The sequence below is a fragment of the Holophagales bacterium genome (assembly GCA_016719485.1).
Lineage (GTDB): Bacteria > Acidobacteriota > Thermoanaerobaculia > UBA5066 > UBA5066 > UBA5066.
In genome coordinates, this window is record JADJZB010000004.1 from 437,672 (window position 1) to 520,125 (window position 82,454).

61 protein-coding genes and 3 pseudogenes are annotated in these 82,454 nt (G+C 70.5%); 25 read left to right on the plus strand and 39 right to left on the minus strand.

From position 1 onward, the window contains the following. Positions 1-76 precede the first annotated feature (76 nt). Both IPN03_04810 and IPN03_04815 read left to right on the plus strand, forming a co-directional pair. Positions 77-484, plus strand: a complete 408-nt coding sequence (locus IPN03_04810) for a Rieske 2Fe-2S domain-containing protein (GenBank protein MBK9373049.1) — start codon at positions 77-79, stop codon at positions 482-484. 6 nt (positions 485-490) lie between these two features. Then, entirely contained in the window at positions 491-2,047 is a 1,557-nt protein-coding gene (locus IPN03_04815) for an NAD(P)-dependent oxidoreductase (protein MBK9373050.1), read from the plus strand. Between the two features lie 23 nt (positions 2,048-2,070). Here IPN03_04815 and IPN03_04820 read toward each other — a convergent pair whose 3' ends face one another. Genes IPN03_04820 through IPN03_04845 form a run of 6 tightly spaced genes read right to left on the minus strand, consistent with a single transcriptional unit; the run spans position 2,071 to position 8,021 of the window. Beyond that, the gene (locus IPN03_04820; GenBank protein MBK9373051.1) at positions 2,071-2,457 is read right to left on the minus strand and encodes a hypothetical protein; all 387 of its coding nucleotides are present in this window, start codon (positions 2,455-2,457) and stop codon (positions 2,071-2,073) included. Beyond that, positions 2,454-3,014 (minus strand): hydrogenase maturation protease, encoded by a 561-nt coding sequence (locus IPN03_04825; protein MBK9373052.1) that lies wholly within the window; start codon positions 3,012-3,014, stop codon positions 2,454-2,456. Before IPN03_04825 ends, IPN03_04820 begins: the two co-directional genes overlap by 4 nt. 13 nt (positions 3,015-3,027) lie before the next feature. Continuing rightward, a complete protein-coding gene (locus IPN03_04830; GenBank protein ID MBK9373053.1) occupies positions 3,028-4,728 on the minus strand; it encodes a nickel-dependent hydrogenase large subunit in 1,701 nt (566 codons plus the stop codon). Between the two features lie 9 nt (positions 4,729-4,737). Beyond that, positions 4,738-5,880, minus strand: a complete 1,143-nt coding sequence (gene hybB, locus IPN03_04835; protein MBK9373054.1) for a Ni/Fe-hydrogenase cytochrome b subunit — start codon at positions 5,878-5,880, stop codon at positions 4,738-4,740. 60 nt (positions 5,881-5,940) lie between these two features. Then, the gene (gene hybA, locus IPN03_04840) at positions 5,941-6,876 is read right to left on the minus strand and encodes a hydrogenase 2 operon protein HybA (GenBank protein MBK9373055.1); all 936 of its coding nucleotides are present in this window, start codon (positions 6,874-6,876) and stop codon (positions 5,941-5,943) included. 2 nt (positions 6,877-6,878) lie between these two features. Beyond that, on the minus strand, positions 6,879-8,021 hold the full coding sequence (locus IPN03_04845; GenBank protein ID MBK9373056.1) for a hydrogenase small subunit: 1,143 nt from the start codon (positions 8,019-8,021) through the stop codon (positions 6,879-6,881). 311 nt (positions 8,022-8,332) lie between these two features. Between IPN03_04845 and IPN03_04850 the strand changes: the two genes are divergently transcribed. Both IPN03_04850 and IPN03_04855 read left to right on the plus strand, forming a co-directional pair. Beyond that, positions 8,333-10,285 carry a molybdopterin-dependent oxidoreductase gene (locus tag IPN03_04850; protein MBK9373057.1) on the plus strand — a complete coding sequence of 651 codons (1,953 nt, stop codon included), beginning with the start codon at positions 8,333-8,335 and terminating at the stop codon, positions 10,283-10,285. 107 nt (positions 10,286-10,392) lie between these two features. After that, entirely contained in the window at positions 10,393-10,881 is a 489-nt protein-coding gene (locus IPN03_04855; GenBank protein ID MBK9373058.1) for an NUDIX hydrolase, read from the plus strand. A gap of 11 nt (positions 10,882-10,892) precedes the next feature. On the opposite strand, the gene IPN03_04860 is transcribed toward IPN03_04855, so the two are convergent. The 3 genes from IPN03_04860 to IPN03_04870 all read right to left on the minus strand — a co-directional run bounded on the left by IPN03_04860 (position 10,893) and on the right by IPN03_04870 (position 15,350). Next, a complete protein-coding gene (locus IPN03_04860; protein MBK9373059.1) occupies positions 10,893-12,737 on the minus strand; it encodes a long-chain fatty acid--CoA ligase in 1,845 nt (614 codons plus the stop codon). 111 nt (positions 12,738-12,848) lie between these two features. Further along, positions 12,849-14,054, minus strand: coding sequence for a hydroxyacid dehydrogenase (locus tag IPN03_04865; protein ID MBK9373060.1), 1,206 nt, complete (start codon positions 14,052-14,054; stop codon positions 12,849-12,851). 60 nt (positions 14,055-14,114) lie between these two features. Beyond that, the gene (locus IPN03_04870) at positions 14,115-15,350 is read right to left on the minus strand and encodes a DUF1015 domain-containing protein (GenBank protein MBK9373061.1); all 1,236 of its coding nucleotides are present in this window, start codon (positions 15,348-15,350) and stop codon (positions 14,115-14,117) included. A 76-nt stretch (positions 15,351-15,426) separates the two neighbouring features. Here IPN03_04870 and IPN03_04875 point away from each other — a divergent pair, with 76 nt between their 5' ends. Next, complete coding sequence (locus IPN03_04875; GenBank protein ID MBK9373062.1) at positions 15,427-15,669, plus strand: RNA-binding protein; 243 nt, start codon at positions 15,427-15,429, stop codon at positions 15,667-15,669. A gap of 16 nt (positions 15,670-15,685) precedes the next feature. Here the strand turns inward: IPN03_04875 and IPN03_04880 are convergent, their stop codons facing one another. The 3 genes from IPN03_04880 to IPN03_04890 form a co-directional block, all read right to left on the minus strand. Then, positions 15,686-17,584 (minus strand): ABC transporter ATP-binding protein, encoded by a 1,899-nt coding sequence (locus IPN03_04880; protein MBK9373063.1) that lies wholly within the window; start codon positions 17,582-17,584, stop codon positions 15,686-15,688. Beyond that, positions 17,581-18,729 (minus strand): saccharopine dehydrogenase NADP-binding domain-containing protein, encoded by a 1,149-nt coding sequence (locus IPN03_04885; GenBank protein MBK9373064.1) that lies wholly within the window; start codon positions 18,727-18,729, stop codon positions 17,581-17,583. Before IPN03_04885 ends, IPN03_04880 begins: the two co-directional genes overlap by 4 nt. 160 nt (positions 18,730-18,889) lie before the next feature. Next, a complete protein-coding gene (locus IPN03_04890) occupies positions 18,890-19,150 on the minus strand; it encodes a hypothetical protein (GenBank protein MBK9373065.1) in 261 nt (86 codons plus the stop codon). A gap of 139 nt (positions 19,151-19,289) precedes the next feature. On the opposite strand from IPN03_04890, the gene IPN03_04895 reads away from it, so the two are divergent. The 8 genes from IPN03_04895 to IPN03_04930 all read left to right on the plus strand — a co-directional run bounded on the left by IPN03_04895 (position 19,290) and on the right by IPN03_04930 (position 28,415). Then, positions 19,290-20,843: a porin gene (locus tag IPN03_04895; GenBank protein ID MBK9373066.1), complete on the plus strand. Its 1,554-nt coding sequence runs from the start codon at positions 19,290-19,292 to the stop codon at positions 20,841-20,843. 10 nt (positions 20,844-20,853) lie between these two features. Continuing rightward, positions 20,854-21,738 (plus strand): zinc ABC transporter substrate-binding protein, encoded by an 885-nt coding sequence (locus IPN03_04900; protein ID MBK9373067.1) that lies wholly within the window; start codon positions 20,854-20,856, stop codon positions 21,736-21,738. Continuing rightward, positions 21,735-22,301: an ATP-binding cassette domain-containing protein gene (locus tag IPN03_04905; GenBank protein MBK9373068.1), complete on the plus strand. Its 567-nt coding sequence runs from the start codon at positions 21,735-21,737 to the stop codon at positions 22,299-22,301. Before IPN03_04900 ends, IPN03_04905 begins: the two co-directional genes overlap by 4 nt. After that, on the plus strand, positions 22,298-23,089 hold the full coding sequence (locus tag IPN03_04910; GenBank protein ID MBK9373069.1) for a metal ABC transporter permease: 792 nt from the start codon (positions 22,298-22,300) through the stop codon (positions 23,087-23,089). Before IPN03_04905 ends, IPN03_04910 begins: the two co-directional genes overlap by 4 nt. 31 nt (positions 23,090-23,120) lie before the next feature. Continuing rightward, positions 23,121-23,942, plus strand: a complete 822-nt coding sequence (locus IPN03_04915; protein ID MBK9373070.1) for an SDR family oxidoreductase — start codon at positions 23,121-23,123, stop codon at positions 23,940-23,942. A 154-nt stretch (positions 23,943-24,096) separates the two neighbouring features. Next, complete coding sequence (locus IPN03_04920) at positions 24,097-25,656, plus strand: ABC-F family ATP-binding cassette domain-containing protein (GenBank protein ID MBK9373071.1); 1,560 nt, start codon at positions 24,097-24,099, stop codon at positions 25,654-25,656. Between the two features lie 10 nt (positions 25,657-25,666). After that, on the plus strand, positions 25,667-26,182 hold the full coding sequence (locus IPN03_04925) for a nitroreductase family protein (GenBank protein ID MBK9373072.1): 516 nt from the start codon (positions 25,667-25,669) through the stop codon (positions 26,180-26,182). A 355-nt stretch (positions 26,183-26,537) separates the two neighbouring features. Next, positions 26,538-28,415: an aldehyde ferredoxin oxidoreductase gene (locus IPN03_04930; GenBank protein MBK9373073.1), complete on the plus strand. Its 1,878-nt coding sequence runs from the start codon at positions 26,538-26,540 to the stop codon at positions 28,413-28,415. Between the two features lie 36 nt (positions 28,416-28,451). Here IPN03_04930 and IPN03_04935 read toward each other — a convergent pair whose 3' ends face one another. Genes IPN03_04935 through IPN03_04950 form a run of 4 tightly spaced genes read right to left on the minus strand, consistent with a single transcriptional unit; the run spans position 28,452 to position 31,730 of the window. Further along, on the minus strand, positions 28,452-29,369 hold the full coding sequence (locus tag IPN03_04935) for a pirin family protein (protein ID MBK9373074.1): 918 nt from the start codon (positions 29,367-29,369) through the stop codon (positions 28,452-28,454). An 11-nt stretch (positions 29,370-29,380) separates the two neighbouring features. After that, a complete protein-coding gene (locus IPN03_04940) occupies positions 29,381-30,142 on the minus strand; it encodes a dioxygenase (GenBank protein MBK9373075.1) in 762 nt (253 codons plus the stop codon). A 59-nt stretch (positions 30,143-30,201) separates the two neighbouring features. Continuing rightward, positions 30,202-31,086 (minus strand): pirin family protein, encoded by an 885-nt coding sequence (locus IPN03_04945; GenBank protein MBK9373076.1) that lies wholly within the window; start codon positions 31,084-31,086, stop codon positions 30,202-30,204. 41 nt (positions 31,087-31,127) lie between these two features. Continuing rightward, positions 31,128-31,730 (minus strand): NAD(P)H-dependent oxidoreductase, encoded by a 603-nt coding sequence (locus IPN03_04950; GenBank protein MBK9373077.1) that lies wholly within the window; start codon positions 31,728-31,730, stop codon positions 31,128-31,130. A 97-nt stretch (positions 31,731-31,827) separates the two neighbouring features. Here IPN03_04950 and IPN03_04955 point away from each other — a divergent pair, with 97 nt between their 5' ends. Next, positions 31,828-32,742, plus strand: coding sequence for a LysR family transcriptional regulator (locus tag IPN03_04955; GenBank protein MBK9373078.1), 915 nt, complete (start codon positions 31,828-31,830; stop codon positions 32,740-32,742). Between the two features lie 56 nt (positions 32,743-32,798). On the opposite strand, the gene IPN03_04960 is transcribed toward IPN03_04955, so the two are convergent. The 6 genes from IPN03_04960 to IPN03_04985 all read right to left on the minus strand — a co-directional run bounded on the left by IPN03_04960 (position 32,799) and on the right by IPN03_04985 (position 41,308). Then, positions 32,799-33,485 (minus strand): ABC transporter ATP-binding protein, encoded by a 687-nt coding sequence (locus IPN03_04960; GenBank protein ID MBK9373079.1) that lies wholly within the window; start codon positions 33,483-33,485, stop codon positions 32,799-32,801. A 54-nt stretch (positions 33,486-33,539) separates the two neighbouring features. Beyond that, complete coding sequence (locus IPN03_04965; protein MBK9373080.1) at positions 33,540-34,784, minus strand: ABC transporter permease; 1,245 nt, start codon at positions 34,782-34,784, stop codon at positions 33,540-33,542. Between the two features lie 10 nt (positions 34,785-34,794). After that, positions 34,795-36,021 carry an ABC transporter permease gene (locus tag IPN03_04970; protein ID MBK9373081.1) on the minus strand — a complete coding sequence of 409 codons (1,227 nt, stop codon included), beginning with the start codon at positions 36,019-36,021 and terminating at the stop codon, positions 34,795-34,797. Positions 36,022-36,050: 29 nt separating this feature from the next. Further along, positions 36,051-37,223, minus strand: a complete 1,173-nt coding sequence (locus IPN03_04975; protein MBK9373082.1) for an efflux RND transporter periplasmic adaptor subunit — start codon at positions 37,221-37,223, stop codon at positions 36,051-36,053. A gap of 111 nt (positions 37,224-37,334) precedes the next feature. Continuing rightward, entirely contained in the window at positions 37,335-40,187 is a 2,853-nt protein-coding gene (locus IPN03_04980) for a diguanylate cyclase (protein MBK9373083.1), read from the minus strand. Further along, complete coding sequence (locus tag IPN03_04985; protein MBK9373084.1) at positions 40,184-41,308, minus strand: metallophosphoesterase; 1,125 nt, start codon at positions 41,306-41,308, stop codon at positions 40,184-40,186. Before IPN03_04985 ends, IPN03_04980 begins: the two co-directional genes overlap by 4 nt. A gap of 69 nt (positions 41,309-41,377) precedes the next feature. Between IPN03_04985 and IPN03_04990 the strand changes: the two genes are divergently transcribed. The 3 genes from IPN03_04990 to IPN03_05000 are packed head-to-tail and all read left to right on the plus strand — an operon-like array spanning position 41,378 to position 44,883. After that, on the plus strand, positions 41,378-42,973 hold the full coding sequence (locus tag IPN03_04990) for a hypothetical protein (protein ID MBK9373085.1): 1,596 nt from the start codon (positions 41,378-41,380) through the stop codon (positions 42,971-42,973). A gap of 40 nt (positions 42,974-43,013) precedes the next feature. Further along, complete coding sequence (locus IPN03_04995; protein ID MBK9373086.1) at positions 43,014-43,586, plus strand: sigma-70 family RNA polymerase sigma factor; 573 nt, start codon at positions 43,014-43,016, stop codon at positions 43,584-43,586. Next, entirely contained in the window at positions 43,573-44,883 is a 1,311-nt protein-coding gene (locus IPN03_05000) for a hypothetical protein (protein ID MBK9373087.1), read from the plus strand. The genes IPN03_04995 and IPN03_05000 overlap by 14 nt, the downstream gene beginning before the upstream one ends. A 15-nt stretch (positions 44,884-44,898) precedes the next feature. Here IPN03_05000 and IPN03_05005 read toward each other — a convergent pair whose 3' ends face one another. After that, positions 44,899-45,054, minus strand: a complete 156-nt coding sequence (locus IPN03_05005; protein ID MBK9373088.1) for a hypothetical protein — start codon at positions 45,052-45,054, stop codon at positions 44,899-44,901. A 217-nt stretch (positions 45,055-45,271) separates the two neighbouring features. Here IPN03_05005 and IPN03_05010 point away from each other — a divergent pair, with 217 nt between their 5' ends. Then, positions 45,272-45,610: a hypothetical protein gene (locus tag IPN03_05010; GenBank protein ID MBK9373089.1), complete on the plus strand. Its 339-nt coding sequence runs from the start codon at positions 45,272-45,274 to the stop codon at positions 45,608-45,610. Between the two features lie 40 nt (positions 45,611-45,650). Here the strand turns inward: IPN03_05010 and IPN03_05015 are convergent, their stop codons facing one another. Next, complete coding sequence (locus tag IPN03_05015; GenBank protein MBK9373090.1) at positions 45,651-48,272, minus strand: protein kinase; 2,622 nt, start codon at positions 48,270-48,272, stop codon at positions 45,651-45,653. 38 nt (positions 48,273-48,310) lie between these two features. On the opposite strand from IPN03_05015, the gene ggt reads away from it, so the two are divergent. The 3 genes from ggt (at position 48,311) to IPN03_05030 (ending at position 52,135) form a co-directional block, all read left to right on the plus strand. After that, positions 48,311-50,008, plus strand: a complete 1,698-nt coding sequence (ggt, locus tag IPN03_05020) for a gamma-glutamyltransferase (protein ID MBK9373091.1) — start codon at positions 48,311-48,313, stop codon at positions 50,006-50,008. Between the two features lie 61 nt (positions 50,009-50,069). Then, positions 50,070-51,299, plus strand: a complete 1,230-nt coding sequence (locus IPN03_05025) for a pyridoxal phosphate-dependent aminotransferase (protein ID MBK9373092.1) — start codon at positions 50,070-50,072, stop codon at positions 51,297-51,299. Between the two features lie 275 nt (positions 51,300-51,574). Then, entirely contained in the window at positions 51,575-52,135 is a 561-nt protein-coding gene (locus IPN03_05030) for a hypothetical protein (GenBank protein ID MBK9373093.1), read from the plus strand. Position 52,136: 1 nt separating this feature from the next. Here the strand turns inward: IPN03_05030 and IPN03_05035 are convergent, their stop codons facing one another. From IPN03_05035 to IPN03_05050, 4 genes are read right to left on the minus strand one after another with little or no spacing between them, the layout of a single operon-like run. Beyond that, positions 52,137-52,514 (minus strand): membrane spanning transport protein, encoded by a 378-nt coding sequence (locus tag IPN03_05035; GenBank protein ID MBK9373094.1) that lies wholly within the window; start codon positions 52,512-52,514, stop codon positions 52,137-52,139. 43 nt (positions 52,515-52,557) lie between these two features. Beyond that, complete coding sequence (locus IPN03_05040) at positions 52,558-53,052, minus strand: cupin domain-containing protein (protein MBK9373095.1); 495 nt, start codon at positions 53,050-53,052, stop codon at positions 52,558-52,560. Further along, entirely contained in the window at positions 53,039-53,701 is a 663-nt protein-coding gene (locus IPN03_05045; GenBank protein ID MBK9373096.1) for a class I SAM-dependent methyltransferase, read from the minus strand. The genes IPN03_05040 and IPN03_05045 overlap by 14 nt, the downstream gene beginning before the upstream one ends. Next, the gene (locus IPN03_05050) at positions 53,698-54,936 is read right to left on the minus strand and encodes an alpha/beta hydrolase (GenBank protein ID MBK9373097.1); all 1,239 of its coding nucleotides are present in this window, start codon (positions 54,934-54,936) and stop codon (positions 53,698-53,700) included. The genes IPN03_05045 and IPN03_05050 overlap by 4 nt, the downstream gene beginning before the upstream one ends. A gap of 110 nt (positions 54,937-55,046) precedes the next feature. On the opposite strand from IPN03_05050, the gene IPN03_05055 reads away from it, so the two are divergent. Together IPN03_05055 and IPN03_05060 are read left to right on the plus strand one after the other, a co-directional pair. Next, positions 55,047-59,936 (plus strand): ATP-binding cassette domain-containing protein, encoded by a 4,890-nt coding sequence (locus IPN03_05055; GenBank protein ID MBK9373098.1) that lies wholly within the window; start codon positions 55,047-55,049, stop codon positions 59,934-59,936. Between the two features lie 38 nt (positions 59,937-59,974). Next, entirely contained in the window at positions 59,975-62,845 is a 2,871-nt protein-coding gene (locus IPN03_05060) for a PAS domain S-box protein (protein MBK9373099.1), read from the plus strand. A 9-nt stretch (positions 62,846-62,854) separates the two neighbouring features. Here IPN03_05060 and IPN03_05065 read toward each other — a convergent pair whose 3' ends face one another. The 10 genes and pseudogenes from IPN03_05065 to IPN03_05110 all read right to left on the minus strand — a co-directional run bounded on the left by IPN03_05065 (position 62,855) and on the right by IPN03_05110 (position 78,385). Then, positions 62,855-63,925 (minus strand): diguanylate cyclase, encoded by a 1,071-nt coding sequence (locus IPN03_05065; protein ID MBK9373100.1) that lies wholly within the window; start codon positions 63,923-63,925, stop codon positions 62,855-62,857. After that, on the minus strand, positions 63,922-65,199 hold the full coding sequence (locus IPN03_05070) for a PAS domain-containing sensor histidine kinase (GenBank protein ID MBK9373101.1): 1,278 nt from the start codon (positions 65,197-65,199) through the stop codon (positions 63,922-63,924). Before IPN03_05070 ends, IPN03_05065 begins: the two co-directional genes overlap by 4 nt. Further along, positions 65,196-66,512 (minus strand): biliverdin-producing heme oxygenase, encoded by a 1,317-nt coding sequence (locus tag IPN03_05075; GenBank protein ID MBK9373102.1) that lies wholly within the window; start codon positions 66,510-66,512, stop codon positions 65,196-65,198. Before IPN03_05075 ends, IPN03_05070 begins: the two co-directional genes overlap by 4 nt. A gap of 16 nt (positions 66,513-66,528) precedes the next feature. Further along, positions 66,529-67,170, minus strand: coding sequence for a cobalamin-dependent protein (locus IPN03_05080; GenBank protein MBK9373103.1), 642 nt, complete (start codon positions 67,168-67,170; stop codon positions 66,529-66,531). Positions 67,171-67,257: 87 nt separating this feature from the next. Continuing rightward, positions 67,258-68,157, minus strand: coding sequence for a diguanylate cyclase (locus IPN03_05085; protein MBK9373104.1), 900 nt, complete (start codon positions 68,155-68,157; stop codon positions 67,258-67,260). After that, positions 68,154-71,606 (minus strand): response regulator, encoded by a 3,453-nt coding sequence (locus IPN03_05090; protein ID MBK9373105.1) that lies wholly within the window; start codon positions 71,604-71,606, stop codon positions 68,154-68,156. The genes IPN03_05085 and IPN03_05090 overlap by 4 nt, the downstream gene beginning before the upstream one ends. Before the next feature lie 532 nt (positions 71,607-72,138). Continuing rightward, positions 72,139-72,735: pseudogene (locus IPN03_05095) on the minus strand (hypothetical protein). A gap of 111 nt (positions 72,736-72,846) precedes the next feature. Continuing rightward, positions 72,847-73,215 (minus strand): annotated as a pseudogene (locus IPN03_05100) (PAS domain-containing protein). A gap of 1,041 nt (positions 73,216-74,256) precedes the next feature. Continuing rightward, positions 74,257-76,471 (minus strand): annotated as a pseudogene (locus tag IPN03_05105) (copper-translocating P-type ATPase). Between the two features lie 75 nt (positions 76,472-76,546). Beyond that, positions 76,547-78,385 (minus strand): MFS transporter, encoded by a 1,839-nt coding sequence (locus IPN03_05110; protein ID MBK9373106.1) that lies wholly within the window; start codon positions 78,383-78,385, stop codon positions 76,547-76,549. Positions 78,386-78,465: 80 nt separating this feature from the next. On the opposite strand from IPN03_05110, the gene sthA reads away from it, so the two are divergent. Then, complete coding sequence (sthA, locus tag IPN03_05115) at positions 78,466-79,905, plus strand: Si-specific NAD(P)(+) transhydrogenase (protein ID MBK9373107.1); 1,440 nt, start codon at positions 78,466-78,468, stop codon at positions 79,903-79,905. Between the two features lie 69 nt (positions 79,906-79,974). Beyond that, positions 79,975-81,324: a sodium:alanine symporter family protein gene (locus IPN03_05120; protein MBK9373108.1), complete on the plus strand. Its 1,350-nt coding sequence runs from the start codon at positions 79,975-79,977 to the stop codon at positions 81,322-81,324. Here the strand turns inward: IPN03_05120 and IPN03_05125 are convergent. Further along, complete coding sequence (locus IPN03_05125) at positions 81,248-82,426, minus strand: DUF3592 domain-containing protein (GenBank protein MBK9373109.1); 1,179 nt, start codon at positions 82,424-82,426, stop codon at positions 81,248-81,250. The genes IPN03_05120 and IPN03_05125 overlap by 77 nt on opposite strands. Between the last annotated feature and the right edge of the window lie 28 nt (positions 82,427-82,454).

The window sequence follows — 82,454 nt, forward strand, 5'->3', positions numbered from 1 at the left end:
GTGTCCACAGCGTTCGTCCGTTCCCTCGTCCCGCATCGGGCGCTACACTTCTTCATTCCGACCCGAGGAGTCGAGCATGCCCGAGGCGCCCGGAGTCCCCGCCAACCCGATAGACCGTCGCACCTTCCTGGCGGCGTGCGCCACGGCCGTCTCGTCCTGTGCGCGGTCCACGCCCGAGCCTCCCGTTCCGAAGCCGTTCGAGCTGCCGCTCGAGCGGTTTCCCACGGGTGTCCGTGTGACCGTGAGCGTCTCCGGTCAGCCCGTCGAGATCCTCCGGTCCTCTTCCGGGGTCACCGCGCGCTCTCTCCTCTGCACGCACCAGGGGTGCGAGGTCTTCTGGTCCGACGACCAGACGGCCTACCTCTGCCCCTGCCACGAAGGCAAGTTCGACGCGTACGGCAGGCCGAAGGAGGGACCTCCACCCGCCCCGCTCAAGGTCCTCGCCGCCCGGATCGAAGGCCCGCTCCTGCTCGTCGGACCCTAGCCGCCGATGTCCCTTCCCGCGCTCGTCGTGACCGGGGCGTCGGGCTTCGTCGGCCGGCACCTCCTCGAATCGCTCGCGGAGGACTACCGGATCTTCGGGATCGCTCGACGGTCCCAGCTCCGGTGCGGCGCCCCCATCCACCCGAACATCACCTGGTTCCAGGTGGACATCGGCGAGCGCGAGCCCCTCGGCGAGGTCTTCAAGATGATCCGCCTCCTCGGCGGTGCCGAGACCGTCGTCCACCTCGCCGCTCACTACGATTTCACCGGCGAGGAGCATCCCGAGTACCAGCGAACGAACGTCGAAGGCCTGAGGAACACTCTCGACTTCTCCCGCGACCTCGGGGTGAGCCGGTTCATCTTCTCGAGCTCCGTCGCCGCCTGCCGGCTTCCAGCCCCCGGCTCGGCGCTCGACGAGGCCAGCCCACCCGACGGCGACCACGTCTACGCGCGCACCAAGGCGACCGGCGAGGCCATGGTGAAGGAGTACGCGGCCTCCTTCCCGTCGACGATCGTCCGCTTCGCGGCCCTCTTCTCGGACTGGTGCGAGTACCCGCCGCTCTTCATGTTCCTCTCGACCTGGCTCTCCCCCGCGTGGAACCGGAGCATCCTCGGTGGCCGGGGCGAGTCGGCGATCCCCTACCTTCACGTCAAGGACGTCGCCGCAGCGCTGCGGCTCGTCCTCGAGAAGGGCCCGGGCGACCTCGCGCCGGGCGAGGTCCTGATCGCGAGCCCCGACGGTTCCACGAGCCACCGCGAGCTCTTCGCGGAGGCGACCCGGGACTTCGAAGGGGATGCGCGCCACCCGATCCTGATGCCTCGCCCCCTCTGCGGGCCCGGGATGTGGGCGCGCGCTCTCTTCGGCCGGCTCACGGGCGAGATGCCGTTCGAACGGCCCTGGATGGCGAAGTACATCGACCTGAGGATGACGATCGACGCGAGCCGCAGCCGGGCGCGTCTCGGCTGGGCCCCGCGCCCCCGCCTGGAGCTGATCCGGAGGCTCCCGTTCCTGATCGAGAACCTCAGGATGGACCCCCTCGAGTGGAACCAGAGGAACCGGGCCGCCATGAAGGAAGTCCACTTCCCAACGAACCTGCGCCTCCACCGCCTCCTCGAGAGGTACGAGGACGACGTCATCTCGGCGTACCACGGCCACCTCGTCGGACCGCACGGTCCCATCCGCTTCGCGAACTACCAGCGGATCACCGAGGCGGAGCACGACTGGAATCACCGCGTGGTCTTCGGCCACCTCAAGAACGCGGTGAGGACGCGCGACAAGGGCGTTCTCCTCTCGTACTGCCGGCAGCTCGCCACGCGGCGCTTCGAACAGGGCTTCGCGGCGGACGAGCTCTGCGGCGCGCTCCTCGTCCTGAACCTCGTCGTCCACCGAGTCGTGCGGCGCGACCCGGAGGCGAAAGGGATGCGCCAGGAGCTCCTCGAGTACGTCACCGGCCCCCTCCGTCTCGGGTGCGACGAGATCCAGGAGGTCTTCGACGAGCTGATCGCGGCCCGGTCGCGCCAGGCCCGGTCCGGCCCGGCGCGGCCCGACGCCCGGGAGGGCTGATCGCCCCCGCCGGGTCTCGCCCGTCAGGGCGGGCTCGCCGACACCCGCCGGGCCAGGAGGATCGTCGCCGCGCCCATCGCCGCGTCCCCGGCAGCCGAGAGCGGGACCGACCACGCGTTCACGCCCAGTGCCCACGTCGCGAGGAGGAAGAGGACCGCCATCGCCTTCGCCGTGAGCAGGATGACGACGCTCCCGTGCGCGAACCAGTCCACGAGGTAGGCCGTCGCGAGGACGAAGTGGAAGATCCCCGCCTGCCTCGCAAAGAAGAGCGGCGACACCTCACCGAATCCGCCGAAGCGGGCGCCCCACTCCGTCGCAAAGAGCAGAGATGCCCCGACCGCGTAGCTGTGGAGCGCCACGAGGACGACCCAGACGGAGAGTTGGCGGGAGGCCGGGTGCGCCGCGCTCACGTCGCCGCCTCGTCCTCCCCCGCCCACCAGGGACGGGCCGGGACGGCGGCTTCGCGCTTCCGGACCGGAATCCCGACGCGCCGCAACTCGTCGACGACGGCTTCGGCTGCCGCGGGTATCGCCGCCGCGACCGCGGGCGTGAGCCCCAGCCCCTTCTCGACGCGCCCTGGCACGATTCCGACGAGGAGGACCTCCTCGGGTCCGCTCCCGGCCATGTCGAGGTAAAGGAGGGTCTCCTTCACGCCCGGATCGTGAGGGCTCGTCCTGGGGCCCGGCGGGTGCTTCAGGATCTCGTCCTTCCGGTAGAGGCGGAGCTCTCCAGGGGACCCCGTGGACTTCACCGTGTCGACGAGGACGACGACGCGTGCGCCGCCGATGTGGGGGACGAGGTCGAGGCCCGGCGTCCCGACGTCGGTCAGGGACGCTCCCTCGCCGACGTCGTACGCCGCGCGGAGGTGCTCCACGACCCAGGGCCCCGCCGCGTCGTCCCCCATCAGGACGTTTCCGAGGCCGAGGACCCGGATCCGGGCTTCCTCTTCCCTGCCGCTTCCTCCCATGCCCGGCGCGGCGCTACGCGAGCCTCACGCGGGCGATCTCCTTGCCCTCGACGTCGAGGGTGTGGATCGCGCAGGCGAGGCACGGGTCGAAGGAGTGGATCGTCCGCAGGACCTCGAGCGGCCGCTCGGCATCGGCGATCGGGTTCCCGATGAGCGACGCCTCGTACGGGCCCACCTGCCCCTTCGCGTCGCGCGGGCCGGCGTTCCAGGTGGACGGGACGACGGCCTGGTAGTTCGCGATCTTTCCGTCCTTGATGACGATCCAGTGCGACAGGGTGCCCCGAGGCGCCTCGTGGAACCCGTAGCCCCGCTGCTCTCCGCTCGGGAACTCGGGCTTGCGGAAGATCTCCGTGTCCCCCTTCCCGATGTTCTCGACGAGGAGCTTCCAGTGTTTCTGGGTGATCTCGGCGATCATGCAGGTGCGGATCATCCGGGCGGCATGCCGGCCGAGCGTCGAGTGGAGGATTTCCGGCCCGACCTTCGTCTTCGCGACGGCCCCGATCGTCTCGAGGGCCTTCGTGCCCCACCGCACCGTCGGCTCGTGCTTGAGGGCGAGCCCGACGAGGACCTGCGCGAGCGGGCCGACCTGCATCGGCTTGCCCTGGAACCGCGGCGCCTTCACCCACGAGTACTTCCCGTCGTCCTCCCACTTGCCGTACTTCGGGACGGTGTCCTCGTCGAACGGGTGCTTCTCCCAGTCGCCGTCGTACCAGGCGCGGGCGATCGACTCGGTGACCCCCTCCTTGAAGGTGTCGTCCCGGAAGCTCTTGATCTCCTTCACGGTCCCGAGGTCGCCGTTCAGGATCGTCCCGCCCGGGAGGTCGAACTGCGTTCCCTTCTCGTCGAGCGGGAAGTCGGGGACGGCGAGGTAGTTCTTCACGCCCGCGCCGTACGGCAGCCAGTCGGCGTAGAGCGCTCCGACGGCGCAGACGTCGGGGAAGTAGACCTGCTCCACGAACTGCTGCACCTCGTCGAGGGCTTCCTTGACGAAGTAGAGCTTGCTCATGTTGAGCGTCGCCTCGTTGTCGAGGTTGATGGCGTTCGCCACGCCGCCGACCGCGAGGTTCTGGATGTTCGGGGTCTTCGAGCCGAGGAGCGTGACGACCCTGTTGATCTTCCTCTGGTACTCCAACGCCTGGAGGTAGTGCGACACGGCGAGGAGGTTCACCTCGGGCGGCAGCTTCATCGCCGGGTGGCCCCAGTAGCCGTTCGCGAAGATCCCGAGCTGCCCCGCCTCGACGAAGCCCTTCAGCCGGTCCTGGACCGACTTCAGGACCGCCGTCCCGTTGTGCGGCCAGGGCGAAAGGCTCTCGGCGAGCGCCGACGTCTTCGCCGGGTCGGCCTTGAGCGCCGAGACGACGTCGACCCAGTCGAGCGCGGAGAGGTGGTAGAAGTGGACGATGTGGTCGTGCATCGCGTGCGCGCCCACGATCAGGTTCCGGATGTACTGCGCGTTCATCGGCACGTCGAGGTTCAGCGCGTTCTCGACCGTCCTCACCGACGCGATCGCGTGGACCGTCGTGCAGACGCCGCAGAACCGCTGCGTGAAGAGCCACGCGTCGCGCGGGTCGCGGCCCTTGAGGATCTCCTCGATCCCGCGGAACATCTGCCCCGAGGACCAGGCGTTCTTCACGCGGCCGCCGTCCACCTCGACGTCGACGCGGAGGTGGCCCTCGATGCGGGTGACGGGATCGACGACGATTCGCTTCGACATTCGTGCCCCCTACGCGCGCGCCGTCCGCGCGGGCGCTTCCGCACCCGGCGCCGACAGGATCGGGAAGTACTTGACGATGACGACGTACAGGATGACCTCGAGCGCCACGACCCCGAGGGTGACCATCAGCTCCGCGAAGCTCGGGAAGTAGGCGAAGCGCGAGCCCGGCCGGAAGGCGACGATGTAGGCGTCGAGCCGGTAGACCGAGCCGGCCAGGATCATGACCATCGCGGCCCGGAAGAGGTTCCCCGCGTCGCTCCGCGCCTTCTGCGAGAGGAGCATGAAGGCCGGCGCGAGGAAGAGGACCGTCTCGAGGAGGAACATCCCGGTGTAGAGGTCGAAGGTTCCGAGGAGTCCGAGCCGGCCCCTCAGGCCGAGGTCGACGAACCGGACGAGGGTGAAGATCGCGAGGACCGGGACCATGACCCCGGCCAGGCTCGCCAGCATCGGCGTCTCCCTTCGCCGTCCGAGGACTCCGGCGGACAGCGCCGACTCGAAGACGACGACGGCGTAGCCCATGCCGAGGCAGGAGACGAGGAAGAGGAGCGGCAGGAGCGGGGTGTTCCAGAGCGGGTGCAGCTTCTGCCCCGTCAGGAGCATGACGGTCCCGAGGGACGACTGGTGCATCGTCGGCAGGAGGAGGCCGAGGGCGATCAGCCACGGCATGGCCTTGTCGACGATCGGGGCCGCCTTCTCCGAGGTCCGCTTCAGGAACCCGGCCGGTCCCTGGCTCCACTTCTCCATGAACGCCGGCGAGAGCTCCAGCCAGAGGACCGCGACGTACGTCATGACGCAGAGCGCGACCTCGAAGAGCGCCGAGTCGAAGTTCCAGTGCGCGGGGAAGAGCGGGATCCGGTAGAGGAGCCACGGGCGCCCGACGTCGAAGTGGATCGCGATGGACGCCATCGTGTACCCGAGCGCGCTCGTCAGGAGCGCCGGGCGGACGAGCGGGTGGTACGTCCCCTTGTTGAGGATGTAGACGAGGAGCGCCACCGCGTAGCCGCCGCAGCCGAGGGCCGTTCCCACCACGACGTCGAAGGCGATCCAGATCCCCCACGGATAGCCGTCGTTGAGGGCGGTGGAGGCGCCGAGGCCCGCCGCGAAGCGGTAGGCGAAGAAGAGGGCGCAGAACGCGAAGACGCCGACGAGGATCCCGGAACGGCCGGGTCCACAGCGGGCCTCCGACCGGCGCGTGGAGGTGGGCGTGGCGGCTCATTCCGCGCCTCCCGTCGGGTTGCCCGGCTCGCCGGATGTGGCCGCCTGCTTCTTCCGGTTCCGGAAGACGACGGCGCCGAGGACGGCGTAGAGAGCGACCGGCGCGACGAAGCCCTGGTAGATGCCGTGCTGGACCGTCTGCGCGACGTGCGGCACGGGGTCGGCCGAGAGGTCGGGAAGCCCGAGCTTCTCGAACGGGACGTGCGAGAGGTAGAGGCACTGCGTCCCGCCCCCCTCCGTCTCGCCGTAGACCTTGGGCGGGTCGCCCTTCTTCTGCCCCTTGTACTTCTTCGGGCTCTCCGCGATCCGCCTCTTCGCCTCGGCGAGCAGGTCGGTGCGCTTCCCGTACACGACGGCGTGCCGGGGGCAGACCTCCGTACAGCCTGGCTGCCTTCCTTCCCTGAGCCGGTGATTGCAGAGCTCGCACTTGACGATCTTCGGGGCGAGCTTCTCCCACTCGAACTTCGGGATCTCGAAGGGGCAGACCATCTGGCAGTAGCGGCATCCCGAGCAGAAGAACGAGTCGTAGGTGACGATCCCGAACTCGCGCTTCTGGAGGGCCCCGATCATGCAGGCCCCGACGCAGGCCGGGTCGACGCAGTGCAGGCACTGGGCCTTGAAGTAGGAGCGCTCGGGGGAATCGGGGTCCTTGTAGAGCTTGATGACGTTCTTCGTCTGCCCGTTGAGGTCGGACGGCATGTCCCAGAGGCCGCCGGAGAGCCGCGTGTCGGGCTTCTTGTCGTTCGCCTCGCGGCAGGCGACGACGCAGGTCTTGCAGCCGATGCAGAGGGTCGTGTCGTAGAGGAGCCCGACGGCGTCGGGGGGCGCGACCTTCGCCACCCGGCCGTGAGCGGGGAGGGAGATCCCGGTGGCCGCGACGGCGCCCGTTGCCGCCACGCCCTTCAGGACGGTTCGGCGGTCGACGGCGGACATGGTCAGCCTTCCCCTTCCGGATCCCCGGGCCCGCCGCTGGCAGGCGGCTCGGCGCCCATCTTTCTGCTCGCCATGAACCCGGCGGCCACTCCCGCCCCGACGAGTGCCCCGGCGACGCCCGTGGCGACCGGGCTGATGCCCCCCTGCCGCGCCGCGATCGGGGGATAGGTGTCGGGCGGTGTCGGCCGCTCGATGTCGACCGTCGAATGGAGCGGCGCGCGGAACGCGAGCGACTTCTCGGTGCAGCCGAAGCAGGGATGTCCGAGGCCGATCGGCCACGCGTCGACGACCTCACCGAAGTGCTGGACGGAGCAGTTCGCGTGCGTCGCCGGACCCTTGCAGCCCGTCTTGTAGAGGCACCACCCCTCGCGGTGTCCCGCGTCGCCGAAGACTTCCACGAAGCGGCCGGCGTCGAAGTGGGCGCGGCGCGGGCAGTGCTCGTGGATCGTCCGGCCGTAGGCGAACTTCGGGCGGCCCTGGTCGTCGAGCGCCGGGAGCGTTCCGAAGGTCGCGAACTGGAGGACGACGCCGAGGAGGTTGTACGGGTTCGCCGGGCAGCCCGGGATCGTGACGACCGTCTTTCCCTTCAGCACCTCGGGAGCGCCCGTCGCTCCGGTCGGGTTCGGGTCGGCGGACGGAATTCCGCCCCACGACGCGCACGAGCCGATCGCGATGATCGCCCCTGCCTTCGCAGCGACGGTGTTCGCGAGCTCCAGGGCCGTCCTCCCGCCGATCTTGCAATAGATGCCGTCGTCCTTCAGCGGGATCGCCCCCTCGATGACGAGGACGTACTTCCCCTCGTGCGCCTTCATGGCGTCCTCGAGGCACTTCTCGGCCTGGTGCCCCGCGCCGGCCAGGAGCGTCTCGTGGTAGTCGAGGGAGACGAGGTCCAGGATCAGGGTGGACAGCGCCGGATGCGACGTGCGCAGGAGAGACTCCGTGCACCCCGTGCACTCCTGGAAGTGGAGCCAGATGACCGACGGCTTCAGCTTCTTCGCGACGGCCGCTTCCGCCATCTGCTCGGCGGCCGTGAAGGGAATGCCGACGGCCACGGCGGCGGCCGTCACGACCTTGACGAAGTCCCGGCGGTCGATTCCCTCCAGCTCCCAGGGCAGCGGATCACGATGGTGCGTAACGGCTGTCATCTCCGACCCCCTTCTGCGCGAATACGGCAAGCCCTGCGGCGCATCTGCGCGTTAACGCGACGAGCCCCCCCGATACCGTCCCTTTGTGGGTTGAATTTGGTCAGGCGTCGCCCCTCTCGCCATGGATCAGGCTCATCAATTCCGGAGAGGTCGCAGGCGAATACTGATGCAGCTCAATCAGTTAGAGGCGACGACATCTCAGGATCGCCTCGCCGGCCCCGTCCGGAGCGCCACCGAAGTGTCGTGACGTTGGCCGATGCGGAACAGCAGAGGCGGTTCCGCAGCCCCTTTCGCGCCGTACCATCCACCTCATGCCGACCGAGACGCTGCGCACCGTCTGCAACCGCGACTGTCCCGACGCCTGCGGGCTGATCGCCACCGTCGAGGACGGCCGGCTCGTGAGGCTCGGGGGTGACCCCGGCCACCCGGTCACGAAGGGCTTCCTCTGCGCGCGCACCTCGCAGTTCCCCGCACGGCAGAACTCCCCGGACCGGCTGACGACGCCGCTCCTGCGCGACGGCTCCGGGTTCCGCCCGGTCTCGTGGGGGGAGGCGCTCTGCTTCGCCGCCGACCGCCTTCTCGCGATCCGCGCCGAATCGGGCCCCGCCGCGATCCTCCACTACCGCTCCGGGGGTTCTCTCGGCCTCGTCAAGAGCGTCGTCGACTACTTCTTCGAGCTCCTCGGACCGGTCACCGTCAAGCGCGGCGACATCTGCTCCGGTGCGGGCGACGCCGCGCAGGAGACCGATTTCGGCGACGAGGAGTCGCACGACCTCTTCGACCTCCGAAGCTCGAAGGGGATCCTCCTGTGGGGCAAGAACCCGTTCGTCTCGAGCGTTCATCTCCTCCCGCTCCTCAAGGAGGCGAAGGCGCGGGGCGCACGGCTCGTCCTCATCGACCCGATCCGCCACAAGACCGCCGCCCTGGCCGACGACACTCTCGCGCCCCGCCCGGGCGGCGACCTCTCGCTCGCCCTCGGCGTGGCCGCACTCCTCTTCGAGACGGGCCGTGTGGTCGAAGGAGCGGCCTCCTTCTGCGAGGGGTTCGACGCGTTCCGGACCTTGGCGCTCTCGAACTCTCCCGCCGGCTGGGCGGACGACGCCGGGGTCCCACCCCGGGCCCTCGAGCTCCTCGCGGCGACTCTCTGCGAGCGCCCGTGCAACATCCAGGTCGGCTGGGGAATGGGCCGAAGGACGAACGGCTCGTCCATCGTCCGCGCCCTCGACGCCCTCGGGGCGCTGACGGGGAACCTCGGGATTGCGGGCGGCGGCGTCAGCTTCTACTTCAAGAGGCGCGGCGCCTTCGACACGTCGTTCCTGACGAAGGCCTGGCCACGGACGCTCTCCGAGCCGCTCCTCGGGATGGAGATCCTCGGGGCGACCGATCCGCCGGTCCGGGCCGTCTGGGTGACCGCCGGAAACCCCGTCGCGATGCTCCCCGACTCGGCCACCGTCGCGCGGGCCCTCGAGACGCGGGAGCTCGTCGTCGTCGTCGATTCTTTCCTGACCGACACCGCCCGGCGGGCGCACCTCGTCCTTCCGACGACGACGCTCGTCGAGGACGACGACCTGATCGGTGCGTACGGCCACCACTGGCTCGGCGCGTCGGTCCCCGTCGTCGCCCCGCCACCGGAGGTGAAGGGCGATCTCGAGATCGTCCAGCTCCTCGCAGCGGAGATCGACCGTCGCACCGGCGCCCGCAACGACGGCGGCAACGCCATCGCCCCGAGAATCTCGGGATGCGCCAGGGAGTGGAAGCGGCGACTCCTCCGGAGGATCGAACCGATGGGCGTCACGGTCGAGCGGCTGGAGAGGGAGTCGGTGAGGAACCCCCTCGCCGGAAACCTCCTCTTCGAAGGCTCGAAGTTCCCGACGCCGAGCGGGAAGATGCGGCTCCTCACCACCGTTCCCCCGCCGCCGGAGGACGAGCCGGGCTATCCCCTCTGGCTCTTTTCCAACTCGACCGAGCGCGCCCAGAGCTCGCAGTGGGCCGGTCCCGCTCCCACCGTCGTCGAGGCCACCTGCCACCCCGACGCCGTGCCCGGCCTCGCCGACGGCGCGGAGGTCCTCGTCGAGAGCGCGATCGGGAGCCTTCGGGCCCGGCTGAAGCTCGACGCGCTCCAGCGGCGGGACGTCGTCCTCGTACCGAAGGGGGGACACTTCGACGCCGGCACGTGCGCCAACGCCCTCGTGAAAGCCCGCCTCACGGACGCGGGCGAAGGCGCGGCGTACCTCGACTGCCGCGTGAGGATCCGGCCGGCATGAACAGCGACCACAGGCGAGTGGCTCTCGATCCGCAGCGCGCCGCCCTCCGCGCCGCCCTTCTCGCCCACGTCGGCGCCGACGCGGCCGAAGAACACGACCGCGAGGCGATGCTCGCCCTCGTCGAGAGCGAGCCTTCCTGCTTCGCCCGCACGACGTTCGCCCCCGGCCACTTCACCGGCAGCGTCTTCGTCTTCTCGGCGGACTCCGGTCACGTCCTCCTCCACCACCACCGGCGCCTCGACAGGTGGCTCCAGATGGGCGGCCACGACGAGGGCGAGTCCGACCCGGCCGCCACCGCGCTCCGGGAAGGCCAGGAGGAGTCGGGCCTGACGGACCTCGTCCTCCTCTCCGCGGCGATCCTGGACCTCGACGTCCACCCGATCCCTCCCTCTCCTGCACGCGGCGAGCCGGGCCACTCGCACTTCGACGTCCGCTACGCCGCCGTCACGCACACGGCGGGCGCCGCCCGCGCCGACGAGGCCGAGTCTCTCGGCCTCGCGTGGCTCCCGCTGGAGGAGGCCGCCCGGAGAATGGAAGAGCCGGGCGCCCGTCGCGCTCTCGCGAAAGCCGCCCGGCTCCTCGGGACCTCGTTCTGACCCTGGCAGGCCTACATCATCTTGTCCATCGACTTGTCGACGGCCGCGTCCATCATCTCGGCTTTCTCGTAGAGGCCGTCGATCATGTTCCTGTACTTGTCGGCGACGACGCGCCGCTTCACCTTGAGGGTCGGGGTCAGCTCGCCCCCCTCGATCGAGAAGTCTTCCGTCAGGAAGGCGAAGTCCCTGATCCTCTTCTCCGAGGGCTCGTCCCCGTTGACGATCTCGATCGCCTGCCGGAACAGCGCCCTCACCTTCGGGTTGCGGATCAGGTCGGTCGGGTTCTTGAACTCGACGCCGTTCGCCGAGGCCCAGCCCTCGAGACGCTCGAAGTTCGGGACGATCAGGGCCGACAGGAACTTGCGCTTGTCGCCGATGAGGACGACGTTCGCGATGTAGCGGATGTGCTTCAGAGCCTCCTCGATCGGCGCCGGGGCGATGTTCTTCCCATAGGCGTTGATGATGAGCTCCTTCTTCCGGTCGGTGATCGTCAGGAACCCTTCGCGGTCGACGACACCCACGTCACCCGTCTGGAACCACCCCTCCGCGTCGAAGACCTTCTTCGTCTCCTCCGGCTTGTTCCAGTAGCCGCGCATGATGTTCGGCCCCTTGGCCAGGACCTCGCCGTCCTCGCTGATCCGGATCGTCACCCCTGCGATCGCCTTCCCCACCGACCCGAGCTTCCAGGCGTCCGGCCGGTTGCAGGTCAGGACGGGGCTCGTCTCCGTGAGCCCGTAGCCCTCGTACACCTCGACGCCGGCGCCCCAGAAGAACTCCGCGACCTCCTTGGAGAGGGGCGCGCCTCCCGACATGCAGAACTGGAATCGTCCGCCGAGACGGGCGCGGATCTTCGAGAAGACGAGCCGGTCGGCCAGCTTGTACTTCAGTGCCAGCACGGCGGGGACCGGCCTCTTCTTCTCCACCAGCCCCAGCCTTTCCTTCCCCACCTTCACCGCCCAGTGGAAGATCTTCTGCTTCGTCGGCGACTGGCTCTCGAGATTCTGGAAGATGCGGGCGTGGATCTTGTCGTAGACCCTCGGCACCGAGGCGAAGGTGTGCGGCTTCACCTCGCCGAAGTTGTCCGCGAGCTTCTCGATCGATTCCGCGTAGGTGATCGTCGCGGCCCGTGAGAAGAGGACGTAGTCGATCATCCGCTCGAAGACGTGGGCGAGCGGGAGGAACGACAGGGCCACGGTCCCGGGGTTCACGTCGAAAAACGTCGAGGAGGTCGAGACGTTCGAGACGAGATTCCCGTGCGAGAGGACTCCCCCCTTCGGCTCACCCGTCGTGCCCGACGTGTAGATGATCGTGGCGTGCGCTTCGGGGTTCACGTGCGCGACCCTCTCGTCCCAGGCACCGGGCTTCTGCTTCAGCGCCTCCTCGCCCCGCTTGACGACGCTTTCGAAGGAGAGGACGCCGTCGGCGTTCGGGACCTTCCCCTCGACGAGGACGACGTAGGCCAGGGCCGGGCAGCGGCTCCGCACCTCCATCACCTTCGCGAGCTCCTTCTCGTTCGAGACGACGATGACCTTGGCGGAGCAGTCGCGCAGGATGTACTCGACCTGCGGCGCCAGGTACGTCGTGTAGATCGGCACCGTGATGCCGCCAATGCCGAGCGTGGCGAAGTCGGTCATCGGCCACTCGGGCCGGTTCTCCGAGAGGATCGCGACCCGGTCGTCGTTGTCGAGGCCGAGGGTCGTCAGGCCGATCCCGAACGCGCGGGTCTTCCGGCCGAACTCCGCAGCCGGAACCGGCGTCCAGATGCCGTTCACCTTCGAAACGAGGAGGTCGGGCTTCCCGCTCCGGGCCGAGAACTGGAAGTAGTCGAGGAGAGTCCGGGCCGGCAAGGCGTCCATAGTGTGCGTTCCTCCGCACACCAATTATGAGCACTTCCCGCAAGAAGGGGAGCCTGCGCGTAAACGCGCCGCGCAGGCGCGGCCCGGCAGCCCAGCGAGCGACCGCGGCCTTCAGAGCGGGTTCAGCGTGATGGAGAGGATGTCGCGGCACCCCTCGGCGATCCGGGCGAGCGCCGCGCGCGTCGGCTCGCTGTCGAGCTGGATCCGCGCGCTCGCGGCCTCGGCGCCGTCGAACACGACGTTCTCCGTCTTCTGGACGTTGATACCCGCCTCGCGGAGGGCACCGAACACGTGCGCCAGGACGCCGACCCGGTCCCGGTGCCTCACCGTCAGGAGCCACCGTGCCGGGGACCGCTCGCAGAGGTTCACGGCGTTGGGGACCTCGCCCGTCGCCTTGTACGCGGCGACGATCCGGACGACCTCGCCCGCGATCGCGTTCTGCGCCTGCTCGGTCGAGGCGCCGACGTGGTGGGTCCCGACGACGCCCGGCATCCGCCCCACCTCGTCCTCGAAGGCCCCCGTTCCCCCCGACGGCTCCCTGTCGAAGACGTCGAGACCGGCCCGGACACCCTTGGTCGAGATCGCCGCCCTCAACGCGGCCGCGTTCACCGTCTCTCCCCGGCTCGTGTTCACGAAGAGGGCGCCGGGCCGCATCGCGTCGAAGAAGGCGCCCCCGAGGAGCCCGCGGGTTTCTTTCGTCAGGGCGAGGTGGACCGACACGACGTCGGAGCCCGCAGCGAGCTCCGCCAGGGTCGCGGCGCGTTCGACGCCCGCCCTGGCGGCCTGCTCCGCGGTCAGGGACCCGCTCCAGGCGAGGACCCTCATCCCGAACGCGAGGCCGCGCGACGCCACCTCCCGGCCGATCGCTCCGAGGCCCGCGATGCCGAGCGTGCGCCCGGCCAGGCCGCGCGCCCTGCCGTACTCCGCCTTGTTCCAGAGCCCGGCGCGCAGGTCAGCCGTCTGGTCCGGAATGCGCCGGTCCAACGCCAGGATCAGCCCCCACGCCAGCTCCGCCACCGCGACGGCGTTCTTGCCCGGGCAGTTCGAGACGGAGATCGCGCGAGCAGAGGCCCCCGCGACGTCGATCGTGTTCACGCCCGCCCCCGCCCGGACGATCAGAGAGAGGCTCTTGCCCTGGTCCATCTCGGCCGCGGTCACCCGCGTCGACCGGACGACGAGGACCTCCGCCCCCGTGTCGCGCAGGCGCCAACCGAGAGACTCCCCTTCCAGGCCCGGCTCGTAGTAGACCTCGCAGCCGAGCGCCCGCAGCCCGCCGAGACCGGTTTCCTCGAACTTGTCGGCGATCAGCACTCTCATCGGAGTTCTCCCGCACCTCTGGGGGGCGATCTCTTTCTCGAGGCTCGTCGCCCGGCCGGCTCAGAACCGGTGGACGAAGAGCCCGGACCTCAGCTTCGGCTCGAACCAGGTCGACTTCGGCGGCATCGTCTCGCCGGCGTCGGCGATCGCCATCAGCTCGGCGACGGTCGTCGGGTACATCGAGAACGCGACGGCGAATGCCCCCGAGCCGACCCGCTTCTCCAGCTCACCGGTGCCCCGGATGCCGCCCACGAAGTCGATCCGCTTGTCCGTGCGGGGGTCCTGGATGCCGAGGATCGGGGCGAGGAGCCGCTCCTGCAGGATCGACACGTCGAGGGACCGGATCGGGTCGCCGGCCGGAACGGGCTCCTTCGGGACCAGCGCGTACCAGCGCCCGGACAGGAGCATCCGGACCTCGCCCTTGGCCGCGGGCTCCGCCGGGTTGTCGCCGTACGCGTCGCTCACGAGGAAGGCTCTGCCGACTTCCGACAGGAACGCCTCGGACGACCGTCCGAGGAGGTCCTTCACGAGCCGGTTGTAGGGGAGGATCCTCAGCTCGCGGTCGGGAAAGATCGCGGCCGGGAACCACTGGACCGGGTGGTCGGCCCCGACCGGCCCCTTGTCCCTGAACGCCGCGCGGGCACGGGACGCCGACGCCGACCGGTGGTGGCCGTCGGCGACGTACAGGACGGGAATCGACGCGAACGCCTCGACGAAGAAGGTCTCGTCCTCTGCCGGGACGACCCAGAGGGTATGGCGAACCCCGTCCACCGCCTCGAAGTCGATTCCGGGGGCCGCCGCCGTCACCTTCGCCACGTGGGCGTCGATCGCGGCGGTCGCCCGGTAGGTCAGGAAGACCGGCTCCGCGTGAGCCGCCTGGACGAGGAGGTGCTTCGTCCGGTCGTCTTCCTTGTCCTTCCGCGTCTTCTCGTGCTTCTTGATGACGTCGGCGTCGTAGTCGTCGACCGCGCAGGCGGCCACGAGCCCGTCCTGCGAGGCTCCGCGCCAGGTCTGGCGATAGACCAGGAGCCGGGGTACGGGGTCCGGGACGAGCGTTCCGTCGGCCTCGAACCGGTCGAGGTTCTCGCGGCCCTTCGCGTAGACCGGCTCGGAGTAGAGGGAGGTTCCCTCGGGAAGGTCGATCTCCGGACGGCATACGTGGAGGAAGGAGGCCGGGTTCCCCGCGGCCAGCGCGAGAGCCTCCTTCGTGTCCACGACATCGTAGGGGACGGAGGCGACGTCACGGGCCCGGTCGGGAGAGGGGCGGGAGGAGGGAAATGGACGGATCTGGGCCATGCGGGGACGAGCTTATCAGGGGCCATCGCGTGCTACCCTCCCCGCCCCGAGGGACCCTGTAGGAGAATCGGACCGGATGAAGCTCTACGTCGGAAACCTCCCCTACGCAGTCGACGACAGTCGCCTCAGGGAGCTTTTCGGGGCTTTCGGAGCTCCCCTGTCGGCCACCGTCGTCATCGACAGGGCCATGGGCCGCTCCAAGGGCTACGGATTCGTGGAGATGGCCGACGAGGAAGCCCGCAAGGCCATCGCCGCCCTGAACCAGTCCCTCCTCGACGGCCGGACCATCTGGGTCAACGAGGCCAGGGCGAAGGGCTGATCGAAACCGCGGGGCCTCACCGCCCCGCGGGACCGAGCATCGAGAGGGGGCCGAGCCGCTCCGCGCGGCGTGGCTCGGCGGCCTCTTCCTCCCGGGCGTCCTCTTCCCTGGCCGTGCCGAAGAGGTCCATGCCGATGCCGGCCTGACGCGTCACCATCTCGGCATAGCGCCCGCCGGCCGCCATCAGCTCCGCGTGCCGTCCGCGCTCCACGACGACGCCTCCCTCCACGACGAGGATCTGGTCGGCCCGCCGGATCGTCGAGAGCCGGTGCGCGATGACGAACGTCGTACGCCCCTTCAGCAGCTCCCCGAGGCCCTGCTGGATGAGGGCCTCCGACTCGGAGTCGAGGCTCGACGTCGCCTCGTCCAGGATCAGGATCCGTGGATCGGCCAGCAGGGCGCGTGCGATCGAGACCCGCTGCCGCTGGCCGCCCGAGAGCTTCACCCCGCGCTCCCCGACGACGGTCTCGTAGCCCTTCTCGAACTCCTCGGCGAACTCGTCCACGCGCGCCACGCGGCAGGCCGCGACGACCGCGGCCTCAGAGGCTCCGGGCCGCGAGAAGGAGACGTTCTCGCGGATCGTCCCGTCGAACAGGAACGACTCCTGCAGGACGACCCCGAGCTGCGAACGGAAGCTCTCCAGGCGAACGGTCGAGAGGTCGACCCCGTCGACCGTGACGCGGCCCGAGGCGGGCGACTGGAAGGCCGCGACGAGGCCGATGATCGTCGACTTGCCCGAGCCCGACGGGCCTACGAGGGCTGTCACCGTACCCGGCTCGGCGCGGAAGGAAACTCCGTGGAGGACCTCCTTCCCTTCGCCGTACGAGAAGCGGACGTCGTCGAAGACGACTTCGCCCGCGACCGGCCCGAGGGTCACGACCCGTCGCGGGTCGACGTCCTCCCTCGTCTCCGCGAAGATTTCCTTGGTTCTTTCCAGCCCGGCGAGGGCCTCGGTGAGCTGCGTTCCGATCCCGACGATCTGGAAGACGGGCGCCACCAGGAACCCGAGGAGGACGGTGTAGGTGAAGAGGCCTCCGACGGTGAGCGTCCCGTCGAGGATCTGGTGCGTTCCGACCCACATCACGACCGCCCCGACTCCGCCGAGGAGGACCGTCGAGGCGACGGAAAGCGTCGACATGCCGGTGATCGTCTTCAGGATGTTCGACAGGATCCTCGAGACGCCCTCGGCGAAAACCGCCTCCTCGCGTCCTTCACCGTGGTACCCCTTCACGACGCGGATCCCCGCGAACGTCTCGTTCAGCCGGCCGGCGACCTCGCCGTAGATCTTCGACCGTTCGCGGAAGACGGGCCTGAGGACGCCGAAGAACGTCATCAGGCCCGCCGCGAAGACGGCGAGGAAGAGCGCGGTCAGTCCCGTCAGGACCGGGCTCAGGGTCAGCATGACGGCGAACGCCAGCGCCGCCGTCACGAGGCCGCCCACCATCTCCACGATGCCGGTACCGACGAGGTTCCGGATCCCCTCCACGTCGTTCATGACCCGCGACACGAGGTTCCCCGTCTTCTGACCGTCGAAGTAGGCCACGGGGAGGCGCGTCACGTGCGCCTCCAGCTTCGTCCGGAGGTCGGCGATGAGACGTTGTGCGCCTTTCGACAGGACCTGCGTGAGCGCGAACGAGGTCGAGGCCTGGACGATCGTCGCGGCGACGACCGCTCCCAGGAGCGGGAGGAGCAGCTCGGGTTTCGCCTTGCCGACGACCTCGTCGATCAGGATTTTCGTCGACGCCGGAAGGACGAGCCCCGCCGCGCGACCGATCGCCATGAAGACGAAGCCGGCCGCGAGGATCCCGAGACGCGGCTTCGCGAGCGCGACGAGGTCCGGGACGAGCGCCCGGAGCCTCTGGCTCTTCGGCGGCTTCGCCTTCCCTGCCTTTTCCCTCTCTTCCGAGGCGCTCATCCGGGAAAGAGCTCCCCCTCGGTCTCCTCCACGGCGACGCCGCGCTCCGCGAGCTCTGCGAGGAAGCGGACATAGAGAGCGTCGTCCGGGGCGAGGAGCTCCGGCGGGAAGATCCCGGGCTTCGTGAACGCGCCTTCCAGGAGCAGGCGCGCCGCCGTCGTGCAGGGGAACCCGGTGGTCCTCGCCATCGAGGAGTCGCCCGTCTTCGGGTTCGTCCGGTCCAGGAGCTCGAACGTCCGGCGAACCCGGACGCCCCCGCGGCGGCCTTCGCAGATGACGCGGAGGAACGTCAGCTCTTCCTCGCCTTCCGGCCGCTTCCAGGAGTGGAAGAGGAGGGCTTCCGTCAGCTTTCGCGGCACGACGGGAACGCCGTCGACCGAGACCGGTTCGCTTCCGAAGAAGCCGGTCTCGCGGAGCATTCGCATCCGGTCTGCGTGTCCCGGGTAGCGCAGCGTCTTCTCGCAGAGGTTGCGGGCCTTGACCGTGTCGAGGAGGGTCCGGAGGCCGTCGCTGTAGAAGCCCTCGAGCGTGCCGACGCCCGGCACGTCGAGCGGCTCGACGCCCGAAAGGGCGGGTCGGACGACCACCTCGCCCCCTTCCACGCAGCGGGAGGGGCGCGTGTACTCCTCGATCACGTCGGTCGGCGAGAAGACCGACCGGTACTCGAACGGCCAGTAGCGCACGGCGGGAAGTCCGCCCACGAAGATCTTCACGTCGTCGATGGTGTCGAAGAGCGCCACGGCCCGCCCCACGGCCAGGCCCGAGAGGCCCGGCGAGACGCCGCAGTCGACGATCGCGGGGAGTCCCTTCGCGACGGCGAGCGGCTTCAGCTCGAACGGGTTCTCGGGCGAGAACGAGATGTCGGCGACCGGCCGACCCGCCTCGAGGACGGCACGGACCGTCTGCGTCCCCAGGAAGCCGGGAACCGCGCCGACGACGACGTCGGCCTTCGCGGCGACCCGCGCCACCTCGCGCACGTCGGAGAGGTCGGCGCGCTCGGTCGAGAGGTTCGGGATCCCGCCGAGGCGCCCGAGGGCCTCCGCGCTGCGATCGACGGAGAGGACGGACCAGCGGCCATCGGCGGCGAGGTCCTTCGCGACGAGCGAGCCGACGAGGCCCGCTCCGAGAACGGCGACAGTCTTCATGGGCAGGATTATCTTCCCCGCGGAAGGTCCGCCGGGCGCCTCGTTCCGAGCTCGCCCCACGTGCCCTGCTTCCTGGGCTCCTGCCCCGCCTCCTGTCCGCCTCCTTGACTTCGTCTTCGCCATGCCCCTACGCTCACCGCCCGTGACGAGCGCATCCCTTTCACGCCGGCTGCCCGAGGGCCTGCTGCGCGCCGGCCGATCGGTCGTCGTCCTCGTCGCCCTCCTCGCGGTTTTCGAGCTGACGTCGATCGCTCATCATCACGCGAGCCCGACCGAGGAGCGGAGCTGTCCTGCCTGCCAGGTCACCCGGAACGACGGAGCCGGCACCCCCGTAGCCGCTCACGCCGACCTGCCTCGCCCCGAGGGAATCGACGTCCCCGTCCGGCTCGCTCACGTAGACGTTGCCGGCCTTCGTAACCACGCCGGCCCCCTTCCGTCACGCGGCCCGCCCCCGGTCCCTCCCGCCGAGCAGCTCTAGACCGCTCGACCTCCGCCCGGAAAGGCGGAAACGGACGGGCGCCTCGTGAGAACGCGGCACCCGTGCCCCAAGGAGAGACCCGATGAGACCACCGTTCCTTTTCGCGGGCGCCGCCGTGGCGTTTGCGTTGACCCTCGCGTCCCCCGCTGCGGGCCAGGGCACCCCCGGCGACTGCAAGGCTCTCGACGAAAAGGTCCGCGCCCTCGAGGCGAGGCAGGAAGAGACCACGAAGGCCCTCGAGGCGCTGAAGGCGTCGCTCGAGACGGCCGCCCCGGCCGCGACCCAGTCCGAGCTGAGGCAGAAGCTCGAGCTCCTCGAGAAGCAGCAGGCCGAGGCCAGGGCCGCGCTCGAGGCGATCCGCCACGAGATGTCCCGGCGTCCCCCCGGCCCCATCGAGGCACCGGGACTCACGACGAAGAGCTTCCCGTTGTTCGGCTCCTCCGGACAGGTCAGCTCGGGCACCTCGTTCAACCCCTCGATCTCCGTCATCCCTGACTTCGCCTACTACCGCGACAACCGCAAGGGCGAGGCGTACGAGATCGTCGAGGAGGCCGACGGCTTCCACGGCGTCCACGCCGAGGAAGGTCACGATCACGGAGGCCTGAACGAAGGATTCAATCTCGGCGAGACCGAGCTCACCTTCACGGCGTCGGTCGATCCCTACTTCGACGTCGTGGCGCTCTTCGCCGCGAGCGAGGAAGGACTGGAAGCGGAGGAGGTCTACTTCAGGTCGCGCGCGCTCCCGGGGGGCTTTCAGCTCAAGGGCGGCAAGTTCCTGAGCGGCATCGGCTACGCCAACGAGCAGCACCCCCACCAGTGGGACTTCGTCGACCAGAACCTCGCCTACGAGCTTCTCCTGGGGGGACACGGCCTGAACGAGAAGGGGCTCCAGGTCACCTGGCTCCCGAAGCTCCCCTTCTACCTGCAGCTCGGCGCCGAGATCCTCCAGGGGGAGAACGAGAAGATGGCGAACTACATCGGGCCCGAGGAATTTCCAGGATGGACCGAGGGGGCCGACCCGCGCGTCCTGGCGCACGAGGCCGGCCCGCGTCTCTTCACGGGTTTCGTGAAGGTCGGCCCGAACCTCGGTTACTCGAGCGCGCTCCAGGCCGGCCTCTCCTGGGCCTCGAGCCGGAGGCACCAGGAGGTCCACGAGCACAGCGGTGACGACAACCCCGAGGGGGTCTTCGACGGGACGGCCGAGCTCTGGGGCGCCGACCTCGTCTACAAGTACGACTCTCCCCGCGAGTACGGCGCGGGCGACTTCGTCTTTCAGACGGAGTACCTCTGGCGCAAGAGGGACCTCGACGTCCTCGGAACGACGTCCGCGGCCGTCTTCGAGCAGGACGGCGCCTATTTCCAGGCCGTCTACGGCCTCCTGCCCCGCTTCCAGGTCGCCACCCGCTACGACCTCGCCGGGCTGACGAACGAGCGCGTGCTCGCCGGGGTGAAATCCGGATACGAGTCCTCGAAGCGCTGGTCGGCCGCCCTCACCTTCAACCCCTCCGAGTTCTCCCGCGTCCGCGCGCAGTACAACCGCGGCGAGGTCTTCGTCGGCGGCGAGAAGGAGAAGTACGACCAGTTCTTCCTCCAGGTCCAGTTCTCCATCGGCGCCCACGGCGCCCACAGCTTCTGAGGAGGCGCACGTGAAGAAGACTCTCCTCGCAGCGGCCCTCCTGGCGGCCACGGTCCCCGCCACCGCCACCCTGAACGTCGTCGCGACGACGTCGAGCATGGGCGTCCTCGTCAAGGCCGTCGGCGGCGACGCCGTGAAGCTCACGGTCCTTGCCCCGCCCGACCGCGACGTCCACGTCCTCCAGGCCCGGCCGAGCATGATGGTCGCGCTCCGCAACGCGAACCTCCTCGTCTCCGTCGGGGCCGAGCTCGAGGTCGGCTGGCTTCCCGCGGCCCTCCAGGGGGCGGGCAACGGAAAGATCCTCCCCGGCACACCCGGCTATTTCGAGGCCGCGGCGCAGGTCCCGCTGATCGAAGGCGCAGCGGCGGCCGACCGCTCGCAGGGCGACGTTCACCCGATGGGGAACCCTCACCTCACCATGGACCCCCCGCGGATGGCCGACATCGCCGGGGCGCTCGCCGGCCGTCTCTCCTCGCTCGACGCTTCGAACGCCGCGAGGTACCGGAGTGGCGCCGCCGCGTTCCGCAAGGCGGTCGAGGCGCGGCTCCCCGGCTGGAAGCAGAAGGCCGCCGGCGCCAAGGGGGTCCTCCTCTTCCACAAGGACGTCAACTACCTCACGACGCTCCTCGGCGTCCCGGTCCTCGGATACGTCGAGCCCCTTCCCGGGATCCCGCCGACGGCGGCCCACCTGAAGGAGCTGACCGACCGGTTCAAGGGGCAGAAGGGCGTCATCCTCTTCACCGAGTACCAGCCCGGGCAGGGACCCGACTTCCTCTCCCGCAACCTCGGCTGGCCAAAGGTGCGCCTCCCCCTCGATCCGGCCGTCGGGGCCTCCGCCGAGGAGTACCTCGAGCTCATCGACCGGTGGGTGGATGGAGTAGCCTCGGGGAGGTGAGCTCCGAGCCTCTCCTCTCGTACCGGGAGGTCGTCGCGGGATACGCGGCGCCCGTCGTGGGCCCCGTCTCCTTCGACCTCCGCGCCGGCGACATCCTCGGCCTCGTCGGGCCGAACGGCTGCGGCAAGTCGACCCTCATCGGCGCCCTGACGGGAACGTCGCGCGTCCTCTCCGGGGAGGTCTTCCGGAGCCCCGGCGCGACGATCGCCTACCAGCGCCAGCGCCCCGTCCGCGAGACCGACGTCCCCCTCCGCGCCGACGAGCTCCTGAAGCTCACTGGCGCGACGGCCGAGCCCCCGGCGACCCTGAAGCCGCTCCTGCGGACTCGGGTCGACCGGCTCTCCGGCGGGCAGTTCCAGCTCCTCAACGTCTGGGCCTGCCTCGGGGGCGAGGCGCGCCTCGTCATCCTGGACGAGCCGACGAACAACATGGACCCGGACGCCGTGAGCGCGCTGACCGACCTCCTCCACGCTTCGCGCGGCGACCGGGCCGTCCTCGTCGTCACCCACGACGCGCGCTTCTTCGCGGGCGTCCCCGCCCGCGTCCTCGAGGTGGGCCGGTGACGCTCCTGCAGGTCTTCGACCCGCTCTTCCGCGTCCCGCTCGCCAACGGGCTCCTCCTCGCGCTCGTCCTCCCAGCTCTCGGCGCCTACGTGCGGCTTCGCAACGAGTGGCTCGCGGCGCTCGGCCTCGCCCAGGTCACCGCCGCGGGCGGAGTGATGGCGATCCTCGTCGGCATCCACCCGCTCGCGGGGTCCCTCGGCGCCGCCGTGCTCGCCGCCGCCCTGAAGGGGCGCACCGAGCGTTCGGGCAACGACGTCTACGCCGTTCTCCTCTTTTTCGGCTGGAGCGCGGCGCTCCTCGGCGCGGCAAACAGCACGAGGGGCGAGGAGCTCTCCCACTCGCTCCTCGAGGGACAGCTCTACTTCACGACCTGGGCGAACCTCGGGGCCGCCATCGCTCTCGTCGCGGTCGTCGCATTCGCGGGGACGTGGCTCTCGAAGCGGCTCCTCCTCGAGCACTTCTTCCCCGAGAGCCTCGCGGCGAATGGCCAGTCCCCCTGGAAGCTCCACCTCGCCTTCGACCTCCTCGTCGCTTTCTCCGTCGCCCTCGCCACCGAGTCGATCGGCGTCATGGCGACGTTCGCCCTCGTCTTCCTCCCCCCCTGGATCGCATTCCGGATCGCCGCCTCGTGGAAGCGCGCGCTCGTTCACTGCGCGGGGTTCTCGATAACGGCCTACCTCGCCGCCTTCGTCCTCGCGATCGTTCTCGACCAGCCGTTCGGGCCCGTCCTCGTCGGGACGCTCGTCGCCGGCGGCATCGTCCTCCTCCCATTCCGCGCCCGCCGCTGAGCGCCCCGCCTTCCGGTAGAGTCGGCACGACATGAAAGACAACGTCGTCCTCATCACCGGGGCCTCTTCGGGAATCGGCGAGGCGGTCGCGCGCGAGCTCGTCCGTCGCGGCGCGAAGGTGATCCTCTGCGCCCGCCGGACCGACCTGCTCGACAAGGTCGCGGCCGACCTGCGCGCCGCGGGCGGCTCCGCCATCGCCGTCGCCTGCGACGTCACGAAGGACGGCGACCCCGAGGCCGCCGTGGCGCGCGCCGTCTCGGAGTGGGGCCGCCTCGACACGGTCCTTGCGAACGCCGGGTTCGCGATCGCCGGACGCATCGAGTCGCTGACTCTCGAGGACTATCGCCGGCAGCTCGAGACGAATCTCTTCGGCACCATCCGGACGCTCCAGGCCGCGCTCCCCGACCTGAAGAGAACGAAGGGCCGCATCGGCGTCGTCGGGAGCGTCAACGGGTTCATCGGCACTCCCGCCACGTCGGCCTACTGCGTCTCGAAGTTCGCCGTCCGGGGGCTCTGCGACGCCATTCGACCCGAGATGAAGCAGCACGGCATCTCCGTGACGCACATCGCCCCCGGCTTCGTCGCGAGCGAGATCCGCGCCAAGGACAACCGCGAGGTCGTCCACAAGCACGCGAAGGACCCCGTGCCGCAGTGGCTCGTCGCCTCTGCCGAGTCGGCGGCCGTCGAGATCGTGGACGCGCTCTCGCAGCGCGACCGAGAGCAGGTCGTGACGTTCCACGGCAAGGTCGCCGTCTTCCTCGAGCGGCATTTCTCGTGGCTCGTCTCGATGCTCGCCGGCGCCGTGGACGCCGACAGGAGACCCGACAGGAAGAGGGAAGCGAAGGCGGGCTGACGCTCCGGAGCGCCGCGTTGCCGGGGGGGGCAGGTCCGTCGTACGATTCCCGAGCCCGCTCCACGGGCGCCGATGAGAGCCTGAAGACCCGCCTTCCCCCAAGTGCCCCGCCGGTCGAGCGTTCCGCCGCTCCCGGCCACGCAGCGAGGTCTCCATGCCGGTCACCCTCTCCGCCGAAAGCGTTTCGGCCGTCCTGCCGGACGGCGTTCGGCTCTTCGCCCCTGTCGACCTGTCGCTCCCGCGCGGCGTGACGGGACTCGTCGGCCCGAACGGCTCGGGAAAGAGCACGCTCCTCGAGATCCTCGCGGGGCTTCGACTCCCCGCGCGGGGGCGCGTCGTCCGCCACGGCACGGTCGGCTTCCTGCCGCAAGCGGTCACGCTCCGCCCGGGAGAGACGGCCGCCGGCCTCCTCGCCGCCGGCTCCGCGCCGGCCTGGCGCGTGAAAAGGGCCCTCTCCGGCGCCGGTCTCGCGGAGGTCGACCTCGATCGCGACGCGAGGACCCTCTCCGGCGGCGAGGCGACTCGCCTGCGCCTCGCGCGGCTCCTCCTCGAAGCGCCGGAGACCGTCCTTCTCGACGAGCCGACGAACCACCTCGACGAGGAGGCTCGCCGCGTCGTGCACGCCTTCGTCGCGACGTTCCCCGGTGCCGTCCTCGTCGCGACGCACGACCGCGCCCTCCTCGCGCTGGCCGATCGCATCGCCGACCTGGGGAGCGGCGGCTTGCGTCTCTACGGAGGCGGCTGGTCCGGGTTCCTGGAGGCTCGACGCGCCGAGCGCGAGGCCGCCGATCGTGGCGTCCGCTCCGCGGAGCAGGGGCTCGACGCCGCCCGCAGGGCGGCCCGCGAGGCCCGCGAGCGGCAGGCCCGCCGGAGCGCCGCGGGACGCCGAGAGGCCGCGCGGGGCGGCCTCCCGAAGATCGCCCGCGGCGCGATGAAGCGCTCCGCGCAGAACACGGCAGGCCGGCTGAAGGGCCTCCACGACGAGCGCGTCGAAGCGGCCGCCTCGGAGCTGGCGCGGGCTCGCGCCCGAACGCCCGAAGGCCCTAGGGTCGTCGTCGACCTCGAGACGACACGCGTCCCCGCCCGCAAGCGTCTCGTCGAGGCAGAGGGGGTCAACGTCCGGCTGCCCGGCGGATGGCTCTGGGCGAGCCCCGTCACCTTCGAGGTCGTCGGCCCCGAGCGGATCTGGCTGCGGGGAGCGAACGGCTCGGGCAAGTCGACTCTCTTCGCGCTCCTCTCGGGGCGCGTCCCGGACTCGGGGACGCTCCGCGTCGGGGCCGCGCGCGTGGCCCGCCTCGAGCAGGACGCCGTCCTCGGCGACGAGGGGACCCTCGCCGATGCGCTCCGGCGCCACGCTCCGGCCCGGGCCGAGCACGAGCGCCGAGTCCTCCTCGGGCGCTTCGGCTTCGTTCAGGATGCGGCCGGAAAGCCCGTGGCCGCGCTGTCCGGGGGAGAGAGGATCCGCGCCGGCCTCGCGGCTCTCCTGGCCGCGGACCAGGCTCCCGAGATCCTCCTGCTCGACGAGCCGTCGAACCATCTCGACCTCCCGGGGCTCGAGGCGGTTGCGTCAGCTCTCCGCGCCTTCCGGGGCGCGCTTCTCCTCGTCACGCACGACGCCGCGTTCGCGCGCGACGTGGAGGTCACGCGGGAGCTTCGGCTCCCCCCGAGGGCCTGCGTGTCCCCCGCCGCGCTCCGCGCCCGGACCCGGCGATAGGATCGGCGCGATGGACTTCCGTCAGCTCGTCGCCGCCCGCTACAGCGTACGCACCTACCGTTCCGATCCGGTGCCCGAGGCGCTTCTTCGAGAGGTGCTCGAGGCGGCGCGCCACGCCCCGTCCGCCTGCAACCGCCAGCCGTTCCGAGTGATCGTCCTGACGACGCGAGGCCGGGAAACCGACCTCCTCCGCGTCTATCCGAAACCCTGGTTCGTGGAGGCGCCTCTCGTCCTCGCCGTCTGCTCGGTACCCACCGAGGCGTGGGTGAGGAGCCGCCACGACGGTTGGAGCGCGGCGGAGACGGACGCCACCATCGCGACCGACCACCTTCTCCTCGCCGCCGCGGACCGCGGCCTCGGCACCTGCTGGGTCGCCGCCTTCGACCCCGTCGCGGCCCGCGAGGTCCTGGGGCTCCCGGACGACGTCGTACCGGTCGCCTTCACGCCTCTCGGCTGGCCGGCGGGCGAGGCGGGGCCGAAGGAACGGAGGCCGCTGTCCGAGCTCGTCCGATACGAGCGCTGGTAGACCCGCGCGGCCGGCCGTGGGCGGCTGCGCCGGCGGCGACGAGGAGAGGGGCGGAGTGCTCCCAGGTCGATCGCGCGGTCCGGGCCGCGGGGGCGCGCTTCTCGAAGTCGAGGAGCGCGTCGACGTCGCAGCGCGCGAGGGCATCCTCCGCCCAGGCGTCGAACTCGGTCGCCCACCGCGGGATTCCCGGGCGAAACGCGCAGCTCATGTTGCGGGTGAGGAAGCCGCTGCCGAAGGCGTCCCGCATCGGGAACGGGCGAGCCTCTTCTGCAGCGAGCCGATTCCGCCCGGGCCGTGGGCTTCGGTGGCCTCGGTGGACTTCCTCGCGGCCTAGAATCCCGGGCGAGGTCCCCCGATGGAAGCTGCCCAGCGCGTCCTCTTCGTCGACCCCTCGAACGGCTTCTACAGGATGCGCAAGTACCGGGTCGGCGACTATTTCGGCCCGGTCGACCTCGGGCTCCACCTCGCGGACCGCTGGCGGAGCCTGAACATCGGCGCGGGCCTCTTCGCCGGCTCGATCCTCCCCGGCTCGAACCGGCTCGTCGTCACCGGCTTCTCCCCCGCCTGGCGCGGCTTCTACGTCTCGAGTCTCGGCGGCGCCGCCCTCGTCTTCGACAACCTCGGCATCAACATGGTGAGCCTCGTCGGAAGGGCACCCACGCCGTCGGTCCTCTACCTGAACCGCAGCCACGGCGAGGAGATCGACGTCGAGGTCCACCCGGTCGACCTCGCGAAGGCCTGGGCGCGCGGCCGCGGCGGCTTCTACGGTCTCATGGAAGAGGTCCTCGAGCGCTTCGGCCCGCGCTACCAGACCGATCCGCGCGTCCTCGCCGTCGGCCCCGCGGCGGAGTCGACCGACTTCGGCGCCATCGGCAGCGCCCCTGTCGTGAAGGGGCGGCTCACCCACGCGGACACCTGGGCCGGCCGCGGCGGGATGGGCTCGAAGATGCTCCAGGACCATGGGCTCGCCGCGGTGATCTACGGCGGGACCTTCGTCGACGAGGACTTCCGTGACCGGAAGCTGGCCGACTCCTGGTTCCAGACGCGCTACGAGAAGCGCCTCGCGACGAAGGACTTCGAGGCGACGACGAAATACCGCTTCGACCCGAAGTTCGAGACCGGCGGCACCTTCGGCGTGAACTTCGCCACGCTGAAGGGGCGCCTCATGGCGTTCAACTACCGCTCGCTCCACTTCTCCGAGGCCGAGCGGCTCGAGCTCTGGGAGCGCCTGGTCGCCCCCCACTACCTCGCGCAGTTCAACGAGGAGACGATCGCGAAGCGGCAGCAGTCGACCTGCGGCGAGCCGTGCGCGGCCGTCTGCAAGAAGCTGCGCGACGAGTACAAGAAGGACTACGAGCCCTACCAGACGATGGGTCCGCTCTGCGGCATCTTCGACCAGCGCGCGGCCGAGCTCCTCAACGGCAGGGCCGACGCGGCGGGCTTCGACGCGATCTCCCTGGGCGGCGTCCTCGCCTGGCTCATGGAGTGCCTCCTCGAGGGCGACCTGTCGCCGGACGACCTCGGCGTCTCCCGCCTCCCGCGCTGGGAGACCGCCGGCTTCGACGTCGTCGCCGACTCGATGCACAACGCCGAGGTGGGGATCGAGCTGATCGAATCGATCCTCCTCCGGCGTGGGGTCCTCGACCTCTCGGAGGGCCCCCGGAAGTGGGCCCGGCGGGTCCATCGCGAGAAGGGGCCGCGCATCCTCGACCGGCTCGTCTGCCTCGCCTCGGGGCGGCGCGGCTGGATGGTGCCGAACCAGTACTGGACCCCGGGCGCCCTCGCCCCGATGCCGATGATGGGCAAGTACTACATGTTCTACGGCCCGGAGTTCTTCCCGCCGCGGGCGCTCGGGCGCGTCTCGGCCGACCGGATGAAGGAAGAGCTCGCGATCGACGACCTGGGCGTCTGCCGCTTCCACCGCGGGTGGGCCGAGGAGATGCTCCCCGAGATCGTCGGCGCCGTCTACGGCCTGAAGGACGAGTACCTGAAGGCGATCGCCGTCACCGCGAGCCGGATCAACAGCCGCAACGCCTCGGTCTTCTGGGAGTCGGAACGCGACGTCGACTTCGTCGCGTCCTACCTGAAGCGGCGGCGGGACGTCGAGGGCGACGCCGACCCCGAGCTCGCCCGCTGGGTCGAGGCGTTCGAGAAGGACCGGCACGAGGCCGCGCTCGCATGGTGGTACGAGACGCGGAAGGGGATCGACGAGAGTCTCCGCGCCTTCCTCTGAGCGGAGGCGACCTCCGCGACTGCAGCGGCCGCTGCCTCACTCCGGCAGGGGGACGAGCTCGATCTCGTCGCCGGGCACCCGCGGGAATCGGCCTTCCTTCCAGTCCCGCTTCGCCTTCTCGATCCGCTCGCGCGAGCTCGAGACGAAGTTCCAGTCGATGAGCGGCGGGCGCTCGAGGGGCGCGCCGCCGATCAGGACGGCCCGCGCCGGCGCCTCGGCCCGAAGGACGACCCCGGCGCCCGGCGCCAGGACGAGCATGCGCCCCGGGCCGCTGGGCTCGTCGCCGACGGCGATCGACCCCTCGACGGTGTACACGGCGCGCTCCTCGGGCTCGACGGGGAGCGGCAGCTCGCTTCCGGCGGGCATCGCGACGTCGACGTAGAAGAGCGGGGAGTGGACCGTGACGGGAGACGTGGCGCCGAAGGCCGAGCCGGCGAGAACCCGGAGCCGGACCCCTCCCCGCTCGAGCTCCGGGAGCATCGCGCCCGGGTGATGGACGAACGCCGGCTCCGTCCCTTCGGCATGTGCCGGGAGAGCGACCCACAGCTGGAGCCCGTGGAGGGTCGCTCCTGCCACGCGCCCTTCCGAAGGGGTCCGCTCGGAGTGGACGATGCCGCGGCCAGCCGTCATCCAGTTGACGTCGCCCGGGCGTATCCGCTGCCGCGACCCGAGGCTGTCGCGGTGGAGGAGCTCCCCTTCGTAGAGGTAGGTCACCGTCTCGAGGCCGATGTGCGGGTGCGGCAGGACGTCGAGCCCGCGGCCCGCGTCGAAGCGCACCGGCCCCATCTCGTCGAAGTAGACGAAGGGACCGACGAGGCGCCGCCGTCTCCAGGGAAGGAGGCGGCGGACGCTGAGGCCGCCGATGTCCCGCCTCCTCGCCTCGATCACGGAGACGACGGGAGCTGAGGAAGACCTCGGCCGAGAGGGCGCCGCCGTGTTCTCTGGTGTCTTCATCGAATCCCCGTTCAGTCGAGCTGCACCGAGCGTTTCGTGAAGGCCCCGTCCATCCACCAGCCGGTGATGGGAAACGTCACGCGCGGACGGCTGTCGGCGGCTGCGCCGGCGGCGACGAGGAGGGGCGCGTAGTGCTCCCAGGTCGGGAGCGCCGTCCGGGCCGCCGGAGCGCGCTTCTCGAAGTCGAGGAGCGCGTCGACGTCGAAGCGCGAGAGGGAGTCCTCCGCCCAGCCGTCGAACTCCGTCGCCCACTGCGGGATTCCCGGGCGGAACGCGTAGCGCATGTTGTGGGTCAGGAAACCGCTGCCGAAGACGAGGACCCCCTCGTCGCGGAGCGGGGCGAGCGCCCGGCCGAGCGCGAAGAGCTCCGCCGGGTCGAGACGCGGCATCGAAAGCTGGAGGACGGGGACGTCCGCTTCCGGGTACATCGCGACGAGCGGCACGTAGGCCCCGTGGTCGAGGCCGCGCGCCGGCTCGTCCGTGAAGGCGATCCCCCTCGACTTCAGGAGGCCGCGAACGTCCCCGGCGAGCGCGGGCGCGCCGGGCGAGGGGTAGACGGTCCGGTAGTACTTCTCGGGGAAGCCGGAGAAGTCGTAGACGAGCGGAACCGGCGTCGTCGCGCCGAGCGACGCCGGGCGCGCCTCCCAGTGGGCCGAGATCATCAGGATGCTTTCCGGCCTCGGCATCGCGCCGGCCCACGCGGCGAGCTCGCCCATCCAGGCCGCGTCGTCGAGGAGGACGGGCGCGCCGTGCGCCGCGAAGATCGCGGGCATCCGTCGGCTCGAGTCATTGTTCATTCGGGTCCTTCCCTTCCGCTCCGGTGCCACGACGCTCAACCGAGCCGACCGTCCCGGTAGTCGCTCACCGCCTGGTAGATCTCCTCCTCGGTGTTCATGACGAACGGGCCGTACTGCGCGATCGGCTCGCCGAGCGGCCGCCCCGCGACGAGGAGCGCTCGCGCTCCGTCCTTCGCCTCGATCACGACTCCGTCCGCCGCCGGGTCGTTCGAAAGGAGCGCGAGCTTCCCCGGCGTCACCTCCCGCCCCCCGATCGCCGCGGCGCCGCGGTAGACGACGACGAACGCGTTGTGCCCGCTCGCGAGCGGCTGCTCGAACCGGGCGCCCGCGTCGAGGTGGAGGTCGAGGACGAGCGGCTCCGTCGCCTCGCGCGTCACCGCGCCGGCCACGCCGTGGCTCACGCCCGCGATGACGATCGCCGTGACGCCGCCGGCCGTGAACCGCGGAAGGTCCGCCGCGCCGAAATCGCGGTACCAGGGCGCCTTCATCTTGTCGCGGCCCGGGAGGTTCAGCCAGAGCTGGAAGCCCTCCATGACCCCCTCTTCCTGCTGCGGGATCTCGGAGTGGACGACGCCGCGCCCGGCCGTCATCCACTGGACGCCGCCGTTCTCGAGGAGACCCTCGTGCCCCGCGCTGTCGCGGTGCTTCATCCGGCCCGCGATCATGTACGTCACCGTCTCGAAGCCGCGGTGCGGGTGGTCGGGGAAGCCGGCGATGTAGTCGTCCGGGTCGTCGCTCCCGAAGGCGTCGAGCATCAGGAACGGGTCGAGCCGCCGCTGGAGCGGCTGCGAGAGGAGGCGCGTGAGCTTCACGCCCGCGCCGTCGGAGGTCGCCGTGCCGGCGACGAGGCGCTCGACGGAGCGGGACGTGCGGACTGTCTCCGCGCGGAGAGCGGTGGTCGGGCTCGAGGTCGGTGTCATCGTCTTCGTCATCTCGGTGTCTCCCTGTCGTGCGCCGGTCTTCAGGCGGCGAGCGCGGCTTCGAGGTCGGCCTCGGCTTCGGCGAAGCCCTTGCGCATCGACTCCTCGCCCATGTTCATTCCCTCGGCGTAGATGAAGCGGACGTCGGTGATGCCGAGGAAGCCGAGGATCGTCTTCAGATAGGGAGTCTGGGCGTCGCCCGGCGTACCGCGGTAGCGCCCGCCGCGCGCGAGCGCGACGTAGGCGGTCTTGCCCTTCAGGAGCCCTTCGGGTCCGCTCGACGTGTAGCGGAACGTGACGCCGGCCCTGGCGATCGCGTCGATCCAGCCCTTCAGCTGCACCGGGTTTCCGAGGTTGTACATCGGGACGCCGAGGACGAGGGCGTCGGCCGCCTGGACTTCGGCGATGAGCGCGTCCCTCGCGGCGACGGACGCGGCCTGCTCCGGCGTCCTTTTCTCGGCGGGCGTAAAGAGCGCCCCGAGCGCCGCGTCGTCGAGGGCGGGCACGGGGTCCTTTGCGAGGTCGCGGACCTTCAGGACGGAATCGGGGTTCGCCTCGCGCAGGCGGTCGACGACGGCGTTCGCGACGCGGGTGGAGTTCGCGCCTTCGTTCCGGGCGCTCGCGTTGATCTGGAGGATCTTCATTTCGTTCTCCCTGGGACCGGGGTTCGTTCCCGACGACAAAGATGGGCGTTCTACAGGCGGAAGAGAAGAGGCGAAATCGGATATCATTGTTCCGTAAATGAAACAATCTGAGCCCAACGATCTTCTGATCTTCGCCCGGGTGGCCGACTCGGGGAGCTTCAGCCGCGCCGCCGAACGCCTGGGCCTGCCGAAGTCGACGGTCTCGAGGCGGATCTCCATCCTCGAGGAGCGGCTCGGCGAGCGGCTCATGGTCCGGACGACGCGGCGTCTCCGCCTCACGGAGCTCGGCGAGAAGCTCCTCGCCCACGCCCGTCGCGTCGCCACGGAGGTCGACGACGTCGCCGCCCTCGCCGAGAACCGGAAGGAGGCGCCGGTCGGCCGCCTTCGCGTCGCGATGCCGAGCGACCTCGCCATCCTCCTCTTCTCCGAAGCGCTCGCCGCGTTTACGGCGATGCACCCGGCGGTCTCGCTCGAGCTCGACCTTTCCGCGCGGCGCGTCGACCTGCTCGGGGAGAACGTCGACCTCGCCGTTCAGATCGGCTCGCCGCCCGAAGACGCCCTTCTCGCCGCGCGCCGCGTCGCGGTCTTCCCGATCGGCCTCTACGCCGCCCCGTCCTATCTCGCCGGGCGTGGAGACCCCGTATCGCCCGACGACCTCGCGCGGCACGACGCCCTCCGGCTCCTCGGGCGCGACGGGGAGCCGGCCCGCTGGACGCTCACCCGGGGCGAGGAACGGTGGCAGGGCGTTCCCAACGGGCGGGCGAGCGCGAACTCCCCCGAGCTCCTGCTCCGCCTCGCCCGCGCGGGCGCGGGGATCGCCGCCGTCCCCGACCTCCTCGCCGCACCCTACGTGCGACGAGGCGAGCTGCGCCGCGTGCTCCCCGCGTGGTGCCTCAGCGCTCGCACGGCCTGGGCCGTCTTCCCGGGCCGCCGCCTCATGCCGGGGAAAGTGCGCGCCTTCCTCGACATGCTCGTCACGGCGCTCCCCGTCGAGACGGCGTCATCGGCCTGACGGAGCCCACGCTCCCGACCGGCGTCCCGCTCCCCGTCGTCGTTCTCTCCGTTCTCCTACGCCGCCTGCTCCGCCGGTCGGTCGCTCACGATCCTCCCGTCGCGGATCTCCACGATCCGGCTCGCGCGGCGGGCCAGCGCCATGTCGTGCGTGATGACGATCAGCGTCGAGCCCTGCTTCCAGAGGTCGAGGAAGACTCCCATGATGTCGGTCCCCGACGTCGTGTCGAGGTTCCCGGTCGGTTCGTCCGCGAGGACGATGTCGGGGTCCATCGCGAGGGCCCGCGCGATCGCCACGCGCTGCATCTGCCCACCCGACAGCTCCGTCGGCTTGTGGTCCATCCGGTCGCCGAGGCCGACCTTCGCAAGGAGCTCGGCCGTCTTCGCGCGCCGCACCTTCGGCGCGACGCCTCCGAAGACGAGCGGCATCTCGACGTTCTCGAACGCGCTGATCTGGGGCAGCAGGTTGAACGCCTGGAAGACGAAGCCGACCCGCCGGTTCCTCACCTCGGCGAGCTGGTCGCGAGAGAGGCCGGCGACCTTCTCGCCGCCGATGAAGTAGTCGCCGCCCGAAGGCGTGTCGAGGCAGCCGAGGAGGTTCATGAGCGTCGACTTGCCGGAGCCCGAAGGGCCGACGATCGCGACGAACTCGCCCTTCTCGATCGTCAGGTCCACGCCCTTGAGCGCCTCCACCTTCACCTTGCCGGTGTCGTAGACCTTCCGGATGCCCGCCATCTCGATGATCGGGCGTCCGGTCGCGGGAGGGGTCTTCTCGCTGTGGCTCGACATGGCGGGCTCCTACTCGTAGCGGAGGGTGGAAGCGGGGTCGATGGCGGCGGCGCGGCGGGCCGGGAAGTAGCCGGCGAGGAGGCCGATGACGCCGAGGATCGATGCGGTGCCGAGGCCGATCGCCAGGGAGAGCTTCGGCGTCCCGAGGAACTCCATGACCTGGTTCCCGTCGGTCGGGATGAAGCTCATCCCCAGGACGAGGAGCGTCGCGATGAGCATCCCGGCCGCGCCCCCGACGAGCGTGTACGAGAGCCCTTCGAGGACGAACGGCCCGGTGATCCACCCCGCCTTCGCCCCGAGGGCCATCTTCACGCCGATCTCGCGCGTCCGTTCCTTGACGACCGCGTACATGATGTTCGCGACGCCGACGCCGCCGATGAGGAGCGTCAGCGCGCCGATGATCCCGAGGAACATCTGGATCCCGACGCTGACGTTCTGGTTGACCTTCTGGGACTTCACCGTGTCCCAGGTCGGCAGCGCGCGCTCGTCGGAGGGGTCGAAGCCGTACTTCGCCGCGATGACCTCGCGAGTCCTCACGATCGCCTCCGCCATCTTCGAGGAGTCGCGCACGCGGATCACGAGGTTGTTCACCGTCGGCCGTCCGAAGAGGGCCTTCCAGGTCGAGATCGGAATGATGGAGTGATCCTTGTCCATCCCGGCGTAGGCCCCCATCTGCGTCTTCTTCTGCATGACGCCGACGACCGTGAACGGGGCATTCGCGACGAGGAGCGTCTGCCCGACGGGGTCGTCCTTGCCGTAGAGGTCCTCGGCCAGCTCGTTGCCGAGGAAGATGACGCGCCGGCGCTCGGCTTCGTCGAGCGGCGAGAGGAACCGCCCGCCGGCCACCGGGTACTGCTTGCGCGCCTCGCCGTAGGGGTAGTTCACTCCCTTGACCCGGCCGGCGACCGTCTTCTTTCCGGCCGTCAGGTTCGTCCGCCACTGGATCGCCTCGCCGATGACCGACTCGAGCTCCGGCAGGCGGGACGCGAGGACGGGGATGTCGTCGATGCGGACGCGGATTGGCCGGCCGGGGTTCATCCCCTTCCACGCCTTCGTCGTCTCGCTCATCCACATCACGCCGATGTTCTCCCCCATCGCCCGCGAGTTGCTCGAAAGCTGCCGCTTCAGCCCTTCCCCGAAGGCGAGGAGCAGCAGGATGGCGACCGTGCCCCAGGCGATCGCCGCGATGGTCAGGAACGCGCGCTTGCGGCCGAGCGTCGCCGACTGGAGGAAGAGGTGGAGGATCACTTTCACGGCCCTTCTCCTACAGCTTCATCGCGACGACCGGGTCGAGCCGGGACGCGGAGCGGGCCGGGAAGAAGCCCGCGAGGAAGCCGATGACCCCGAGGATCCCGGTCGTGATCAGTGCGACGAAGGGCGAGACCTCGGGCTTGCCGACGAACTCCTGGAGGCTCTCGGGGAAGACGGTGCAGATGCCGAGCGAGATCGCGAACCCGACGACCCCGCCGATCGCCGTCACGATGAGCGTCTCGACGATGAACTGCCTCTGGATCGCCCCCGACTTCGCGCCGAGGGCCATCTTCACGCCGATCTCCTTCGTCCTCTCGTCGACGATGACGTTCATGATGTTCGAAACGCCGATCCCGCCGACGACGAGCGTCAGCGACCCGACGATCCCCAGGAAGAGCGAGAAGGCGAGCATGAAGACCTCGAAGAACTGGAACTGCTCCGTCGTGTCCCAGACCGAGAACGCCTCCTTGTCCGCGGGGTCGAACTTGAGGCGGCGCGAGAGCGCCGAGCGGAGGCTTTCCGTCACCTCCTTCGACTCGAGGGCCGACGCCGGCTGGAAGACGAAGTTCGAGAGGTACTTCCGGCCCGTCAGCGCCCGGAACGTCGTCCCCGGGATCCAGGAGAGGTCGCTGTCGCGGCTGTTGTAGCTCGAGTCCTGCTCCTTGGCGGTCAGGACGCCGATGACGAGGAAGGGGGAGCCGTTGAAGAGGACGGTCTTGCCGACCGGGTCGGTTCCCTTGCCGAAGACGTCCTCGGCGACCTTGTTCCCGAGGAATACGACGCGGCGCTGGTCCTTCATGTCGAGCGGGTTCAGGAAGCGGCCCCCCGGGACGGGAATCAGGTTCCGCATCTCGCCGAACTCGGGCGACACGCCCGAGACGTCGACCGGAAAGGTCCGCAGGTTGTAGACCATCTTCCAGCCGTCGCTGTACTCGCTCGACATCCGCTTCAGGCCGTCGACGCGCGGCCTCACCGTCTCGAGGTCCTCGTCGGTGATCCGGATGCGCCGCCCCTTTCCGAGCCCCTGGTACGGGATCGACGTCAGGCCGGGCCAGGAGATGCAGATCCGGTCTCCGAGGCCCGCCGTCTGCTTGATGAGGTTCTTCTTCAGGCCCGCCCCGAAGGCGAGCAGGAGCGTCACCGCGACCGTCCCCCAGACGAGCCCGAACACCGTCAGGAGCGTCCGGAGCTTCTGGCTCTTCAGGTCGCGGTGGAGCTGCAGCAGCGCGTCGCGGAGCATCGGCGGACCTCTTCCTCGTCGATCCGCGCTCAGCTGATCGTCTTCGGCGGCCGCTGGACGAGCTGGTCGCCCTTCTTCACGCCTTCGGTGACCTCGATGTTCAGGCCGTCGGAGATGCCGGTCTTGATCTCGACCTTCTTCGGCTCGTCCTTGGGGTTCTTCCCCGGCAGCTCGACGAAGGCCTTCTTCCCGCCGTCTTCGAAGGTCACGAGCCGCTCCGGGATCGTCACGACGTCCTTCTTCTCGCGGATGATCAGGTCCGCGTTCGCCGAGTAGCCGGCGCGCAGGACGATCTTCTGTCCCGGGTCGAGCTCGATCTCGACGTCGAAGAGGGTCGCCCCGTCCTTCTGCTGGGCCTGCGGCGCGATCCGCGCGACCTTCCCCGTGACGACGTCCGTCGGGAGGGCACCCACCTTGATGCGCGCCTCGAGCCCGACGTGGAGCTTGCCGACGTCGATCTCGTCGACCGTCCCCTTGAAGATGAGGTCGCTCATGTCGGCGATCGTCGCCAGCTCGGTGCCGGGCTGGTACGACGTGAGCGGGACGACGGGGTCGCCCGGGTTGACCGCGCGAGTGAGGATCGTCCCGGCGGCCGGAGCGCGGATGATCGAGTCGATTCCCGAGTCGAACGACGTGATCTTCCCGCTGCGGGTGAGCTCGCGGTCCTGGTCGGCCTTGGCGACGGCGATCTTGGCGAGCTCGAACGCCTCGCGCTTGACGTCGACGTCGGACCGCGCCGTGATCCCCTGCCGGTTGAGCTCCTGGGCCCGGTCGAATTCGGACTTGGCGCGCGCGAACGAGGCGTTCGCCGACTCGACCCTGCGGTCGACCTCGGTCACCTCGAGGGGCGTCGGGTCGGGCTGAATCTCGAGAATCGGATCGCCCGCCTTCACGCTGTCGCCGACCTCGACCCGGCAGCTCTTCACGATGCCGGAGATCTTCGACTTCACCGAGAACTTCTGCCGCGGCTGGATCTGGCCCACGGCGAGCGCCTTCTCCGTGATCGAGCCCGACTCGGCCACGACGATCTTGAGGCCGCCGTCGTCCTTCTTTCCCGAGCTCGCGAGGGCGTAGATGCCGGTGACGACGCCGCCCACGACGATCAGCACGAGAAGGACCTTGAAGAGCTTGCCCATACCGGACCTCCAGCTGCCCCGAACGGGGCTGTTCGTCTCGCCAGACGGATCGAGATCGAGGGTCATGCCCGCAGTTACGCTCCTGCCGCCGGAAGGTTCCGATGTGCGTACGTGTGCGACAGGATGTCCCAGGTCTTCATCCGGGACGGCTCGGAAGCCGGCGACTCGCCTTTCGGGCTACCGGCAGATGACCCGGTCGCGTCCGGCCTGCTTGGCCTCGTAGAGAGCCGCGTCGGCGCGCTTCAGAAGGCTGGCGAGCCCTTCGTCCCCCGCGGCGAGCGACGCGATGCCGATGCTCACCGAAGCCCGCGCGGCAGGCGCCTCTCCGGCGCGGTCGGCGACGAGCCCCACCTCCCCGACGGCCTGGCGAAGCCGTTCTCCGACGGCGAATGCTCCTTCCGGACCCGTCATCGGAAGGACGGCGAGGAACTCCTCGCCGCCGTATCGGCCGACGACGTCCTCGGTCCGGAGACTCCCGGCCATCCGGCGCGCTCCCTCGGCCAGGAGCCGGTCGCCTTCGGCGTGCCCGAGCGCATCGTTGATCTCCTTGAAGTGATCGAAGTCGATCATGCCGACCGAGAGGGGCATTCCCCGCCGGCGGGCGAGCGAGAACGCCTCCTCCGCCGTGCCCAGGATCGACCGGCGGTTCGGGAGGCCCGTGAGGGCGTCGGTGATGGCGAACTCGGAGAGCTGCTCGTTCAGGCGGCGCAGCTCGTCGGTCCTCTGTGCGACGGTCTCTTCGAGCCGCACCCGGGCCGCCACGAGCCGACGCTCCCGCGCCTTTACGACGAGCGCTGCCGCGAACGCGATGACCGAGAGGCCACCGAAAAGCACCGGCAGCCGCTGCCACCAGGGTGTCTCCACGGTGATCCTCACGGTCGCCGCCGGCTCGGGGGATCGGCCGTCGACCGTCGTCGCCGTCACCTCGAAGACGTAGTTCCCCGCTCCGAGGGCACCGTACGTCGTTTCGGCCTGGCCCGGCTCGGCCGCCGTCCACCCGTCCGAAAGCCCGGAAAGCCTGTAGCGAAACGTCGTAGCCCCTTCGTCGAGGAACGACAGCGCCGCGAAGCGGAGCGTCAATGGCGCGTGCCGGAACGGGAGGACGAGATCGCGCCCGGGAGGCAGGCGGACCCGGCCCAGCCGGATCTCCGAGACGGCTACGAGGGGAGGCACCGGGCGTCGCGGAGCCGGGAGGCCCTGAAAGAGCGACAGTCCCTCGGTCGTGATCCAGACACGCCCCCGGCTGTCGGCGAAGAAGCCGTTCTGGTTGCACTCGTTCGCGCCGAGGCCGTCGTTCGTCGTGAAGACCCGGATCTCCCCCGAAGGGGCGATCCGAACGGCCCCCCGGTTCGTGCCGGCCCAGACGAACCCCTCGCGGTCCTCGCCGACCCAGTAAACGTACGAATCGGGCAGGCCCGAACGCGCGTCGAGAACGCGGACCCCCCGGTTGCCCGTCCGCCAGAAAAGCCCCCGGTCCGTGCCGACCCAGAGACCGCCTCGCCGGTCCTCGAGTATCGCGGTGACGGCGTTCGACGGAAGTCCTTCGGCCGTCCCGAGCGCTTCCGGCGAGGAGCCTTCCTTCAGGCCGGCGAGGCCCCATCCGAGGCCGCCGACCCAGAGGGTCCCTCCGTGCCCCAGATGGAGGACCGAAACCGAGTCCCCCACGGGTTTCCCGGCCCGCGACAGCTTCCCGTCCCGGAAGACGAAGAGCCCCTGGCGCGCCGAGCCCAGCAGGAGCGCGCCGTCCTTCGCGAAGGCGATCTCGTCGACGACCTTCGGCGCTCCCTCCGGCAGGGGAAATGACGTGACCCGGTCCCTCGAGATCCGCGCTGCCCCCTGCGAGGTCGTGACGATCACGTCTCCGTCGGGCGACACGCAGAACGAGCGGACTTCCGTGTGCGGCAGGCCGTCCTTCGCGGTGAAGAGCCGTGTCGTGCCGCCTTCGCTGCGCCGCACGAGCCCGCGGTCGTGCGCGCCGATCCACAGGGTGCCGTCCGGCGTCTCGGCGATGCCGTAGAGCGGAGCCCCGACCGGGAGCCCATCCTCCGGCCCGAACGTTCGGAACGCTGCCGGCCCCTTCTTGGCAAGCCCGGAGTCCGTGCCAAACCAGACGATTCCCTCCCGGTCCTCGAACGCGGCCCAGACCCTCGCGTCGGGAAGGCCCTCGGTCATCCCGAACCGCTCGAACCCCGAGGCGCCGTCCCAGCGGAACGCTCCGCGGTCGCTCGTGCCGATCCAGGTGCCGCCCCCCTCCGCCTCGCGGACGAGGCCGGAGACGTTCTTCCCCGGCGCGTCGTCGCCTCCCACGCGGCGAGCGGTCAGGGTGGTCACGTCGACCTCGAAGAGCCCGGCCTCCGTCACGCCGAGGAGGAGCCCGCCGCGCGGCCCCGACGCAATCACGCTGACGGACTGGTCGGGCAGGCCCGTCACGTCGACCCGCGTCAGGGCCCCGCCGGGAAGCAGCCGCGCCAGGCCGCGTGTCGTCCCCGCCCAGAGAACGCCGTCGGGTGAGTGGAAGAGGGTCACCACCTCGGTACCGGCGAGGTCGCCGACCGACGGTACCGCCTCGAACGACCCGCCGATCGAGGCGGCGACGAAGAGACCCCCGGAGGCGCCAGCGTAGAGCCGTCCGTCCTCCAGCGCGAGCAGAGCGGTGACGGACGGAGACGGCCCCGCCGTTACGGGAAGGACCGTCCAGGTCCCGGACGCGTAGACCGCGGCCCCGTTCGACGTCCCGGCGAGGACCTCACCCGCCGGACCCAGCGAGAGCGACTGGATCGAAGAGCCCGGCAGGCCCGTTGCCGCGTCGAACGTCTCGAATCGGCGGCCGTCGTAGCGGCCGAGCCCTCCTGTGAGCGTGCCGACCCAGAGGAAGCCCCCGCGGTCCTGGCAGATCGCGGTCACCTGAAGCTGCGGCAGCCCGTCGCGGGCCGTGTAGACGCGAACGGCCGACCGCGCCGCCTCGAGGGGCCAGACCCCCAGCGCCGCCAGGAGCGCGGCGACGGCCAGGAGGGCGCGACGGACCCTCACGTCCGGAGAGTGACCTCCACGATTTCCGAGCGGAAGAAGAGCCGCATCGGCGGCCCCCACGTTCCCGTGCCGCGCGAGACGGCGAGCGTCATCCCGTCGACCTCGTAACGTCCCGCCTGGAACGGGTAGGGAATTGCCGACAGGAAGGTGAAGGGCCACAGCTGACCACCGTGGGTGTGCCCGGAGAGCATGAGCCGCGCGCCGCGCGCCGCGGCGTCGCGGACCAGGAGCGGCGAGTGCGAGAGGTGGACGACGACGGCGCCGCCCGGCACTCCCGCGAACGCGCGGTCGAGACTGCGGCCGTCGATCCCGAGCTGCCGCCTGGCCGTCAGGTCGTCGACCCCGGTCAGGACGAGCCCGGGCGCCACCTCGGCCCAGCCGTCGCGAAGAGTCCGGATACCCGCCGTCTCGTAGACACCGAGGCACCGCTCGAGCCCTGCGTAGAACTCGTGGTTTCCGGTGACCCCGTAGACGCCCAGGGGGGCCGAGAGCCTCCGGAGGACGGGCGCGAGCGGTTCGACCGGCCCTACCTCGCTGTCGACGAGGTCGCCCGTCACGACGACCAGATCGGGCGCGAGGGCGTTCACTTCGTCGACCCGCCGTCCGAGCCACACCTCGCCGAGGAGCGTCCCGAGGTGCAGGTCGGAGAGCTGCACGATTCGCAGCTCGGTGCGCCCGTCCGGGAGGGCCGACACCTTCACCTCGTGCCGCACCACCCGCGGGATCCGAGCGCCCTGGACGATTGCGACCACGGACAGCACGATGGCGACGACGAGCGCCACGGAGCGCGCCGGGACCGCTCCGCGGGGCCAGAGCCTTCCGAAGCCCGTCACGACGTCGGCCGCGAGAAGCGCCGCGAACGCGAGGAAGAGCACCCCCATCCAGACGGCTCCCGCCAGCTCCACGCCCCTCGCGAGAGCCCCAGGGGCCCACTTCGCCAGGACCCTCCCGAGCGGGTAGGAAAGCCACAGCAGGGCGAAGAGAGCGACCCGCGCTGCGACGGGCACGGCCCGGGCCAGGACGGGAATCGAGAAGGCCCGCTGGAACGCGTAGACGTGGAAAAGCGTCCAGACGGAGAGGACGATGCCGAGGAAAAGGGCGAGCCGCCCCGTTGCGCCCATCCGGCGGAGTCTACGAGAGTCCGTCTCCGCGCTTTTTGCCCGCAGCCCCCACTACAATCCCCGGCCGTGATGACCGAAGCACGACAGGACAAGTTCCCCACCGTCTTCTGGACCGCGAACGTCGTCGAGCTCTTCGAACGGGCGGCCTACTACTCGATGGCGAGCTTCGTCGTCATCTACCTCGGCCAGCTCGGGCTCGGGGCGTACTGGCCCTCGAACCTCAACAGCGTCCTCTGGACGCTCGTCTACTTCCTCCCGATCCTCTCCGGCACGATCGCCGACCAGGTCGGGTTCCGGAAGTCGCTCCTCGTCGCGTTCGTCCTCCTCGCCGCGGGCTACATGCTCATGGGCTCGCCCGTCTGGTTCGGTGGCGCCGAGCTCGCGCCGATCGTCGGGAAGGAGTTCACCGCCTCCGCGGGCCTCGTCGGCACGATCGTCGCCGGCATCCTCCTGATCGGCATCGGCGGCTCGGTCATCAAGCCCTGTATCTCGGGGACCGTGCAGAAGACCTCGGGCACCCTCGCCACGCTGGGGTTCGCCATCTTCTACATGATCATCAACATCGGGTCGCTCTTCGGACGCGGCACGGCGTTCGTCGTGAGAACCCGGCCCGACGTCGTCCTGATCCTCGGCGTCGTCGCCGTCTGTGGCATCGCGGCCGCCCTGCTGACGCTGCTCGTGAAGTGGAACGTCCTGCACCGCGACGAGCGCGGGACGATCGCGAAGACGACGTTCGGCGCCTTCGCCATCATCTCCGGCGCGGCCGCGGGCATCTCCCAGGCGATGAAGCTGCGGCCCGCCCCCGAGATGGCCGCCGGAAGCCCGGCTCTCTCGTACATCTTCGCCGTCGCCACGGCCGCCTCCATCGTCGCGTTCTTCGTCGTCCTCGTCTTCTACAAGGAACCCGCGGTCGCCCCGAACACCCCCGCCAAGCCGAAGCGGACGCCGGGCCGGATCCTTCTCGACATGGTCCTGGTGCTGAAGAACAGGCGCTTCGCGCTCTTCCTGCTGGTCATCAGCGGCTTCTTCTTTCTCTACAACCAGGTCTACAACGTCATGCCGCTCTACGTGAAGCGCGTCGTCGAGACGAGCCCGGCGATGGACCTCTACACCGCCGCGAACCCGTTCGTCATCGTCGTCTTCCAGCTCCTCGTCACGAGCCTCTTCGGGAAGATGAAGCCGGTGAAGTCGATGATCGTCGGCTGCGTGATCATCGGCGTCTCGATGGGCATCAACCTCTACCCTCTTTACTCGGATGGCGGCCTGCGCGCCCCCGTGGCCGACCTCCTCCCGATCGCCTCGATCTTCATCATCCTGACGGTCGGCCTCATCGCCTTCGGCGAGCTCTACACGTCGCCGCGGATGTACGAGTACATCGGCGCGCTCGCGCCGAAGGGGCAGGAAGGGCTCTTCCTCGGCTACGCGAACCTGCCGCTGGCCATCGGCTCCCTGACGGGCGGCCCGGTCGGCGCCTGGATCTTCAACGACGTCATGGCGAAGGGCGCGACGACGAGAGCCGACGGCCTCCTCGATCTGAACCGCGCCGCAGCCACGCGCGGCTGGCTGCTGCTGATGGCCATCGGCTTCGTCTCGGCCGTCTCCATGTGGGCCTTCAACCGCTGGGTCGAGAAGCAGGAAGCGAAAGATCGGCTGGCCACGGCGTAGGGTCTTCCGGGAAGAGGTGGGCCGAGAGTAATCTCGGGCCGTGCCGAGGGACGCCGTATCCGCCGGATCGAGCCGGGCCGGGTCCGCACAGGACCCGGTGGAATCGTCCGCCGGCGCCCTCGGTACGGCGGTGCCCGCCGACGCCCGGGAGTGGGACTGGGAGGAGCTCTACCGGCACCTCGGCCAGAGCCTGATCTCCCTGGGCCGGAGGCGATTCGACCTCTCCCGGGAGGACGCAGAAGAAGCGCTCCAGCGGGCCGCCACCGCAATCGTCTTCGCCGCCCCTTCCGTCCGGAGCCCGGAGGCCTATCTCACCTCGGTCTTCCTCAGGGAGTGCCTCGGAGCGTGGCGCCGCCGCCAGGAGGTCCAACGGCGTGAGCTCCCCATGCCGGATGGCTTCCAGAGAGCCGACGATGCGTGCGAGCGGATCGAGGTCGTCTGCCGGTTCCGGTCGGCCTTCGCGCTCCTCTCCCCGTACTGCCGCTCCGTCATGCGCAGCTGCCTCCTCGAGGGGAAATCGCGGGTCGCCGGAAGCGACGCCCCCGTCTCCGAAGGGGCGATCTACAAACGCTACCGCAAGTGCCTGAGGACCCTCGCCGATGCCCTCGGCTGAACGGCACCTGCGGGAGGTCGACCTCCTCGCCCTCGCCCTCTCCCCTCGGCCGGGCGCGGCGCGTAACGCCCACGCCGAGGGCTGCCCCGAGTGCCGGAGGCGCATCGAGGGCCTCGCTGCCGGGCGGGAGCACCTCTCGGACCTGGAAGCCATCTCCGAAGTTCGCGCCGCGGCGCCGCCGCTGCCCGTCCCGGCGGCCCTCGGGCGCCTCCGCCGGACGCGGGAGGAGGCCGAGGCGCTCGTCGCCGCCGCCGACGTCGACGAGGAGCGGCTCGCGCTCGCCTTCGGGGAGGCGGCGGCCCGGGACGGCTTCCCCGAGGTCGCTCTCCAGGCCGTCCAGCTCGCCTCGCGGCTCGCGCTCCGGAGCCCGCGGAAGGCCGTCGCCTTCGCGGCCGGTCTCCGCGACGCGGTCTCCTCCTCGAAGTCGCGTGCCGACCTCCCTTCGCGTCTGGCTCTCGCCGCAGCGAACGTCCTCGAGAGTCAGGGGCTCCTCTACGTCGGTCAGGCCGGCGAAGCCTCCCGGCGGGCGCTCGACGGGCTCGCCGGGCTCGAGCTGGCCGGGGCGCCGCTCCTCCTCCTCTCGCAGGCGCACTACTACGCCGGCTCGGCCCTCTGGGGCGAGTCCCGCTACGCGGAGGCCCTCCGACACTTGACCGAGGCTCGGGACGGCTTCGCAGAGGACGGCCAGGACGCCTGGGTCGGGCGCGCCGAGGCCGCAATCGGCCTCGTCCACTTCAGCGAGGCGCGCTTCCTCCCCGCGCTCCATTCCTTCGACGCCGCGCTCGAGCGCCTCGACCCGGCGGTCGACCCCGGCCCGGTCGCCTCCACCCAGCAGAACCGGGCCGGCATCCTGATGAACCTCGGCCGTCTCGCCGAGGCCCGCGCCGCTTTCGGCGCCGCACTCGAGCTGGCCCTCCGGGCGGGGCTGATGGCGAGCGCAGCGACGATCCGGGTGAATCTCCTCAACCTGGGACTCGACGAGGGTGCGTACGAGGACGTCCGCGCCCGGGGCGAGAAGCTCGTCGCGCACTGCGTCCGCGAAGGCCTCGCCGTCGACGCCTACTACGCCCGCCTCGCCCTCGCCGAGGCCCAGGCCGCGCTCGGCAACTACGGGCCCGTCCGGGACCTCGTGGAGTTTCTCCGGGGGGAGGCCCCTCCCGAGGTCCGGGACGACCCCGACGCCACGGCGCTCCTCGGCCGGCTCGACGCGGGGGACGAGGAGATGCAGGGTCGCTTCAGGCGCCTCCGGCACTACCTCGCCGGCCGGGACCGGGCCGAGGCCGTCCGTCGGGCCTGAACGTTCCCGCTCGCCTCAGCCGATCGGTGACTTGCGCACGCCTTCCACTCCTTCCTCGTTCGTCGGGTCGTCCGTCGTCTCCGTCGCCGTCACGGGGTCCGTCGTCGTCCCGCCGTCGGGGACAGGGTCGACTCCGGAGAGGAAGAGAAAGATCAGGATCAGTGCGGTCATGGGCCCTCCTGGCCGGCTACGTTCGCCGGCCGTGTGTGGAATTCGAGATCCCTACCTCTCTATGAGAGGAGATTCCCACTCCGACTGAACCGTGGTCGAAAATAAATTTCGCGCCCCGGTCAAGTGCGCCCCCCCTCGACCCCTCATATGTAGGTAGGGGGAGACCGGGGGCGGGGTTCGTCCGCCCATCGGCCTCCCCCGGGGAAAGGGGACTGTCATGGGCAGCACGAGCGGATCGGCGCAGCGGAGGGACACCCTCCCCCGGGACCTCATCGAAGGCCGCTCCTTCGTCGTGGCGAGCAACCCATCCCGGGACGAGCAGCGCACCCTCGAACGGGCGATCGAGGAGCGAGGGGGGACCGTCCACCCCTTCCTCACCTCCGTCACCGACGTTCTCGTCTTTGGTCCGATCGCCGGCAACGACTGCGAGGCTCTCTGGGCCCGCGAGCAGATCCGCCGCGGCCAGGTCTACCGCGAGAGATGGGGACACCTCGAGCTCGTGACGGAAGAGGAGCTGCGGGCGGCCCTGGGACAGGACCCGGCGAGTCCCGCGTGAAAGACCCGGGCCCGGCCGGTTCCGGCCGCCTCGACGTCCCCTACCGCCGGTCGTCCCGCAGCACCTCGAACCTCACGTCGCCGTCCCCCGGAATCCGCCCGCCCGTGCTCCGGTCGAGCGCGCGGCGCAGGGCGACGACGGAAACCCAGCGGTCTTCCGGGTCGACGGCCATCGCCTTCGCCAGCGAGCGGGCATAGGTGGCGGGGACGCCGGAGGCGACCGTCCCGACGATCGAGAGGACCTCCTCGACGAGCGACCGCAGCGGCAGGTCCGGCCGGTCGAACTTCAGCCTCACGCCCGTCAGGAGCTCGAAGCCCGTCGCGGCGATCGCCCACTGGTCGGAGCCGGGAGTCGCCTCGGCCCCCGCGATGATCTCGGGCGCGATGTAGCCGGGCGTCCCCATGAGAATGCTCACCGAGGAGATCGCCCCGCCGCTCTCGGGCCTGGCGTCGGCCTTCGTCTCGCGCGCCAGGCCGAAGTCGAGGAGCTTCAGGCGGGTCGCACCCCCGGGACCGCGCGTGAGGAAGAGGTTGTCGGGCTTCAGGTCGCGGTGGACGAGGCCGGCCGCGTGCGCGGCGGCGAGGACGTCGAGCGTGCGGTCGAGGACCCAGGCCGTCTCCAGGAACGGCACTGGCTTCTGCAGCGTCAGCTCGGTCCGGAGGGAGCCGCCGGAAAGGAGCTCCATGACGAGGAACGCGCCCCCGGGCCGCAGCTCGCCGTAGTCGTAGACCGCGACCGCGTTCGGGTGGCCGAGGCGCGCCGTCAGTCGGGCCTCGCGACGAAAGCGAGCGAGCGAGGTCCGGTCGGAGAGCTGCTCGGCCCGGATCACCTTCACGGCACAATCGCGGTTGCCCCGGATGTCGCGGGCCGCGTAGACCGTCCCCATTCCCCCTTCACCGAGCCGCCGGTCGAGCCGGTAGCGCCCCGCGAGGAGCCGCGGGACGGCCTGCGTCATCCTCACCGCGTGCCCGTCGGCCGGGCAGACGACGTCGTCCTCCCCCGCAACCCGTCCGCAGAGCTCGCACTCGTAGAGCGCCCCGCCGCCCCCGTCCTGCAGGTGCCCGAGGACCTTCTCCCTCACGCGGCGGTCCTCGTCCACCTGCCGCGTCAGCGCGGCCCTCTCGAGGGCGAGCGCGACGTGCCCGGCGACCGTGCCGAGGATCTTTCGTTCCTCCGGAACGTACCCCTCGCCGGTCCGCTTGGCCCCGAGGGCGATGAGCCCGAGCGGCTCGCCGTCGCCCGAGAAGAGGGGCATGGCGGCCGCGAAGCCGGCGGCCCGCAGCGTGTTCGCGAGCTCTCCTTCGGCGTAGGGCGGGTCGCCGCCGTCGGCCGTGAGCGGATGGAACGTGTTCCGCGATTCGGCCGGGTCAGACATCGGGAGGACCGCCGTCCGGTCCAGCTCGGGGACGTCGGCGAGCGCCCCGGTCGTCACCGGGCGAACCGGCACACCCTGTGTCTCGAGCGCGAAGACCCAGAAGGCCTGCCGGTCCGGCCGGTGGGCGGCCGCGATGCGGTGGAGGACGTCCGCCGCCAGGTCTTCGCCCGCGTCTCGCAGGTCTCCCACGACTTCGGTCACGAGCTGCGCCGGGTCGTACGCTCCCTGCCGGAACTTCCGGTCGAGTACGACCTGCGCCCGCTTGCGCAGCGGATCGAAGACGAGAAAGAGGACGACGGCGACCAGGGCCGTCGTGAGCGTCCCCTGCAGGGCGGGCGAGACGAGCGCCACGATTGCCGTCAGAGCCGGCACGCCCGCGAGGAGGAGGACGACGAGCGCGACGGAGGCGATCGCGTACGAGGCGCTCCTCCTGATGAGGCGGTCCACCTCGAAGAGGTGGAAACGCGTCGCGGCGACGATCAGAGCCAGGGGAAAGAGGACCGAGACCGAAGAGAGCGCCCACACCGGGAGGAGCGGTGCAGCGCCGGCAACGGCCGGGATGTCGCGCAGGAAGATGTAGAGGCCGATGTAGATGATGACCGCGACGAGCACGACCCGGGCACGCCGCCTCACGTCTTCCCGGCGCGCCACCCAGGCCAGGGAGAGGAAGTAAACGAAGATGAACAGGTTGACCGCGAGGGCGAAGACGGCGATCCCCGTCTTCCAGGCGCCTCCCGGCGGGGCGCCCCCTCCCTCCATCCACCACCTTCGGAGGTAGAGCCCGAGCGGCACGACGGACAGGACGGTGACGACGAGGTAGGCCCGTCCCGGGCTCGCGAGCCGCGTCACCGGGAAGAACCCGCCGATCGTCACGAGGATCCAGCCGAGGGCCACGAAGTAGACGGTGGCCGACCCGGCAAAGGCGACCTGATCCTCGAGGGACGTCCCGAACGTGACCGCGCCGATGATCCGCCCGGCATTCAGGACGCCCAGCAGCGTGAGGAACGGGAAGAGGGCGCGGTTGGCCGGATCGAACGGGCGCTTGAGGATGACGATGACAGCGCCGAGGTAGTGGGCGCCGAAAACGAGGAACGCGAGGACGAGGCGCGGCGGCGTCACCCGGCCCCGCTCCAGTCCGAGGTGGCCGAGCCAGACCGTCCACGCGAGCGAGAACACCAGCGCCGCGGCGAAGGCCGCTGCGACGACGCGCTTCTCGCGGGGCTCGAGGTTCCTCACGGGCGCCGTGATTATCCGCTCGGTCGCTCCGGGAGCACGGATCGAGACCATCTGGGCCCCTTCGAACCCGACCCGGGTACGATCCCGCCATGAGAGCGTCTCTCGTCGCACTCCTCGCCCTTGCCGTCACGCTTCCCCTCTTCGCCGAATGGCCGCCCAAGGGGCGGGGCGAGGCGACCCGCTCCCCCGTCTGGGCCGAGCACGGCATGGTGGCGAGCGCCCAGCCGCTCTGCACGCAGGCGGGCGTCGAGACGCTCCGAAAGGGCGGAAGCGCCGTCGATGCCGCGATCGCGACGAACGCCTGCCTCGGCCTGATGGAACCGACGGCGAACGGCCTCGGTGGAGATCTCTTCGCGATCCTCTGGGACCCGGCACGAAAGAATGTCGTCGGCCTGAACGCGTCGGGTCGCGCACCTCTCGCGCTCACGGCCGACAAGGTCCCGCCGCTTCCCGACGGCACCATCCCGCTCTACAGCCCGTACGCCTGGACCGTCCCGGGCGCCGGCGACGGCTGGCTCGAGCTCCACGCCCGGTACGGGAAGCTCCCGCTGACGGAAGTCCTCGCCCCGGCGATCCGCTACGCGGAAGAAGGCTTTCCCGTCTCCCCCGTCATCGCCACCGACTGGGCTCGCGGCCCCGCCCGCTTCGGAAGCAAGCCCGGCTTCGCGGAGGTCTTCATGCCCGGGGGGCGAACGCCCCGGGAAGGCGAACGCTTCCGCAACCCGGCTCTCGCCAGGACGCTTCGCCTTCTCGCCTCGAAGAAGAGGGCGGGCTGGGAGGGCGAGTTCGCCGACGCCATCGTCGCGTTCTCCAGGGCGAACGGCGGCTTCTTCGCGAAGGAGGACTTCGTCGGCCACCGCTCGACCTGGGACGCCCCCATGTCGACGAACTACCGCGGCTACGACCTCTGGGAGCTCCCGCCGAACACCCAGGGGCTCGCGGCGCTCCAGATGCTGAACCTCCTCGAGGGGTACGACCTCGCGAAGATGGGGCGTGGCAGCGCCGACTTCTGGCACCTCATGGTCGAAGCGAAGAAGGTCGCCTATGCCGATCGCGCCCGCTACTACGCCGACCCCGCCTTCGCGAAGCTCCCGCTCGAGCGCCTCCTCTCGAAGGAGTACGCGAAGGAGCGGGCAAAGAAGATCGACCTGAAGCGCGCCTCCCGCGAGGACCCACCCGACGAGGAGGCCGTGCTGAACCGCAAAGAGACGACCTACCTCTGCGCGGCCGACGCCTCCGGTCTCATGGTCTCCCTCATCCAGAGCAACTACACCGGGTTCGGGTCGGGCTACGTCGTCCCGGCCCTGGGCATCGGGATCCACAACCGCGGCTCGCTCTTCTCGCTGAAGAAGGGGCACCCCAACTACCTCGAGCCGGGCAAGCGCCCGTTCCAGACGATCATCCCCGCGTTTCTCACGAAAGACGGCCAGCCGCTCATGGCCTTCGGACTCATGGGCGGCGACATGCAGCCCCAGGGGCACGTCCAGGTCGTCGTGAACCTCGTCGATTTCGGCATGAACCTCCAGGAAGCGGGAGACGCGATTCGCTTCCACCACACCGGGTCGAGCGAACCGACAGGGACGGTCATGAAGGACGGAGGAGAGCTCTACCTCGAGGAGGGCCTGCCGGAGCCGGTCCTCCAGGAGCTGATGAGACGCGGTCATAGGATCGGAAGGGAGCCGGTCGGCGCCTACGGCGGCTACCAGGCGATTGCCCGCGACCCGTCGACGGGGTTCTTCCTCGGTGCGACGGAGAAACGAAAGGACGGGGCTGCCGCAGGTTTCTGATTGGTCGGGAACGCATTCGGGGAGTCCCGGCCGGGCCGGTGAGCGGTGTAATCTGCCCGCCATGAGCGTCCAGACCGCAGAGAAGGCCACCCCCCGCGTCTCGGAGCGGGGCCGGCGCGTCCCCGCCTCCCCCATCCGCAAGCTCGCCTCCTTCGCCGACGCGGCGAAGAAGCGCGGCGTGAAGGTCTACCACCTGAACATCGGCCAGCCCGACCTCGAGACCCCCGCGCCGATGCGGGACCGGCTCGCGCAGATCCACGACAAGACCTACGCCTACACCCCCTCGAACGGCACCCCCGAGTGTCTCGACTTCCTCGTCGGCTACTACCGCGGCCGCGGCGTCGAGCTGACGAAGAGCCAGGTCATCACGACGACGGGCGGGAGCGAGGCGGTCCTCTTCGCCTTCATGGCCTGCTGCGAGACGGGCGACGAGGTCCTCCTCGTCGAGCCCTTCTACACGAACTATCGCGCCTTCGCGGCGATGGGGGGCGTCGAGCTGAAGCCGATCGTGACCCGCGCCGAGGACGGATTCCACCTTCCCGCGCGCGGGGAGTGGGAGAAGGCGCTCACGCCGCGGACGAAGGCCGTCATCCTCTGCAACCCCAACAACCCGACCGGGACCGTCTACTCGAAGGAGGAGCTCGTCCGGGTCGCCGAGTTCTGCCGCGACCACGGCCTCTTCCTCATCGCCGACGAGGTCTACCGCGAGTTCGTCTACGACGGGCGAGAGATCACGAGCGCGCTCTCGCTTCCGGGCTTCGAGGACGTCGTCGTCGTCGTCGACAGCCTCTCCAAGCGCTACAGCGCCTGCGGCATCCGGCTCGGCTGCCTCGTCACCCGCAACCCCGAGGTCTACCAGTCGTGCCTCCACATGGCGCAGGGGCGCCTCTCTCCGCCGGGGCTCGCGCAGGCGATCGCTCCCGGCGCCGCCCTCCTCGGCCCCGAGTACGTCGAGGGCGTCGTCAGGGAGTACGGCCATCGGCGCGACATCCTCTTCACCGAGCTGACGAAGATCCCCGGCATCTTCTTCCGCAAGCCCGAGGGCGCCTTCTACTTCGTCGCGCGCATCCCGGTGAAGGACAGCGAGGACTTCGCCCAGTGGCTCCTCACCGACTTCCAGCTCGACGGCGCCACGGTCATGGTCGCCCCGGCGGACGGCTTCTACGCGACGCCGGGCCTCGGCAAGGACGAGGTGCGGATCGCCTACGTCCTGAAGGCCGAGGACCTCACCGCGTCCTGCCGGATCCTCGAGGCGGCGATTCCGGCGTACCGGGCCGCGCGAGGGCTCTGACCCGGGAGAATGAGGACTCGCAAGGGCCGGTTTGAACAGAATCCGGCCCTTGCATTTCCGGGAAACGGGCGCCACATTCTCGCCAAGGGACAGGCAACCCAAGGGAGTTCCCTCCACTTACAGACCTCACTACCCCTGGTCGGCGAGGAACCACTCTCCGCCGCCCCCCTCCTCGCAGGCCAGGGACGCCGGGAGCGAAGCTCAGGTGCTCGCTCCCGGCAGCTTTTTCAGGGCGCCCCTGAAGCGGGACCGCAGGCCGAGGTAACGTCCGTCGCGTGAAGGACTCCGTCGCGTTCGCCCTGTGCCTCGGCCTCGCAGCGCTTTCCACGGCGTGCGGAGATGTGGCGACCGGGCCGCCTCCTCCCGGCCCGGCGCCCGCCCTCCCGGCGGCGGCGCCGAATCCCGCTCCTCTGCCGCCTGTCCGCCCGCCCGAGACCCTCGAGCGTCTCGGGGCCACCGGGCGCGCGCCCGTCGAGGTGAGGGCCGTCGCGGTACAGGGCCATCCGCCGCTTCCCACGTACCGGGCGACGATCCGCAACGTCGCCGATCTTCCGGTTCGCCGTGTCATCGCGACGGTCGTCTACCTCGACGTCACCGGCAAGGCCCTCGTGGGCGAGAACCAGGACGTCGCGTTCGGGAGCCCGCTCGAGGCGATCGACCCGGGGACGGCCCTCGAAACGATGTTCCTCTCGCGCGTCGACATGGCCCCCGAGGTCCGGCTCGTCGTCAGGGTCGTCACGTTCCTCGAGAAGGGCACGGGGACCGACCCGGTGCCGCGCGAGTGGAAGAACCCTCGCTACGAGTCGGAGCTGGCAAAGGCCGAAGGCCGGCGCTGATTCAGGCCCCGGGCTGCGCGTCCCGCACCAGCAGACCTCGGAAGCTCCCCCGGTAGGTCCAGAGGAGGAACCCCTCCAGTGCCACGATGACCGGCACGATCCAGAGAAACGCCGGGTCGAGGAGGAGGTGGTAGAGGGTTATCGAGACGACGCCCGGGGCGAGAAGTGCGAGGCCGAGCGGCACGAAGCGGTTCGAAAGGAGAAGCAGCCCCGCTCCCAGCTCGATCGCTTTCACGACCTTCATCCAGCCGCTCTCGATCAGCATCACCTGAAAGGCGTGCGGGGGAGCGATCGGGAGGAGGCCGAGGAAGCCGCCGACGCCGGTCGCGGCGAAGAGCGCTCCGAGGGCCAGACGCGCAGCCGGGACGACGTGTCTCATCGACGCGCCCGCGTGGCCTGAGGCGCACCACCCGGCGGGCCCATCACAGCAGCTCGGCGAGACCCGGGAAGCCGGCCCGGAGCCGCGCCGCCTCCGGGGCCAGGTCCGCCAGGAGAACGAAGTCCGCGAAGTCGAATCCGGGTCCCACGGTGCACGACACGAGCGCCAGGTCGCCGAGGGGCCGCGCCGCCTGCCACGCGCCGGCGGGAACGACGGCGATCGGCTCGAGACCTTCGCTCGCGCGCCCGAGGACGTGCCGCTCGACACCCGCGAGCTCCGCGTCGACGACGAGGACCTCGAGCGGGTCCCCTTCGTGGAAGAACCATACCTCGTCGGAGAGCACGCGGTGCCAGCGGCTCACCTCGCCGCGCGAGAGGAGGAAGAGGATCGCGGTCAACGCCGGACGGCGAACGAGCCGCCCGGAGTCCTCGACGACCGTTCCGGAACGGTAGACCTGCCGGTAGCGCCCGCCTTCGGGATGGGGTTCGAGCCGGAGGGCGGACGCGAGACGGACGGCGAGGTCGCTATCCGTTGCCATTCGCAGCTCCCTTGCGGACGACCCACGTCGTCATGGCGCGCTGGCCCGAAACCACCGTCGTCTTGATCGGATCGAGGAGCTTTCCGCCGAGCTCCGCCGTGAGCGCCGCCAGGTACGCCTCGTCGACGAGATAGCGGTCGGTCCCGTCGGGGAGGGCGTAGCGGCGTCCCCCGCGCGGCTCGACGCGATCCTCCATCCCGATGGAGGAGGCGAGACGGCAGAAGAAGAGGCCCCCGGGCGCGAGGAGGCGCCACGTCCCGCGGAGCTTCGCGAGGAAGTGCTCCTCGTCACGGGCGAAGTGCAGGACGGCATTTGAGAAGACGACGTCGGCGCAGCCGTCGGGAAAGCTGCTGGCGTCGACCGGCTCCTGCCGGAAGCTCGAATCCGGAAGCGACGGAGCGAGACGTTTCGCGAGAGAGCGCACCGCTTCGATCGCGCCGGCGTCGGAGTCGAGCGCGAGGACCTCGTAGCCCTCGCGCAGGAAGAAGACGAGGTTCCTGCCGCGGCCGCAGCCGGCGTCGAGGACGCGCATCCCGGGCGCGATCCGCCCGCGCAGGATCTGGTCGAAGAGGTAGATGTCGATCGCGCCGAAGAGGGCTCCGAGGTCCGTGGCCTTCCGTTCCGCCTCCGGTTCCGGTGCCGTCGTCATCTCCGGGGACTCCCGTTCGGGCCGCTCGACTCCAGCCACTCCCTGATCCGCGCGTAGACCTCGGGCCGGCCGAGCAGGTCGAAGTGGTGCATCCCGCGCGCGATCCACGTTCGCGAAGGGGCGAAGAGAAGCGTCCGCTCCGGGTCGACGTGGTGACCTAACGCGCTCTCGACGGGAACGAGGCCGTCCCCGGCCAGCCGGCTTCCCGGCCTCGCGGTCTCTTTCGTCGTCGTCGCCGCGATGGCGAAGAAGGCGACTCCCCGGGGCAACGGGAGCGGACGCCGGGTGTCGCCGCGATGTGCGAAGCGATCCTCACCCTCCCAGTCGTCGTCGAGCAGGTTGCCGTGACGCAGGTCGGTGATCCCCGCGCTCCGGATCTTCCCCAGCCGCGCGAACGGGAGCGCGTACGGGCTGACACCCAGGGCGGCCTGGACGAGGTTCCCGCCGCGTTCCAGCGGCGAGCCGTGGTGGGGCGTGCCGAGGAAGACGACGGAGCGCAGGCTCCGCGGCCAGGAGTGCCCGGCCTCGGCCGCGTAATGGAGGGCGCTGCGCGTCACGAGGCCGCCCATGCTGTGGGCCACGATCGTCAGCTCCGGAGGGGGAGCGGGTCCGCTCGCCAGGAACGTCTCGAGGAGCCGGGCCAGCTCGCGGCCGTTCGTGGAGACGTGGCGGCCCGAGTTGTAACGGAGATAGACCGGCAACAGGCCGAGGTCGCGCTCGAGCGCCGCGCCGTGGTCGTGCCCCTCCCGAGTCCATTTCTCGTCGTTCACACAGAGACCGTGAACGAGGAGGACGAGCTTTCCCGCAGGCTGCGGTACGACGGACGCGAGAGACCGGGCGTCCGGATCGAGCACCTGGCCGTTCCGTCGCAGGTGCATCGGGATCGCAAGAGGGTTGCCGCTCTCTTCGAGGTAGTCGCCGAGGACTCCGTTCAGCGCCGCGAGGATCGCATCGCGGCGGGGCGAAGGCTTCAGCTCGCCGAGGAGGGGCGCGAGACTCGCGAGGGAGGCATCGACACCGCTCCCGACGAGCCGGGTCACGCCGCGCACGTTGCCATAGACGACGCCCGTGAGGCCGCTCGTCGAGCCGCCGGGCGGCGCGCCGGGCGGCCCCGGCCCAGCCGAGATCGTCTGATGCACCGCCTCGACGAGCTCCGTCACGCCCAGCGTCGCCTCGGCGGCCAGCCGGCCGAGGCCGCGAAGGTGGCCGGATCGGGTGTTGGGAGTCTTCGTCATCGGAGCGTCGCGCGTTGCAGGGCGGAGAGTACCCCGCGACCGGACTGCGGCCGTCCCTCTCCGGTTCCGATGCGGCGAGGATGCGACACCCCGGGAGAGAATCCGTCACGATGGCCGGCGCTCGCAGCAGCTCGACGATCGTCATCCGGGGCGCGCGCGAGCACAACCTCCGGGACTTCGACGTCGAGATCCCGCGCGGGAGCCTGACCGTCGTCACCGGCGTCTCCGGCTCCGGCAAGTCGTCCCTCGCTCTCGACACGCTTCTCCGGGAAGGGCAGCGCCGCTTCCTCGAGCTGATGCCGTCCTTCGCGCGGCAGTTCGCGGGGGGATTCCGGCGGCCCGACGTCCGCGGGATCGACGGGCTCGGCCCCGCGATCGCCGTCGGGCAGAACGTGCACCTCGGCAACCCACGCTCCACCGTCGGCACGATGACCGAAGTGTGGGACCTCCTGCGGCTGCTCTACGCGCGGCTCGGCGAGGCTCCGCCCGGCGTCACGCTCTCGCGCGGGCTCTTCGCGTGGTCCGGCGAGGGGGCCTGCGCCACCTGCAAGGGTCTCGGCCTGGAGGACCGGCTCGACCCGGAGCTGCTGGTCGCGCATCCGGCGAAGACGCTTCGCGAGGGCGCGCTGCGGGTCTCGACCCCGAACGGGTACCTCATGTACTCGCAGGTGACGCTCGCGGTGCTCGACGAGGTGCTTCGCGCGCACGGCGGCTCGGTCGACGTCCCGTGGCGGGAGCTCTCGGACGAGGCGCGCGGCGTGGTGCTCCACGGTTCGGACCGGCTCCTCGTCCCGTTCGGCAAGCACCCGCTGGAGAACCGGCTGAAGTGGAAGGGAATCACGGCGCGTCCACGGCAGGAGGGCCACTACCGCGGGCTGCTCCCGGTGATGGAGGAGATCCTCCGCGGCAAGCGCAACGACTCGATTCTCCGGTTCGTCCGGACGAGCCCCTGCCGTGCCTGCGAAGGCACGCGGCTGGGTCCCGAGGCCCGCTCCGTGCGCTGGCAGGGGCGTTCGATCACCGATCTGGCGCGACTCACGGCCCACGAGCTGCAGCACCTGTTCACCGGCGTCGCGGACAGAGGCCCGGTCCTCGCACCCGTCCGCGCCGAGCTCTTCGCGCGCTGTGCGCTCATGGACGAGCTCGGGGTCGGGTACCTCTCCTTCGACCGCGCCGCGCCGACCCTCTCGACCGGAGAGGCGCAGCGGCTGCGCCTGCTGACGCTCGCGCTCGGCGAGCTGCGCGGCCTCGTCGTCGTCCTGGACGAGCCGAGCGCCGGCCTGCACCCACACGACATCTCCCGCCTGCTGGGGGTCCTGCTCCGCCTCCGCGACCGGGGCCAGACCGTCGTCGTGGTCGACCACGACGCGCAGCTCGCCCTGAGCGCCGACTGGCTTCTCGATCTCGGCCCCGGCCCCGGCACGAAGGGCGGGCACCTTCTCTACTCCGGACCGCCGGCCGGGCTGATCGGTCCGGAAGGGCCCGACACGCCGACCCGCAGGTGGCTGATCGAGGAGTCCACCGCCGAGCCTGGGGCTGCGTGGCCAGGACGCGCGGGCGAGGAAGGCGAGCTCGTCACGATCTGCGGCCTCTCCCGGCATTCCGTCGTCGACGCCTCGCTCACGCTTCGCCTCCGGTCGATCAATCTCGTCACGGGGGTCGCGGGCGCCGGCAAGACCTCGCTGCTCGCGGCCGCCGTCGAGAGGCTGCGTGTCGACGGCCCCTTCCCGCGGATCGTGACGGTCGACGCGGACCCGATCGGCCGCACGCCCCGCTCGAACCCGGCGACCTACACCGGCGCCTTCGACCACATCCGCGACCTCTTCGCCGCGACCGCCCAGGCCCGGGCGCTGGGGTTCGGCAAGGGGCACTTCTCGTTCAACACGGCCGGGGGCCGGTGCGAGTCGTGCGAGGGCGCGGGCGTCCACGAAGTCGGAATGCGCTACCTCGGCTCGGTCGACCTCGTCTGCGACGCCTGCGCGGGCCGGCGCTTCCACCCCGACGTCCTCGCGGTGCGGCTCGACGGGCAGAGCATCGCGGACGTCCTCGCCGGCAGCATCGAGGCCGCAGCCGGGCTCTTCCGCGGGCACCGGAAGCTCTCGCACATCCTGACCGCGCTCGTCGACCTCGGCCTGGGCTATCTCCCGCTCGGGCAGAGCGCGACGACGCTCTCGGGGGGCGAAGCCCAACGCATCAAGCTCGCGACCGAGCTCGCGAAGGCGACGAGCCCGGCCCTCGTCGTCCTCGACGAGCCGACGATCGGCCTCCACGCGGCCGACGTGACGGTCCTCGTGACGGCGTTCCGGCGCCTCTCTGCCGGTGGGCACACCCTCCTCGTGGCCGATCACGACCTCGGGCTCGTGCGCGGGGCCGACCGGATCACCGAGATCGGTCCCGGCAGCGGTCCCGAAGGGGGACGCGTCGTCGTCGCGGGAACGGTCGCCGAGATCGCGGCGTGCCCGGAGGCGCCCACCGGCGCAGCGCTCCGCGGTGAGTTCTCCATCCGGCAGGCCGTCGACGGGGAGCCTTCGGTGCAGACCGGGCCGGGACGGCCCGACGACTCCCGGGTCGAGAACGCCCCTCTCGAGCTCACCGGCGTCACGACCCACAACCTGCGCGGCGTGACGGCCTCGTTCCCAGCCCCCGGCTTCACCGTCGTGACGGGCCCCTCGGGTTCCGGGAAGTCCTCCCTCGTCTTCGACACGCTCCTGGCGGAATCCCAGGCGCGCTTCGCCGATCTCGTCTCTCCCTGGGCGCGCCGTTTCCTCCCGATGCGCGGCGGCGCCCGGCTCGACACCGCCCGAAACCTGAGGCCCGCGATCGCCGTTCCCGCGCAGCCGGGACGGCGAAACCCGCGGACGACCGTCGGAACGGTGACCGAGATCGACGAGCTGCTCCGCCTCCTCTTCGCCCGGGCCGGCTCGCGGCCGTGTCCCCGATGCGGGCTCCCGGCTTCAGGCCCGGCGTGCGCGTGCGGGGAGAGGCTCGAGCCGCTCTGGGCCGCCGACTTCTCGCCTCACTCCGAGCGCGGCGCGTGCCCGCTGTGCCGGGGGCTCGGTTTCGCCCAGGCCTGCGACCCCTCGCGCCTCGTGACGCGCCCCGATCGACCCCTGGACGGCGGGGCTCTCGAAGGCACACGGTTCGGCGCCACCCTGTCCGAGCCCGACGGCCAGCACGTCGCCACCTTCCGGGCCGCCGCCGAAGCTCTCGGCCTGGCGGTGTCGGGCCCCTGGCGTGAGCTTTCCCTCGAGGCGCAGAAGCTCGCGATGCACGGCGCGGGCGACCGGCTGTTCGCGGTCGAATGGAGCTACCGCCGCGGAAAACGCAGCGGCGTCCATCGATTCGAGGCCCGCTGGGCCGGGTTCGCCCGGCTCGTCGAGGCCGAGTACGAGAGGGTCCACGCGGACGAGCGCGGCGAGGAGCTCGAACCGCTCCTCGTCGACCGGCCCTGCGCGGACTGCGACGGAGAACGGCTGAAGCCCGCACCGCGCGCGGTGACCTTCGGCGGCCTTCGGGCGCCCGAGGCGTCGCGCCGCGAAGCCGACTCTCTCGGCGTGTGGCTCGACAGTCTCGAGCAGGGTGCCGCCGCTGCGCCGGTCTCTCCCGGAATCCTCTCTCTCACGGCCCCGATCCGGCTCGACCTCGGCCGCCGCGTGCAGGCCCTCTGCGACACCGGCCTCGGCTACCTCGCGCCCGAGCGCGAGCTCGCGACGCTTTCGGGCGGAGAGGCGCAGAGGGTCCGGCTGGCGGCCGCGCTCGGCGGCGGCCTGACGGGCGTGACGTACGTCCTCGACGAGCCGACACAGGGGCTCCACCCCCGCGACACGGCCAGGCTCGCCGCCGTCCTGCGGAGCCTCTCCGCCGCGGGGAACGCCGTCGTCGTCGTCGAGCACGACCCCGACCTCGTCGCGGCGGCGGACCACGTCGTCGAGCTCGGCCCCGGTGCCGGTCCGGATGGCGGGCGCATCGTCGCCTCCGGTTCACCGGCCACGCTCGAGGCGGACCCGTCGACGTACACGGCCCGCCTCCGTGTCCACGGCCGCACCATCCCGGGCAGACAGCGGCCGACCCTCTCCCCGGGCGTCACCGTGTGGGGCGCGACGCGCAACACGCTGAAGGGTATCGACGTGGAGATCCCTGCCGGCGGCCTCGTCGTCGTCACCGGCGTCTCCGGCAGTGGGAAGTCGACCCTCGTTCTCGAGGTCCTGGCGCCCTCCCTGCGCGCCGCGATGCGCGGCGCCGCGCCCGTCGGGTGCCGCGCGCTGGAGCTGCATGCGCCCTTCGAGGCGGTCCTCTCTTCCGACCAGGACCCGCCCGCCGCGGGCGGGGGCAGCACCGTGGCGACGATCTCCGGAGTCGCCGAGCGCCTGAGGAAGCGCTTCGCCGGTACGCCCGGGGCGCGCGCCCTCGGGCTGTCCGCGAAGGCGTTCTCGTCGCGCACACCCGGCGGTCGCTGCGAGACGTGCGGCGGCCGGGGCATCGTCACGGTGGCGATGGACCTCCTCCCTGACGTGACCGTCGGCTGCGAGGCGTGCGGCGGCCGCAGGTTCTCGGACGCCGTTCTCTCCTGCCGCCTGGACGGACGCAGCCTCACGGACGTCCTCGACGCGCCCGTCGCCGACGCCGCCTCCTGGTTCGTTGGCGATCCTGCCATGGAGGTTCCTCTCGCTGCCCTCGTCGAGATCGGCCTCTCCTACTTGCGCCTCGGGCAGGAGGCCACGGCGCTCTCGTCGGGCGAGCGGCAGCGGCTCCGGCTCGCGCGCCTCATGGCAACGCCTCGCGCCGGCCGCACCGCGCTCCTCCTCGACGAGCCGACGCGCGGCCTCGGGTTCGACGACGTCGGCCGGCTGCTCGCCGCGCTCGGCCGGCTCGCGGCGGAAGGCCACCTCGTGGTCGTCGTGGAGCACCACCGCGACGTCCTCGCGGCGGCCGACTGGCTCGTCGAGCTCGGTCCGGAAGGGGGCGAGAGAGGCGGAAGGTTGATCCGGGCCGGTCGGTGAGAAGATTCGACCGGTAGCGGACGAAGGACGGGTAGAACGTGACGTCAGGCCTCGAGGTCGCCCCCGGCAGGGTTCCCGAAGGGGAGGCGGAGCGGATCCTCCGCGAGCAGAAGGCGTTCTACAAGGACCTCGTCGAGGCGCAGCCGCGCGGGATCTACCGCCTTCGCGTCCGCCCCCTGCCTCCGCTGGCCCCCCAGGACTGGCAGGCCGCCGCCGACGCGGCCTACACGGTCGAGTTCGTCTCGACGCGCTTTTCCGAGATCACCGGCATCGACCCCGCAAGCCTCGGCTCGAAGCCAGGATCCATCGCCGATCTCGTCGTTCCCGATGACCGGGGAGGATTCGTCGCGGGGAACGCCGAGGCCGTCGCCCGATGCCTGCCGTTTCGCTGGGAGGGGAGGCTCGTCGTGAACGGGCGGGTCCGGTGCATCCGATTCGAGTCGATCCCGAGGCTGCTCGAGGACGGCGACACGGTCTGGACGGGCACGGTCGAAGACGTGACGGAGTCTCGGCAGGCCGAGGAGAGGCGTCGCGAATCCGAGGCTCTCTTCCGGAGCTTCTTCGAGATGCCTCTGGTCGGCGCCTGCATCACCTCGCCGACGAAAGGCTGGCTCGAGGTCAACGACCAGCTCTGCAGGATGCTCGGCTACACCCGCGAGGAGCTCGCGTCGATGACCTGGGCGTCGCTCACCCACACCGACGACCTCGACGCCGACGTCACCCGGTTCGAGAAGGTCGTCCGGGGCGAGATCGACGGCTACAGTCTCGAGAAGCGCTTCCTCCGGAAGGACGGCAGCGTCGTGCCGGTCCACCTCTCCGTGAGCTGCGTCAGGACCGGGGACGGAGCCGTCGACTATTTCGTCGCGCTTCTCCAGGACATCACGGAGCGGAAGAAGGTCGAGGAGGAGCTGCGCACGCACCGGGAGCACCTCGAGGCGCTGGTGGCCGAGCGAACGGCCGAGCTGGACAGGCAGCGGCAGCTTCTCGACGAGACCTCGCGCCTCGCGAGGGTGGGAGGCTGGGAGTACGACGTCCGGAAGGCGGAGCTCACCTGGACCGACGCCGTCCGCGAGATCCACGAGGTGGAGCCGGGCTTCCGGATGACCGTCGAGAACGGGCTCGGGTTCTACGCGCCCGAATCGCGGCCCGTCATCGCCGAGCTCCTCGCCCGGGCGATCTCCACGGGCGAGCCCTTCGACGCGGAGGTCCAGCTGGACACCGCGAAGGGCCGCCGCGTGTGGGTCCGGGCGATCGGACGCGCGTACGTCGAGGACGGAAAGGTCGTCCGGGTCGGGGGTGTCCTGCAGGACATCGACGCGCGCAGGAGCGCCGAGGAGGACCTGCGGCGCCACAGGGCCCACCTCGAGGAGCTCGTCGCCGAGAGAACCGCCGAGCTGGAGAAGAGCCGTTCCCGCCTCGTCGAGGCCCAGGCCGTCGCCCACCTCGGGAGCTGGGAGTGGCACGTCGCCCGCAACGAGATCTGGGGCTCGGACGAGCTCTTTCGCCTGTTCGACGTGTCGCCCGGCGACCTCGCGACCCTCGAGCAGTTCTTCGGCCTCGTCCACGCCGACGACAGGGAGGAGGCGCGTCGCGCCGTCTCCGATGCGCTGGGACGAGGAGGGGGAGCGCTCTACCGGTCCACCTACCGGATCGGCCGGCGCGACGGACGCGTCCGTCACGTCAGCAACCGGGGCGTCGTCTCCGCCGACGAGCGAGGGCGGCCGTGGAAGATCGTGGGGACCAGCCTCGACATCACCGAGTTGAAGGATGCGGAAGACGCGCTGAAGGAGAGCGAGAACCGCTTTCGCCGCATCGTCTCCGAGTCGCCCTTCCCGATCGGCCTCTATGCCGAAGACGGCGAGATCCTGCTCGTGAATCGCGCCTGGTGCCTCATTTCGGGCTATTCCCCGGAGGAGCTCAGAACGATCGATCAATGGTCCGAGAAAGCCTACGGCGAACGCCGGGACGCCGCGCGGGCCGACCTCGAGTCCCGCTTCACCCTGGCCGAGTCGGTCCGCGAGGGCGAGTTCGGGATCCGGACCAAGGACGGAGGCCGGCGGTTCTGGGACTTCAGCACGGCGCCGCTGGGTCGCCTGCCCGACGGCCGGCGGATCGTGACCACCACGGCGATGGACGTCACCGACCGGCGGCTGGCGGAGGAGGAGCTCTGGGCCTATCGCACGCACCTCGAGGAGCTGGTCCACGCCAGGACCTCCGAGCTGGAGGCCGCGAACCGGGAGCTGGAGAGCTTCTCCTACAGCGTCTCGCACGACCTGAGGGCTCCGCTCCGCGCTCTCGACGGCTTCAGCGCGGCGCTCCTCGACGAATACCCCGACCGGCTCGACGAGAAGGGGCACCACTACCTCGGGAGAATCCGGGCGGCCGCCCGGAAGATGGCGAGCCTGATCGACGGTCTCCTGAACCTCTCGCGCCTCAAGCGGCTCGAGCTGAGCCTCGTGCCGGTCGACGTCAGCAGGCTCGCGACGAGCGTGGCGGCCGATCTCCTCGCCCTCGAGCCGGGACGCGCCGTGCAGGTCGTCGTCGCGGAGGGGATGAGGACCGAAGGAGACCCCCGCCTCCTGCACGTCGTCCTCGAGAACCTGATCGGGAACGCCCTGAAGTTCACCTCGAAGCGCTCCGGCGCGGTGATCGAGGTCGGCTGCGCGGAGGCCGACGGACAGAAGGCCTACTTCGTGAAGGACAACGGCGTCGGCTTCGACATGGCGCAGGCGGCGAAGCTCTTCGAGCCCTTCCAGCGCCTGCACGGCGTGGACGACTTCCCGGGCACCGGGATCGGCCTCGCGACGGTGCAGCGGATCGTCGCCCGCCACGGCGGACGAATCTGGCCGGAGGCGTCTCCCGGAGCTGGCGCGACCTTCTTCTTCACCCTCGGAAGCGACAGGACCTGACCCGCTTCCTCATCCCGGCTCCGCGCGGACGACCCTGTCACGGCCCCGTTCCTTGGCCTGGTAGAGCGCCCGGTCCGCGCGGGCCAGGAATTCGTTCGCGGATTCCGCCGCCCCGAGGACGGCCACCCCGGCGCTCGCGGTGACGCGTTCCGGGAGCCCTTCCACCACGAGCTGCCCGATACGCCCGCGAATCCGCTCCGCGATCATCGCCGCGGCCTCGATCGCCGCGCCCGGCAGGAGAAGGAGAAACTCCTCGCCGCCGGTCCGCATCGCGAGGTCGTATGGCCGCACGCTCGACCTCAGCGTCTCGCCGACCGCCGCCAGCAGCAGGTCGCCGACAGCGTGTCCCCAGTTGTCGTTGACCCTCTTGAAGTGGTCGAGGTCCAGCGCGAGGACGGCCAGCGGCTTCTGCTCGCGCCGGGCCCGCTCGCGTTCCCGTGGCAGCGACTCGTCGAGCGCTCGCCTGTTGGCGAGCCCCGTCAGCGCGTCGGTGCGCGCCAGCCGGGCGATGACGTCGTTGACCCGCTCGAGCTCGGCATTCTGACGCTCGAGCGCCTGCGTCCGTTCGGCCACGCGCGCCTCGAGCTCGGCGTTGGCCCGCTCCAGCCCCGCGACGAGACGCTCCCTCTCGCGGAGAAACCGCCACCGCTCGACACCCCGGCTCAGGACGGCCTCGAGCTCGGCGGGGCGCCACGGCTTGGTGAGGTAGAAGTAGATCTGCCCCTCGTTCACGGCGTCGATCACGGCCGTCAGGTCGGCATACCCCGTCAGGAGGATGCGGGCGGCGTCGGGACGAAGTCGCGCCGATGCGGCGAGGAGCTCGGAGCCCGTCATCCCGGGCATCCTCTGGTCCGAGACGATGGCCGCCACGTCGAGCGTCTCGAGGAGAGCGAGGGCGTCGGCCGGCCGGTCCCTCGTCACGACCTCGTAGCTGGGCTCGAGCTGGAACGCGAGCGCCGCGAGGATGCCGGGCTCGTCGTCGACGAGGAGGATCGTCGCCTTCGCGGTGCTCTTCTCGTTCGCCGTCGCCGGTCCCGGCGCCTGCACCACGTTGCGCGAGAAGCCGGTGCTCACCTTCACGTGGCGCCTCCTGCCGGTGCGGGAAGGAGGATCGTCACCAGAGTCCCGCGCCCCGGCTCGCTCTCGATCTCGATTCTCCCACCGTGAGACTCCACGACCTGGTGGGCGACGGCGAGCCCGAGACCCGTCCCCTCGCCGACCGGCTTCGTGGTGAAGAACGGGTCGAAGACTCTCGGAAGGTCCTTCCTCTCGATGCCGCTGCCGTCGTCCTCTACCACGATCCGAACGGCCTCGGCCTCCCGGCGGAGCCGTACGCGCACCGCCTGGCCCGGCCGGCTCGCCTGGATCGCGTTCGAGACGAGGTTGGCGACCGCCTGGTTGAGCGCGCCTGGCGCACAGCTCAGGCGCAGCTCGGCGGGGAAGTCCGTCTCCACGCGGATCCCCTTCTCCCGCTGCAGGGGCCCGAGAAAGCGGAGTGTCGCCGCGAGGCTCTCGACGAGGTCGACCTCCTTCCGCACGGCCTCGTCGAGCCTCGAGAACGTCCGAAGGTCCGTCACGAGCTGCCGTATCCGCTCGAGCCCCTCGCGATTCGAGGAGAGCCTGGCGGGGACCGACTCGGCCAGGGCCACGACCCTCGTCCTCTCGGCGGCCTCGTCGATCACGAGGGCCACGGCCGGAACCGCTGCGCGCAGCTCGTCGAGAGAGTCCCCCACGGTATTCACGAAGGCGAAGAGGCTCTCGAAGTCCCGCACGAGGGTCTCGGTGTTCGAGAGGATGAAGGCGAGCGGGTTGTTGATCTCGTGGGCCACGCCGGCCGTCGTCAGCCCGAGCGAGGCCATCTTCTCCTTGTGGACGAGGAGGGCCTGGGCTCGCCGGAGCTCGCCGAGCGTCCGTTCGAGCTCCCTGCCCTTCCTCGCGGATTCGCGCGTCGCCGCGGCGAGCTCGTTGTTCAGGTGCATCAGCTCGTCTCCGAGCCGACTCTCGTCCTCGACGGCCCGCACCCCCGCGAGGACGAGGCCTGCCCCCACTTCGATCATCGCCCGGAGCGTGACCGGGCTTCCGGCAGCGTCGAGCACGTTGACGAGCTTCGGGCCGTGCGTTCCCGGTCCGGCCTCGCAGAGGGCAGCGACGGACAGGGCGTCGGCCGCCGCGAGCAGATCGCGTATCGAGGTTCGGACCGCGGGTCCGCCCTCGATCCCGAGCAGCGCCCGGGCCGCCTCGTTCACTTCGACGATCCGGCCCTCGCGGTCTGCCCTGATCAGCACGATCCCGGGGGCGTGCCGGGCGAGCTCGGCGAGGAGTGCGAGGGGCTCTTCCCGGCCAGGTTCCGTCATGCCGGGCGGTCCCCGGCTTCCCGGAAGGTCGCCAGGGCGGCCGCGAGGGCGTCCCGGACCAGCCGGTCAACCGCCGCGTTCCAGCCATCCGGGTACCGTTCGCTCCGGTACCACGCCGTCAGCGCCGCGACGGCTCCGGGAAACCCGGACGACTCGTCCGCGGCCGCCGCGACGAGCAGCTGGGCCGCCTGGCGGCGCTCCTCGGTGGACCCGTACCCGGCCGACGCGACGAACCTCTCCTCGAGCGGGCCCGCGGCGCCGGCAGGGAGCGCCGCCTCACGGCGGGAGGAAATGAGGCTTGCCGCCTCCCGGAGAAAGGCGGGGCGGGCGGCGGCAACGATCGCGCCCAGCTCCTCCTCGAGGAGGAGCAGCTGCCGTTCGATCAGGAGGGAGGGCATGCCCCGTCGCGCCAGGACCCCGGCGAGCCAGACGACCTGCGCGATCGCGTCCGCCCGGTCCAGCAGGGCGAGAGCGGCGAGCCAGGCCACGTCGCTGCGCGTGTAGCGAAGCCCGCGCTCGCCCCACCGCTCCCGGAAGTAGGGAAACTCTCCGAGACACCGTTCTCCGGCCCGCTGGGCCGCGGCCGATTCCGCGGGGTCGGCCGGAACGTCGTGCGCTCCGGCCTCGACGTTCCAGGTCGTCGCGAGGAGGCGTCTCGCGGGCGCGCGGGCCGGATCGAATGAGGTGTGGAGACGCTCGAAACCCCCGGCGGCCGCAACGGCCGCGGCGACCACGCGCCCGCGGGTACTCCCGTCGAGGGCGGCGGCCTCACCGGACCCGAGAGCGTCGATCCGGTCGCGGAACGCCCGGAAGACGGGTCCGGTCTCACCGCCCTGGCCCGCGTACCATGCCGTGCCGCTCGCCCCGCCCGCAGAGGCGCGGGCGTCCTCGAGGTGTACGAGGTTCCCCATCGCGGTCCCCTCCGACACGTAGAGGTACCCGAGAAGCAGGACGGGATCCTCCGCCGCCACCCGGACGATCTCCCTGGCGAACGCCAGTGCCCGGGACGTTGCGGCCGGGTCGTCGGGAAGCGGGCCCCGGCGGTCGAAGAACGCGAGGTCCTCGAGGAGGAGCGCCAGCCGCGGAGCCGTTCCCGCCGCAACCCCGGCGACGGAAGGGTCCCGGCTCTGGGCGACGGCCCGCTCGAGGGCGGCCGTCACGATCGCCATCCCCCGGAGCTGGTCGACGTAGCGCTCCACGGGCAGCGCGCGGCGCGCGAGAGCGTCGAAGAACGGCAGCAGCTCGATGCGCCGGTGGATCGGCCAGACGGCCTCCTGGAGCCTTGCCGAGAGCGGATCGGGTTCGATGCTCAACAGCTTCTCCCGGCCTTCAGGCGGTCCTCGACAACGAGCGGACGACGCCCGCGACGGAGCGCAGATCCGGAGCCCAGCCGTCGGCCCCGATCTCCGCGACCTTCCCGGGTTCCGTCCGGAAGGCTCCGCCGCCGACGATGATCCGCGGGGACGACTCCCGGAACGTGGCCCTGACCGATCCGATCAACGACGCGGCCTTCGGCAGGTTCTGCAACATGGTGCAGGAGATCCCGAGCACCTCGGGGTGATGCTCGCCGATCGCGTCGAGGATCTCCGGGACCGGCACGCCGGCCCCGAGGAACCGGACCTCCCACCCGTCGGACTCGAGCGTATCGGCCACCATGTGGCCTCCGACCTGGTGCAGCTCTCCCTCGATCCCGGTCAGGACGATCCGCCCCCGGGACGCCGTGGACCGGGGAAGGTGCTCGTACAGGCGGGCGAGGACGACCTGGGTGATGCCCGTCGCGAGGTGCTCCACGGCCACGGAGATCTGGTTCGACTCCCACAGGCGCCCCACCTCGTAGAGGGACTCCTGGAGCACCTCTACGTAGAGGTCCCCGACGGCCCCCCCCCGCTGGACCACGCCGAGTGCGACGTCGATCGCGGCCTGGCGGTCTCCGGCGAGGATCGCGGCCAGATAGAGGTCCTTCTCGGACACGGAGGGGCACCTCCTCGCCTTTCTGTCTCGGACCGGACGCTGCCGGTCAAATCGTAGCAGCAGCGGACCGGTGGCGGTCCGCTCCGTTCACGCGTACGCGACGCGGTCCCGGCCCTCCGCTTTCGCCCGGTAGAGCGCAGCGTCCGCGGCCTCCAGGAGCGTCTCGGACGTGCTGCCGACCTTCGCGCCCGCGACGCCGATGCTCACGGTGACCGAGACGACTCCAGCGGCCGTCGCCACCGGGCACCCCGCGACCGCCCGGCAGACACGCTCGAAGACGCCGCTGGCGGCCGTCGGCCGGGCGCCTGGTGCGATCAGGAGGAACTCCTCGCCGCCGTACCGGCCGAGGACGTCGCAGGCCCTCAGGCAGCTCCGGGCCACGCGGGCGAAGGTGGCGAGCACCTCGTCGCCCGCGGGATGGCCCCAGGTGTCGTTGACGTTCTTGAAGTGGTCGAGATCGCAGACGGCGAGGCTCAGGATTCCCCCCTCGCGCGCCGTGCGCGCGAGATCCCGCTCGAGCGTCTCGAGGATGGCCCGCCGGTTCGGCAATCCGGTCAGGGCATCGTGCGCGGCCTGAAAGGCGAGAGCATCCCGGGCCTTCGCGAGATCGGTCTGCAGGTCGAGCATGCGCATCCCCACCCCGACGCGCGCCCGGAGCTCCTCGACGTCGTACGGCTTGGCGACGTAGTCGTTGGCTCCGGCGTCGAGGCCCTTCACGATGTCTCCCTTCTCGCCGCGAGCCGTGACAAGGACGACGTAGGGAGGGTTCGAGGTCTCCCGCCGGCGGAGCCGGCGGCAGACCTCCGGACCCTCGAGGCCCGGCATGTTCCAGTCGAGCAGAACGAGCGGAGGCGCATCCGGCTGCTGCAGTATCGCGTCCGCTGCGAGGCCGTCGGCGACGGCCGTCGGCTCCAGGCCCCACTTCCTCAGGATCGCCTCGAGGATGCGGCGCGACGTGACGTCGTCGTCCGCCACGAGGACTCTCACCGCAGGAGCTCCTTCATGCGAGGCTCGAGGACCGCGAACGCCGCCTCGAGGTCGGGAGCGAGCGCCGCGACCGCTTCGATCCGGCCCGCGCTGGCCGCCGCTTCGAGCACGCCGGCGACGGCGCTCATGGCCACGGCGCCCACGTTGGCCGAGGATCCTTTCAGGGAGTGCGCCTGCCGGCTGGCCTCGGCCGGGTCGCCCTGGCGCACCGCCTCCGCCAGCGCCGCCAGCTTCGTGGGCACGTCCTCGAGGAAGCCCCTGGTGATCTCCTCGATGAGGTCGGCGTCCCCCATGAGACGGGTCTCGAATCCGACCCGGTCGAAGACCGGCAGGGCCTCCACTGTTGCGACCGACGGGGAGGGCGGCAGGAGGGTCGGCCCCTCCTCCGTCGGCAGCCACTTCTCCAGGGCCGCCGCCAGCTCGGCCGGGACGATCGGCTTGGAGACGTAGTCGTCCATTCCTTCCTGCAGGCAGCGTTCCCGGTCGCCCTTCATGGCGTGGGCCGTCATGGCGATGATGGGGACTCTTCGTTTCTGCAGCCGGACCGCGTCGGAGCGGATCGTCCGCGTCGCCTCGAATCCGTCCATCACGGGCATCTGGACGTCCATGAAGACGAGGTCGTAGGGCGCGGCACGAAGGGCCTCAACCGCTTCCAGACCGTTGGCGACGGCTTCGGCCCGGTAGCCGAGCTTCTCGAGAACGCCGAGGGCCACCTGCTGGTTCGTCGCGTTGTCCTCGGCCAGCAGGATCCTGAAGCTCCGCCGCCGGGACTCGCTGAGCGAGTGTCGCGTGAGCAGGTCCGCCGCCTCGGTACGCCCCTTCTTCCGGCTTCGGCCCAGAACCGTCGCCAGGCAGTCGTGGAGCTGAGACTGCTTCACGGGTTTCGTCAGGTAGGCCGAGAACCCGATCTGCTCCAGGCGCCGGGCGTCCCCTCTGAGCCCCAGCGAGGTCATCATCACGAGGAGGGTGCCCTCGAGGAGCGGGTCCTCCTTGACGGCCCTGCCGAGCGACTCGCCGTCGGTCACCGGCATCTGCATGTCGGTGATCACGATACGGAACGGATCGCCGCTCGTGACGGCCGCGTGCAGCATCCGGAGAGCCTGGGCCGCGCTTTCGGCCTCCTCGTGCCTCACGCCCCAGGACGAGAGCTGCTCCGAGATCACGAGCCGGTTCGTGGCGTTGTCGTCCACCGCGAGGATGCGGACGCCCTTCACGTCCGCCATCTCGATCCCCTCGCCGCGGGAGTGCTCCTGCTTGCGGAGAAACACCGAGAACCAGAACGTCGAGCCTTCGCCTTCGACGCTCGTCACGCCGATCTCGCCCCCCATCAGTCGGGCCAGCCGCCGGCAGATCGCCAGACCGAGACCGGTCCCGCCGTACTGCCGCGTCGTCGAGGCGTCGACCTGCTGGAACGCGTTGAAGAGCAGACCGAGCTTCCCTTCCGGTATCCCGATCCCGGTGTCCCGCACCTCGAAGCGCACGTCCAGCGACGACGCGGTCTCGTTGCCGGCCGCGGCCTCGACGACGACCTCTCCCTTCGGCGTGAACTTGATCGCGTTCCCGATCAGGTTCACGAGCATCTGCCGCAGGCGCCCCGGATCGCCGCGGAGGAACGTCGGCATTCCGGGGTCGATGCGGCAGACGAGCTCGAGTCCCTTGTCCTGGGCCCGAACGGCGTGCATCTCCGCGACGTCCTCGAGCAGCGTCCTGAGGTCGAAGTCGACCTCGGCGAGCTCCAGCTTCCCGGCCTCGATCTTGGAGAAGTCGAGGATGTCGTTGATCACCGCGAGGAGCGACTCGGCGCTCGCGCGCACGACGACCGCGAACCGGCGCTGCTCGTCCGTCAGGTTGCTGTCGAGGAGGAGGCCGGTCATGCCGAGGACCCCGTTCATCGGCGTCCGGATCTCGTGGCTCATGTTCGCCAGGAACTGGCTCTTTGCGAGGCTCGCGGCCTCGGCCTCGTGGGCCATGTGGTGGGCGAGCGCGCTCGCGGCCTCAAGCCGCTCGTTCGTCTCGGCCTTCTCCTCGAGGGCCCGCTGGAGCACCTCCTCCGTGTTCTTCCTGTCGGTGATGTCACGCAGGATCCCGACGGCGTGCCACGCCCCTTCGATCCGGACGCCGGACAGGGAGAGCGCGACGGCGATCTCCCTGCCGTCCCTGCGCAGAGCCGTCAGCTCGCGGGTCTGGCCCACCGCTGCGCCCTGGCCGGTCCGCAGGAACTCCCGGTAGGCCGGCAGGTGCGCCGCGTGGAACCTCTGCGGCGCTATCAGGTCGTGGAGGTTCCGTCCCTTCACTTCCTCCGCCGTGTACCCGAGGATCCGCTCCGCAGCCGGGTTCCAGTACGACACGTTTCCGGACCCGTCCATCATCAGGATGGCGTCCTGGGCCGATTCCGTGATCGCGTGCAGCCGGGCCTGGCTCTCGTCGAGCGCTCCGGCGGCACGCACCCGTTCCGTGTCGGCGCGCGCGCTGAGAGTCCGGAGCACGAATCCGATCCCGGCGGCACCCGCGAGGAGGAGCGCTCCCGCGACCACCGCCGCCAGCCAGGCCCGCTCCCGCACGGGCGCGAGGACCTCCGCCGCGTCGACCCGCGCCGCGAGGAACCAGGGCGAGCCCTCCACGGGCCGCACGGCCGCGATGACCGGTACGCCCCTGTAGTCCGTGCCGTCGACGACCCCGCGCGCCCCGAGGGCCGCCTTCACGATGGGAACGTCCGTCCGGGCGAGCGGCATCCGCAGGCTCAGGGCGGAGCCCCTTCTGAACCTGAGCTCGTTGAGGTACAGGGCGTCGGTTCCGTCGCGACGGACGAGGAGCGTCTCGGCCGTGAGACTGGGTGTGGGCCAGCGCGCGATGAACGGATAGAGGAACACGTTCGGATCGATGCGCAGGCCGACGACCGCGAGCAGGGAGCTCCCCGCGTCGCCGTCGAGGACGGGCGCGAGGACCTTGAGGTAGATCTTCCCGTCCCCGTCGCTCTGGTAGAAGTCCTCCAGGACGACCTCTCCTGCACGCAGCTGCGCCTCGGACGCCGGAGAGACGAACGAGATCGCCCGCTCGGGCCGGTCGGGAATGACGATCCTCTTGCGAAATCCGGAATCGAGCAGCAGGACGGCGTCGTAGGCATAGGCCGCCTGGAATCGGCCGAGCCAGACCCTCAGAACGTCCTCGCTCCCGGCCTCGCCAGCGAAACAGGCCCGGACGAGGCGCGAAAACACCGGGTTCGCCGCGAACAGGGACGCGTCCCCGATCCGTTCCTGGCGCCACCTCGCCAGCTCGGCCGCCTTCAGGTCCACGACAGCCGTCAGCTGGCTCTCGACCTCTCGCCGGTGCGTCTGCTCGAACCCCCGGAAGTAGGCCGCTGCCGCCCAGAGGAGAGCCGCAGCGAGGCTCACGAACAGGACCGAGAAGAGAGCCTTCCTCTGTCGCCAGACCGGGGCGCGGCTGTTCATGGGACGTCCTCTCGCCGCCGCAGGCCGGAATCGGACATCGGACCGGGGCGAACGCTCGATTATGGCCCCTGCGATGACGCCGGACCCGGCCGCCGCCGACCGCCCGTCAGCGATCCAGGATCTCCCTCACCTTCCGTAGGAGGTCGAGCGGCTCCACCGGCTTCATCAGCAGCTCGAGGTTCTGGGCGAGCCCGCTGCGGCTCTCCAGGAACTCCGGGGAATAGCCGCTCGAGAACAGAACCCTGGTCTCCGGCGCGATCCTCCGGATCTCCTCGAAGGCCTCACTGCCGCTCTTCTTCGGCATGATCATGTCCAGCAGTACGAGCCGGATCCTGTCCCGGTTCGCCGAGAACGCCTGGACGGCATCCTGCCCATCCTCGGCCAGGACCACGTCGTAGCCGGCTTCCGAGAGGACGGTGTTCAGGAGCGCCCGGACGCTCGCTTCGTCCTCGGCAACGAGGATCGTCTCGGTTCCCCCCCTCACGGCGGCAGGGACGGGCGAAGGTTCCCGCGCCGGCTCACCGTGCTCGACCAGGGGAAGGTAGATCCTGATCACGCTTCCCGTCCCGGGTTCGCTGTAGACGCTGATGAAGCCCCTGTGCTGCTTCACGATTCCGTAGACGATGGACATGCCGAGCCCGGTGCCCTTGCCCGTCGGCTTCGTCGTGAAAAAGGGTTCGAACACCCGCTTCTGCGTCTCCTGGTCCATCCCGCACCCGGTGTCCGAGACGGTCAGGACGGCGTAGCGACCCGCGGCGCCCCACCCGTGGGCGGCCACGAAGGACTCGTCGAGGACCTGGTGGCCCGTCTCGACCGTCACGAGGCCTCCCCGGGGCATCGCGTCGCGGGCATTCGTGACGAGGTTGATCAGGACCTGCTCGATCTGGCCGCTGTCGACGAACACCGGAAGGTCGGCGTCGTTCGACACCGACCTCAGGCGCACGTCCTCTCCGATGACCCGGACGAGGAGCTTCTGGACCCGCTGCACGATGTCGTTGAGGTTCGCCGCCTTCGGGGACGTCACCTGCTTGCGGCTGAATGCCAGGAGGGCCCGCGTGAGCTGGGCGGCCCTCTCCGCGGCCGAGGTGACCTGCCCGAGCCTCTCCAGCTGCTTCTCGTCACCCTTCATGCCCGCCCTGAGGAGGTGACAGTAGCCGAGGATCACGGAGAGGATGTTGTTGAAGTCGTGCGCCACGCCGCCCGCGAGCTGCCCGACGGCTTCCATCTTCTGCGCCTGGAGCAGCTGGCCTTCGAGCCGTCTCTCTTCCGAGACGTCCCGCATGACGCTCGCGACCCCGGTCACCCTGTCGCCCTCGACGATCGGGGTGTAACGGACCGCGTGGTCCCGTAGCCCCTTCTGCGGGTAGGTCGCCTGCAGCTCGAAAGCGCGCTCCTCGCCCGCCAGGCACTGGTCGAGGTGCGGCTTCAGCCGAAGGAAGACGTCGTCGCCCAGCACCTGCTCGACGGTGTGGCCTACGACTCTCTCCAGCGGGATCCCCACGAACGACAGGAACGCCTCGTTCGCCAGGACGTAGCGGTACGCGGCGTCCAGCACGCAGATCATGTCCGTCGAGCTCTCTATGGCCTTGCGGTACTCGAGGAGCCTCATCTCGGCGTTCCGGCGGTCCGTGATGTCCTCGAACACCCCGAGGACGCCGTAGACCTCTCCGGCATCGTTGGTCAGGGGCACCTTGGAGGTGTCGAGCCAGGTCGTCGTTCCGTCGGGCCGGCGCTGCGTCTCCACGATGTGGAGCTTCGGCCGCTTCCGGTCCATGACCTCCCGGTCGTCGGCGCGGTACGCCTCGGCCTCCTCGCGACTCCACGGCAGGTCGAAGTCGGTCCGGCCCACGATGCCCGCGGGATCGTCCAGACCGGCCCTGAGGGCCATCTGCCGGTTGCCGCCGAGGTAGACGCTGTCGAGGTCCTTCCAGAAGACCGACTGCGGAATCGCGTCGACCACGGAGGCCAGCATGTTGCGGCTCCGGCGGAGCTCCTCCTCGGCCCGCTCCCGGTCCCGTATCTCCCCGAGAAGCGTCTCGTTGGAACGCGCGAGCTCGGCCGTCCGTTCCTCGACGCGCCGTTCGACTTCCGCGTAGGCCCGGCGCAGCTCGCCCTGGGTCCGTTCGAGAATCGCCTTCTCTTCCCCGAGCGCACGGTTGACGACGCGGAGCTGCTCGGGGCTCGGCAGCGCGAGGATCCTCGGCAGGATCGGCCAGAGGATGACGGCCGTCGCCAGGGACGCCACGGCGCAGAGGGCGTCCACGGTGGCCTGCCACCAGCCCACGGGCCACCAGAGGCCGATGACGTGGACGAAGTGGGTCGCCCCGCACGCCAGGATGAACGCGCCGAAGAGGACGAGGATCCACGAGAAGGGGAGGTCCTTTCGCCTGACCTTGAAGACCACCAGGAACACGGGAATCGACGCGTAGGAGACGGCGATCACCCCGTTGGCGATCGCCATCACCATCATGAGGGCCGGGGTCATCGTTCCGGGTAGCGCACCGCGAATCTCCGCTCCAGAGGCCATCGCCAGCATCGGGACGACGATGAGCACGGCGAGCGCCGCCGCCGGCGCAAGGACCCGCGGCAGCAGCTCCAGGCCCTGCCTCCAGGCCGGTTTCGGCGCGACGAACGCCTCCGTGGGCGCGCGACGCAGACGGAGGCTGTTCGTGATGACGAAGATCGAGCTGAACGCCATCGCTCCCGCCGCCACCATCGGGCTGAGGAGACCGTAGGCCGCGACGGGTATCAGGGCGACGTTGTAGAAGAGCGCCCAGACGAGGTTCTGGTGAACGGTCTGGAGGGACGCGCGGGACAGGACGATCGCGCGCCCCACCCCTCGCAGGTCGCCGCTCATCAGCGTGACGCCCGCGGCCTCCATCGCGACGTCCGTTCCGGTGCCGAGCGCGATGCCGACGTCGGCCTGCGCCAGCGCGGGCGCGTCGTTGATGCCGTCACCCACCATCACGACGACGGGCGGCGGCACGCCCGGCGGCCGGGCTGGCGTTCCGCAGGTTCCGGATCGCTTCGGCCTTCTCCTCCGGCCGGACCTCGGCGCGGACGCGGGTTATGCCGACCTCGCGAGCGATCGCCTCGGCGGTCCGGAGGTTGTCGCCCGTCAGCATCACGACGTCGAGGCCGAGGAGGAAGAGCTCCTCGACGGCCTCTCGGGCTTCCGGCTTGACGGCATCCGCGACCGCGACGATCCCCATCGGCTCCGCCGGACCGTCGCCGCCCGCCGGCGTGGCGGCGACGATCATCGCGGTCTTCCCCTCGGCCTGGAGGCGGTCGACTTCGGCCTCGACGACCTCGAGGGCGACTCCCTCGCTGCGCATCAGCCAGGCCGTCCCGACGAGGACCACCCGGCCCTCCACGTGCGCGCAGATCCCCGAGCCGCTCACCGCGCGGACCTCTCGCGGCCACGCGAGCGCGAGGCCCCGGCCGGCCCCGGCCCGCGCCAGCGCCCGGCCGACGGGGTGTTCCGACCCCTGCTCGGCGCTCGCCGCCAGCCGCAGCACCTCCGCCTCCTCGCCGGCCCGGCAGGCGAGGACGTCCGTCAGCGCGGGCTCGCCCCGGGTCAGCGTCCCGGTCTTGTCGAAGACGACGACCGTCGCCATTCCGACTCGCTCGAGCGCCTCGCCCGTCCGGAAGAGGATCCCGCGCGAGGCGCCCCTCGCCGTCCCGACGAGCACGGCCATCGGCGTCGCCAGCCCGATCGCGCAGGGGCAGGCGATGATGAGGACGGCGACGGCGTTCATCAGCGCGCTCGAAAGGTCGATGCGCGCGACGGCGAGCCAGAGGAACAGCGTGGCGCACGCGGCCGCCAGGACGAGCGGGACGAAAACCCGGCCGACGTCGTCGGCGACCTTCTGGATCGGCGCCTTCCGCGCCTGCGCGTCTGCGACGAGCCGGACGATTCGCGCGAGCGTCGCGTCGGCGCCGACCCGCGAGACCTCGACGCGGACGAAGCCATCCCGGTTGACGGTCGCGCCGATCACCTCGTCGCCCGGCCCCCGGGTGACGGGCATCGACTCGCCGTTGACCATGGACTCGTCGAAGGCGGAGCGCCCCTCGAGGATGCGGCCGTCGAGCGGCACTCTCTCCCCGGGCCGGACGACGAAGACCTCTCCGGTGCGGACCTTCTCGACAGGCACCTCGACTTCCACGCCGTCGCGGACGACCGTCGCCAGGACGGGGCTCAGGTCGAGAAGCGCGTGGAGCGCCGCCGAGGCCCTCCCCCGCGCACGCGCCTCGAGGAACTTGCCGAGCGTGACGAGCGTGACGATCGCCGCCCCGGTCTCGAAATAGACACCGGTGCCCGGGAAGACGCCCAGGACGACACCGACGCTCGAGCCCCAGGCGACGGTGGAGCCGAGCGCGACGAGGACGTCCATGTTCGAGGTACCCGACCTCAGGCTCCGCCACGACCGCGCGTAGAACGGCCCGCCGACGACGATCTGGACGATCGTCGCCGCGACGAGCATCGCGAGCTGGTCGTGCGGGAACGCGGGGAGCCCGAAATCGCGCCCCATGCCGTAGACGACGAGAGGTGCCGTCAGCAGAAGCCCGAGGACGAGGCGCCGCGACGGGGCACCGGACTCATCGATGGCGGCTGTGCCCGTCCGGCCGTCAGGATCCGCCATCCCTTCCGGCCCCGCGACACCGAAACCCGCCTTCCTGACGCAGGCCACGACCCGGCCGGTATCGATCCTGTCGGGATCGAAGTCCACGTGCAGCGTTTCGGTGGCGACACTGACGCTGGCGAAGTGGACGCCGGGGAGCTTCGACACCTTCCACTCGATCAGCCCGGCGCAGCTCGCACACGTCATTCCCGTCACGGGCAGGACCACGGTGGAGCGGGGCAACGCCGTGAGGGGATCGACCGATGCCGGGACGTGGAGGGCGCCTTTCACCGCGTTGCCCCGCCGTGGTCCCGCGAGCTACGTCGGCTCGGCGTAGAAGAGGGCTTCAGGCCCCCCTTCCCGTCGGAGTATCCGGTCGAGGGTCTGGGCGATCTCGAGCGTGGAGCTGCCCTTGAACGCGAAGCCGAGGATGCCCATTTCCTTCGCGGCCGCTTCGTCCACCGACCTCACGTAGCCGGACGTGAGGACGATCGGAAGGTCCGGGCGAACCTCGAGGAGGCTCCTCGCGAGCTCGAGACCCGACATCCGGGGCATCGCGAGGTCGGACACGACGGCGTCGAAGTCCCGGGGACGCGAACGAAACTCGGCGAGGGCCTTCTCGGGGTCGGTGAAACCAGTCACGCGGTAGCCGAGGTCGACGAGGCTGAGCGAGACGAGCTCCACCAGGGGCTCTTCGTCGTCGACGAGGAGAATCCTCTCACCCGACCTCCTGTCCGCCATGCCGTCATTGTCTCCCCTGACCCGGGGCATTGTCTCTACAGGAGTCGGGAGCCGGCGCGATCCCGTTCGCGTCCAGGCGGGGTCGATGCTCTTCGGCGGCGGACCCGCCGTCGTCGGCGTCACAGCCTCGAGGCCGTGGCCCTTCGGCCCCCGCTCGCTCCGCCACAGCAGGAACGAGAAAACGAATCCGAGCATGGCCAGGGCCCCCAGCGCGTACATCACCGGATTCCAGCCCGCCGGGTTCGCGGCGCTCGCGTGAGCGCCGTCCTTCAGGAGACCGAGGCCCCAGCTCATGCCGGCCCAGCCCACCTGCTGGCAGAAGGTCATCAGCGCGTAGGCCGAGCCGAGCCTCGCCTCGGGAACGAGGTAGGTGACGGCCGGCCAGAGGACCGCCGGGACGAGCGCGAACGCGAGGCCGAGCATTCCCATAAGGATCGTCGGCGAGATCGAGGTGCCGGCCAGGAGGAAGAACGGCGGCACGAGGAGCGCCGAGCCGGCCGCCATCAGGAGCGCCCGCTTTCCGATCTTGTCGGCGAGAAGGCCGAAGAGCGGCATGCCGATCATCGAGAGGAGCGGCAGGATCGACTTGAGGTTCCCCGCGGCCTCCGGCGAGAGCCCCTTGGCCTCGATGAAGTAGAGGTTCGCAAAGGTCCGGAACGGGAAGATGGTCGCGTAGAAGGCGACGCAGAGACCGACGACCCACCAGTATCCGAGGTCGAAACGGACGAGGTCCGACCAGACGAGCTTGTCGGTCGCGCCGGGCCGCGTCACGGAGTAGACCCTCGTGGCCCGCCTCTCGAGCGAGGCGTAGACGATCGCGAAGAGGAGCCAGGTGACCCCCAGGCACGCCGCGAGGAGGAGCGGCGGCTGCCAGCTCCCGAAGAGCTCCTTCGCGAAGTCGGGCGACTTGTCGGCCGCCCACGAACCGAGCCTCGCGATGAGGAGCTGGATCGCGAGGGCGAAGGAGATCTCCTTTCCCTTGAACCAGCGCCCGACGACGGTCGTCGCCGCGACGATGAAGAGCTCCGATCCGATGCCGAGGAGGAAACGCCCGATCATCATTCCGGCCCACGGGCTACCGGGGAGGAGCGCCGGAAGGACGGCGATCGCGATGCTCCCCGCGGCACCGATGGCCCCGAACAGGACGGCCGAAGCCGCCACGCCGATCCGGTCGATCAGGACGCCTCCTGCGATGAGCGTCAGGAGCGCCGCGACGTTGTAGGCCGTGTCGAGGAGCCCCACCTGCGCGCCCGTGAAGCCGAAGGCCTTCTCGAGGAGCGGCGTGACCGGGTAGAGGGCGTCGAAGACGTAGTAGTTGCCGAACATCGCCACGCTGCACGAGAGCAGCACGAGCCATCGATAGAAGGCGGGCGGCAGGGGACGCGGGTCGGCGGCCGGGACGGCGAGGTCGGACATGCGCGCCGGACGATACTCCCTCTCCCGACCCGCGCGGAGGCACGAAGGGCCCCGGGCGCCTCCTTGCTACGATCCGCGCCGTGACGCCCGCACCCACCAGCTCCGATTTCGACGTCGTCGTCCTGGGCGGCGGCCCCGGCGGCGAACGCGCCGCCATCCAGGCCGCCAAGGCGCACAAGCGCGTCGCCCTGGTCGAGCGGGCCGCCGAGGTCGGCGGGACCCGCGTCAACTGGGGGACGATTCCCTCCAAGACGCTCCGCGAGAGCGCCCTCTTCTTCCACGGGATGACGCGGCATCGCCTGCACGGCTTCCAGGCCGAGGTGACGGACGACGTCACGGTGGCCGACTTCATGTACCGCGAGCGCCTCGTCGTCCAGCGCGAGCTGGAGCTGATCAACGCATCGCTCGGCCGGTACCGGATCGAGGTCTTCCGGGGCCACGGGCGCTTCCTCGACCCGCACACCGTCGCCGTCGAAGGGAAGGACGGGCGGCGCAAGGGGACCCTCCGGGGCGACGTCTTCGTCATCGCGACGGGGTCGAGCCCGAACCGCCCGGCCGACGTCCCGTTCGACGCCGAGAGCGTCTTCGACAGCAACACGATCCTGAAGCTCCCCCGGATGCCGAAGACGATGACCGTCCTCGGAGCGGGAGTCATCGGCGTCGAGTACGCCTCCATCTTCGCGGCGCTCGGCGTCTACGTGACGCTCGTCGACACGCGCGACCGGCTTCTTCCCTATCTCGACCGCGAGATCGTCTCGATACTCGAGAGGGAGCTGGGCGATCTCCACGTCGAGATCGTTCACGACGACCGGTACCTCCAGATCGACCCGGTTCCCGGCACTCCACCCCGCGTGACCGCCCAGACGCAGAAGGGGCGCCGCTTCACCTCCGACGTTCTCCTCTACTGCGTCGGGCGCGACGGGAACACGAGGGAGCTCGGCCTCGACACGATCGGCCTCGTCCCCGACAAGTACGGTCTCCTGTCGGTGAACGACGACCTCCAGACCGCGCACCCGCACATCTACGCCGTCGGCGACGTCATCGGCTACCCGGCCCTGGCCTCGACCTCGATGGAGCAGGGGCGCCGGGCGATGCGGCACGCGTTCGGCCTGACGGGCCCGTCGGCGAGCACGCAGAACGTCCCCTTCGCCATCTACTCGATCCCCGAGGTGAGCTACGTCGGCGAGACCGAGGAGATGCTCAAGGGAAAAGGGATCGACTACGTCGTCGGCCGGGGCCACTACGGCATGAACCCCCGGGGCCAGATCATCGGCGACACCGACGGGCTCCTGAAGCTCGTCTTCGACGCGACGACCGCACGCCTCATCGGCGTCCACATCGTCGGGCACTCGGCGAGCGAGCTCGTCCACATCGGCCAGGCCTACATGAAGATGCAGGCGACCGCCCTCGAGATCGCCGAGTCGCTCTACAACTACCCGACGCTCTCGGACATGTACCGTCACGCCGCGCTCACCGCCGTCTCCGAGCTCGCGAAGAGGCGTGCGAGCGACGGAGGCTGATCTCGTCTATCCTGCCGGACGGCATTCGGGGAGGCTCCCTTCCCGCTTCCCTTTCTCGAGGAGGACGGCATGCCGGCCATCGAACAGCTCCTGGCCACGGTCAGCGACTTCATCTGGGGCTGGCCCCTCATCGTCCTGCTCTTCGGGACGCACCTGTTCCTGACGTTCCGTCTCGGCTTCCCCCAGCGGCACATCTGGACCGCCATCAAGCTCTCCCTGAGCCGGGAGAAGGAGGGGGCCGGCGACGTCAGCCAGTTCGTGGCGCTGACGACCGCCCTCGCCGCGACGATCGGGACCGGGAACATCGTCGGCGTCGCGACCGCGATCGCCGCAGGCGGCCCCGGCGCGGTCCTCTGGATGTGGCTCACGGGCGTCTTCGGGATCGCGACGAAGTACTCGGAGGCTCTCCTGTCGGTCCGATTCCGGGTGACCATGCCCGACGGCTCGATGGCCGGCGGACCAATGTACGTCCTCGAGCGGGGAATGAAGGCGAAGTGGCTCGGGATGATCTTCGCGGCGCTGACGGCCGTCGCGGCGTTCGGCATCGGCAACACGGTCCAGGCGAACTCCATCGCCACCCTCGCGCATGAGACGTTCGGCATCTCCCCCTGGGTCAGCGGAGTCCTTCTCACGGCACTGACCGCCATCGTCATCCTCGGCGGCATCCGGTCTATCGCACGGGTCTGCGAGCTCCTCATTCCGTTCATGGCGGCCTTCTACGTCCTCGGGTGCGCCATTCTCCTGGCCATGCACTGGGAGACGCTTCCCGCCTCGTTCCGCCTGATCCTCTCCAGCGCTTTCAGCGGCCAGGCCGCCATCGGCGGATTCCTCGGGGCCGGGATGAAGGAGGCGATCCGGTTCGGCGTTGCGCGCGGGCTCTTCTCGAACGAGTCGGGACTCGGCAGCGCACCGATCGTCGCCGCCGCGGCCATGACGAAGAACCCCGTGCGCCAGGCGCTCGTCTCCTCCACGGGCACGTTCTGGGACACAGTGGTCGTCTGCGCCATGACCGGCCTCGTCATCGTCAACTCGGGCGACTGGCACGAGGGGCTCCGGGGAGCGGCACTGACGAAGACCGCGTTCAGCCACATCCCGCACGTCGGACCGATCGTCCTGACCATCGGTCTTCTCACGTTCGTCTTCTCGACGATTCTCGGCTGGTCGTACTACGGGGAGAAGGCCGCCGAGTACCTCCTCGGATCGAAAGTCATCCTTCCGTATCGGGTCCTCTGGGTCGCCGCCGTCATGGTCGGTTCCGTCGCGACTCTCCCGGCCGTCTGGTCCTTCGCCGACATCGCCAACGGCATGATGGCGAGCCCGAACCTCATCTCGCTCCTCGTCCTCAACGGAGTGCTCGTGTCCGAGACGAGGAAGTACCTCGCGCCGGGGATGCTGAACGAGGCCTCGCCTGGGGAGTGAGCCGGCGGAGCTCGGCCCCGGGTCGCGTCAGCTCCGGGATCGCGAGCCGCGCCGGCCGGGAAGCCCGTCGGGCCGGCTCGGGGGGCAACGACGCCGGGCCTTCGACGAGAGAGCTGCGAGGGGGAGGCCGAGCCCGAAGACGAGGGCGCTCGCGACGACGGGCGCGAGACAGGACGCCCCCGTGGTCGGTTGAGAGGGCGTTGCGCGAGGGGTCGCCCGGGACGAAGTGCACCACGTGGCTGCTGGCGACATTCTCGTCCCGGAGGCGGGCCGCAAGGGCTTCCGCCGCCGCTTCGCTCTCCATCCCGAGCCGCCCGAATCGCCAGGAGGAACCGAGCCGTAGCTCCGTCTCCCCTTCGACCTTGAAGAGGTACTGCACGTCGGGGTAGGGCGGATCACCGCGGACATCAGGAGCTCCGGTGAGGAAAGCGTCGACCGTACCGAGGCGGGGCTTCACGACCACGTGATGCCAGAGCACTGGAAGGAAGTGGACGAGGAGTACGACGACGGCGAGCCCGGCGAGAGCGGCGGAGGCGTTGCGCAGGTTCGCCAGGCCCCGGGCGATCTTCTCGGGAGGGAGGGGATTCTCTCGGGCCCACCGGAGAGTGTCCCGGGCGAGGGAAAAAGCGACGACGACGGAAAGCGTACCGACCGCGACGGCGGGAATCACGTAGGGGGTGACCGGCACCCAGGCCGGGTCCAGGGCGGAGTCCCACGGATCGGCGCTGTCGTACCAGACCGTCACCCGCTTCCGTTCGGGATAGCGGCTCTGGAACCGAGCAGCGTCGGCCTCTGCGGAGAATTTCGCGCTCGTGTGGCTGAAGTCGAGGTGCTGGCCTGAATACTCGCGCCCCCCGACCTCGAACGTGTACCGGACCGATACCTCCCACTCGATCCGGCGCCTGGGGCGCCGCATCTTCCACGTCTGGATCTCGGTCGACCGAATCTCCCCGTCGACGGATCGGAGCCTCCCGTCTCGGGCGCTCGCCAGGCGGTCCTGCCTCGGGAAGGCCCAGCAGACGAGGGCGCAGACGCCCGCGACCGACAGGAAGGCGAGGGCGGCGTAGACGCGCAGGGCCCGGGCGCCGATCGTCGGCGCCATCGGCCGGAAAGAGAACGCTCGTCGGATC

What these genes read in the sequence shown, in the direction of transcription:
- IPN03_05045 (MBK9373096.1), bottom strand. Translation starts at nt 53,701, where the DNA reads ATGACGACGGCACCGGAACCGGAGGCGGAACGGAAGGCCACGGACCTC.
- IPN03_04880 (MBK9373063.1), bottom strand. Translation starts at nt 17,584, where the DNA reads ATGAGCGCCTCGGAAGAGAGGGAAAAGGCAGGGAAGGCGAAGCCGCCG.
- IPN03_05090 (MBK9373105.1), bottom strand. Translation starts at nt 71,606, where the DNA reads ATGAACAGCCGCGCCCCGGTCTGGCGACAGAGGAAGGCTCTCTTCTCG.
- IPN03_04925 (MBK9373072.1), top strand. Translation starts at nt 25,667, where the DNA reads ATGGACTTCCGTCAGCTCGTCGCCGCCCGCTACAGCGTACGCACCTAC.
- IPN03_05055 (MBK9373098.1), top strand. Translation starts at nt 55,047, where the DNA reads ATGGCCGGCGCTCGCAGCAGCTCGACGATCGTCATCCGGGGCGCGCGC.
- IPN03_04990 (MBK9373085.1), top strand. Translation starts at nt 41,378, where the DNA reads ATGACCGAAGCACGACAGGACAAGTTCCCCACCGTCTTCTGGACCGCG.
- IPN03_05010 (MBK9373089.1), top strand. Translation starts at nt 45,272, where the DNA reads ATGGGCAGCACGAGCGGATCGGCGCAGCGGAGGGACACCCTCCCCCGG.
- IPN03_04945 (MBK9373076.1), bottom strand. Translation starts at nt 31,086, where the DNA reads ATGACACCGACCTCGAGCCCGACCACCGCTCTCCGCGCGGAGACAGTC.
- IPN03_04915 (MBK9373070.1), top strand. Translation starts at nt 23,121, where the DNA reads ATGAAAGACAACGTCGTCCTCATCACCGGGGCCTCTTCGGGAATCGGC.
- IPN03_04850 (MBK9373057.1), top strand. Translation starts at nt 8,333, where the DNA reads ATGCCGACCGAGACGCTGCGCACCGTCTGCAACCGCGACTGTCCCGAC.
- IPN03_05120 (MBK9373108.1), top strand. Translation starts at nt 79,975, where the DNA reads ATGCCGGCCATCGAACAGCTCCTGGCCACGGTCAGCGACTTCATCTGG.
- IPN03_05110 (MBK9373106.1), bottom strand. Translation starts at nt 78,385, where the DNA reads ATGTCCGACCTCGCCGTCCCGGCCGCCGACCCGCGTCCCCTGCCGCCC.
- IPN03_04885 (MBK9373064.1), bottom strand. Translation starts at nt 18,729, where the DNA reads ATGAAGACTGTCGCCGTTCTCGGAGCGGGCCTCGTCGGCTCGCTCGTC.
- IPN03_05125 (MBK9373109.1), bottom strand. Translation starts at nt 82,426, where the DNA reads ATGGCGCCGACGATCGGCGCCCGGGCCCTGCGCGTCTACGCCGCCCTC.
- IPN03_04865 (MBK9373060.1), bottom strand. Translation starts at nt 14,054, where the DNA reads ATGAGAGTGCTGATCGCCGACAAGTTCGAGGAAACCGGTCTCGGCGGG.
- IPN03_04895 (MBK9373066.1), top strand. Translation starts at nt 19,290, where the DNA reads ATGAGACCACCGTTCCTTTTCGCGGGCGCCGCCGTGGCGTTTGCGTTG.
- IPN03_04870 (MBK9373061.1), bottom strand. Translation starts at nt 15,350, where the DNA reads ATGGCCCAGATCCGTCCATTTCCCTCCTCCCGCCCCTCTCCCGACCGG.
- IPN03_05070 (MBK9373101.1), bottom strand. Translation starts at nt 65,199, where the DNA reads ATGACGGAACCTGGCCGGGAAGAGCCCCTCGCACTCCTCGCCGAGCTC.
- IPN03_04955 (MBK9373078.1), top strand. Translation starts at nt 31,828, where the DNA reads ATGAAACAATCTGAGCCCAACGATCTTCTGATCTTCGCCCGGGTGGCC.
- ggt (MBK9373091.1), top strand. Translation starts at nt 48,311, where the DNA reads ATGAGAGCGTCTCTCGTCGCACTCCTCGCCCTTGCCGTCACGCTTCCC.
- IPN03_05015 (MBK9373090.1), bottom strand. Translation starts at nt 48,272, where the DNA reads ATGGTCTCGATCCGTGCTCCCGGAGCGACCGAGCGGATAATCACGGCG.
- IPN03_05025 (MBK9373092.1), top strand. Translation starts at nt 50,070, where the DNA reads ATGAGCGTCCAGACCGCAGAGAAGGCCACCCCCCGCGTCTCGGAGCGG.
- IPN03_04810 (MBK9373049.1), top strand. Translation starts at nt 77, where the DNA reads ATGCCCGAGGCGCCCGGAGTCCCCGCCAACCCGATAGACCGTCGCACC.
- IPN03_05005 (MBK9373088.1), bottom strand. Translation starts at nt 45,054, where the DNA reads ATGACCGCACTGATCCTGATCTTTCTCTTCCTCTCCGGAGTCGACCCT.
- IPN03_04940 (MBK9373075.1), bottom strand. Translation starts at nt 30,142, where the DNA reads ATGCCCGCGATCTTCGCGGCGCACGGCGCGCCCGTCCTCCTCGACGAC.
- IPN03_04970 (MBK9373081.1), bottom strand. Translation starts at nt 36,021, where the DNA reads ATGCTCCGCGACGCGCTGCTGCAGCTCCACCGCGACCTGAAGAGCCAG.
- IPN03_04830 (MBK9373053.1), bottom strand. Translation starts at nt 4,728, where the DNA reads ATGTCGAAGCGAATCGTCGTCGATCCCGTCACCCGCATCGAGGGCCAC.
- IPN03_04930 (MBK9373073.1), top strand. Translation starts at nt 26,538, where the DNA reads ATGGAAGCTGCCCAGCGCGTCCTCTTCGTCGACCCCTCGAACGGCTTC.
- IPN03_04935 (MBK9373074.1), bottom strand. Translation starts at nt 29,369, where the DNA reads ATGAAGACACCAGAGAACACGGCGGCGCCCTCTCGGCCGAGGTCTTCC.
- IPN03_04860 (MBK9373059.1), bottom strand. Translation starts at nt 12,737, where the DNA reads ATGGACGCCTTGCCGGCCCGGACTCTCCTCGACTACTTCCAGTTCTCG.
- IPN03_04950 (MBK9373077.1), bottom strand. Translation starts at nt 31,730, where the DNA reads ATGAAGATCCTCCAGATCAACGCGAGCGCCCGGAACGAAGGCGCGAAC.
- IPN03_05040 (MBK9373095.1), bottom strand. Translation starts at nt 53,052, where the DNA reads ATGGCAACGGATAGCGACCTCGCCGTCCGTCTCGCGTCCGCCCTCCGG.
- IPN03_04855 (MBK9373058.1), top strand. Translation starts at nt 10,393, where the DNA reads ATGCTCGCCCTCGTCGAGAGCGAGCCTTCCTGCTTCGCCCGCACGACG.
- hybA (MBK9373055.1), bottom strand. Translation starts at nt 6,876, where the DNA reads ATGTCCGCCGTCGACCGCCGAACCGTCCTGAAGGGCGTGGCGGCAACG.
- IPN03_04875 (MBK9373062.1), top strand. Translation starts at nt 15,427, where the DNA reads ATGAAGCTCTACGTCGGAAACCTCCCCTACGCAGTCGACGACAGTCGC.
- IPN03_05000 (MBK9373087.1), top strand. Translation starts at nt 43,573, where the DNA reads ATGCCCTCGGCTGAACGGCACCTGCGGGAGGTCGACCTCCTCGCCCTC.
- IPN03_04815 (MBK9373050.1), top strand. Translation starts at nt 491, where the DNA reads ATGTCCCTTCCCGCGCTCGTCGTGACCGGGGCGTCGGGCTTCGTCGGC.
- IPN03_05035 (MBK9373094.1), bottom strand. Translation starts at nt 52,514, where the DNA reads ATGAGACACGTCGTCCCGGCTGCGCGTCTGGCCCTCGGAGCGCTCTTC.
- IPN03_05050 (MBK9373097.1), bottom strand. Translation starts at nt 54,936, where the DNA reads ATGACGAAGACTCCCAACACCCGATCCGGCCACCTTCGCGGCCTCGGC.
- IPN03_04825 (MBK9373052.1), bottom strand. Translation starts at nt 3,014, where the DNA reads ATGGGAGGAAGCGGCAGGGAAGAGGAAGCCCGGATCCGGGTCCTCGGC.
- IPN03_04975 (MBK9373082.1), bottom strand. Translation starts at nt 37,223, where the DNA reads ATGACCCTCGATCTCGATCCGTCTGGCGAGACGAACAGCCCCGTTCGG.
- IPN03_04845 (MBK9373056.1), bottom strand. Translation starts at nt 8,021, where the DNA reads ATGACAGCCGTTACGCACCATCGTGATCCGCTGCCCTGGGAGCTGGAG.
- IPN03_04920 (MBK9373071.1), top strand. Translation starts at nt 24,097, where the DNA reads ATGCCGGTCACCCTCTCCGCCGAAAGCGTTTCGGCCGTCCTGCCGGAC.
- IPN03_04985 (MBK9373084.1), bottom strand. Translation starts at nt 41,308, where the DNA reads ATGGGCGCAACGGGGCGGCTCGCCCTTTTCCTCGGCATCGTCCTCTCC.